The sequence below is a fragment of the Paraburkholderia sp. Tr-20389 genome, assembly GCF_017104565.1.
Classification (GTDB): domain Bacteria; phylum Pseudomonadota; class Gammaproteobacteria; order Burkholderiales; family Burkholderiaceae; genus Paraburkholderia.
This window is the reverse complement of sequence record NZ_JAAGPD010000006.1, coordinates 112,088-227,430: the sequence shown is the minus strand read 5'-3', so window position 1 is coordinate 227,430 and position 115,343 is coordinate 112,088. Positions and strand designations below refer to the sequence as shown.

Genomic DNA, 115,343 nt, shown 5'->3' with positions numbered 1-115,343 from the left:
TCATCGTCGAAGAATATGTCGGTGGCGACGAGTTCAGTGCCGAGATGGTCTGGGATCCGAACGGCGGCGTGTGGCGAATCCTGGGGATTACGAAGAAATTCATTACGCCACCGCCTCGATGCGTTGAACTCGCCCACATCTATCCTCATCAGTTCGATGCAGAACTGGACAGGGAGATTTCGGGCGGCCTGCTCGCGGTCATGTCGGCGATCGATTTACGCAGCACGTTTGCCCACGTCGAGTTCAAGGTTGACGGCGGGCGCTTTCACGTTATCGAAGTGAATCCACGGCCGGGTGGCGACATGATTGCGGAACTTATGACGCTGGCTCGCGGCTATGACCCGATTCGCATGATGGTGTGTGCCAATATGAATCTACCACTCGGGGACGAAGCGGTGCCGACTCGGAATGGGTTTGCGGCCATCGGCTTCATTACCGAAGAAGAACCGGGCCATGTGAGCGGGTTTACGCTCCTTGATAATGAGTTCGTTCGACAGAAATCCTTCGGGTTACCTCGAACTATTCAGGGATTGCGCAATTCCGATGACCGGCTTGGCTATGCGGTTTATATGAACCAAAACCACACATACATTCGAAGCAAAGTGGCTGGCTTCATCAACCGGGAATTGTTCACTGTCGAGCGAGAAGGCTGATCGCTCGTAGCGGCGTCCGCAGGCACTGGTTGAGTCGGACGTCGAAATTATTGTCAAACGCAATCTCAACTTGATACAGCCTCAGACGCAAACGCGATCATGAGTTGATACACCGATTTCAAATGTTATTGCAGTGCAAGGCGGGTGGTTGGCTCCTTTGGATTTCGTTTTCGTTTGAGGTCGTCTGCCTCGATTTGCGCGGGCGGAATACGATTAATCACACCCGCTTGCCGCTTTTCCTTCAGTCGATACGATTCGCCGGAGATCGCCTTGAGTTGCTCGATAACGAGGTCCCGCTCGGCAAGCATCGCCTTCAAGGCATCGATGTCGTCAGGAAGCGGCGGCGTATCAGACATGCGCGGGAGTTTACGCACCTCCCGCGCGGTTTACAACATCGACAGTGGCGTGCGCGTTCGGGAAGGTTGCTTCCAGTTGATGCCTTCGAGAAGCATCGACAGTTGGGCCTGCGTCAGATGGATCTTGCCGCTGTCGGCCTCAGGCCAGACAAAGTGCACGCTCTTGAGTCGCTTGCTGAATACGCAGAGCCCGTCAGCCATGGCCCAGAGAATCTTGACTGTGTCACCTCGACGGCCCCGAAACACAAACACATCGCCACCGAACGGATTGTCCTCAAGGACCGACTGGACCTTTGCGGCCAAGCCCTGGAAGCTGCAGCGCATGTCGGTCACGCCGGCGGCAATCCAGATGCGTGTGCCCGTCGGCAGGCCGATCATCGCAGGCAATCGCGCAGGAACTGCTCGGCACGCTCCATCGACAGGCCACGAATGCGCACGCGGCGTTTGCCAACCTCGATCTCGACTTCACACCCTGACGGCTTCATGCCTTGCCCGTCCTCTGTGGGCTCAGGCGGCATCGCACGCTCCGCAGGCAACTGCACGAGTGAATCGATGACGTGGACCGGCAGCAGTTGGCTGCACTGCGACGGCGGACTCGTCGATGCCGGCAAGCCCAGCCTGCCAAGGCGATGCTGCCGGGGCCACTCGAACATGATATTGTCGTTGATGCCATGTTTACGCGCGATGGCGGATACAGAGCTTCCAGGCTGCAGCGTCTCCGGCACGATCTGCTGCTGGCTCCAGTGAATACACGCGGTGAGTGCGGCGAGGCGCGCTGACTTCGTCACCTGATGTTTCTGACATGTTGGAAGATCCGGAGAATGGAACATGGACACCATTTCATTCGGCATCCAGCCTGTGTCCGGATCATGCAACACGCTCACGCGAAACAGCGAACGGCCTTGCTGAGGTGCTTACCGATCTCTCCAGGATATCAGGTGTTGTTGAAGTCGCAGCGGACGGCAAACGCGGGCTCGTCGTGGTGCGCTTCAATGACGGTCCGAGGGCGACTGTTGGTCATTGCGAACGGCCTGACAGGAGCTACGATCAGCGCGATCGGGGCTCTTTCATTTTGGAGTATCAGTATTCCACCCGTTGAGCGCAGCAGCAGACACGGGAGCAGCCCCTAGCGATGCTGGCTGTTTCACAAAATGACCTGTCTTTGTAGTCACCTATGCTAGGATGGTGACTAGTTGCAATGACTATAGGTGACACATGGACGAAAATCTGGTTTCCAAAACCGAGTTCAAGGCAAAAGCGCTCGAATTCTTCCGGCAGATCGAGGCATCGGGAGAAAGCGTCATTGTGACCGATCACGGTAAGCCTGTGCTTGAAGTGAGGCCTTACCGGAGTGTCGAACGTAGCCCGCTTGAGCTGCTGCGGGGTTCGGTCGTGCGTTACGACAACCCCACCGACCCGGTTGCTGACGGTGACTGGGAGGCGGCGCAGTGATCGTTCTGGATACGCACGCGCTGGTGTGGTGGGCAACGGTGGACCCTACGCTGAGCAGGAAAGCGAAAGCTGCCATCGAGCGCGAACTTGCCGACGGTGAGATTCTTGTTTCGTCCATCTCCGCGTGGGAGATCGCGATGCTCGTCGAGCGGGAGAAACTCGTGCTGTCGATGGACGTTGGCAACTGGCTTGCCGCGGTTGGGGACGTCGAAGCGGTGCGCTTCGTTCCGGTCGATTCCGAAATCGCAGTCAAATCGGTAGAACTTCCAGGCGAGTTTCACAAAGATCCTGCCGACCGGATGATTGTCGCGACGGCACGGAAATATTCGGTACCGCTCGTCACCAAAGACGAGAAAATTCGCGCCTACGCGCACGTCAAAACCATCTGGTAGCACAGAAAATCATGTCGCATTTTTTTCCAGCCAATCGCATGGATAGCGCGCGATTCCCGGGAGCGGCAACGGATGGCCGGACACCCGGCTGCGGCGTCTGGGCGTACAGGTGGAGGCGCTCTATGCCGAACTCGCGGCCTGGGGGCCGCATCTGGCGAGGGAAGCTTATCTCTTCTATGTGGTGAAAGCGCCGCGTCTTGATCGAACCCCGGGTTGAAACATCGTCACCGCAGTGTGATTCAGTGACTCGCATGGCAGTGCTGTGAACACTGCGAAAGTAGACGATGGATCACGGGCGCGGCTTCGAGAGACCAACTAGAAAAGGCAACCGACGAGCTAGATGAGAATCGTACTTTTGCTACCGATCATCCCGTTGATCGTTGCGACAAAGTGCATGGCGTTTGATGCATGGTCCTTCGCCAGTGGCGAGACCAAATCAGCCATTGAGCGCAACGCAACTGCGCGGGGAGAGACCGTACAGCAGGTGGAAGCGCTCACAGTGATCAACAGGGTTCGACCAGACACCGGGGCGTACGAAAGTTTTCATCTCAACTTCTGTGATGGGCGTCTTTTCGCAGTCACGAAAATAGAGTCGTTTACGCCGGCGACCTTCATCAACGTCCTGTCCGGGCTGATGGAGCAACACGGGACACCGGCCATATCGGCTCGTGAACAGACGGTTCACTCGTTCACAGATATCACCTCGAAGGAAGTGCAATACACCTGGCGATCGCCGGACGACCGCATCCAGTTGACGACGAACATCGCGACGGCGACGGCCCCGTCGCTGAAGCTCGAACCCGGCATGACGGTGACACACAGCGATTCAACGATTTGCGACTCGACATCATCCACGAATGAACCTGACACTGCGGTTAAATAACGGAAAACCAAAATGAAGGTGTCGCCACGTCACATCGGAGTTGCTGCGGAAGCTGCTGCGGCTGCCTTGTTCGCGCGTATCGGATACGATGTCTCAGTCCAGTACGGCGCCAACCAGCCTGAGTATGACCTGATAGTTGCCTCGGGTGAGCGCATGTTGAAAGTCTCGGTAAAAGGCAGCCAGGACGGGCGCTGGGGTTTGTCGCAGGGATGTCTCGCCAAGGGCTCGGGGGACTACCATTCAGCAGCGGAAACGTGGCGCCTGAAGCACACGCCCCGAACGATACTTTGCCTTGTTCAGTACAAGGAAGTCGCTGTTGAGCAAATGCCACGCGTCTATCTTGCGACGCCGGCTGAAATTGCAGAACGGCTGCGCTCCGCCGCCAAAGGTCGCGGCGACACGATGTTGCATGAGAAGCATACGTGGGCGCCGCGGGCACACGGCGCGGGAACGACAGAAGAGATTCCGGCGGTTTGGACGTTCTCCACAGCGCGTGTTGAAGAGCTGCTGGCGATCGGCTAAATAACAGAACTCGATATAGATATGAGACATCCACGGATCGCAAGGGTCGACGGGCCGGATAACACCAAAGACAGTGAGTTGCAGGCCCGGGCTGTCAGTGGATACACTCAAAGCTGTCGAGAGGCGGAGATCGAACCGTCAGCGCTTACCGCTGCGAATTCCAGCAGGTTCGAGGCCTTGATTGACAGGCACGCGCTCGGCTCTGCCGGGTTCTGCGTATTGATCGTATTGGGACTCACGGGTGTTTCCGGTCCGCTTGATACCGCGTTGCAGTGTTCGCTGTGGTTTGCGTGTCTCGCGACTCCGCTGTTTTTAGAGACCGTTTCAAAAAGACTGCTCGGTACGTCTGAAGATGTTCCAGCAGACGAGCGCACAGCCGAGTTTAAGGAATGCCTCGTGAATGTCGGCTCGACGCTCAAAGCGAATGCGAAGACGGCGAAAATTGTGCAGCCTGCGTGAGTACGTTCGACCACCCAACGGGACTTGCCGAGTCCGCTGCCGTGTTCCGTGCGGCGCCTGGCAATCACCGGTTCGATACCGCGCGCACGAAGCCGCTGACGATGCGGCTCGGAGTCATAGCCACGATCTGCGTAGATGACTTTGGGCGTGCGAAGCGGTCGGCCGCGTACGCCGCGAAGTGGCGGGACCGCGTCGATGAGCGGCAGCAACTGGGTAACGTCGTTGCGATTCGCGCCAGTCAGGATGGCACTGATGGGGACGCCATTGGCGTCGACGAGGATGTGATGCTTCGAACCTGGTCGCGAGCGATCGGTGGGGTTCGGGCCAGTTTTTCGCCCGCCCCAACGGCTCGCACCGAGGATGAATCGGTCGCTGCCCGTGAGAAATCGAGTTCGCCGGCTTCGCGTAACTTCGCAAGCAGCAGTTCGTGCAACGCGCTCCACACGCCGGCCCTTTGCCAATCGCGCAAACGCCTCCAGCAGGTTGGCCCGGAGCCGAATCCCAGCTTGGTCGAGAGGTTGCACCAGCGTATTCCGGTCTTGAATACGAACAGGAAGCCGTTCAGTGCAGCCCGGTTGGAAACCGGGAGCCGTCCTGGGTATTTCTTGCGGCGTGGGTTTTGCCGGTGGCAGCAAAGGCTCTATCAATGCCCATAGTTCGTCATCAATGATCGGTGCGCCCATCCCCGTGGTTCCGGTTGTTCAGACGACCAAGGTTAACAGCTTGGCGATAAGGTTAACAGCCCCCTCGGGGTCTTTTTGAAACGGTCGCTTAGCCAACGACACGCTTTGGCCAAGGGCTTTCTTCCTCGATATCGACGTGGCCGCGATTTCTCTCTGCGAGGCGACAAATCGCCAATAGTTGCCTTTCTCGCAACGCCGGACGCCATCAGTCCAAAGATCTGTTCACCTCAAAACCCGGCAGATAGCCGATGGGAGCATGTCGGCCGAAACGGTGATCAATCTTGTCTCGGATCGAGATGACAAAACGTAGCGCGGCGACGCCGTGATTTCTCGCGATCGCGTGGCCATTGGTAATCTGCAGCGGCAATCTTGCACGACGGAGCCAATATGCAGGCCAGTCAGTTTCCGCTGTGGTCCGCATGCTTGACCACTGTCGCATGTTTCATGGTTGCAGGGCAGGCAGCCCGGCACAGCCGCTTCTTTCGTGCTGCAATCGAGGGGCTCGGCAATGGCCGGCGTTACGGGGAACTGGATGGTCTGCGAGCGATCCTTGCGTTTGCGGTATTCCTGACGCACGCGGCATCCAGCATCGTTTGGTACCGCACGGGCGCATGGGTTTGGCCGGACTCGACCATTTACACGTTGTGCGGACGTGTGCCGGTTGCCCTGTTTTTCATGATCACAGGCTTCCTTTTTTCGCACAAGCTTATGATGTCCCGCAAGCCGATTGCGTGGCGTCGGCTATATGTATCGAGACTTCGACGACTTGCGCCGCTTTACCTGTTCGTCACAGCCATGATGTTCGTCGTCGTTGGCCAAAAAACCGGATGGGTCTTGCAAGTCTCGCCGGCGGAACTGGTTCGGGCGGCGGCAAAGTGGCTTTCGCTCGGCGTGCTGGCTCATGTCGACCTCAACGGCCTTCCGCAATCGTGGCTCCTGAATACAGCGATGTGGACGTTGCGTTATGAGTGGGTCTTCTATGCGCTGCTTCCGTTGCTCGCTTTGCTGATGACGATCCGTAGGTTCTGCGCCGTCACGGCAGTCGTCCTGGTGCTCGTCTATGGCGTGCGAGTGCTCGACGCCGTATCCGTCAACTTCCTGTTTGGCACGGCCGCCGCATTCATCTACGCGCGCCAACCGACCTTCAGGAATCTGGAAAAACCGTTCGCCGCCGTTGCGGCATTGGTCACGCTCTGCGCGACGGCACTTCCTTTTGCACGGGATTATGGCGTGCTGCAGTCGCTCCTCGTCTTTCCGGTGTTCATGTGCGCACTCTATAACAACAGCTTCTTCGGCCTTTTATCCAGACCGTCCTTCCAGATACTCGGCCTCACGAGTTATAGCGTGTACCTCAACCACGGTGTCGTGCTCTATGCCGGCTTGCAACTCGCGAACCGCGTGCTGCCGGTTGCGCAGATGGACGCTATCGTCTACGGCGGGGTGGTGCTGGCCATCGGGTTGTCGATGACCTGCATTTCGTTGCTGACCTTTCGATACATCGAGCACCCATTCATGGCCAACAGTCAAGGAGCGGATCGGCCGGCAGCTGCCACATCTGTCGTTTGATATGGTCGCGATCGGCCCGTCACCTATTATGGTACGGTCAAAAAACCGCTCAACTCGCGTCGCGTATCGCCGTTAACCCGAACGACATCCCACGCCAATCCGACGTGCAAGTTGGAGTCGGCAAGGTGTGGTGTTCGGACTGCAAGTTTGCCAGGGTTGGCAACACCGCTCCATGAGCGCCGGTACTGCACGGCGTGCGATCGAAGACACCCCCGTCATGCGCGTCAAATCACTCTATGCCGCTTTCATCGCGCTCACGTTGAGCGCGGCCGTTCCGTCCGTTTGCGACGCGCAGTACTCGACCGTCTGGCTAGCCAACACGCATGGCACGGCCACGACACGGGTGGGCAACGTGGCCCGCTCGATGTGGGTGGCGCCGGAAGGCGTGATCTATACCGCGTCGATGTGGGACGAGAACGAAGGCGGCATCGCGATCTATCAGAACGCGCGGAACATCGGGTCGATCGGCGGCCACGGCGAGTTTCAGGGCGGCGCGATCACAGGTAACTCGACCTCGTTGTTCGCGGCTCTGCAGTTCAACACCACATACGGAAGCGGCGCGGTCGGCCGATACAACCGAACGAGCCGCACACGCGATCTGCTCATCCCGGTCAGCGCCACGACCAACGAACGCCTCGCCGATGTCGTCACCGGGCTCGCGACGTCCGGCTCGCTGCTTTACGCGAGCGACTTCCCTGGCAACCGCGTGCGTGTGTTTACGACGTCCGGTGTCTGGCTGCGCGATATCGGCGTGGAAGCGCCCGGTGCGCTAGCGGCGGACGCAGGCGGAAACGTCTGGGTCGCGCGACAGAGCATGGGCGACGTGATCCAGTTCCGCCCGACAGGCGAACGCGGAAACACCATCCAGTTGCCCGCCAACGCCAAACCCTCTTCGCTGTACTTCGACTCGTCGAGCGGGCAGTTATGGATCGGCGACGAGGGTCCGGATATGAACATCAAGATCTACGACGTGTCCGGCGCACCTTATGCCGCCGGTACGTTCGGTGTTCAAGGCGGCTACCTCGATACGGTCACGGGCGTCAAGGGGCAGGTGGGCGACAGGCGCTTTACGCGTGTCACCGGCATCGGCAGGGATTCGGCGCGCAACCTTTTTGTGCTGAACAACCCGTGGGGCGGGTCGTGGGATCTCGGCCGCAACGGCGGCACCGATATTCACGGGTACGACGCCACCGGAGTCCTGCGCTGGCAGCTCCAGTCGGTGAACTTCGAAGGGAACGCGGCACCGGACCCGGCCACCGACGGCGCCATCTTCTACGGCGGCGTGAACATCTATTCGGGCACCGCAGGAGGCAATTACGTCGCGAACACGATCGATCCGATCACCTATCCGTCCGATCCGCGCATCAATCTCGCCGACCACGAACGCGGAGAGCATTTCGCCCAACTCGCGAGCGTGGGTGGACACCGGATACTCGTCGCAGCGAGCCAGAATCCCGATACGTTTTACTTCTTTCACTTCAACCGGACGAGTGGGTACATTGCGATTCCCGACAGCACATTGCCGGGACCGTCGTTCGGTACGACGGCGAAAGTCCGCAATGGCTTCTGCCTGGATAGCAAGGGCGATATCTGGGCGGGTCTCGACAAGACCAACGTCATTTCGCACTATCCGCTGACCGGCTTCGATGCGAACGGCAAACCCATTTGGGGCGCCGCGGTCACGATGCCGATCCCGGCCACGATCACACAACTGACACGGATCATCTACCTGCCTGAGAGCGACACGATGATTCTCACGCAAGGGGCGTCGGGAAGTACGGACTGGACGGCGGTCGGATCGCGTGTCGAGGTGTATCACGGCTGGCAGGCCGGCAACAGGACCACGCCGCAGCCGGTGATCAACCTCACGAGCGCGAATCCCAAATCGATTGCGGCCGCGGGAAATTATCTTTTCGTTGGCTATGTACATACCGTGCCGAATATCGATGCGTTCAATCTCACAACGGGAAAGCTCGATACCACGTTCACTAACACCAATCCGAACAATGTCGACGTTGGCAACGACGTGGACTCCATGTACGGACTTCGGGCGTACCGGCGTTCGACGGGTGAGTACGAAGTCACGAAGGACAACTACAACGATGCGAGCATTGTTCTATATCGATGGACGCCGCCTGTGACGAATAGCAATGCGGCGAGTGCCGCGAAGACGATGCTGGTGTCGCCGTTCAGCGTGAAGTGAAGAAGCATGATCGGGACGACGATTCGAGACTTCAGCAGCGCTCGCGCGCCGTCCCCTTCGCTCAGAACTTATGGCGAATGCCGAGCTGAACGAACGTCTGCCGGTTCGTCGACGATGCAGTCAATGCGTTGAGCGTTGCGCGCGCCGCGTGCCCCGTCGAGTCGGTGCCGCTTGCAAACTGCGTGCTGCTGATCACATAGACGTCAGTGCGCTTCGAGAGGTAATAATCGAGCGACAATGAAAGCGTGTTGTAGCTCGAGGAATCTATCGTGCCGACGCCCGAGCCATGCGTATAGCTGTAGACGAACTGGCTCACCAGAGCGGGCGTCCAGAAGTACGTGAGATTGAATTCGCCCGTGTCGAATTTGGCGGTGCCGGTGAGCCGTAGCGGATTGGAACCGGACGACGTATCGCCGAGATTCTTGAACTGTACGTTGCTATAAACAAGGCCGAACGTCGCCGAACCGAGCGTATAGCGTCCCGCTGCCGCGACGGCCTGATACGAGTGTGCCGAAGCGTATCCGCTATACACGGGGCTCGCCGTCATGTTGTTGAGATTCGCGCCCGCAACGTTGGTGGGCGTGCTGGTGAAAAACGACTGATTCGGGTTGCGCGCGTTCATGAAGGCTGCGCCCGCCGAGAAATTCCCGTAATCGTAGCCCGCGCCGACCGACCAGATCTGATTGCGCGAGTAGTCACCCGCCTGACCGCCGAATCCATAGACGCCGCCCATTGTGAAGCCGCCGATATTCGGGCTCGTGTACTTCACCGAGTTGTTCACCCGCTTGCTGTTGTTGAGGTTGTCGAGATCGCCGGGATGTGCCGTCGTGCCGCCGCCGTAGTTCGCGGAGTTCATGCGGGATTCGACGAAGGTCACGAGTGAATCGTACTGACGTCCCAGCGTCAGCGAGCCATACGTATCGCTCGACAGACCGACGTACGCCTGGCGCCCGAACAGGGTGCCGCCCTGCAATGCGGTGCCCTTGCCGAGATCGAAGCCGTTTTCGAGCTGGAAAATGGCGGACAGACCGCCGCCCAGATCCTCGGCACCCTTGAAGCCCCAACGCGAGCCTTGCATGATGCCGCTCGCGCCGCCGATCACGCGCCCGCCGCCGCTGTTGCTCTGGTAATTCACACCATAGTCGATGAGCCCGTACAACGTGACCGAGCTGACACTCGCGTGGGCGACGCCGCAGGCAGCGAGTAGAACGGTAGCCGACACTATCCTGAGTTTGATTTGCATGACGAAATAATATGTATTGAGAGGATTCAGTGCGTACGGAGCGGTTTTGTCGTTGGCTCCACTTGCAACATTACCGTCTCGCGATCTATCGAGTATTCGCAATCAATCAAGCTGGGTTTGCGATATGCGCAACGCTTGCTACGTGGTTTTCTAACGCGAACGAAGATCAGGCGCGATGCCGGTCAAGGCCATCGCGCCTGATCAAGTACGGCTTACTGTTCGAGTGAAAAGTCGGCGGGTAGCGTGACTTCGAGCAGTTCGAGGTCCGCGCTGCATCGCCTGAACGAGTAAGAGAGCTTGCCCGGAATCGCGATGCTGTCGTCGGCTTCGAGGCGCCATGTCCGTTCGCCCTGTTGGACGTCGAGACTGCCCGCGAGCACGAAGAAGAAGCAGAACTCGGTCTCGTGCCTGCGCGTCGCGTGCTGTCGCTCGCCTTGCGGACGGACGACGCGCACACCCGCGAGTCCTTTCGTCGCTGCGCCGATGCCCGTATCCGTCACGACGAATCCCGGCGATTTCCACGCATCCCACGTGGCACCCTTCGCGACATAGCGCACGAAGCGCTGGCCGTTGAATTCGTGCTCGCGAGCATAGACGGGTGTGGGCAGAGTCATCTCGTGATCGGCCATCGTGATGTGCTCGGCGGGGCTGCCGAGTTCGATTACCTCCGCGCCCGCAGAGCTTTCGAGCACGCGATGCCGGATCTCGGGCGGCTGAAGCACGCAATCGCCTGCTTCGAGAACGAACGGCTCGCCTTGCCCTTCATAAACGAGGCGCACCCAGCCCTTGCGGCAGAAGATCGTCTGGAAGCGGATCTTGTGATAGTGCACGTAATCGGGCACCGGCCCGCCTTCGAGAATGCGGATATGCGACGCGATGAACGCGCCGCCGTGCCGCTCCGGGAGCAGGTCGCGATATCGCATGCCCGCGCGGCCGACGCTCCAGTGCGAGCTATCACCCGCCTGCGAGAGCACGAGCTGCTGGCGCGTAGTGGGGAGGATCATCGGCGGATTGGCGTGCACGAGACGCACGACGACGCCGTTGGGCGCGATCAGCTCACGTGTCTCGCCAGGCAGTTGTGCAGGGTCGTCGCATAGGACGTTCAGCGTGCCGATGCCGTCATGCACATCGAGGCCGAGCTTGATGCATACGCCGTCGCGCGACAGGAGCGCGGTGCGCGGGCCGTCGGCTGGAAAGATCGCATCGAGCCGAAACCCGAGGCGCGCGATGAAGAAGTGCATCGTCGCGGGCAGGTCGGTGCAGCTCATGGGCACGACAAAGCCTCGCACGCCTTCGATGGCGGCGTCAGTCCGGGTGCATGGAGTAGATGAGTTCATGGGTATTCGCATCATGAGTGAAAGGGAAGTGGCGGCGCGTGATGCTTGCGCACGCCGGCGGCCCTGTCAGCACGCAGGCGATCCCAATGCGGCGCGGTGCGCGCGAGCGCGCACGCGCGGTCTTCATCGCGGCAGGCATTGCGCCAGCCTTTCGAGCCCCGCGCGCGTCGTGCAGACACCGGGAGAGAGACGCAGCGTGCGGCCGCGCGAATCGACGAACACGCCGGCGTCCTTGAGTTGCGGGACGAGCGACGCGGCATCGAGATGCGCGGGCGCTTCGGCCATGATGCTCGCGCCGCGTTCGTCGTCGTCGCGAGGGGAGAGCAGGCGCCAGCCCTTGTCGTCGATCATGGCGATCAATTCGTGGCAGAGCGCGAGATTGTGCGCACGCACGCTGCCCGCCGGCTGTGCGCGCATCCACGACATGCCCGGCTGCGATGCGACGAACGGCAGGATCGATGGCGTGCCCGTATCGAAGCGGCGCGCATCGGCCGCGTAATCGAATGCATCGATGTTCCAGTTGAACGGGTTCTCCTGGCTGAACCAGCCGCGGACGGCAGGCTCCACGCCCTGCGCGAGCGCGCGCGGCGCGATATAGCCAAGGCCCGTGCCCGGCGCGCCGCATAGCCATTTGAGCGTCGAGCCGCAGACGAAGTCGAAGGGTGTTTCGTTCAGATCGAACGGCAGGATGCCGATGCCCTGCGTCACGTCCAGTGCCGCGAGACTGCCGCGACGCCGCGCCTGCTCGCACATTGCGGCGAGATTCACGCGCTTCGAAGTCAACGACGACACCCATGTGACGAGCGCAAGCGCGACATCGCCGGTCCATGCTTCGATGAAGTCTTCGTCGCGCACATACGCTTCGCCTTCGCGGACGGCAACGGTGCGCAGCGTGAAGCCGCGTCGCGCCGCGAGACCCGATAGCAGAAAGTGCAGGCTCGGGAAGCAATCCGCCGCGACGAGCACGGTGCGGCCGCGCAGCACATCGTCGGCGAGGCCGTCGATGAAGCGCGCGAAGATATCCGTCACGTTCTGCGCGCCGAACACGTCGGCATCGCGCGCGCCGATCAGCGCGGCCCAGTCCGAGAGGAGACGCGCCCGCGCGGCGAGGGCTTCATCCCAGCGAGTATCGTCGGGCGCGCACCATGTCGCGGCAAAGCGGGCGAGCGCATCGGTCATCGCCCGGCGATGGTCCGGATAAACGCCTACCGAGTGATACATGAGCCAGCCGCTGAAATCGTCGGTGAGCATTTGCATGTCGTTGTCGTGCATGGTCATGAGTCAGATGTGCTTCACGAGCTTGAAGTGATAGAGGCCGATGCAGGCGAGACTGAGCACCGCGCATGCCATCAGATAGAACGCTGGCGAAAGCGGGTCGTGCGTTGCGCCGATCATCGCGGTGACGAGCCAGGGTGTGAATCCGCCGAACACCATCACGCCGATGTTGTAACTGAAGCCGAGGCCCGTGCTGCGCACGCTCGTCGGAAACAATGACGACAGCACCGCGGCGAGCGGACCGAAGTAGATCGCCTTCAAGACGCCCGCCAGCACCATGATCGCCATCAGCACGGCAAACGATGCGCTCGACAGCAGCCACGCGAAACATGGGTAGATGGTCAGCAGCGTGAGCAGCGCGGAGCCGACCATCATGCGGCTGCGTCCATAGCGATCCGCCAGATGGCCCATCATCGGCGTGCAGATCATCAGGATGAGGCCGGTGACCACCGTCGCCGCGAAGCCCGTCGATGCCGGCAGGTGCAGTTGCTTCACCGCATAGGTCGGCATGTAGAGGATCATCAGATAGCTGGCCGCCGTGGAGACCGCCATGATGCCCGCGGCGAGCAGGATGCGGCCCTTGCTGTGGGCGAGCAGTTCGCGCACGGGAGCCTTGCGTGTCGTGCCTTCCTTTTCTGCCGGCAGGGTATCGTCGATATGCTTGCGGATATAAAGCCCAACGGGTGCCACGAGCAGGCCGAAGACGAAAGGCATGCGCCACCCCCACGACTCGATTTGCGCGGCCGACAGTTGCGTGCTGAGCACGAGCCCCGCGCACGACGCGAGGACCGTGCTCATACCCTGACTCGAAAACTGCCAGCTCGAGAGAAACGCCTTGCGTTGGCTCTTCTGCTCGATCATGAGCGCGGTGCCGCTGCCGAATTCACCGCCCGTCGAGAACGAGATGAGTATGCGCGCCAACATCAGGCCGATGGGCGCGGCGAGGCCGATCTGCGCATACGTCGGAATGACTGCGCAGATGAGCGTGCCGATCGTCGTCAGGGCGAGCGCCGCGAGCAGCGCCGCCTTGCGCCCGTGGCGGTCGGCATAGCGCCCGAGCAGCAGCGCGCCGAGCGGGCGGAACACATACGACAGACCGAAGGTGCCGAACGTCATCAGCAGGGAGACGGTTTCGTCGTGAGCCGGAAAGAACAGCTTCGACAGCGTGACGGCGAAGAAGCCGTATGCCGCGAAATCGAACCACTCGAGCGCGTTGCCGATGCTCGTCGCGACGATCAGTCGCCGCATGGGCTTCGTGTCGGCCTGCCGCGTGTTGTCGTCGATGATGGTCGAATCCATGATGTGTGTTCCGTTCAGGAAAGCGAATAGGTTGGCGTTCAGCGGGCGTGCGGGACGTCGTCTTCCCCGAGATCCCAGAAGACGCCCGTCATCAGTTGCAGCGCTTCGGCCATGACGGGCGCGAGCACGTGCTCGTCGGGCGCATGCTGACGACAGCCGGGATAGGAATGCGGAATCCAGATGGTCGGCAGGCCGAGCGTGTCGGCGAAGCATTCGTTCGGGATCGTGCCGCCGAGGTTCGGCAGCAGCGTCACCGGTTTGCCCGTGGACGCTTCGATCGAACGTTCGGTGAATGCGACCCACGGATCGTTGGGATCGAGCCGTGTCGCGCCACCGGAAGCCTCGATCGTCACCTCGACGCCATCGAAGCCTTCGCGTGCAAGATGTGCGGTGATCAGTTGCTGCGCGCGCCGCCAGTCCGTGCCGACCACGAAGCGCAACTGGCACACCGCTTCGGCTGCGCGTGGAATCGCGCTGACCGCGTTGGCGACGTTGCCGGATTGCATCGCGAGTACTTCGAGCGTGTTCCATGCGAACACGCGCTCGGCCGGCGTGAGGCCGGGTTCACCCCAGTTCGGCGAGAGCGGCGGATCGCCTTCGTCCTTGCCGATTTCCAGATGGGCGACCCGCTCGCGCACCTGCGGCGGAATGGGTGGCGGCAAGAGGCCGTTGATGCGGATGCGGCCGTGGCCATCGACGAGACTTGCGAGCGCATTGGCCAGCACGGTCGCGGGATTGGCGAGCACGCCGCCCCAGTTGCCCGAATGGCGCGCACCGAATGCATTCGCGACCCGCAGCCGGAAGTGCAACGCGCCACGCGAGCCGAGGAACACCGTGGGCGACGACGAGCGTTGACGCGGCCCGTCCGAAGCAATCAGGAGATCGGCTGTAAGACGATCACGCAGCGTCGCACACACAGCGTCGAGCCCCGGCGATCCGACTTCCTCGCCCATCTCGAAGATGATCTTCGCGTTGAAGCCCAGTTCGCCGCGCTCCGCGAAAACCGCCGCGAGCGCGGCGAGGTTGATCGAGTGCTGCGCCTTGTTGTCGGCGATGCCGCGTCCATACCAGCGCTCGTCTTCGACGCTCACGCGCCACGGCGAGCGCTCGCAGGTCCAGTTGGCGGCGTCGCCGTCGATCACGTCGCCGTGGCCGTACAACAGCACTGTCGGGCGCGAGGGCGATTCGATGCGTTCGCCGATGAGAAACGGCGGCATCCCCGACACAGGGTTTTCCATGATCTCGCAGGTGAAGCCGAGCGCGCGGAGCGGCCCTTCGATTTCATCGGTGAGATAACGGCGCAGGAGCGGCGCGGCATCGACGCGCTGGCTTTCGGTCGGGAGCGCGACGCGCCGGGTGAGCGTGGCGAGAAAGTCGCCGCTGTCGAAGTGCGAACGGGCGAGAGCAAGGGCGCGATGTCTGGACATGTGGGGTAAAAGGTTTGATGCGACTGTGACCAGATTACCGGGCTGGAAGTATTTTTGTATTCGCAATCAAACAAGGTACATTTGCGTTTTCCTCAAACCTCGCGTCGAACCTCGGGCCACGCGTCATTGCCATGCGTAAGCTGCTGGAACCGTCGCTGTACTATTTTTCCGTCGTTGCGCAGGCGGGTTCGCTTACGTCCGCGACCGAGAAGCTCGGGTTGACCGTGTCCGCGTTGAGCCGGCATATCGCCAAGCTCGAAGGCGATATCGGCGTGCCGCTGTTCGAGCGGCATGCGCGTGGCATGGTCCTGTCACACGCCGGACGGCTCCTGCTGCGTCACGCACAGCGCACGCTGTCGGATGCGCAGGCGGTCTTCGATGAAATCCAGGGGGAAGAGCGGCGGCGCTCGCGCACCATTACGATTGCGTGTACGGAAGGTTTTGCCTTCGATTTTTTGCCCGTGTCGCTGGGCGCGTTCTGCGGCGAGCATCCCGATGTCGCGATTCAACTCGAGGTCGTGCCGTCCGAAAGAGCGAGTCAGATGTTGCTGTCGGGCGAGGCGTCCATCGCGCTGACGTTCAGCTTCAAGCCGGAGGCGGGCGTCGTAGTGGAGTACACGCAACGCGCGCCCGTCATGGCCTTGATGCACGACGAACATCCCCTCGCAAGCAAAGCGAAGATCGCGCTGAAGGATCTCACTGCCTATCCGGTTTTGCTTCAGGACAAGGGCACGACGAACCGTCAATTGTTCGATATTGCGTGCAACGTCGAGAACATCGAAATCGTGCCGCTGATGACGAGCCGATATGTCGCGGCGCTGTATCGTTTCGCGCTGTCGGTGCCGCAGTCGATCATGCCGTCGGGGTACGTTTCCGTGGCCAAGCGGCTGGGCGTGGATCGTATGAAGGCGGTTCCGTTCGATAACCCGTTGCTGACGCAGCGCCGCCTTCAGGTACTGACGCTGGCGGGGCGCAGCCTGGATGATCTCGCGCAGTCCGCGCTCGACTGGATCGTGCGGGATTTGAAGGTGACGTAGGTCATCGTGGACAAGCCAAGCGCCAGACTAGATAGCGTTCGCCGTCGGTGCGGCAAGATGTCTCCAGTACAAGATGACCCACGCGATCCGGATGAGTACCACTCGAATCTGAGGCGCTTCGGTGAGAGTCGGACCTGTCGTGTCAGGAATGGGCGGCCGCCGGCTCAACCTCCATCGCCTCTGACAGACTAGATTTGTCCTGTGCCTTCGCTATCATGTGTTCCCTGACGAGTTCAGTCTGGAAACGGCTGATCGTATCGGGGTCGGTAATCACGCATGCCGTGTTGTTCTGCGCCTTGTACTTGGGTCCACCCGCCACAGGCTTCCCGTGATCGCTGAAAAGGAAAATGCCCTCACCGGATTGGGACCAATTTGTTGAGCCTTCCAGCGCAACGCGTCCATCAGCGACGAATCCTTTCGTGTGGCTGATCTGATGAGTTTGCGACTCGCCGACCACAAAGTGCGTATTCATCCCGGCCGCGTTCTCAGCCATGTCTTTAGTCAGCAGGCCTCTCTCGGTGAGTCCATGTACCTGTGAACGGTCCAGTGTTACAAGCATCGTGACGGTGGGGTCCTTAACGAGGTCCATCAAGATACCGTTCAGCTCGGCGTCGTCATAGCCGTACATGTTCAGATAGAGCGATACACTGACGCGGGAGAGGATATGCTTCAGGATGTCGTGAACATCGTCTCTGCCCACATAAAAGAGATGGACGTCGGTACTGGCATTCGACGAGTAAGCTCCCTCTGCCGTGTACTGCTGCAATTCAAGCAGATTAAATGTTTGCAATGTTTCTTTGGGATCCGAAATGACGTTAGTCTTGCTTTTCTGGATTGCAGATTCCATTGCATGCTCCGTTGGGTTGTTCGGTTTGGCTGTCGGTACTGTCGGTTTGTGCGGCGTGATCGCCCTTCATCCTGCGGGGTTCTTTTTTCCTCCTTTTGAAGGATTCGCCCCGGGTGCAGCGGGTGCTGGGTTGGAAGCAGGAGCCGGGGCCTCGGTCGCCGGGTTCGAAGCGGGAGTCGGGGCGTCGGCGATCACGGGATTAGTCGCCGTTGAAGCGGCAACCGACATCTTCGCGGCGTCGGCAAGCACCTTCGTCAGGCTCGCGGCGTATGTGGTTGAATCAATTGCACCGAAGCCATAAGCCATGCAGAGTGAAAAGTTTGATGTCAATATATAAAGTGCAGGCTGGCTACCCGTGTTCAGATTAACTAGCTGAGCCGTCTGGCTTGTTCCACCGCTTATGCCGAGTGCCGCCTGTGCGCCCGCGGCACTCACGGGCACTGTCAAAGACATGCTGCGCCCTGTCGCGATCACGTCGGCGGCTGCGGCCGGCAACGTACAGACGATCGGTGTCTCATGTTCCTTGTCGCTGGGCTTGTACAGTATGTAGGACAGATTGGCTGTTGGTCCGTTATGTAGAACCTTTCCCTCGATCTTGCATGTGTCATCGCGAGTGCCGTCGCTCTTCCGGCAGTCGTATGAACTCTGGTTTGTGATAACTGCAAAGGTGGGCGGATCGCTCGCGGTGGTATTTCCTCCCGTGCCGCATCCGGACAAACCAATAGCGCCAAATACGACGAAAACGCAGACGCGCCTTGCCAAGGGCGGATTGAGCCCGACGGGATTCTTCATGATGCCCTCACTCTCTCTGTATTAAATTTGTACTGACTCGTATTGGTTTTCCAGTCTTCAATGCCAGTCAGATGCATTGAATGCGATTCGCATCGAGGCAATCTGTGCGACACCGCACATAGCGGCTCCACACTGATGGTCGGCTTTTTAGTGGGCAATTCGCGTTATCTCGAACGGGAAGTTTTTTGCGTGGAGACGGCAAGAACTACTACCTAAATTGCACATCTGCATCGGCCTTCTTTAGCTTTGAGGCGGAGCGAAAAGTCGAGCGATACTATCGCTCTGTTTGGGCGTGGCAAGACTTCGGTGATCTATTTGCGCGCCACGAATCTGCGTGTGATTCAGTTGAACCCAGGTAATATCAAGCTCGAAAGTACTGACGCCAATGCGACGATCTAGCGATAGACATCAATCGACTTCATGTCGTCATAGGAATCGAAGCGATCGGTCGGGTTGTCCGTTCAATGAGCAATGCCGGATAGGTTCAGGTGCAAAGATTTCGATCGGCCGACACACAAAGAAAATATGAATGGATTCCTTTGGCGTAAATGAAGGGAGGCTGTCGGCGAATTCGCACATTTTTAATGACGATCGTTGCGGCCTTCGTGACGCTGCGACTGTGCCCGTTCAAGGCATTAGAGCCGTAGCCCTTGTGAGACTGATTGATGTCGTATCACAGTCGGCATCGACAAGGAATATCGCTTGTTTTGCCTTGTCGTTGAATTCCAGTATCTTTCGTGCCCGGCGGTAAGTATCGAAGTCTTCGAAAATGAGCAGGGCAACGGGCTGGCCGTAGCAATCGGCGGGATGGTTGTCCTGAGGAAAGAAGCTGATATCCGTGTTTTTTTCGCTGTAGGGATCGCTTTCCTGAGCGAGGGGAACGCGACGCGCGTTCAATGTCTTGTTGGAGACGATGGCAATGGGCTGGAGGTTCTGCGGCAATACACTGAGGTCGTAGCCTAGAACGATCCTGTCGACGCAGTTACATCTCAGCGCGTACAACCAGTTCTCATGCGATGGCCATCCTTTGAAATCGCTCGCCTTAAAGTCGCGGGCGTAGATCTTCGATCCCGTCACCTTCAGATAGCCTTCGATACGCCAATTGGCCTTGCCAGGCTCCGTCGCCCAGCCATGTGTCCAGTCGCGGGGCGTTCAGGTGCCAGCGGAGGCGGGGGCGGTGGGGCGAGCGCGCGAAGAGGACGTTGTACAGCCACTCATCAGGGAAGCTGAGAGGTTACTCACCGTAACAGTCGCGACGCTTCCACCGATGACTTTGAGAAAGCTGCGGCGACTAAGCGGAAATTCGCAAGCCATGTTGCCCTCCACGTACGGTTGGCCTCAACCTGATGCGTACATGAATCGGACTTCTGACAGAAAACTTCGTCCGTATCAATCAAGACGAAAACGGACGTGCCGCTCTTAAACAGGCGGCGAGCGTATTGCTCAGATATCCGGAAAAGATCAAATCATTCTATGAATCTGGCAATCTGTTTTCAAGCGAGTACGAGTCCATCAAGCGATGAACGGTTCATCGCGACAGTTGATGACCCTGCCTGCATTAATATGGAAGTCGTGCCTGCCTGAATGCTGTTTGGGCGTCGAATACGGTTCCCGGCTTTCGTATTCGTCAGGGATGTAACGAAATCGAAGGGCGTGCCATATGAAAGAACTGAATCCTGTCGCATGCGTCAAACTATCGAAGAAAACACGAGTTCTCGAACAATGACTACACACAACGATGTCTCGGGTTTGTTTGCCGGCCGCGGACCGCTTGCATCCCGGATCAATCTCGGCAAGGAAGCGCGCAGAAAGGTTTCGCGAGCGAAGCTTGCGGTCTGCAAGATAGAAAAGCGAGACCCGATCGAACTGCTCGACGCATCCAACGTGGGGCGGGTGCCGGAGTTGATCCCGATCAGGTATGGCCGCATGCTTGCGAATCCGTTTGCGTTTTATCGCGGTGCCGCTCCGCTGATGGCATTTGATTTGTCCAGGCTGCCGCGCAGCGATGTCATCGTGCAACTCGGCGGTGACGCGCACCTGGCCAACTTCGGGCTTTTCGCGAGCCCTGAGCGACGGATTCTTTTCGGACCCAACGACTTCGATGAGACACTACCAGGACCATTCGACTGGGATGTGCGCAGGCTGGCCGCGTCCTTCGTGATCGCCGCGCGCGAACGTGGGTTTGCACTGAGCAATCAGCGTGGCATTGTCCGTCGACTGTGCGAGACATTCCGGGCGCGCATCGTGGAGTTCAGCAGGATGGACACGCTCGACATCTGGTACTACCAGTTCAAGGCCGCGACGATGCTGACCATTGCGGATTCCACCGAGGAAAAACGAAAGGAGCTGGCAGTCATCGACAAGGCGCGGTTGCAGTCGTCGCGTTCGGTAATGAGCCATTCGACCGAACTGGTCAACGGCAAGGTGCGCATCAGGGAATTGCCACCGCTGGTCTATCACATCCCGCTCAAGAACAGGCGCGAACACAAGCAGTACGACGACATGATCCGGAGGTTCTTCGCCGATTACCGGCTGACGTTGCCCGACGACAGGCGCGCGCTCTTCGACCGTTATGAACTCGTCGATGTCGCGATTCGCGTCGTCGGCATCGGTTCGGTCGGTACCCGCTGCTATGAGGCGCTCTTCATGGCAGACGGGGAATGCCCGCTATTCCTGCAACTCAAGGAGGCGAGGGCGTCGGTGCTGGAGGGCTACCTCCCGGCCAGTCAATATCCGAATCATGGTCAGCGGGTGGTAAATGGCCAGCGTCTTCTGCAATCGGCCAGTGACATCTTCCTGGGATGGTCCAAGATGCATCACACAGGCAATGACTTCTATGTCAGGCAGTTGCGCGATATGAAAGGGGCATTCGACTTCACCACCTTCGACGTCGCGGACCTTGCCGAATATGCGGTGTCGTGTGGCACAGCGTTAGCGCAATCGATGGCGAAAGCGGGCGACCCGGCGCTGATCAGCGGATACGTGGGCAAGTCGTCGGCATTCGACGCAGCCATCGAGCGATTCGCGCTCGCGTACGCGGAGCAGAACGAGGCGGACTGGTCATCGCTGAAAGCGGCCGTCAAGGCCGGGCGGGTTCAGGCGACGCGTGAGTGAGCAGCTACGAGTGCGCATTCATTTCCGAAGTGACCGTCGGACTTGCTTGGCCTCGTCCCTGGCGGCGGCAACGCGATATGGCAGGCCGCCGTTGGTCTGATAAGTGAAGCGAAGCGACCAAGCCGGTCGCAATTTCCAAAATCAGGATAACAGCTGACATCGCTCCCAGAAAACTGAGCGGACGATAACCCGATCAATTTCGGTCGCAGCTCTGAGGCGGACGGTCGTATAACCTGGCCAGCGCTCAGGTGCAGTCAATGATCTTTTTGCCCCAATGAAATCGGAGACTCGGCGTTGCTCGAAGTGAAGCGTTGCAATTGTTCCCACGCTCTCTCGAAAACGTAACGAGGGGTGCGGGATAGCTGACGGTCATGCATTTCCAGTATCCGGGTGATGAGCTGCCACTCATCGTCCGCAAGGGACCATCCCTCGCCGTTCTCCGACCGGGCAACACTGCGGGCAAGCGCGTGCTCCGCCTGAGGGAAGACATCTTCAGTTGGCTGCGCCAACTCGGCGTGTATGAAATACGCAAGGTAGATCGTCCGCAACAGGCAACTCATCTGATAGAAATCGCCTTGCCCTGCGCGTAACGTCGCAAGGGCAAGGTGGTTTTCCAGCGACAACGCTCGCACACGTGCCGCAGCAAGTGGCAGAAGCATTTCCTTCGTCAGAAACGATCTGCCGTTCTTCGACGGTTTGGTCATGGCTAGCTGTCGTCACCCTGTACGTCGACAATGTCGCTTGTCGCGGAACGCAACCGACTGATCGCGACGAGGCCGGTGCCTGCTCTCTGAATTCCGAGCGCCGATGCCGCTGCATACGACAGGTCGATGATCCGACGACGGCTAAAGGGTCCGCGATCGTTGATGCGCACGATTATGGATCTTCCAGTGCGAACCAGAGTGACACGCACGTACGATCCCAGCGGCAACGTCTTGTGCGCTGCTGTCATGGCGTTCATGTTGAAGCGCTCACCGCTTGCAGTGCGATGCCCATTGAATGTCGTCCCATACCATGATGCAACTCCCAGTTGCGGGAATCCCAATGATGCTGACGGTTTGATCTGCTGCGATTCCGGAGGGTTCGCATCATCCATGACTGAACGATCGTTCGTCACCTCCACCTCGGATTGTTGCGATTTGCCAGATCCTTGGGTCACGGGAAGCCGCACGCAGCCCGACAAGGTGGTGGCTAATGACATGAGGATGACGAAATAAATGCCACGAATATTTTTGTTAGCCAATGAACGTATAGATACTGCGAAAGGTGGTGCGCCTGCATCGTCTGACACATCGAGGCCATGACACTACAGCGCAGGGAGGATAGGACGAAACGGCACAGGAGAGTCGCCTCATCGGTGGCATCAACGGCACGGTGGATACGACCGTGCTGGAAGTCTGCACCCCTGCGATCGAAATAGCCTTGGAATGGTCAATTTCGATCTGTTAAGCAATGAGGCATTAACCCCACATCGGCTTGCGTTCCGGAGAGCCGATCTCACATCGATGGATGACACGGGGGGAGATAGGTCGCCGGGTCGACAGGCACTCGATCCTTTCGCACCTCAAAGATAAGTGCCGGCTTTCCAACTACCTCATCGCCTATCTCGGCGATCACCTGGCCTTGGGTGACGAGGGCGCCTTCTTTGACAAGGACACGGCTGTTATTTCCATATGCCGTCAGGGTATGACTATCGTGCCTGATCACGATCAACTGGCCATACGCCTTGACCTGGTTTCCGGCGTACAGAACGCGCCCGCCCCGGGCGGCCCTTACCGGATCGCCGGAATGGCCAGAAATGACGATGCCTTTGGCACCGTTAGTGCCATAGGCGGTTGTAACGGCTCCAACCACTGGCCACAAAAACTCGGGAGTTTCTGTCCGACCGGCCACGTGCGAGCCTTGGCAATCGGGAACGGGGCGTACGTTTTCTGAATCCGCAACGGGTGCGACACGAAGTAGTTCGCCAGGAACAAGTGTGGAATCGACGGAGATGCCATTCCACTGCGCGATCAGGGAGGGCGCGCGCGAAAAACCCGATGCTACAGACGACACGGTGTCGCCAACGTTGGCACGGTAATAGCCCGCAGGGGCAGGCGGTATCGCCGCACTACCGGATGTGTTTGTCACCGCAACAGACTGTGGGCCATGGAATGCGCCGCAGCCACCCAGAAGCACCGCGCTGACCACGACCGCTGCGGCCAGACATTCACGTCGCGTAAGGCGCAAGGTCGGCTTTCGGATCGAATCTTTCTGGTTCATCTTCAGGTTCCTTCAGGAATGGTTGGCTGCTCTACGTCGTTCTCCGCGGGGCGTGCAGTGTACTTCCGAGTGCCGTGTCCGTGTTCAACAAGAATGAGTGCCGTCTTCGCGATCGCAGTGTTCAGCGCGGTGCACCTTGCTGCCGGCGTGCGCACGGCGATGTCCACCCCAATAACTCTGATCAAGATTAGGATGGCGAACCACAACTGTCGACGTGTCACCGATAGCATTCGAAGCATCTCGGCTGGAGATACCCGTCGCGATGGTTTGGGCGCCGCAGTGAATAGCGACACTCGCGCAAGCCAGCGCGAAGGGAATAACGCGAAGTCTCATGGTTCAGGTTCTGGTGTCCAGTGACCGGTTCGATGATCGGGTCATAAACGGAAAGCGTATGGCATCCGTTGACGTGAAGATCTCGATTCGATCTGGTTTTTTCGATTCCTTGCGAATTTTTCGAAGAAGGATGACGGAACAACTCTGGTGTATTTAGGCGCACGAAGGTAAGACTTTGTGAAATGAACGATCCCCGGTCAACCCCAGATATCCGGTCGGCGTTTGTGTCGCGAGCCGACGATTGAGGCGGCGAATCTGTTTAGTTCAAGAGATCGTGTAATGAAGAAGAAACTCATCCTCGCTGCGATTGCAGCGCTGTTCTCGATTGGTGCTTACGCACAGGTCGATCAGGCTGTTCAGGTGACCAACGCTGTGAAGGATCAGGTCGCGCAGGCGGCTACGGCGCAGGTTGTGCAGGCAGTGAAGGACCAGGTGGCGCAAGCCGCCGCGATTCAGGTTGCACAGGCAGTCAAGCAGCAGGTGGCGCAAGCGGCTGTTGCCCAGGTCACGCAGGAAGTGAAGGACCAGGTTGTGCATAACGCGCGTGACGAGGGCGTCACGACGGGTTCGGCGGATGACACCGTCGTCGCGCCGGCTCGCGACCACAAGAACAAGAAGCATCACAAGCATGGCAAACATCACAAGCACGGCAAGCGTCACAGCCACAAGCACATAAAGCATGGCAAGCACAAAAAGCATGGCAAGCACACCAGGCATCACACGCACGGGGTGAAGCACGCTTCGCACGCCAGCGCCGCTCACAAAGCAGAACGTGCGGCAACGGCCGGTACGCCGAAGGCAGCGAGCGCTAGCGCGGCGTCAGCGGCCAAACCGTAATCCGGCAAGTAACGAATGACGGCTTTCTCTCGTGAAGCGGTCGATATGTTCGCACTGCATGACTGGCGCGGTGATTTCCATCGCAAGGTGTTCAGTATGGATGCGGGATTGAGAGTGAGCCGTCAGTCGTACCGTCAGAATTCGCTATACGAGAACGACGCATGAACCTCAAGGTATTGATGCTGCCGCTGGCCGTCGCCGGCGGGGTGCCGCTTGGTGGCTGCTACTACCCAGGTCCGTACGCATATTCGCCCGCAGCGGTGCCGCTGGCACCGACGGCACATGCGGAAGGTGACGTGCCTGTGCAGTCGCAGCCTGTTGTTGTGTCGGCGGTCCAGCCGGCTCCCGTCTACGTTGCACCCGTTTGGCCTGTCTGGGTGCAATCGGTCTCCATCGGATTCGATCTGTGGGGCGGCCATCACTGGCATCGCTAACGCGTGAGGAATCCAGTCCGTCACTTCTCTCCCGGGTTGCCCGGCAAGCCAGTTGCCATTCTGCTAGCGTGTGCCATGTCATTTGGGGCGATGGCCGTCGAAATCCCCGTCGACGCCGGCAAGGCGGTCGATTCAGCCCCGATCACGCTGCCGCAGCCGGTGACGTCCGGACTCGCGCAGGCACGTGTACCACTTTCGGCAATGAGCGTGGTGATCGCGAAAGCAGGCAGTAGCACGCCACTCATCGCGCTCAACGCCGACCGTCCGATGATGCCCGCGTCCACAATGAAGCTCGTGACGACGTGGGCCGGTCTGTCGATACTGGGCCGCGACTATCGCTGGCGAACCAGCGCCTGGGCCGAGGGCAATGTCGATGCAAGCGGCGTGCTTCACGGAAATCTGTATATCCAGGGTAGAGGTGACCCGAAGCTGGTTCCGGAGGAACTGCTCGATCTGGTACGGAAGATTCACCGCGCAGGCATCACCGGCGTCGACGGTGCACTGGTACTCGATAAACACTATTTCGCTCCGACTACACGCGAGCTGCCGCTCCTTGATGGCGACGCCGGATCACTCTATGCGGTAGGTCCCGATCCGCTGCTCTATTCATTCAAGTCGCTGTCGTTCAGATTGACACCGTCGACTGACGGCGCCGTCAAGGTTGAAGTGAGTCCACCGCTCGCGCATCTGCTGATCGATAACGAGCTGCGCATGACGACAGGGCCGTGTCGCACACCCTCGCAAGGCTATGGGCCGACCGTCGAGCGCGGCGATGCCGGGATCGTTCACGCGATATTCCGTGGTGCTTATTCGCGACGCTGTGGCGAACAGGTCGTCAATGAAGCAGTCCTCGATCACACGACGTTCTTTGGCGAGGGATTCCTTGCGCTCTGGCAACAGACGGGCGGCACGTTTACGGATAGCCCGGATGCCAGTTACATCCGTGAAGGCACGGTGCCGGCGGGGGCACGTCTCGTGGCAACGCATGACAGTCCGCCGCTGCGAGATATCGTTCGCGACATCAACAAGCTGAGCAACAACGTGATGGCGCGCAACCTGTTTTTGACGATCGGCGCAGTGTCGGGCCGGCCTCCCGCGACAGCGCAGAAATCGACGCGAACCATTGTTGGATTCCTGCGAAAAAAGGGCTTGGCCTTTCCGGAACTCGTGCTGGAAAACGGTTCGGGACGATCACGCAACGAACGCATCAGCGCGATGTCGCTTTCGACTCTGCTGCAGGCGGCATGGTCGAGCCCGGTCGCGCAGATTTTTATTGACTCGCTGCCAGTCGCGGGCGTCGACGGTACGATGCGCCGCCGCCTGGTCGGTATGACTGCGCGTGGACATGCGCATATGAAGACGGGAACGTTGCGCGACGTTCGAGCGATTGCCGGCTACGTCACTGCCGCAGATGGCTCAAATTATGTGGTGGTCAGCGTGATCAACGATGTTCGCGCATCCGCGGCACAGGCGGCGCACGACGCGCTGATCGAATGGGTTTACGAGGGGTTGCCGTCCGGGCTATCAGGTGCGGCCACCGCGAACAGGTAGGACATGAAAAAGCGCGACTACAACGAGCATCACATCAACCGGCGACCACTACCGCCAGGCTCTTTCCGAAGGGACGGCGAAGATTCGCCTGATCGCCGGTTGTGCAGCAGTGCGATCTGCTCGCCCGTCGATCAACGCCACGTTAGCAAGGTTGTACGCTGGCTCGCGGGCGTTGGCGCATTATCGGCGCTTGCCGGTATGCAGGCCGCGGCCTGGGCTGCCGTTGAGACGTCAGCGCCGACACCGTCGATCGACGCGCTTACTGACTATCGTCCCAAGGTGCCGCTACGCGTGTACACCGCCGATCACGTTCTGATTGGTGAGTTCGGCGCGGAACGGCGCGAGCTGGTTCAGCTTAAGGACATTCCTGACATACAGAAGAAGGCCGTGCTCGCCATCGAGGACGCGCGATTTTACGAGCATGGTGGTATCGACTTTGTGGGCATACTGCGGGCGGGCATTGCCGATCTGGCGCACAAGGGGTCGCCTCAGGGCGCAAGCACACTGACGATGCAGTTGGCGCGCAACCTGTTCCTGTCGAACGAAAGAACCTTGTCCCGCAAACTCAGGGAAATGCAGCTCGCGTACAGGATCGAGCACACCCTCACGAAAGACCAGATTCTCGAGCTGTACATGAACCAGATCTTTCTGGGCGAGCGCGCGTATGGTTTCGCGGCGGCTGCGCGCGTGTACTTCGGCAAGGATCTGAAGAACATTACCCTGGCAGAAGCAGCGATGCTCGCGGGTCTGCCAAAAGCGCCCTCTGCGTACAATCCCGTCGTCAATCCAAAGCGCGCGAAGATCCGTCAGGAATACATCCTGAAACGGATGCTCGATCTGAACTACATCACGCAGACCCAGTACAACGAAGCCATCAGGCAGGAAATTCATACCAGGACGGCGGGTAACGAATACAGCGTCCACGCCGAATACGCTGCGGAGATGGTGCGTCAGATGATGTACGCGCAGTACAAGGACGAGACTTATACGCGTGGCCTGAACGTTGTCACGACGATCAGATCTGCCGATCAGGACGCTGCGTATCACGCGGTGCGCAAAGGTGTGATGGATTATGAGCACCGTCACGGCTATCGTGGGCCGGAAGGTTTTATGCAGTTGCCGCCGGCCGGCGATGAGCGCGATGACGCGATTGACGACGCGTTGAACGATCATCCTGACAACGGGGAAATCGTGGCGGCCGTCGTGACGTCGGCAACGTCGAAGGAAGTGAAGGCGCAGTTGCTCGATGGCACGCAGGTGAGCATGTCGGGCGACAGCCTGGGCTTCGCGTCGGTTTCGATATCGCCGCGCGCGGCGAAGGCGCAGCGCATCCGTGCGGGTTCGATCATACGGCTGATCGCCGATGCGAATGGCAACTGGGAGATCACGCAACTGCCGCAGGTGGAAAGCGCGCTCGTATCGATGACGCCACAGGATGGCGCGATTCGCGCGCTCGTCGGCGGCTTCGACTTCAACAAGAACAACTTCAACCACATCACGCAGGCGTGGCGTCAGCCGGGATCGACTTTCAAACCATTCATCTATTCGGCGGCGCTCGACAAGGGACTCGGACCGGCGACGATCATCAACGACGCGCCGCTGCATTTCGCGGCGGGTGCGTCGCACGGGCAAGCGTGGGACCCGAAGGACGATGACCAGCCAGATGGTCCGATGCCGATGCGAGTCGCGCTTCAGAAGTCGAAAAACCTCGTGTCGATCCGCATTCTGTCGTATATCGGCACCCAGTACGCACAGGACTTCGTCACACAGCGCTTCGGCTTTGACGTGAACAGAACGCCGCCTTACCTGCCGATGGCGCTAGGCGCGGGACAGGCGACGCCGCTGCAACTCGCCGGGGCGTACTCGGTGTTCGCCAACGGCGGCTACCGGATCAGTCCATATCTCGTCGCCGAAGTAACCGATTCACGCGGCCAGAAGCTTTCTCACGTGCAGCCGCTGTCGGCGGGCAAGGGAGCCCCGCAGACGATCTCCCCGCAAAACGCGTACATCATGAACAGCCTGCTGCACTCCGTCGCCACGGCGGGCACGGGCGCGGGCACGAACGTACTGCATCGTGACGATCTGCAAGGCAAGACGGGGACGACCAATGACGCCAAGGACGGCTGGTTCGCGGGCTATCAGCAGTCGCTCGTAGCCGTCGCGTGGATGGGCTACGACCAGCCGAAATCACTTGGTAGCCGCGAGTTCGGCGCGCAGCTTGCGCTGCCGATCTGGGTCGAGTATATGCAGCGTGCGCTGCGTAACGTGCCGCAAGCCGAACCGGCGCTGCCGAATGGAGCAGCGAAGGCGCGAGGTGAGCTGTTCTATTCGGACTATCTGCCCGGTCACGGTTTCGTTGCGAGTATCGACGTGTCAGCGTCGCGTCGTGTGCATCATAAAGAGGCGTCGTCGGATGATGCGGAACCGGATAACCCGGGAACGCCGGATGTCACTCCATCGGAGAAGCGGCAGATCCTCGACATCTTCAAATCGGACGCGTTGTGAAATGCATGGCGCTTGCCCGTGCCGGCCGGCAGACGGGCAGAACGAGAAAACCCACGTGTCCTGGTTGGCTCGGACTTGAGCACGGAATCCTCGGATCGTCGGTACTCCATGTACGACGCGACGAGCGTCGAGATCGTCGTGTGTGACGAAGTGTTCAAGCAGCGCGGCGTCGTACCCGTCGAGGAGCGATGACGGGTACTCTATGCCAACGCAGCGGTGTCCGGACTGCGGGGCCGGCTCACCAACGTTGTGTCCATCCCCCTCCGCGACTTCCGGGCCGAACGGCAGCACCTCACCAATCGTCCGCAGCATGCGAACACGACAGCGCTGCGTGTTCATTCGCTCGGTCACTGATAGCTCATCGTAAACACCGCCGTCGCGCGGACAGTACCCGCAACTACAGCCGGTGCACCCACGCGGTAATACTGGACATAAAAGGGAAACGACATGTTGCCCGTCGTGCTTGCCGTAAGAAGCAGAGGAGAGTCGAGCACGAGCGGCGATTGTGTCGAATCGAGCAATTGCACGCGGATGCCTTGCGCGGTACCGACGTTCGCGAGCACCGAGGGGACACCGGATGCACCCGAGGTCGAACTGAACGTCACAGACACACCGACACCTGTCTGGCAGGTCAAGCCCAGAGCAAACGGTGTTCGTGCGGCAACCGCTCCAGCAGCTGGATGAGACGCCAGAGCCTTACGTGCAAAGGCTCAGCGCGCGCCTGGAGTGGCACACGCCGGCCTTTTCGAGATTGATTGGAAGAGGAAAACGGACGGCCGGAATGTCCGGCCGTGTGAAGAAGTGTGAGGTTACTGCGCGATTGTCGCATCGCCTTCGATTGCGCCGCCGTAGTCGTTGATCGCGACGTAGTGCACTTTGCCGGCATGCACACCGTTCATCTGCGGCACTGCGATGATTTCCTGGCCGCGCGGCGCAACCATGCCGCCCTTGTCGTTCTTGTACGTCGCACTGTTGGACGTCACCGTAATCTCGCTGAACGACACGTGATACGCCGTCGGGTTCGACACGGCGAGCGCCTGCCCTTTGCCCTGCGGCGCCGGCACGACCTTCCAGTCGAGCAGGCGGGGCGCCTCGTCCGGCGTGCCGGGCAGCTTCGGCGGGCGCACGAACACCTTGATGCGCGTCCGATAGGCGAACTGCAGCGTGTTGGTGTCGGCCTTCGCATCGGCTTTGGGCGGCACGTCCAGCACGTTGAGCCAGTAGACCGCCTCGCGATCCTGCGGCAGTGCCTCGCCCGTGTACATGACGCGCAGCGTCTGCGACTTGCTCGCGTCCATGCGGAAAATCGGCGGCGTGATGACGAAAGGTGCTTTGCTGTCGCCCGGCTTCGCATCGGCGTTGCCGTCGTCCATCCAGACCTGGACCAGCGACGGCGTACGGCTGTCGTTATTCAGCTTGACGGTCACCTCGCGCTGATCCAGCGGGTACACGACCCGCGTGCCGCCAATCGTCACACTCGCCTGCGCCGCGCCGGCAAACAGCGCACACGCCAGACCCAGACCCGCCAGCACTCGACTCATCGCTTTCATCGCTTCACCCGCTTCACTTTTAGTCACGCATTTTCCGACGCCAAACCCGATCATGAAGGCGCTTGCCGATACAAGCGCCGTCGGATGCCACTTACTGGTACTGCATCGTGTACTGCACCGACGTTGTGACACTGCCCGGCTGCGCCTTGCCCGTCGCGTAGTACTGCGCGAAGTAGTTCAATGTCGCTGCGCCGCCCGAGATCGTCGCGCCGTTGTTGACGACGTCGTTGTTCGCGTTGGTCAGGATGCTGACCGGCTGCATCTGTGCGTTCAGCAGGCGGACTTCGACGTTCTGAGCAGGCGATGCGACGGACTGGTTGACGAGATAGCCGCTGCTCTGGTCGACGGTAGGACCGTTTTCGAAGCGTGCGACGGCCTTCGTTGCCGTGCCCGAGCAGCCGCTCAGCGCCAGCTGGATATTGCCGAGGTTCGACGTGCCGGCAACCGCGCCGGCCGACGCCAGCGATCCGGCCGGAACCGTGGGCAGCGTCGTCGTCACGTTGGCGGGCGAACCGGCTGCCACGCCGTTGATCGAGCAGGTCGTATCCGAGACTGCGCCGTTGATCGTGATCGTGCCGTCGGCGGCATGCGCCTGCATCGACTGAAGACCGACGATGCCCATTGCAACGATGATGACGGCGGGGATGATACGTTCTTGCATTTTGAATGCTCCTAAGAGATTGAACGAATGAAGCCTGTTTCGAAACCCGGCGGTGCTCTCATGGATGCGTCGCACCGCTTACGCCGACTCGCTGTTGCCCAATCCCACTCTTCGTGTGGCCGCGCTGACGATCAGCATGTAAAGAATCTTAAAAATATCTCGGGTAAGAATCCCTAAGACGACTCCGAAATTATGAGATGACGACACGGAAGTTCGGGTCGTGCGAAGTCAAGTGCAGTAAGCGATTGAAGTGATTCGTATCCAATTTGGAGATACGCACCAGGCTTACCAGGCAGATCCGACGCATCGCGCTTGTCGCTCAATAGAAAGCGCTCTGTTACTGAGACTTGATGCACGCGATCGCAATGTGCAGACGGGAGGGAGGTGTAAACGAGCGAGTTCGCTCCATCTCCCCGAGAACTTTATCTAAGGAAAAGGCCGCGACTCGCATGGATGGACGGGCATCCGTGCCGGCCTCTGGCAGCGCCATCACTGCTGGATGGTGAGCGTTCTGTGACGGGCAGACGAGCCCTATGGTTATAGCGACACCATTGCCGAAAACTGCAATATAAGAACCGGGCGGTACTGGTTGCCATCACCGACGGTGCCGCGGCCGATCGTGGCGTAGCAGAATCAGCCTATCGGCTTGCCAGCGAGTTCGGGATCGACGTGACCACGGCGTGTGTGGGCGACAGGGTTGCGATGACCCGCGCGATCCTGTCGAAGACCGGCTTTGCGAAGGACTTCGTCCTGGTCAACTCGCCTCAGGGCCTGGCGCGTGACGTTATCGGCGCGATGCGCGCTTCCTTCTGAATCGCGCGTGAGCGCTTGCCCCGGCTAACTTCGGTTCCTGGGGCGATTTTTCGTCTACGCGGCCTGCACTTCGCGCATTAGCGGGTGGCACACAGCGCGAAATACACGCCGAGGAGCGGCAGGAAAAGCAGCGTGCCGCTGACGAGACTCTTGATCTGTGCCGTGCGCTCATCATCGCGCGCGATGGCTTTTGCTGCTGCGACGCGCTCGTCTGCGGCGAAAGTCTCTTCGGTGGGTGCGAACGAGTACAGCGTCTGTACGCTGTTGAGCAGTTGCGAATGATCGATCAGCGACGAAAGCGGGCTCATGGCAGTTCTCCGGTGAGTTGAATTTCAAGATAAGAACCAGTGTAGGCGGCATGTTCTGTCGCTGGCATAGGACAAATCCGATTCGCGTCAGCTCGCTACCGGCGGCTCCGCAGACGATTGCGGCGTGACGGAATCGGCCTTCCGCTGCGCGAGAGAGACCGGGATCGATGTGGCCACCGTGTTCGTGGAAAGCGATGTCCCTGGGGTTGCGATGACCCGCGAGATCCCGTTGAACACCGGCTTTGCGAAGGACTTCGCCGTGGTCAACTCGCATGACGGCCTGGCGCAAGGCGTCATCGAAGCGATGCGCCCTTCCTCCTGAAACCCGTGTGATCTGTTGCCCCTGGCGAACTTCGGTTCCGGGGGGCACGCTTTGTGTCTGCGCGAGATTGCCAGCGATGGGAGCGCTCGCGTGTGAGTTGGTAATCGAGCCAGCCGCGGCGATCAGATCAGCAAGTCTGCCAACCGCTGTCGCAGCCATATCTGGGCCGGATCCGCATGTGCGCGGGCGTGCCAGCCCATCATGACAGTAAAGCTGGCGATTTCGCACGGCGGCGCAAGCACATTGAGCTGCTGTGTCCAGGCGCGGGCGAGACGGGCGGGCACGGTGGCAACGAGATCGCTCCCGGCAATGACGGCAGGCACCAGCAGGAAGCTGTTGAGGGATACCGTCACGCGCCGGTTGCGGTTCAGCGCGGCCAGGCTTTCGTCGACTATTCCGTGGAACCCGCCGCCGCTGGGCGAGACGAGCACATGCTCAAGTGCGCAGAAGCGATCGAGATCGAGGGGCCGGGCTGCAAGCGGATGCTCGCGCCGCATGACGCACAGGAAGTGTTCCTCATAAAGTGTCCTCGCGCGCAGGTTGGGTGGCATGGACGACCGGGCGCCGAGCCAGAGGTCGATTTCTCCGGTGGCCATCTGCTCCTGAGTTCGCACGCTGTCATACGGTAGCAGTGCGATCCGGCATCGAGGGGCGTAGTGCCCGAGCCGGGTGGCAAGCAATGCGCTGGCCGCGTGATGGATCGCGTCGCTGGCCACAATCCTGAATGTCTGTTCGGCGCTCCGAACAGTTGCTTGACGACGGAGCAGGCGGGGAGCGGAGCGGTCACGCATGACAAACCACTCGTGCAGTATGAGATGCGAGATCAGGCGATATACGATCAGCGCAGCCGCCTGAGTTGGTTATTTCGTGACGTGATGTGACCAGGCCGTACTATTCGGCTGTCCCCGTTGAACAGTAGTGCGCGAGATGTTCTTCGGAAAGTGCAAAGCCTTTCAGTTTCGCGAGTTCCCAGGGGCGTTCGCAACGCTGCGTGTATTCACACCACGAATAGCCGGCAGAACTGGTACAGCCATGTGAATCACGATCGGATCCCGTAACGGTGGTCGACGTTTCAGGCGTTGAGGACACACACGCGCCAAGCAGGCAAATCATCGAGGCTGCGATGAGACGAATAACAAAGATGGACTGACGCATAGGCGGATCACTTACCATACGAGCGAGCAGTGTGCTATCACTGCTCAGGCGGTTGTCGGGCGCGACCTTGCCAGCCGCAGGCCGGATACAGAGGGCAATCAATAGTCCCGCCAGAAGCAAACATGCTCAGGGATGTTGCCAATGGGCCGTCGACGGACCTGGTAGAGAGAGCATTCTTCGACGCCCGCCTAAAAAAATCAGACGAGGCATCGAAGAATCGGCACCGGATTCACGGCGCTCAAGCAGCGCTAGCTGCGTCCGGCCAGGCTCGTTCAGAACTTATGACGGATGCCCACACGCGCGACGACCTGGGAGGTCGATGTCGATGCACCGCCCGCGCCCACGATAGCCACACCGCCGCGCGCGCTTTCCGAGCCAATGTTATAGACTGCCTGCGCGTAGACGTCGGTACGCTTCGACAGGAAATAGTCGGACATCAGGCCGATCATGTTGAAGTGGTAACCGGTATTGCCATCGAGTCCCGATCCAGTGAAACCGCCGTTGACGCGTGTGTAGTCGTACATCGCGCCCAGCGAAAGGGCCGACGACGCAAAATACTGCGCGTTCGCTTCGACGTTGAGGAACCGGGTTGTATGCATCGTTCCCGCCCAACTGTTCAGCAGCGTCTCGCTTGCCATGACGCCCACCGTCGCGGGACCGAAGGCGTAGTTTGCGCCCATACCGCCCGTGCGCTGCTTGGAAGCTGCAAACGTTGTGTCCGATCCGGTGCAGGCGTTCACGCCCGCACTGTTCAGTAGCGTGCCCGGCAACGCGCCGCCGCAGGTCGAGCCGGGGTTCTTCAGGTCAAGGTAAGCAGCTGCAACTGTAAGGGGGCCATTGGAGTAACGGGCCCCGAGACTCCATGCGCGATTTTGCGCAAACTGCGGGGAGTTGCTGAAACCGTAAAGCCCCCCGAACTGGAAGCCCGAGTAGTTCGCGCTCGTGTACTTGACCGCATTGTTGACGCGGAAGGAGTTGTTGGTGTTGTCGTTGTCGAACGGATGCGCGAAGAACGTGCCGCCCCAGCTGCCATTGGCCGTTAGCGGACCGAGATAGTCGACGACGGAATCATACTGGCGACCCAGTGTGACCGTACCCGCATTCGCTGACGCCAGGCCGACGTATGCCTGTCGACCGAACAGAAGGCCACCTTGACCGAGCGCACCATTACTGGCGTTGAAGCCGCCCTCGATCTGGAAGATGGTCTTAAGACCGCCGCCCAGATCTTCTGTGCCTTTCATGCCCCAGCGGCTACCTTGGAGAACGCCACTCTGGATAGCCCACAGGCTGCCGTGCGTCGGGTTGCCCTTTGCATCGAACCCCGTCCTGACGTTATTCGTATAGCTCAGGCCTTCATCAATAAGTCCGTACAGCGTAACCGTACTCTGTGCGTGGGCTGCGCCGGCAAAGGCCCCCAGTGCGGCAATTGTAAGCAACGACTTCTTCATGGACATTTATTTGGTCTCCAAAACAATAAACGGTGTCTTTTTCGCGAGACTGAAAAACCAGTCAGGACGCAACATATCAAAAGCAGGAGGGCAGTTCATCCGCGGTGTTGCGATTTGGAGCGGATGTTTGAGTTTCGGAGTTGTCTGATATGCGTCCCGAGAGTCGCCCAGATATTCGATTCGCCGGTGTAATGCAAAACTCCGGCTCGTGATGGCTTGTTCCATGTGACATCACGACCTTCTTTGGTCTACCAAGGTTCTCCCGCGGCAATGACGCGTTGCCGCGGGATTTTTTTTGTTCGATGCGGAGATCGGACGGGACTCGACCAGGTGAATCGATTGTCGATGGAGGCTGTCAGAAGACCCATGCTCTTGATGGGGGGCTGGCTGGAACCACGCTGAAAGCGGCCACCGACGTCGCGCTTTTGCCGGGGGCGGGCGAAGCTGGAGCCGCTGCGGTTATGATCGCGCCAGCGGGGCAACTCATCCGCTCCACAAAATGACGATGAAAAAGAGGTTGCCATGAAGATCAGTCAGGCCTATTCGCGACCAGCACGTCTTCTGAAGGTTGCTTCCTGGGTTATCGCGATCGCTTTCGCGATCTTTTTAAACATGCTCGGCGCACTCGTGATCCGCGATCTTATGTATGCGCCGCATGGCGGACCGCCGAATGCCGAGCAATTCAGCGATGCTGTGACTTCACCGCTGGACGTCCAGATGCATGATCTGCAGCTTCAGCGGGATGCGTTGAACGACAAGATCGAAAACACACGCATCGCTCAGGAACGGGCAGTCAAGCTCTACACGGAAGCACGCGAGAGTTTCCGGAACTGGATCGCGACCAGGCAGGCCACCGGGGATGGCCGCAATGATCCGGAGTTGCTTGCGCGAACACGTCAACTCGACGCGCTCCAGGCTAGCGTCGCCGGCTGGCAAAAGCAACAGAATGCGCTTCTCGATGACGCTCGCCCGATTGACGCCCGGATGAACCAGTTGCGAGTCCAGATCGCGACCGCAAGGCAGGCGGCCGATGAACGTTACCAGGCGGCGAGCCGCCGTTATGAACTCGTTGTGTTCGGGTGGCGCCTCGCCTTGACGCTCCCACTTCTCGTCGTTGCAGTATGGCTGTTCATCCGCTTCCGCAGAAATCGATACTGGCCGTTCGTCTACGGGTTTGGCCTCTTCGCGCTCACGGCGTTCTTTGTCGAACTCGTGCCGTACCTCCCCAATTTTGGGGGCTATGTACGAGTGATAGTGGGTATTGCACTCACCGCGTTCGCGGGAATTTACATGCTCCGTGCTTTCCAGAAGTACGTTGAGCGCAAGCGCGCCGAGCTCGAACAGAGTCAGACCGATCGTGCCCGTAGCGTCGATTACGAGAAGGCGCTCAGCGCCTATCAAAAGAAGCTGTGCCCTTCGTGCGATAAACCGTGGCATCTCGGCGGCGATCAGGTCTCGTACTGCATCCACTGCGGGCTGAACCTGTTCAAGGTTTGCGGTTGCGGCGGCCGTAACTTTGCGTTCTTCCCATTCTGCAACCAGTGTGGCAAGCCGGTATCGGATGATTCGGCGGTAAAGGCGGAACAGCAAGGGACGCAGAGCCGGTGACCCTCGTGGCGCCGGATGTTCAATGCGCCGCCGGACGACGCCACTACGCGAATGAGCGCGTGCCTCCCTATGCGTCGCGCACCGGCTTCTAGTGACTGACCACGGCTGCCGAAAATCGTCGGCGTTAAACGCGCTGGCATCTTTTGCGGGTCAATCGTTGAGGCGGACTTTCTGTTCGCTCGTCGCTACCACCATCGAACAGTCAGGGCTTGTCAACCTGGCGCCGTGGTTCGAAGCGCTCATCAGTGCGTCGCAAGCAAACCTGCGCGTTCTTCAGTTGCGGTTTCCCGCGATGTTTCACCACGAGCGGCTTGCGACGCAAACATACGCCCCTCGATTGGCCGCAGAAATTCTTTGACCACGCGTCCGCGTCAGGCCCTTCGTTATACGACCGGACAGCTTTCCAGAAGAATGGAAAGGGCTATCCAGGCGAAGGGGTGGGGCGATCACCAACTAAAAGCGTTGTATTGAGGTCGGTCGCCTCAAATAAACGATCCCCAACGCACGGATCATCTTTTCGGCTGCAATCCAGATACAGGCCTCCGGCCCGGAGTGATATTTTAACTGGCCCCTACATCGGCAATGGCATCAGAAGAAGTTCGGCTCTCGTTCTGACGGAGGAAGGATGAAACTATGCATGTCGATTCTGCTGTCTTGCATCTCGGCGCTGGCCTTTGCCCAGGCGCCTCGCGATCCCATCAGCGCCGTCGGTCCCAATGACGCAACGCCTCAGACAAGGCAACTCAACGAACGGCTAAGGAGCTACCTCAACTTTGCGGACACGCGCGACTTCGATGACGCGCGGCGCGGCTTCATGGCTGAGTTGCCGCAACCGGTTATCGAAGGTCCGTCTGGCCAGCCGGTCGTCGATTTGAGGCGTTATGACTTCTTGCGCAAGGGTGACGCGGCACCGCCGACTGTCAATCCAAGCCTGTGGCGGCAGGAGCAGATTCTTTCGATCAGCGGCCTTTTCAAGGTCGTCGATGGCATCTATCAGGTTCGAAACATCGATCTGGCGAACGTGACGTTCATTCGCGGGGCAACCGGATGGATCGTTGTCGACACCGGAAGTTCTGCTGAAACAGCGAAGGCCGCGCTCGATCTGATCAACGAGAAGGTGGAACGTCGTCCCGTCACGGGCGTGATCATCACACATAGCCATGTCGATCATTTCAGCGGCCTGAGAGGGGTCGTCGACGCACACGATGTCGCGTCCGGCAAGGTGCCGCTGGTTGCGCCTGAGGGCTTCATGGAAGAAGCCGTCAGCGAGAATATCTTTGCTGGAAACGCGATGAGCCGGCGAGCGACCTATATGTACGGCGGCCTTCTGCCGGACGATGCGCGTGGATCGGTAGGGAGTGGTCTTGGTCTTCCGAACGTCCACGGTACATTGACTCTGCTTCAGCCGAACAAACTGATCAAGGACACGGGAGAGAAGATCACCATCGATGGTATCGAGGTCGTCTTCCAGATGGCGCCGGGCACCGAGGCGCCGGCCGAGATGCTCTTTTACTTCCCCCAGTTCAAGGCGCTCGACGTGGCCGAGGACGCGAATCATACGCTGCACAACATTCTGACCTTGCGCGGCGCAAAAGTGAGAAGTGCGCAGAAGTGGGCGCAGGCACTTGATCAAACCATCAGTATGTTCGGCAAGGAAGCCGTCGTTTCGTTCGGAAGTCACCAATGGCCGCAGTGGGGGAACGAGCGTGTTGTCGAACATCTCACCAAGCAGCGAGACCTTTACAAGTACATCAACGATCAGACGCTGCGCATGGCGAACGAAGGCCTGACGATGCACGAGATCGCCGAGCAGTTTGTGCTTCCCGATTCCCTCGCCAAAGAGTTTTACAGCCGCGGCTACTATGGGAATCTAAAGCACGACGTGCGCGCGACGTATCAACTCTATCTGGGGTGGTGGGATGCCAATCCCGCCAACCTCGACCCACTGCCGCCCGTCGATGACGCGAAGAGGTTCGTAGCGCTTGTCGGACCTGAGAAGATCATGTCGAACGCACGCGAGGCGTACGCGAAAGGTGATTACCGGTGGGTGGCGTCGATCACGAACAAGCTGGTCTTCGCGGATCCCGGCAACCGTGCTGCCCGGCTGCTCGAGGCCGACGCTCTTGAACAGTTGGGCTATCAGTCCGAGTCGGGCCCGGTGCGCAACGTGTATCTCAGCGGCGCGCAAGAGCTGCGAGGTGGTGTCAAGCGACTGTCGGCGACCAACACCGCGGCACCGGACATTATTCGATCGATGACGACAGAGATGTTCCTCGACTTTCTTGCTATCCATCTGAATGGTCCAAAAGCAGCCGACAAGAACTACGCTTTCAATCTGATCCTTCCGGACGTGAACGAACGCTACGGGCTTACCGTGCGCAATGGCGTCATGAATTACACGAAGAATCAGCTCATTGAACACCCCGACGCCAACATCACGTTTGACCGGACGACGTTGAATGATGTGGCCATGGGGAAAATGAAGCTTGCCGATCTGTCCAGCAGCGACAAGGTGCAATTCGATGGTGACCGGACCCGATTCCGCGAGATGTTAGGCATGTTCGACAAGTTCGACTTGTGGTTCTCGATATCAGAGCCCTGATCGAAGCTTGCCTTTCTCACGCCAGTGGCACATTGCGTGGTGGGGTCGACGAAGACCATCGATGTCCGTAGCCGTGCGACGTGCGAACATCGAGAGGTCGATTGCGGTCATCGAAGAGCGACGCGCATGCGCCACCCTTGCAAACCCAACATCTCTCGTCTATCAATACAGTTACCGATTCCTGTATTTGATTCGGAAAAAGATACCTTAATGTTGCGCGTTTATCGATGACTACTTCGTTATCAAAATCAAGTTGTTGACTCACGTTTTCAGATGCGATTCGTTATACATTCGCAGCATAACGTACTGGTACTTAGTCGAGGGTTAGATGTCCACATCAAAGCGTAGGCAGTCAAACGCAACAGCCACCGACAGCGACGCATTTGCGGTTGCGCGCGGAGACCATTCCAGTGGTGAAGAGATCGACGTCGTGGCCGGTGAACACACAAGAAGACGCGTCAATTCACGTGACGTGCTGGCCGTCATGACGCAAGGCATCCGGTACAGCACGCAGGAGATCGCTGACAAGCTCGGTCAGTCTGTGCAGGCACTCAATCCGGTGCTGACGCAGCTGGCGAACGATGGGCGGATCTGGCAGATGCCAGGGGTCAGAAGTAGCGTCTTCTGGATTCCGACGAAGAAGGAGGCTAAGGAACTGGCCGAAAGGCGGAACAACCGCATCACCTGGAACAAAGGCACGCTGCAGGGCTATGACGAACAGCATCGAACCTTCCAGGCCCTGTGCATGCTTTCGCGCCGGTCCTGATTGAACTTCCGGGACGTATCTGTGTGAAGTCACGGTTGCTGTGTGCGCAAGCACTCTGCGCGGGAACTCACCATCTCCTCGGCCCGTGCAGTTCTGCCTCGTTGGCGCCGGTCACAGCCAACGAGGCGTTCTTTTTGCGGTGCGCTCAAAGCGGGTGCAGGCTGGATTCTTCCTGGCAGTATGAGGCAACGCAGACGTCAGGCAGAGCGAGGCCCTCACCCAACCTGGAAAAGGCGTCAACTATTTGAATTCCGCTTGCAGACGGGAGTCCGGCATGGAGATCGACGAGGCGCTCGCCCAGGTTCAGCATCTGGCTAGTGGATACCGCCTGCTGATCGGTCGCCACTACAGGCGGCCAAACCGTGGGGACGCCGCGGCCGACGAGAACAGCGATGCGCGCCAGCCATCGGAGATGGACTGGCAAGCTGGAGATATTCGCGATATCCGCAAGCTGCGTGGTCTGGAATACACGAGCGAGATTGGCGAACCGCTGATGGCACTCTACGAGAAGCACCAGACCGGCGCGCCACACGCGATCGTCTTCGCGTGGAGCGAAGTGGCGGTCACCTTCATCGTGCTGGGCGCCGAGTCCGTTGAACAGGTTGCCGAGACGCTTCGCGCCGGCGCACAGGAACTCGTTTCGCAAAGCGTGAAGGGATACCTTGCGAATCACTTTTCGCGTTGGAAGCGACCGCCCGCGAAAGTGCTGCCGTTTCGCAAACCGGACGTCGAGTAACGAGTCGCAGGCATCGGTTCAAACTACGCATCGCCGGTGCGGGCTACGCGAACCCGGTCGTATATGTCGTAGGCCCACCGCCGAAATGTGCCGTCAGCAGTTGCCGGCGACTGGGTGCGCCCGTCTTCGGTAAGCCGAGATGAACCCAGGTATGTTCGAAGATCAGTTGATCGAACACGAGCGTGGATGTCTGGATGAACCGGCAAATATCGAGTGGGGTGCCGTATTGCGGTGAGATGAAATCCACTGCGAGGCCGTAGATGTGCGCGCTGTCAGTGGCGCCTTTAACGGCCTTGTTCAACTCGGGTGAACGATAGGCTGACGAAACGATAACCGGCTTTCCGAGCAGCGCGCGCACATTTTCCAGTACCTGTGCAGTCGCCTTGAGATTGACGATGATGTCGGGACCCGGAACGTTTGAGATGTTTTCGCGCGACGCGGTCTGACTCGCCACAAACTCTTCCAACGTGAAATGTGGGCTTAGATCCATGATAGCTGCCTCGCTAACATCAGAAGTAAAAGCATGCCTGACACCAGGCCATGGGTTCGCTGTCGCATGCAGTGCGCTGCGGGCACACGACGGAGCTGCCTATTCGGGGGCATCGCGAGACACCCGCGTACCGTGACCGGGTAGAGCCCGCTGCGCGGTGGCAGGCGCCCGTGATTCCGCGATCTGCAGTCGACATTGCGCACCGCTGGGATTACGAGGGCACGGTTCTTCCGGGGATGACTTGTATGTGCTCAACGAGCGTGCAAAGCGCTCCGTCAAGCCGCGGTCTATTGGAACCAGCATAGTGCCGTTGTGCAGCGCGACTTCCATAATCGTATTGTGTGCCTTGAACGCGACCCCCTCCACGCCTTCGAAATCGGAAAATCGAAGCGTGAACGCGGCGTCACCCGACGTCAAATCGAGCACACGGATGTCCGTCGGACTCCACACAGCCAGCCACCGATCGTCGGCGCTGAAACACCACTTCTCCGTATCTTTCAGAGTCGCAATTTTCGCGCTGGTCGCGCGTCGCACGACGTCTATTTCCGCCTTGTCATTGTTGTCCGTGCGGATTGGAATCCTGAGCGTGAATTGTCCGAGTGGACTGCTGCTCGTGACATGGTTCATCCCCTCGCGGCGCGCGATCTGCAATTGCCTGACATTCGTCGCCGTATCATTCGTGACGGAGCACACGACAGGGCGGAGCTGGTCAGCAGGCGCAGGGTCGGTAGCGAGCCGGCCGTCGTCGGCGATGGTCACGGCAGCGCGGGCGGGCAGATCCCTGATCGGTCCCAATTGCACCAACTGTTCGCCACGCACCGCATAGACGGTTGCCACGGTACGGTCCGCAGGCGTCGCGGGCTGCCGCACGAAGGCTAGCGCGGTGCGCGAGGGCGACGTTACGACCGTGGATCGACGGCTACTGTCTCGCTCGTCTTTGGGCGTTACGGTTGCGCCGTCACGCAAACGAATCACTTCGATGGGTTCGTCAGGCCGAATCTGCAACAGAAGTTCGCCTTCTTTTCCGAGGACGATGGCATTGCCCACAAACGGCGAAACGCGGTTCTCGCCGGTAACGGGATCGAACACGTATATACGGGGGCGGTTGCCCTCGCTGACGGTGGCAACGATCCCGTCACGCACGGCATAGAGCGCGCGCGGCAGCACGGGCAATGGGATCTGACGCGCCTTTGCCGGTGAGCCGTCCGCTGCGGGTAACGGGATCACATCGATGACGGCATCCGTTTGGACCGCCGTGGTTGATGAGGCCGCACGCGCAGCGGCGATCCATCGGCCATCGGGCGAGACGTCGACGGTCGAGGGTTGATCGAACGTCGAAAGCAGCGGCTTGTTTCGTGCGAGGGAGTAGATGCGCACAGCACCGGACGAATCGATGAATGCGACGCGGGAAGCGTCGTCGCTCACCGAGATTGCCGCTACGTCGCCATCCGCGCGGCGCGCGCTGGCACCCCTGACGCGATTCTCAAGGCGATGACGTTGCGGATCGCCTGCTCCAACAACGATATCCCCGCTATCCACGTACTCCGCGAATGCACCGCCTCTCATGCTCCAGAAAACATCGAAGATCACGCGGTCTTCGCTGGGCGTCTGGTGGACCTGATCGTTTCCAACCTCGTACAAACAGACCTTTGCTCTCATGGTTGCGGACGTGATTGCCGGGCTGATCGATACCGATTGCAGACCTTTGCAGATGTCGAAATCGATGTTGGTCTTCGACCATGTTCCGTCCGGCATCCGTTCGATTCGCGTGGCGAACAGGGACGAGTCCTCGCCAACCCCGATAATCGTCTTGCCGTCGTGAAGAACGGCAATCCCGACCAGCTTGCCTGCATGCACATCAGTCGTTGTGGGCGCCACGTTCGGGTCGCGGACGTTCCATATGGTGACCTCGTGGTTGCTCTGGATCGACGCAAGCCACTTGCCGTCCGCGCTAAACGCGAGTTGCACGTCATCCAGGCCTGATTGCGGCAGCGACTGTTTCAGTTGGCCCGTGTGCGCGTCGAACAAGTCCACCGAATGCGGGCGCGATACTGCCAGCATGGCCGGTTCAGGGCTGAAGGCAACGAACATCGCGTCGTCGATGGTCGGCCCGGACGACCAGAGCTTTTTCGGAGCTGGTCCGCTGACGTCCCACACGGTAAAGGCCGAATTTTCCACGAGTACGGCGAGGAGTTCGCCACGCGGGTCGAGCGTGACGAAGCTCGGCCTCCCACCCACCTGCTGGGCATCGAGCCTGGCCAATGGCCACGTGTACCGCGCAGCGGATAGCAACGCGGAACGTGCCTCCGATGTGTCCGCGTACGATAATCCTTGCAGTGCGTGCTGAACGGCCAGTTCAGGGTTGCTATTCCGGGTGGCTTTGGCGAGCGCCGCGCTCTCTTTCGACTGAGCAAGGGTACGTGCGGCTTCTGCCAGGCTCGTCTGCTTGCGTGCCTCGTTTGCTTTGATCTGGAGCTGCTGTCTGGTCGTGTCGAGCCGTTTGATTTTTTCCTGCAGCTGGTCGCGGTTTTCCGCGAGTTCACGGCTTTTCTTCTCTGCATCAGCTTTCGCGTGGCTCGCGGCCATGAAGTTTTCTTGCGCGTTTTTTTGCGCGCGTTCTGCGGTGTTCTTCGCGTTGAGCGCCGCTTCTCTCGCGAGCACGGCAGTGTTCTTTGCGTCGAGCGCTTCATCCCTCGAGTGTAATCCGTAGACTCCCAAGCCAAAGAACAACAAAGCCACCAGCACGCTCGCACCGACACCCTTCAACATCTTTCGACGCTGCAACTGCGCGGCGGCGACGCGCTCCTCTACACGACGGCGATCCCGTTCCTCGAGCGCGGCCTTGGTGAGGATGTCGTGGGTCAGCTCGACACGGTCCGTCCCGTGTTGCTGCTCCAGGCGAAGCAACCGGCCGTCCACCAGCGCGGTCAGTTCTTCCGCGGTGACATAGCCATTGGCGATAGCATCGTCTGTCGAGTAGCTATTGCGGTAGCCGTGCTCGGTGATGAGCTTGTCTTCGACAAAATGCCGAACACGATCGGGAAACACCTGCAGGCACCGTCGATAGAACGCGATCACGATGGTGTCTTTCTCGCCTTCGAACATCTCCGACGTGATCTGCTGTGCGCCGGCTTGCTTGCGATGTTCGTTGACACCGAGGCAAAACAGACTCAGCAACGCCGGTTCGACCGTACGAAGCGCGCGTGCTTCGATGCTGGCGTGGTCATCGTGTGCCGCGCCCCTCGATAGAAAATCGACTATTTTCCGCGCGAGCGGTTCGGTGACGAGATGTGCGGTCTGCGTGTTGTAGACGGCCTGTAGCGCCTGTTTCGTGCCCATTGGCAGCAGGCGCATACGGTTGTGACGCAGCGACGGCATGATCGGACGCCAGTCTTCGAGATCAGCGAGGAAGTCTTCGCGCAACGAAAGGACGATCTTGTAGGGCATCGCCTCCGTGTCGATCTCTTCTTCGTCCTCGTCGATTTCCTTCACGCGCTGCATCAACGTAGCAGGGATGCGGTTCTCGGCCAGGTCCGCAAGCGCTTCCCGAAACGCAGCGACTTCTTCAAGTACGGCGCGACCGAGCGTAAACAGTTCCTCGAACTGGTCGAGCACGAACACCGGCTGCGTCATGTGGTTGTGCTTCGTCCAGAATTCGCGCCCCGGCGTGTGCAGGTAAGCCCACAGCGACTGCCCGGGTTGCGGCGGCGCGTGATCGACGCCCCAGGTCCTCAGCGTCTCGAAGAGCGCGAGTGCCAGTTGATCGATCAGCGCGCCCGCGCCGGGGCGGATCTGCAGCCGCACCAGAACCGGCAGATATCCCTTGTCGCGCAAACGGGGAAAAACCCCCGCTTTGAGCAGCGACGATTTGCCGAGTCCGGATTTTCCGAACAGCACGGTAACCGGCTCGTCGAGGATGCGGCGCAGAAGCTCCTCCGATTCCATGCTGCGTCCGCTGAAGAACTCCCACGACGACTCGTCGTAAGACGCAAGCCCCGGCCACGGATTCTGCGGGTCGAGCTGTTGCGGCGACACCGGACCGTCGCGCGTATTCATCGCGCGTCCTCGCGCCGCATGGAGCGAATCTCGTTGACGAGCGATGTCTTGAGTTCTTCGTCGGGTTCGCCGCCCGGGGCATATCCTGCATGTACTTCCTGCATGTCGGGAAACGTGTCGAAGATCGACTGGTAGCGACTCATGTCGCCTGTGTAGTCGTGGTCGATGACGACCGGCATGATGAATTTACGTGCCGGCATACGCTTCTTTCGTTTGATTGCCTCGCCCCACTCCTGAAAGACGTAGCCTTCCGAGGTTTGCAGCCGGTTGGCAGTGCGCTGCGAAATCACCGGCAAGAAGAGCCTCACGTCGCGCTGAATTTGTGGAAGGATCTTTCGCTCCCAATAATCACCGGGCGCCAGTTCGACCTTGTCGAACCACACGTCACCGCCTAGCGCTGTGATGGCTGCATGCAGCCGTTCCACTTCATTCAGGTTCTCGCGCCCGTAGCTGATGAATATGCTGCCGCGTGCGGGTTGCGCATCCGGTTGCTCAACCGGGCTCTGCGACATCTCGGGATTGCGCTTCATCCAGCGTTCATGCAGTTCCGCGGTGAACTCTGCGGCGGTTCCGACATAAAGGTTGATTTCCGTTTCCCGCCCGAAACGCCGCAGAAACTCGGCAAGCGCCGTTTCCGATGTGGTCAGCTCGCCCGCGGTGAAGTACGCGCGCTGCGCGATGCGCAAACGGTCGCGTGTGGCCGCACGCAGAATGAAGCGTCCGAGCCAGTCGGGGAAATGAGCCCCGAGCAGCAGAAGGTGGCTATTGCGCAACTCCGACAGCAGCCACTCGGGCGGCGGTACGTCGCCACTCACCAGACGGTGGATGAATTCGAGCCGATCCTCGTCGTGAATCGCGAAATCGGATTTGCCTCCGGCGCGGCCGAACAGGTTGAAGACCACGGGCGCCGCACTCGAGCGCGGCAGTTGCGCTTCGTTATGGGCCGCTGTGGACTGGTTCAGCGAGAATTCGATTTCGCGGGTCACTGGCTGGCCGCTGAAGCGCACCTGGTCGAGCGCGCGTGCCATCAGGGAGTCGAAGGTCAGACTGACGAACAGTTCGAGCGGCCGTATCTGCGCTAGCTGGATCAACGCGGGGGGCACAGGAAAAGGTGGCGATAGACTTTTCAGCAGGCTGCACACGCGGTCGTAAAGACCCGCGAGTTTGATGTAGGGCTGCTCGAGATAGGCGCCGACGGCATCGTTGAGTTCGAAGTGGCGGGTCCATTCGACAGAAAGCTTTTCACGTTCCGCGAGGCGTTCGGCAAGTAACGCCTGCAGCGAGACCAGGCGCCCCTGGTACTCCGCCTGCACGAGTTCCTGGCCAATTATCGGCACGACCTTGCCGTCCTCGATGTACTCGAGCAGGTTGTCCCAGCGAAAGTCTTCGTTCATCGCTCGCTCCCTCCTATGCCGACGAGAGGAGATGTACTGCCGGTGTTGCGAGAGCGTCTGTTGACTCCGGCAACCCGAATGACAGACCGGGGATTCCGTGCAACCGTGCGTCGAGAATCGGCTCGAATGCAGTGCGTCTTCACCCTTACGAATAAAGACGTTTTATTGAGTCGAAATTTTCAGGCCCGGCGAACTGTTCACAGCCCTTCTTGCTTTCGATTGCCACGCGCTCTTTGAGCCGCTTCGAATAGTCGACGCGCTCACGGAAGAAGACACGGGCTTCAAGCTGAATTGACGATCCGGTATCGAGCATCGAGCATCGAGTCGTGCGTTCGCCTATATGAAACAACGCACGAGGGACGCGGAACAGTCCCGATCGTTGCTCGCCGGGGTTACGAAGCCACAGTCTTAAAGAACCAGCAACCATTGCCGTTAACCGGAAAGTCAAGGTAGTCTGGACCTAAGGCACTTTCCTTGCATGCGCGACAATCGCTGCAAAGTGCTTTTCAGCGATTGCTACGCAAACGACAGGCGGCAAGAATTACTGACAGGCCACCTTCAACTGATGCGGTAAGCATGTCGGAGACTTCGCTTGGCCAGTCGGATTTTCAGACGGATATCCCTTCCCATCCGGGTGACGCTGTTCATCGTCATCGTGTGCGCGCTGCTGATCGGCAGCGACGTATGGCGCAGCTTCACCGCGCGTCAGGACCAGATGGAAGAAATGTCCGTCGCGACAGCGAACCTCGCGCGCGCAATGGCGCAGCACGCCGACGACACGATCAGGCAGGCCGATACCACGCTCGTCGACGTGGTCGAGCGCGTCGAACATGACGGCGTGAGCCCCGACGCGCTCGAACGGCTGCACCGGCTGTTCATGCAGCGTGCCGCGGAATTGCCGCAACTCAACGGCCTCTATCTGTACGACCGCGACGGCAACTGGCTTGCCAATTCGCAGCCCACGCTCGTCAAGAGCTTCAACAACGCCGATCGCGAGTATTTCGCTTACCACCGCACGCACGCCGATCGTGGCGTGCATATCAGCATGCCCGTACAAAGCCGCTCGACGGGCAAATGGATCATCCCCGTGTCGCGGCGCGTCGACGGACCGGACGGACAGTTCGCCGGCGTCGCGCTCGCGACCATCGACATCGATTTCTTCTCGCGCTTCTACGACAGCCTCGACATCGGCCGATACGGCGCTGTCGCGCTCGTGACGGACAACGGCGTAATGGTGGTGCGCCGTCCGTTCGAAACGCGCTTCGTCGGCAAGGATGTCGCCGATACGATGCTGTTCAAAGTGCATCAGCGATCGGGCGACACGGCCCGCTTCGTCTCGAAGTCCGCACAGGACGGCGTCACGCGCCTGAACAGCGAGCGCAACCTCGGCCGTTACCCGCTGTTCGTCGTGGCCGCGCTCGCGCAGAACGAAATTCTCGCGCCGTGGTGGTCGGATACGCTGTGGCACGCAGCGGGCACGACGGTGCTGGTGCTGATGCTCGCCGTGTTCGGCTGGCGGCTGGTGCGCAATGCCAACGCGCGCACGCGGGTCGAGCGCAAGCTGGCCGCGAGTCTCGAAACGCGGCGCGCGATTCTCGACACGGCCGTCAATCCCATCATCACGCTCGACCGTTCGGGCGTGATCCTGTCGCTCAATCCGGCGGGCGAGAAAGCGTTCGGTTATGCCGAGCATGAGATCGCCGGCAAGGACGTGCGCGTGCTCGTGTCGGGCACGGTCCACGAATTGTTCGACCGCTACGCCTCGCAGTTCGCCGAGCGCGCCGGGACGGATGGGCACGACATCGTCAGCGAATGCGAGCTGGCGGGTTTGCGCAAGGACGGCAGCGTGTTCCCCATACATGTGTCGACGGGGGCGATGGTGATGGGCGGCGAGCGCCGCTTCGTGTGCGTGATCACCGACATGTCCGTACAGATTCGCGAGCGCGCAGAGTTGTCCGAGGCGCGCGATCAACTGCTGCTGGCAGCGGACATCGCCGAACTCGGCATCTGGTCGTGGGAATTCTCGAACGATGCGCTGCGCTGGAATACACGCATGTTCGAGATTTTCGGCATGACCACGACGCCTGCCGAAGGCTTGCGATTCGAGCATTGGCTTTCGCGCGTGCACGAGGAAGACCGACCGGCAGCCGTCGAAAGACTGGAAGCCGCGTTTGCCGGCGAGGTGACGTCGAAACACATCCCTTTGCCGCTCTACCGGATCGTGCTGCCGAAGGGCGAGCGCGACGAGATCCGGCATCTCCAGACCACCTTCACCGTGCGGCGCGACGCGGTGGGCAATCCCGTCGGCATGACGGGCGTCACGCACGACGTCACCGAGCAGCGCAACATCGAGCTTCGGCTACGCGATGCCAAGCAGCAGGCCGACGCCGCGAACGAAGCGAAGTCGGCGTTCCTCGCCAACATGAGCCATGAAATCCGCACGCCGTTGAACGCGGTGCTCGGCATGCTCGATCTCGTGCAATCGACGGGGCTCAACGAGCGTCAGGGCGGCTATGTCGTGAAGGCAGAAACGGCCGCGAAGTCGCTGCTCGGCTTGCTGAACGACGTGCTCGACTACTCGAAGATCGAAGCGGGCAAACTGCAGCTCGATGCGCATTCGTTCGAAATCGAGCCGCTGATGCAGGATCTCGGCGTCGTGCTGTCGGGCAACCAGTACGACAAGGAAGTCGAAGTCCTGTTCGATATCAGCCCCGATCTGCCGCCCTTCGTGATCGGCGACAGCTTGCGGTTGCAGCAGGTGCTCGTGAATCTCGCGGGCAACGCGCTCAAGTTCACGATCAAAGGCCAGGTGGTCGTCAGCTTCACGCTGCTGTCGCGGCTCGATTCGGGCGTGCGCGTGCGCATCGCGGTGACGGACAGCGGCATCGGCATCAGCGAGGCGCAGATCGGCCAGATCTTCGAAGGCTTCAGTCAGGCCGAAGTCTCGACGACGCGTCGCTTCGGCGGCACAGGCCTGGGCCTTGCAATCAGCCGGCGGCTCGTCGAACTGATGGGCGGCAGGCTCGAAGTGGCGAGCCAGCTCGGCAAGGGCAGTCGCTTCTGGTTCGACATCAATCTCGGCGTCAGCGACGATGTGCACGCGGACGACCTCGATCTGCATCTCGCCCTCGATCGCCGCTTGCGCGTGCTCGTCGCCGACGACAACGGCATTGCCCGCGAAGTGCTGTCGCGCACGGCGCGGGCGCTGGGCTGGGAGGCGGATGTCGTACCGGGCGGCATTTCGGCCGTCAAGCTGGCGGCAGCCGCCGAGCGCGAGCACGAAGGCTACGACGTGATCCTGCTCGACTGGCGCATGCCCGATCTCGATGGACTGTCGGCGGCGCGGCGCATCGAGGAAGCGCGTGCGGGACGCAGCACACCCGCTATCGTGATGATTACGGCCTATGGCCAGGAAGTGCTGGCGGCCGCGCAGGAATCCGACGACATGCCGTTCGATGCATTCGTCACGAAGCCCGTCACGCCGCGTCAGCTCGCGCAGACCGTGCTGACGGGCCAGAAGACCACGCACGCGCGACGGACGGCGCGCATGCCCGTGGGCGAAGGGCGTCTGGCCGGACTCACGCTGCTCGTCGTCGAAGACAATCCGCTCAATCGCGAAGTAGCCGAAGGGCTGCTGAGCCGCGAGGGCGCGCATGTGGTGCTGGCCGAAAGCGGGCTGGAGGGCGTCGAGAAGGTGCTCACGGGCACGCGCGTGTTCGATGCGGTGCTGATGGACATGCAGATGCCCGACGTCGACGGCCTCGAAGCGACGCGGCTGATCCGCGCGCACGGCCGCTTCGCGGCGCTGCCGGTCATCGCGATGACGGCGAACGCGACGCGCGCGGACCGTGAAGCGTGTCTCGCGGCAGGCATGAACGATCACGTCGGCAAACCGATCGACGTCAAGCATCTGGTCGACGTGCTGCTCGCGCACACGCACGCGATCGCGCTGCCAGTCGCAACGGAAGCGCGCGTAGCCGAAGAAGCCGCAGCGAGCGAATTGCTCGAACGCAAAGAGTCGATCGTCGGGCGCTTTGGCGGCAGCGAGGATCTGATTCGCAAGGCGCTCGGTGTGTTCGTCGGCGAGATGGAGCGGCATCTCGACGACTTGCGCGAAGAAGCGGAGCAGACGGGTGCGGGACGCAGCGCGGCGCTGCTGCATGCGATCAAGGGCAGTGCGGGGACAATGGGCGCACAGGCACTCGCTGGTTTCGCGGCGGCGCTCGAACATCGCGTGCAAGAGGTAAATGCGGCAAATGCGGCAGATGCGGCCGGCGAGGGCGAAGCGGCTGCCGTGACGTCGGGCGAAGTGGACAGGCTGGAGCGTCTGCTGCTCGACAGCGTCGCGCAGTTGCGTCTCGTGTTCGGCAACAAGCCGAACGGGCACGTCACGGGCGCCGCGGAACACATGCAGACGGACGAGTATCGGGAGCGGCTTGGCCGCCTGCTCGAACGACTGGAGGCGTCCAATCTGGAAGCGATCGATCTCGCCGAAACGCTTGCGCCGCATGTGCCGTCAGCGTTGCAGCCGCGTTTCGACCGGTTGCTCGCGGAGATCGAAGCGCTGGACTTCGTCACGGCCGCTGCAAGTACACGCGAGATGCTGGATCAACTGACATGCTAGATCACATCCCCGGCGACTGGGCTCACACGTTCACGCTGCGTCCGAAGCTGCTGATCGCGGACGATCAGCCCGTCAACGTGCGCGCGCTGCACGCGCTCTTCAAGGACGATTGCGATGTGTTCATGGCGACGAACGGCGCGCAGACCATCGAGCTGTGCCGCAAGGTGTTGCCCGATCTGATCCTGCTCGATGTCGTGATGGACGGCATGGACGGCCATGAAGTCTGTCGCCGCCTGAAAGCCGATCCGCTCACGCATACCATCCCCATCATCTTCGTCACCGCACAGACCGACGAGGCCGACGAAGAATACGGACTGTCGCTCGGCGCCGTCGACTTCATCACGAAGCCGATCAAGCCGGCCATCGTGCGGGCGCGGGTGCGCGCGCATCTATCGCTGAAAATGCAGGGCGACGTGCTGCGCTCGATTGCGCTCGTCGATGGGCTGACGGGCGTCGGCAACCGCCGCAAGTTCGAGGAAGATCTGGACTCGAGCTGGCGCCATTGCCTGCGCGAATCGGCGCCGCTGTCGCTCGTGATGGTCGACGTCGATTACTTCAAGCGCTACAACGACCGCTACGGGCATCAGGCCGGCGACCGCTGTTTGCAGACCGTCGCGAAACGCCTGACGGAAACGCTGCGCCGCCCTTACGACACGGTCGGGCGGTATGGCGGCGAAGAGTTCGCGTGCCTGCTGCCGAACACGCCGCTCGACGCGGCGACGCGCATCGCGTTGAAGATGGAAGAAGGCGTGCGCGCCCTCAGGCTCGAACATGTCGATTCGGGCTGCGCGGAGACCGTGACGATTTCGGCGGGCGTGGCGACGCTGATCCCGACCACGGAAGCGCGATCGGCAGAACTCGTCGAGTCCGCCGACCGGCAACTGTATGAAGCGAAGCATGCGGGACGCGGGCGTGTGGCTTCGGCGATGCGGATGATCGAGGGGTAGGGGCGAGGCTATATCGTGCGCTTCACGCCCTGTCGCGCGGCATCGTCTGCAGCGTTTCGACGATCTCGCGCATCAGCGCCTTGCGGTCGTCCGACGCGCGCTGCACCATCCCGACGGTGCGCAGCGTCGGCGGACTGGAGATCGGAATCACGCGCAGCAGCGGGTCATTGAGCCAGTTGCCGCGTATCAGCAGCGGCAACACCGCGACGCCCACCTTCTCGCGCACCAGTGCGACGATCGTTTCGATCGAGTTGAGTTCGAGATACTCGTTCACCATCAAGCCCGCTTTCTGCAATGCCTGCTCGACCACTTGCCCGGTGCGCACGCGCCGGTCGAAGCGCAGGAAACCGTGGCTGCGCAGAATGCGTTGCGGGTCGTTATCGGCGACATCGCGACCGACGACGAGCATCATCGGCTCGGTGTAAAGCGTGGTCCATTTGAGCGTATCGGGCAGGGTTTCGTCCGCGCGCGCGACCACGGCGGCGACGTCCACTTCGCCCGCCTCCACCATGTTCGCGAGTTCGTCGGAGCGCGCCGACAGCAGCCGCACGTCGAGCCGTGGATGCGCTGCCTTCAGCCTCGCGACGGCCAGCGACAGCGCGCCGATTACCGACACCACCGCGCCGATCGTCACCGGTCCCTCCATCGCGTCCATCGGCTTCGCTTCCAGCTCGGCGAGCAGATCGAGAATCTGCTCGACTTTCGGCCAGATCGTGTGGCCATGCTGTGTCAGCGTGATCTGCCGCCCGCGACGGTCAAATAGCTGACGCCCCAACGCTTCTTCAAGTCCGCGCATCTGCAGGCTGACGGCGGCCTGCGTCAATGCGACTTTATCGGCGGCGGCCGAGAACGAGCCGGTGCGGGCAACGGCTTTGAAGGTCTTCAGCATACGAAGCGTCGGCATGGGCAGGTCCGGTTCCGAGCCGTCATCGACTCATGAGAAAAACTTAAGCATCGAAAAGAAAGTTTAATATTTTTTGTACGAGACGCGCCATTATGATCGTCAGATGACGATCTGAAAGGACGAGCAAGGCAATGCGGAGCTTTCACGCATGACCGGTGCAGAACGCCGGCCGGTTCTCGATGTACGAGGCTTCTCGCTGAAGTTTTCGAACTCGCCCGATGTGCCCAATGTCGTCGACGACGTCTCGTTCCCCGTGCATGCCGGCGAGACCTTGTGCATGGTCGGCGAATCGGGTTGCGGCAAGAGCGTCACGTCGCTGGCGCTGATGGGACTGCTCGCCAGTCCGCCCGCGCGGCGGGTCGGGGGTACGGCGCATTTCGAGGGCGTGGATCTGTTCGCGCTGCCGGAGCGCGAGCTAGCCGACATTCGCGGCAACCGCATGTCGATGATCTTCCAGGAGCCGATGACCTCGCTCAATCCCGCCTACACGATCGGCGAGCAGATTGGCGAAAGCATCCGGCGGCATCGCGGCATCCCCCGCGCGCAAGCGCGCGAAGAAGCGCTGAAGATGCTGCGGCTCGTGCATATTCCCGCACCCGAAACGCGCCTCGACGCGTTCCCGCATCAACTGTCGGGCGGCATGCGTCAGCGCGTGATGATCGCGATGGCGCTCGCGAACAGCCCGCGTCTGCTGATCGCCGACGAACCGACCACCGCGCTCGACGTGACCATTCAGGCGCAGGTGCTGTCGCTCGTGCGCACACTGCAGGCGGAGACGGGCACGGCGATGCTGCTGATCACGCACGATCTCGGCGTGGTTGCCGAAGTCGCGGATCACGTCGCCGTGATGTATGCGGGCAGGATCGTCGAATACGGCACGGTCGCCGATCTGTTCGACGACCCGCAGCATCCCTACACAATCGGCTTAATGGGCGCGATTCCGTCCGTCGGCAGGCGCGAAGGCGCGCTCGCGACGATCCGCGGCTCCGTGCCGTCGCCCGAGCAGATGCCGCGCGGCTGCCGTTTCGCGCCGCGCTGTCCGTTCGCGGAGCAACGCTGCATCGACGCGGCGCCGCCCGATCGCACGCTGTCCGGCGAGCATCGCGTCGCCTGCTGGCTGGCGCCCGTCGAACAACTCGCCGAGTCCGTGCAGCAAAAGGTCACGACATGAAGCCGAACATCCTCGAAGCGAGCGCGCTGACCAAACGCTTCGGCGGCGAACGCCAGATGTTCGCGCGCACGCCGACCGTGCATGCCGTCAACGACGTGTCGTTCGCGGTGCAGACGGGCGAGACGTTTGCGATCGTCGGCGAGTCGGGTTGCGGCAAGTCGACCCTCGGCCGTCTGCTGCTGCGCCTGATCGACGCGACGCAAGGCCGCGTGATCTATCAGGGCGAAGACATCACGCACTGGCAGGGCGCGAAGCTGCGCCGTCTGCGCCGCGAGATGCAGATCATCTTTCAGGACCCGTTCGCGTCGCTCAATCCGGGCATGACGGTCGGCCAGATCATCGGCGAGCCGGTGGCGTTTCATGGTCTCGCTCGCAACGCGTCGGAGCGTCGCGAGCGCGTCGCGCAACTGCTGACCAAAGTGGGCCTGCAACCCGCGTACGCCGAGCGTTATCCGCACGAGTTCTCGGGCGGGCAGCGGCAGCGCATCGGCATCGCGCGGGCGTTGGCGGGGGAGCCGAAGCTGATCGTCGGCGACGAGCCCGTGTCCGCGCTCGATGTCTCCGTGCAGGCGCAGGTGATCAATCTGCTCGAATCGTTGAAGGCCGAACTGGGCCTCACGCTCGTCATGGTCGCACACGATCTCGCCGTGATCCGCCACATGAGCGACCGCGTCGCGGTGATGTACCTCGGCGAAATCGTCGAACTGGCACCCGTCGATGCGTTGTTCGACACACCGCTGCATCCCTACACGCAGGCGCTGTTGCGCGCGATTCCCGCCAGCAGCCCGCACGAGCGCCGCACGAAGCCGGCGTTGCAAGGGGATCTGCCGAGTCCGACGGCGCCGCCGTCCGGCTGCCGCTTTCACACGCGTTGTCCCCATGCGAAGCCGCGCTGTTCGCAGGAACGCCCGCTGGCCGAGGCGCTGCCGGGCGGACGCCAGGTGGCCTGTCATTTCTGGCGCGACGTGCAGAACGCGGGCAGCGGCGCGCCGCTCGTCGCGAGCGTCAGCGCGAAGCTCAACGAACGACTCGCGCTCTACCGCGAAAAGCAGGCGGCAGCGATGGCGAATACGCACACAAGCGCAAACGCGAACCGGTAACTCGATCTCAGATGGCAACCCGAACCGCAACAAGGACACCACGCATGCGAAGAATGTTGATTGCCGCCACGCTCGCCTTGAGCGCATCCGCCGCGATGGCTCAGACCACCATCCGCATTGGCTTGCAGGACGATATCGGTTCGCTCGATCCGGCACGCAGCGTGCAGTTCGTCGACCGGATCGTGTTCGCGTCGCTGTGCAATTCGCTCGTCGACGTGACGCCGGACCTGAAAATCGTGCCGATGCTCGCCACCTCGTGGACGACCAGCGCCGACGGCAAGAGCATGACCTTCAAGCTGCGCCAGGGCGTGAAGTTCCAGAACGACGAGCCGTTCAACGCGGCCGCCGTGAAGGCGAATCTCGACCGCTATCGCAGCCTGCCGACCAGCAATCGCAAGAGCGAACTGTCGTCCATCGATCACGTCGACGTGGTTGACGACAGCACGGTGACGATCGTGTTGAAGCAGCCCGACGCCGCGCTGCTCGCCACGCTGTCCGATCGCGCGGGCATGATGCTCGCGCCGAAGACGCTCGCCGATGCAGCGGGCGTCGCGTCGCATCCCGTTTGCTCGGGACCGTACAAGTTCGTGCAGCGCGTGCAGAACGATCGCGTGGTTCTGGAGAAGTTCGCCGGCTACTGGGACGCGGACAAGTACCCGATCCAGCGCGTGGTCTTCCAGCCGATTCCCGACAGCACCGTGCGGCTCGCGAACCTGCGTTCCGGCTCGCTCGACATGCTCGAACGTCTCGCGCCGTCCGACGTTGCATCGGTGAAGGGCGATGCGAATCTGCAGTTCAAGCCCGTGACAGGGCTCGGCTTCTACTACGTGACGTTCAACATCAACAACGGTCCGCGCGGCAATGGTCCGCTCAAGGACAAGCGCGTGCGTCAGGCATTCGAACTGTCCATCGATCGCGATGCCATCGACCAGGTGATCGGCGCGGGCATCTTCACGCCGGCCAATCAGGGCATTCCGAAGTCGAGCCCGTACTACAACGCATCGCTGCCGACGACGAAGCGCGACGTGGCGAAGGCGAAGGCGCTGCTGAAGGCGTCGGGTCACGAGCATCCGACCATCGAGTTCGCGTATCCGAACAACACGGTCGCGAGCCAGATCACGCAGATGCTGCAGGCGATGCTCGGCGAATCCGGCATCACGCTCAAGCTGCGCCCGAGCGACTACGCGACGGAACTGAACGCCGGACATAGCGGCGATTTCGAGGCGATGTACACGGGCTGGTCCGGCCGCGTCGATCCCGACGGCAATCTGCATCAGTTCAACACCTGCGCGGGCAACCTGAACTACGCGCACTACTGCAACCAGCAAGTCGATTCGCTGCTCGACGGCGCGCGCACGAAGCTCACGCCGACCGAGCGCAAGGCGGACTACGACGCGGCCGGCAAGATCCTCGCCGACGACGATCCCATCGTCTATATCTACGCGCAACCGTGGCCGTTCGTGCTGTCGAAGAAGGTGCAGGGCTTCACGCCTTTCGCCGACGGCCTCGTGCGTCTGCGCGGCGTATCGGTCAAGGGCTGAGCGTCATGCTGCGGATCATCGCGAATCGCATGCTGGTGGCCGTGCCGACGCTGATCCTGGTGTCGATGCTGATCTTCGGCCTGCAAAAGCTGCTGCCGGGCGACCCGGTGCTGGCGATGGCAGGCGAAGATCAGGACGCGCAGGTCATCGCGACGCTGCGCGTGAAGTATCACCTCGATCAGCCGGTGCCGACGCAGTACGCGCTGTGGGTGCGCGACGTCGCGCACGGCGACCTCGGCGCGTCGCTTCGCACGGAAGTGCCCGTGCGCTCGCTGATCGCGCAGAAGCTGCCCGTCACGATCCAGCTCGCGGTGATGGCGATGATCCTCGCAATCGGCATCGGCATCCCGGCCGGCGTGATTTCGGCGGCGAGCCGGGGTGGCCCGCTCGACTACGCGGCGAACATCTTTGCGCTGTCGGGCATGTCGATTCCGAACTTCTGGCTCGGCATCATGCTGATCTTCATCGTGTCGGTGCGCTGGCATCTGCTGCCGTCGTCGGGTTACGTGTCGCCGGGCGAGGACTTCTGGCTCAGCATCAAGACGATGCTGATGCCCGCGTTCGTGCTGGGCGCGGCGCTCGGCGCGCAACTGATGCGCCACACGCGCAGCGCGATGCTCGGCGTCTTGCGCACCGACTACATCCGCACCGCGCGCGCGAAGGGGTTGCTGCGCGGCGCGGTGGTCGTCAAGCATGCGTTCCGCAATGCGCTGATTCCCATTGTCACCGTGCTCGCGCTGCTGTTCGGCGAACTGCTCGCGGGCGCCGTGCTGACCGAACAGGTATTCACGATTCCCGGCTTCGGCAAGCTCGTCGTCGATGCTGTGTTCAATCGCGATTACCCCGTCGTGCAAGGCGTCGTGCTCGTCACCGCACTCGCGTTCATCATCGTGAATCTGTGTGCCGACGTGCTGTATATCCTGCTCAATCCCCGACTGAGGCGAAGCTGATGGCGACTCCATTCGATGCCCGCTCCGTCCCGTCCGCCGGCGCCTTGCCGCGCCGCAAGCGCCGCGGACTCGTGCGCTTCATGCGCAACCGGGCCGCTGTATTCGGCGCGTTTCTGGTTGCGCTGGTCGTCGTGATGGCCGTGTTCGCGCCGTGGCTCACGCAGTACGACCCCGTACAGGCGAGCTTCATGACCGTGCGCCAGGCGCCGTCGGCGGCGCACTGGTTCGGCACCGACGAACTCGGTCGCGACGTTCTGAGCCGTCTGCTGTACGGCGCGCGCGCTTCGCTGCTGGCGGGCGTCGTGTCGGTGGGCATCGCCGTGGTGCTGGGCGTGCCGCTCGGCTTGCTCGCGGGTTATTTCGGCAAGCTCGTCGACGGCGTGATCTCGCGTATCGCCGATGCGTTGCTGTCCATCCCATTCCTGATTCTCGCGATCGCCCTGAGCGCGTTCCTCGGGCCGAGCCTGACGAACGCGATGGCCGCGATCGGCATTTCGGCGATGCCGCGCTTCATCCGCCTCACGCGCGGGCAGGCGATCAGCGTCAAGGCCGAAGAGTATGTGGAGGGCGCGCGTGCGATCGGTCTCGATCACGCGCGCATCATTCTGCGTTACATTCTGCCGAATGTGCTGCCGCCCATCATCGTGCAGGCCAGTCTCACGGTAGCGAGCGCGATCATCGCCGAAGCGAGCCTGTCGTTCCTCGGCCTGGGGCAATTGCCGCCCGCGCCGTCGTGGGGATCGATGCTCAATACCGCCAAAGACTTCGTCAGCCAGGCGCCGTGGATGTCGATCTTTCCCGGCATCGCGATCTTCCTGGCGGTGCTCGGCTTCAACCTGCTCGGCGACGGACTGCGCGATGCGCTCGACCCGCGCGAATCCTGATTTTTTCCATGACGGCGCAGCAATGGCACCGTCGATCATCAGAGTGAAAACATGACAAGCTTCAACTGGCAAAACCCTTATCCGACAGTGCGCATGCCCGTGTTCGCGCGCAACGTCGTGTCGACGTCGCAGCCGCTCGCCGCTCAGGCCGGTCTGCGCATGCTGTGGAAAGGCGGCAATGCCGTCGATGCGGCGATCGCCGCTGCCGCCGCGATTACCGTCGTCGAACCGGTGTCGAACGGTCTGGGCAGCGATGCATTCGCACTCGTGTGGGACGGCCAGAAGTTGCATGGCCTGAACGCGTCGGGAGTCGCGCCCGCTGCATGGAGTGTCGATTACTTCAGGCGCAAATATGGCGAGAACAACGGCGTCGCGATTCAACCCGTGCGCGGTGCGGACACCGTGACGGTACCGGGCGCGATTGCGGGCTGGGAAGCGTTGCACAAGAAGTTCGGTTCGCTGCCGTTCGCGGACCTGATGGAGCCCGCCATCGAAATCGCCGAGCGCGGTCATGCCGTCGCGAGCATCGTCGCGCGCAAATGGGCGGCCGCTGTGCCCGAGTTGAAGAACCAGCCGGGTTTCGCCGGTGCGTTCATGCCGCACGGACGCGCGCCCGAAGTCAGTGAACTGATCCGCATGCCGGGCCACGCGAAGACCCTGCGGCTGCTCGCTGAAAAAGGTCCGCGCGCTTACTACGAAGGTGAGATCGCCGAGCGGATCGCGGCGTTCTCGCGCGAATGCGGCGGCGCGATGACGCTCGACGATCTGCGCAACTATCAGCCCGACTGGGTCGAGCCGATCGGCAAGAACTATCGTGGCTACACGGTGCACGAGATTCCGCCGAACGGGCAGGGCATCGCTGCACTGATCGCGCTCGGCATTCTCGAGCAGTTCGATATGGCTTCGATGAAGGTCGACGGAATCGAATCGCAGCATCTGCAGATCGAAGCGATGAAGCTCGCATTCGCGGACGTTTACCGTTACGTTGCCGATCCGCGTTCGATGGAAGTCACGCCCGAACAGATGCTCGACGACGCGTACCTGAAGTCGCGCGCGAAGCTGATCGACCCGAAGCGCGCGACGCAATTCGGCTTCGGCATGCCGAAGGCGGGCGGCACGATCTATCTGTCGGCGGCCGACGAGCGCGGCATGATGGTGAGCTTCATCCAGTCGAATTACATGGGTTTCGGCTCGGGCTGTGTCGTGCCCGATCTCGGCATTTCGCTGCAAAACCGCGGCTGCGGTTTTTCGATGGACCCGAAGTCGCCGAACGTCGTCGAAGGCGGCAAGCGGCCGTTCCACACGATCATTCCCGCGTTCCTCACGCAGCAGGTGGACGGCAGACAGGAAGCGGTGATGAGCTTCGGCGTAATGGGCGGCGATATGCAGCCGCAGGGGCATCTGCAGACGGTGGTGCGTATGCTCGACTACGGCCAGCAGCCGCAGGCCGCCTGCGACGCGCCGCGCTGGAAGGTCAACCGAGACTTTACGATCGACGTCGAGGCGACGCTCGACCGGGACACCGCGCAGCAACTCGAAGGTCTCGGCCACACGATCAAGTCAATCTACGATCCCTATATGGATTTCGGCTCGGGACAGTTCATCTGGAAGCTCGATCGCAACGAGCCGGATCGCGGCTATGTCGCCGCGAGCGATAGCCGGCGCGACGGCCTCGCGGCGGGGTTCTGATCGAAGGGCGGCGCGGCGCACGAGGGCCGGCGCCGCTCATTCGGGAAGCGTTCCTTCGCCGTTCTTGCGTTCGACGCGCCTCGCTGCTTTCTCGACTGCGAGCCAGTATTCGCGTATTGCGCCCATCCGTTTCTGGTCTGCGTGTACGGACGCGATCGCGTTCTTCACGCGTGCCTTGAGCACGGTCGGGTGCGCGTGATTGAGCACGCTATCGGCGAGACCTTCCAGCAGTGCGTGTTCGTAGTCGGTGGCCTCGCTGTTTGCACCTTCTGTCATCAGCAGCACGGGCACGCCTTCCAGGCGAGGTTCCTTCTTCAATGCCGCGCACAGTTGCATGCCGTCGGTGTCGGGCAATGCGGCGTCGACAAGAATCACCGTCGGCAGACTGTGCAGCGCGCGCTCCAGACCTTGCTCGCCTGTCGCCGCGGACGTGCAGCGGCCGAGGTCGTGCAGCAGATCCTGCAAGCGGCTCAGGCGGCCGGGATCGTTCTCGATGATGAGGATGTTGTCGGGCAATGCGCCGAGCGTCGGCGGCAGGAACGAGCCTGCGCGAAAGCTTTCTGATTGATCGAGTATCTTGAGGCGCTTTCGCAGTTGCGTTTCGACACGCGCGCGCAACTGGGTTGCGTTCAGCGGCTTGGTGACGTAATCGGAGGCGCCGAGCCGGAACGCGTCGATTTCCAGCGCGGGCGCGTCGTGACTCGTGACGAAGATGACGGGAATCTTCGCGAGTTCGCTGTCGGCTTTCAGAATTTCGCAGAAGTCGAAACCTGTCATGCCGGGCATGCTTGCGTCGAGCAGGATGAGGTCGGGCGTGGATTGACGCGCGAGCAGCAGCGCCATTTCGCCTGAGAGCGCAAAGCGCCTTTCCCCGTAGTCGGAGAGCATATCGCTCATGATGCGCACCGTCGCGACGTCGTCGTCGACGATGAGGAGCTTGAACTTGTACGCTGACATGTGATGTGTAGCGCCTCGGAATGTGGGTGCAGCGTTCATTGACGCTGCTTGCGGTTTGCCGGCCTTGTTCCTGGCCGTTCTCAAGATTAGGCGTAGATGTGGGAGGGCGGCAATAGTGGTTTGCCGGTTGGATGTTTTTTTGTCTGCGACGCAGTCGCAAATTGGGATTTTTTCGGCGCGGGTATTCGCGGTTCGAGTTCTGCTTTTGCGCTTTCGCTGGCATCCGCGTTATGGCTCTGGTTTGCTGGCGTTGCCCCTGTGCGGGGCGGCACCTACTTTTCTTTGCAGCGGCAAAGAAAAGTAGGCAAAAGAAAGCCGCTCACACCGCCAGCCCGTGTGATTGCCCAGGAGCCCCGACGTCCCCGTCCTTCTAGCGGCAACACGTTGTTTTCCGCCCGTTGCCAACGCCTTGAACCGGCGCATCACCCACTCCAATCACCCGCAGGCAGCCAGCGGCAGCGAATCGTCCGCGCCGCCCAGGTGGCAAACCGTGTGTAGGTTGTCGCATCGCATGCGTTGGCGAACCTACGACACCGATCCGCTTTTCAGTCTGGAGTGGTGCACTTCCATCGCGACGGCCTACACACAGTTTGCCACCTGGGCGGCGGTGAATGTCTGGTAACGCGGTCCGCGTCGCGGGAGTGTGGAGTGGGTGATGCGTGCCTTAGCGCGTTGGCAACGCGCGAAAACAAGTGCGTTGCCGCCTGAAGCGTAAGAACTGTTGGGGTCCCGCAGGCAAAAACTAGCACTGGCGGTGTTAGCCCGCTTTCTTTGCTTACTTTCTTTGCGGCGGCAAAGAAAGTAAGTGCCGCCCCGCACAGGGGCAACCCTAGCAAACCAGAGACAAACCGCGGATGCCAGCGAGAGTGCAAAGGCAAACCGCGGATGCCAGCGAAAAAAGAACGGCAAAGACCGCGCCGCAGGCAAAACCCGCAATTTTTACCCGCGCACCACTGCGCACCACTGCGCACCATTGCCCACCAGAAACACGCTTTACATGAATCCCGTCTAAAATCCCACGCGTCGCAAACCGCAACAACCCGCCTTGCGAAAAGAAACCAAAGGAACACCTCACCGTGTGGCACTTCCCCACTGCCATCCCTGCATCACTAGGCCCTTGGGCCGTCTTCCTCAGCGTGTTGGTCACACAGCTCGGCGTGCCCGTGCCGGCCGCGCCGATGCTGATGCTCGCCGGGACAATGGCCGCAATGGGGCAGGTCTCGTACGCCGCCGTGTTCTGCGCGGCCGTCGGCGCGACACTGCTGGCCGATTCGCTGTGGTTCTTCGTCGGTCGCGTGCGCGGGCGGCGGCTTCTCAACGGACTCGTGCGCTTTTCCCTCTCGCTCGATACGACCCTGCGCATGGCGCGCGGTGTCTTCGAACGGCACGGCGCGCCGATTCTCACGCTCGCCAAGTTCCTGCCCGGCCTCGGCCTGATTTCCGCGCCGCTGCTCGGCACGACGGCCATCGCGCCCGGCGTGTTCCTGCTGTGGGATGCCGTCGGCGCGTCGTTGTGGACGGGCGCGTATCTGATCGGCGGCGCCGCGCTTCATGACGAGATCGTGCAGGCCATGCTGCTCGTCCGCCACAACGGCGGCACCATCTTCGACGCGTTCGCCGCAATCTGCGTGACCGTGCTGCTGTATCGCTGGGTACGCCGCACGCAATTCCGCCGCTGGCTCGCGAAAATGCGCATCAGCCCCGATCAGCTCGACACCATGATGCGTTCCGACGCGCCGCCGCTGATCTTCGACGCGAGGCCGCGCAGCGTGCGCGAACAAGAGGCCTACCGTATCGCCGGTGCCTATCCGCTCGATCTCGACTCGCCGGAGAAGCTCGACGCCACGTTGCTCGCCCATCCCATCGTCGTGTATTGCGTGTGCCCGAGCGAAGCGACGGCCAAGCGCATCATCGGGCAGCTGCATCGCAAAGGCATTCATCACGCGCACGCATTGAAGGGCGGCCTCGATGCATGGGAGAAGCGCGGCTACCCCGTCGAACCGCTGCCCGCCGATTTCTACACGTCGGTCGAACGGCTCGGCATCGAAGTGCCGGAAGGCGAATACACCGTGCGCGCGACCCTGCCCGGCTGAGCGCACGGCGCGAGCCGCCCGATTTGCACGGCCGTTCGAAAGACCGCTGATCCTGCAATATTTCCCCTTTCGCGACGCCTTTCCCACACGCCGCCATTCCCGCCGTAAGCCCCGTCCAGCAAGGCTAGGAGCGCCGTGACATGGCGTGAAATAACTTCTACATAGCCTGTAACGGCTGTCATCTCTACAGTGCACACATCGGATGCGATGCACTGATCCAAACCCCACCGCAGACGATACCTCCCGCCACAAACCGTTATGGCATCGTCATGGAAAACCTCACACAACTCGTTCTCTTCGGAACAGGCTTCGTCGTCGTCGCATCGTTGATCGAAGCAGTCGTTCTCACCCGGAAGAGCCGCAATTCGGCCGCGCCTTTCGCGTGGTACGAAGTCTGGATTTCGCTGTTCGATCTCGTCGCGCGCCGACTGCTTGCGCTCCTGCCGCTCTCGCTCGCGACACCCGTCTTCAATCTCGCATGGGACCATCGCCTGTTCACCGTACAGATCAATAGCGCACTGATGGTGTTCGCGCTCTTCATCGGACAGGAGTTCTGCTACTACTGGTATCACCGCGTATCGCACCGCGTGCGCTTCTTCTGGGCCACGCATGCCGTGCATCACTCGCCGAACCAGCTGACGCTGTCCACCGCGTACCGTCTCGGCGTCACTGGCAAGCTGACCGGTTCGGCAATGTTCTTCGCGCCGCTCGTGTTCCTCGGCGTGCGCCCCGAAGTCGTGCTGACCACGCTCTATATCAACCTGCTGTACCAGTTCTGGCTGCACACGACGTGGGTGCCCAAGCTCGGCTGGCTCGAATATGTGTTCAATACGCCGTCCGCGCATCGTGTGCACCATGCATCGAACGTCGACTATCTGGATGCGAACTACGGCGGCGTGCTGATCGTCTTCGACCGGCTGTTCGGTACCTACATCGAAGAACGCGCCGACGAACCCTGCCGCTACGGTCTCGTCACGCCGACCACGTCGCGCAATCCGTTCGTCGTCGAGTTCGAGCACTGGGCCACGCTGATCCGCGATGTCTTTACGGCGAAGACTGTGTGGATCGCAATCAATCACGTGATCCAGCCGCCGGGATGGCTGCCGAATGGCGGCGGCGAAACGACGGAAGAACTGCGCAGCAAGGGCAAGGCGATGCGTAACGAGTTCGAGACCGTCAACGGCTGAACCATCAACAAAACCACAAGCAGGGCGCGCATGAAAATGCGCGCCCTGCCTGCTTTCTAAATGCTGTTAAGCGCTTTCCTTTGGCTATTCATTCTGGATATTCAAGCGCCGCTTCTTTCAGTTGCATTGACGCCGGTGCACTTGCCAGCACGCCGCGGGCCAAAGGAGTAGTCTATCGACCTGACGTTCGCACTCGCTTCGCAGCGCGTGGGCGCGCTGCATCATCCAACCGATCCATCAATGAGGCCAATATGGAATATCGTCACCTGGGCGCGTCAGGATTCAAGGTGCCCGTGCTCAGCTTCGGCACTGGAACGTTCGGCGGCAAAGGCGAATTCTTTCAGGCGTGGGGCGCGACGGACGTCGCCGAGGCGCGCAAGCTCATCGACATTTGCCTCGATGCCGGTGTCACGATGTTCGACAGTGCCGACATCTATTCGAACGGCGTATCGGAATCCATCCTCGGCGAGGCGCTGAAGGGCCGTCGCGACAAAACCATTATCTCGACCAAGGCCACATTTCGTTTCGATGAAAACGATCCGAATAGCGTGGGTTCGTCGCGCTTCCATTTGATCAAGGCCGTCGATGCAGCACTCAAGCGCTTGCAAACCGACTATATCGATCTGTTCCAGTTGCACGGCTTCGATGCAAAGACACCCGTCGAAGAAACGCTCTCGACGCTGAACGATCTCGTGCGCGCGGGCAAGATCCGCTATACGGGCGTGTCGAACTTCTCGGGCTGGCATCTGCAAAAATCGCTCGATGTCGCGGAGCGCTATGGCTATCCGCGTTACGTCGCCAACCAGACTTACTACTCGTTGATCGGTCGCGACTACGAATGGGAACTGATGCCGCTCGGCATTGACCAAGGTGTAGGGGCCGTCGTGTGGAGTCCGCTCGGTTGGGGCCGACTGACAGGCAAGATCCGCCGGGGCCAGCCGCTGCCGGATCAGAGCCGTCTGCACAAGACGGCCGACATGGGGCCGCCCGTTCCCGACGAATATCTGTATCGCGTCGTGGATGCACTCGACGCGATCGCTGAAGAAACAGGCAAGACGATTCCGCAGATCGCGTTGAACTGGCTGCTGCAGCGGCCGACTGTTTCGACGGTGCTGATCGGCGCGCGCAATGAGGAGCAATTGCGTCAGAACCTCGGTGCAGTGGGCTGGAACCTGACAGCGGAGCAGGTCGCGAAGCTCGATGAAGCGAGCAAGATCCGGCCCGTCTATCCGTACTGGCATCAGGAAGGTTTCGCGGAGCGCAATCCGTCCCCGGTATAAATGAACCGGAACCGGCAAGCAGCGCAACAACGCGGTTGAAAGAAGGCCGACGCTTCGGGTTCAGCATGGAACGCGGCGTCGGTCTTTCGATTTCGTTGGAAGGCAATGTGTGGAGGGGCGCTCGAACGTCACGAAGCGGACGCGAGCGTGGTGCATCGAATGGTCATGAGCGAGGCCAGATATGCCGACAGTGCTGCTTGTAGACGATGACGTCGAAACGTTGGACGCGTGGCAATGCGTGTGCGAGTCGCATGGCTACGATACCTGCATGGCGGAGGACGGACGCGCGGCGCTCGACCTGCTTCGCAAGCGGGATGTCGATATCGTCGTAGCCGACTGGCGCATGCCGGTGATGTCGGGCAGCGTGTTGTGCTATCACGTGCGCAACGAACAGAGCCTCGCGGAAATCGTGTTCATTCTCGTGTCGGGCGAGCCGAGTCCGCCCGCATTCGTCTACTACGACGGCTTCCTGCGCAAGCCGCTCGATCCTTCCGAACTGCTGTCCGCAATGGATCGGCTGTTGCTCGAACGCTCCGCCGATGGCCGCCGCAAACGGCCTCGATCGGGCGCGTCACGTAACTGAAAGAAGTCGATATCCCGTGAGCGCACGTGTTTATTTTCCATTGCGCACTTGGACACGGGATGTTTTTGTCGATCCTATGATGAAGTCGCTGTCTTGAGTCCGGCGTATTTCCGGTTGCCAAACCATCGCCTGTTCTTTTATGATCGCGCGCCCTAAAACAGGCACACGCCGATCGACTCTCGGCAGCATCATCACGGAGCCAGACAAACATGAAGAAATCCTTACTCGCCCTCGCACTCCTCGGAGCTTTTACTGTTTCAGCGCATGCGCAAAGCAGCGTCACACTCTACGGTCTGATCGACACCGGTCTGGTGTACACCAACAATCAGTTGGGTCACAGCAACTGGCAGATGGTGAGCAGTTCGACGCAGAACACGGTCTTCGGCCTTAAAGGATCGGAAGATCTCGGCGGCGGCCTGCATGCCGTCTTCAAGATCGAACAGGGCTTTCTATTGAATAACGGCGCGCAGGCATTCTCCGGTGACGCCTTCGGTTCGCAGGCATGGGTTGGTCTGCAAAGCGATCCCTATGGCACGCTGACGTTCGGCCGCCAGTTCGACGTGATGAACGACCTCGTCGGCCCGCTGACGGCGGAGTTCAACACGTGGGGCGGAAGCATGGCCGCGCATCCGTTCGAGAACGACAACCTGGCCGCGAATTCCGTCGTCGTCAACAACACGGTTAAGTACACCAGCCCGACGTATCGCGGCGTGACGTTCGCCACGATGTACGGCTTCAGCAACAAGGCGGGTGACTTCGCGAACAATCGCGCTTACGGTTTTGGCCTGTCGTATGCAATGGGGCGGCTCAATCTCGCGGCGGGCTATCTGCAATTCAACAACGCGGGCAACAGCAGCGGCGCGATCACGTCGTCCGATGCCAGCGCGAACTTCCTCGCGGAACGTCAGCGCATCTGGTCGCTTGGCGGCAACTACACGTTCGGCCCGGCAACGGTCGGCCTGGTGTGGAGCCATACGCAGATCGACAATGCATCGGGCGTGTTCTCGTTCGGCACGGGCACCTATCTCGGCGCGAACGATTCGTCGGCGGGCACGCTGGCCGGTTCGCTGCGCCTCGACAACTACGAGGTGAATGCGAAGTACGCGCTCACGCCTGCATTGAGCGTGTCGGGCGCGTACACGTACACGCATGGTGCGTACAACGGCTCGGCGCCTGGCTGGAATACCGCGATGCTGCAAACGGATTACGCGGTCAGCAAGCGCACCGACTTCTACCTCGAAGGCGTTTATCAGAACGTGCATGGCGCACCGGCTGATTCGGTGCTGTCGCACGCGATGATCAATACCCTGTCGCCTTCGTCGACGGACTCGCAAGTGGCCGTGACGGTCGGCATGCGTCACACGTTCTGACGTGTCGACGTAGCGGGCGCGGACGCATGGCTGCAAAGCATGCGTCTCGCCCGGCAAGCGCGCGTTCGTGTCCCTTACCCGGTGCCTGTCTGGCCGTCCGTGGCACACTTCAGTTTTGCCACCCTGGATCGTCACGCCTTCACCGTTTCCGTCTGATGGAAACGGCCAAGGAAACATCTCATGGACGCCGACGCCCTCGCATTCAATCAGCTTCGCCCGCGCCTGCAAAAGATCGCATACCGGATGCTCGGTTCCGTCGCCGAAGCGGAAGACATCGTGCAGGACGTCTGGCTGCGCTGGCATTCGGCCGAGCGTGCGAGCATCGACAACGCGGAGGCGTGGCTCGTGTCGGTGACGACGCGCATGTCCATCGACCGTCTGCGGGCCGCGAAAATCCAGCGCGAACACTACACGGGTATCTGGCTGCCCGAGCCCGAAATCACGGATTCGCCCGCCACGCCGGAAGAAATGACGGAGCGCGCAGACGATGTCTCCGTTGCGTTCCTGATGCTGCTCGAACGGCTCACGCCGGAAGCGCGTGCCGCGTTTCTCCTGCGCGAAGTTTTCGATGCGGACTATGACGAAGTCGCCGATGCGATCGGCAAGACGGAAGCGGCGTGCCGTCAGCTGGTGAGCCGCGCCAAGGCGCAGTTGCGCGACGAGCGGCCGCGCCATGCCGTGCCGCGCGAAACGCATCGCCAGTTATTGCAGAGCTTTGCACAAGCACTGGAACGCGCGGACTTCCATGCGATCAACACGTTCCTCGCTGAAGACGCGGTCCTGATCGGCGACGGCGGCGGCAAGGTGACGAGCTTCCCGAAACCGATGGTGGGCGGACGGCGCATTGCGCAGCTGTTCTACGCGGCGTTGCGCCGCTATCCGGGCCGCGTTCATGTCAGGCTCGTGACGCTCAACGGTCGGCCGGCGTTCCTGCGTTATATCGAAGGCCAGCTGGAATCCGCGCAATCGTTCGAAACGGACGGCGAGCGTATCGTCGAAATCCATGTTCAACGCAATCCCGACAAACTGGCGCGCATCGTTGCCGCATACGGCACGCTCTGAGCATCCATACTTCGGCTCACGCGATTGGTGTCTAAAGGGCAACACCGTGAGCCTGTCCCCATGTCTACCGCCGCGCGCCTCGCGACCCTACCATGACTTCCGTGCGGTTCATCGCCGCGAACGACATCCGTCTACACGGATGACACTGTCATTGTCGCCAGGAGAAATCATGACCCAGCGTATCAACTACTTTCAGCAATCGCCGGAGTTGTGCAAGAAGTATCTGGAGTTCAGCATGCTGCTGAAGGACTCCGCAATCGAAGAATCGATTTGCGATCTGGTCAATATCCGCGCATCGCAGATCAACGGCTGCGGTTTTTGCCTCGACATGCACGTGAAGGAAGCGCGCATCCACGGCGAGCGCGAACTGCGCCTGCATCACGTGGCGATCTGGCGCGAGTCGACGCTGTTCTCGCCGCGCGAACGTGCTGCGCTCGCGTGGACGGAGGTGCTGACCACGCTTCCCGAGCACGGCGTGCCCGACGATATCTACGAGCGCGTGCGCGGCCAGTTCTCCGAGAAGGAACTGTCCGATCTGACGTTCGAAGTGATGGCCATCAACGGCTGGAACCGTGCGAACGTCGCGTTTCGCACGGTGCCGGGTTCGTCCGACAAGGCATTCGGCCTCGACAAGGCCAACCTCGCCTGAGTCGGCGCGTGGTTCTTTGTGAGGAGCGCATCATGTTTCGTTTCAAAAGAATGGCCGTGTCCCTGCTCCTCGCAACGGGCACGTTGACGGGCCTGGCGCGTGCAGAGGCACCCGCAGCGATCGTCACGCCCGTGATGACCCAGCCGCTCGACGATTATCCCGGCAAGGAAGCGCTGATGATCGTGGTCGAGTATCCGCCCGGCGCCGCTGACCCGGTGCATCGTCACAACGCGCACGGCTTCATCTACGTGCTGGAAGGCACGATCGTGATGCAGGTAAAGGGCGGCAAGGAAGTCACGCTGAAGCCGGGACAGTCTTTCTATGAAGGCCCGAACGATGTGCACACGGTCGGACGCAACGCGAGCAAGACGAAGCCGGCAAAGTTTCTCGTGCTGCTGTTGAAGGACAAGGGCGCGCCTGTTCTCGTACCGGAGAAGTAACCCGCCGACCTTCTTGCGAGGTTCATTGGAAAAAAACGGCTGACGCACGTCACAAACGGAAGCGCTCAAACGTCTAGTCACATAAGGACTCCACTTTCTGCGCTTCCATGTCAGATTACGCACCGCGCCGCTCCGTCACAGGCGCCGACGATCCGATTGCGAGCACCTTCGCAACGAGTTTCGCCGGCGTCGTTTCCTTTCTTGCCGTTGCCAACGAGGGCAGCTTCGCCAGAGCGGGCGATCGCCTCGGCATCGGGCGCTCGTCCGTCAGCCGGAACGTGCAGAAGCTCGAGGCGCAACTCGACACGCGCCTCTTTCTGCGCACGACCCGCAGCACGTCGCTGACACGCGAGGGCGAACTCTTCTTTGAGAACTGCCAGGCGGGCGTGGAGCGCATCGTCCAGGCACTCGAAGAAATGCGCGAGCTACGCAACGGTCCTCCAAGAGGACGCTTGCGCATCTACTCGACGCCGGGCTTCGGGCGCAAGATCGTGGCGCCGCTGCTACGCGGCTTTCACGCACAGTATCCGGAGATCGCACTCGAACTGCTGCTCAACGACCATCCCGCCGATTTCACCGCGGATCGTATCGACGTGTCGTTTCGCGACGGACGCATGGAGGACAGCGAGATCGTCGCGCGTCAGTTGATACCGATGCAGATGATCGTTTGCGCGGCGCCATCGTACGTTCGGGCGCATGGGCTGCCGCGTCATGTCGACGAACTCGCGGACCATTGCTGCATCAATTTCCGCACCGCGTCGGGACGCGTGAGGGAATGGGAGTTCAAGGTCGATGGACTGCCGCTGAGGCGCCATCCGCACGCACCGCACACGTTCAACGACCCTGATCTGATCTTGCAGTCGGTGCTCGATGGTCAAGGCATCGCACAGTTGCCCGGCTACCAGGTGTGCGATCTGCTGGGCGAAGGGCGGCTGGTGAGTTGTCTCACGCAGTATGCGCCCGACGACAGCGGCCACTACATCTGCTATCTGAGCCGCAAGCATTTGCCGGCGCGGATTCGTGTGTTCGTCGACTACATGACCGAGCACACGCGAGCGCTCGATCTGCATTGCCTGACTACGATCGACGCGTTGTCTGCGGAGCGGGAGACCGTGTCAGTCTGACCGGCGCGGCGTGGCGCTTTCGACGGGACACGCAGCAGGCATCGGACGATCGAACAGCGCGGCTACGCCACACGCCGATGTCAGCATGCGTCGCCCATCGTGTCCGAGGCCGGGCACTTTGACGACTCGCTGATTCAACCCAGCGGGATATCGGTGCGTCAGATAATCGAAATACGCGAGCCCGCGCGCAAGCCGGAACGGACCTTGTGCCATTGCCGCACAAGAACGATCGATGAAGTGCGTGTGCGGATCGACGTCATCCATTCCGAGCAGGTAGATGACATCGCGCGATGCGTATCGCGCCTCTAACGATGCGCTGTCTTGTGCGGCCACGTAAGCGGGCGCATCGGCCATGCCGTATTTCCATTCGACAGCGCGCGGACAGGCCTGCGTATCGACGCGCGCGAAAGCGCCTGACGCAGTGGGACGCAGATCGTCGAAGTACACATAGCTCGATGGATTCGCGACGACATAGCGCACGCGAATTCCATCGTGCGTCAACACGTCTTCGGCGCGACCGGCCACAGCGTAGCGCTGCACGACCTGCGCACCCGCCGAATGCCCGATGACCGTCACCGTCGAGAGCGCAGGATAAAGCTGACGATTGTCGAAATGTTCGAGCAGCGCATCGAGTGCCGCGAACGAACTGACGGGCGACGGCCGGCGTGCAGGATCGCCTGCTTTCCATCCGGCTTCGGACCATGCCAGCGTCGTGTCGTGAATCGCGAACGTGTGCAGATCGCGCGTGGTCAGAAACTGTGGCGCGACGATCATGCTTTCTTTCGTGCTTGCGCCGGCTGCCGCGAGCATCTGCTGGCCGGCGGCGAAATAATTGTCCGCATTGCGCAGCGTGCCGTGAATGATGATGAAGACGTGTGTGACGCCAGATGCCACAGCATCGATACGGCGATCGGCGTAGAGTGGCAAAGTGCCGTCGCCGCCCGGTACGCGCACGGTCACGCGCTGATCGGCGACATGGGCGACGGGCGCATATGGTCGCGACGCATCCGTATCGGCGTGCGCGAAGCGGGCCGCCGTCAGTGCAATCCACAGCGCGACGAATGACAGTTGCCTTGCCGGTTTCGAAAACATGTCGAAGATCTCCCTGAACGGTCGTGTGTATTAAACGCGCCGTTCGGCGGATTCCGTCGCGTGAATCGACTGGTTTTCGCGGTACGCAAATTGCTCACTGGTGATGCCGGAAATTCGCCGCATTCGCCGTTGAGCGACTCCGCCACATGCGAGGCCGATAATCTTCGCGGTCGCCCGACCGCCTGGGAGACGTCCATGAACCGCTCGCACCGCGTGCATTTCACGCCGGGTCACTCCCGGCACATCGCAATCCTGTGCGTTGTGGCGGCGATCTGCGTGTCGTGTAGTGGTGGAGGTTCATCCAGCAGCGCAAGTTCGAGCGGGACCAGCGCGCCGAGCGGTTCGGGAGGCTCGGGCGGCTCGGGCAGTTCGGGCGGCGCCTCCGCGATGTCGGCCGATGTGCTGACCTATCACAACGATGTGGCACGCACGGGGCAGTACCTTGCGGAAACCACGCTCACGCCGTCCAACGTCAACGCCGCGTCATTCGGCAAGGTGGCGTTTCTTTCCGTCGACGGCAAGGTCGATGCGCAGCCGCTCTTTGTCAGCAACGTGCCGGTGAACGGCGCGGCACACAACGTCATCTATGTCGTGACCGAGCATGCGAGCGTGTATGCATTCGACGCCGACAGCAACGCGCAGCTCTGGCAGCGTTCTTTGCTCGGCTCGGGCGAAACGACGAGCGATCCGCGCAACTGTACGCAGATTTCTCCCGAGATCGGCATTACGGCGACACCTGTGATCGATCGAAGCCGCGGATCGAACGGCGTGATGTACGCGGTGGCGATGAGCAAGGAACCGAGCGGAACGATCCATCAGCGCCTGCACGCCGTCGATCTCGCATCCGGTGCCGAGCTGTTCGGCGGCCCCGTCGACATCAGCGGCAGCTATCCTGGCAGCGGCGCGAACAGCAGCAACGGGGTGACGACATTCGACCCGCAGCAATACGCGGAGCGTCAGGCGCTGACGCTGGTGAACGGCAAACTGTATCTCGGCTGGACGTCGCACTGCGATCAGGGCGTCTACGGCGGCTGGGTGATGGCCTACAACGCCGACACGCTCGCGCAGACGAGCGCGCTGAACCTGACGCCGAACGGCACGGGCGGCGCGGTGTGGATGGGCGGCGGCGGTATGGCGTCGGACGGCACGTCGGTCTATCTGCTCGACGCAAACGGCACGTTCGACACGACGTTGAACGGGCAAGGCTTTCCATCGAATGGTAATTTCGGCAATGCGTTCATCAAGCTCGGAACCTCGGGCAACCTTTCCGTCGCCGATTATTTCGCCACCTTCGACACCGTTGCCCAGTCCGCGAACGACGCCGACCTAGGTTCGGGCGCAGCGATCGTGTTGCCCGATCTCGTCGACGGAAGCGGCGCGACGCGCCACCTCGCACTCGGGTCGGGCAAGGATTCGAAGATCTATGTCGTCGATCGCGACAACATGGGCAAGTTCAACAGCGGCAGCAATGCGATCTGGCAGGAGATCGACAGTCAACTGATCGGCGGCGTGTTCACCACGCCCGCGTTTTTCGGCAACGTCGTGTACTACGGCTCCGTCGGCGACAACCTCAAGGCGTTTCCGATCAGCGGCGCGCGTCTGGCCACGACGCCCTCGTCGCAAAGCGCGGGCAAGTTTCCCTATCCGGGCACGACGCCGAGCATATCGGCGAACGGTTCTGCGAACGCGATTGTGTGGGCGGCGGAAAACGGCACGACGGCCGCACTGCATGCATTCAACGCCGCCAATCTCGCGCAGGAGCTGTACAACAGCAATCAGTCGGGTTCGCGCGATACCTTCGGCGCAGGCAACAAATACGTCACGCCGATGATCGCGCATGGACACGTGTATGTCGGCACGACGAACGGCGTTGCAGTGTTCGGCTTGTTGAAATAAATGCCGGGGGTACTAGCGTGTTCGCTAGCACGCCGCCCGCGCGTCGGCGAGAAGCCGATGAATCTGTGCGACCACCGCCGCGCCTTCGCCGACCGCCGATGCAACGCGCTTGGTCGATCCCGAGCGCACGTCGCCGATCGCGAACACGCCGGGCACGCTGGTCTGCAAGGACATCGATTGCAGGCCGACACCGGGAATGTCGGGGCCCGTCAGGACGAAGCGCCTGTGGTCGAGCGACACGCCGCAGGTCGCGAGCCAGTTCGTGTTCGGCTCGGCGCCGATGAACACGAACAGATGATGCGTCGTCATGCTTCCTTCGATGCCGCCCGCGCCGCGATAGCGCACGCGCTCCAGCCGCGCATCGCCTTCGAGCGCAGTGAGTTCGATCCGCGTATGCAGCGTTACGTTCGGCAGCGCCATGATGCGTTCGATCAGATAGTGCGACATGCTGTGTTCGAGGCTCGCGCCGCGTATGAACATGTGCACGTGTTCGGCATGCGACGCGAGAAAGACGACCGCCTGTCCCGCCGAATTGCCGCCGCCGATCAGCAGCACGGGCTCCTTGCGGCACAGCCGCGCTTCAATGGGCGTGGCCCAGTAATACACGCCGGAACCCTCGAAGCGCTCCAGCCCTTCGACTTCGGGCCTTCGGTATTCCGCGCCCGTCGCGATCACGACCGTGCGCGCGGTGATGCGGCGGTCGTCGGTGAGTTCGACGACGGGCGGCAGCTTGTCGCAATACAGAGCCCGGACTTCGCACGGAATGCCGATGTGCGCGCCGAATTTCTGCGCCTGCACGAAAGCGCGGCCCGCCAGCGCCTGGCCCGTGATGCCCGTCGGGAACCCTAGATAGTTTTCGATGCGTGAACTGGTGCCCGCCTGTCCGCCCGGCGCGCGGCAGTCGAGCGCCGCGACGGACAATCCTTCGGAGGCCGCATACACGGCGGCAGCCAGTCCCGCAGGACCGGCGCCGACGATCGCGACATCGTAGACGTGCGCGGGATCGAATTCGGGAATCAGCCCGAGGCACGACGCGAGTTGCCCTTCGTCGGGATTGCGCAGCACCGCGCCGTCCGGACAGACGACGAGCGGAAAATCGTCCGGTTGCGGCGTCAGGCGTTCGAGCAACGCGATCGCTTCGGGGTCCGTGTCCGCGTCGAGCGTCATGCTCGGAAACGCATTGCGGCGCAGGAAGTTTTCCAGTGCGCGCAGCCGCCCGTTGCTGGAAGGACCGACAAGCACGACACCGTGTCCGCGCTCGATGACGAGCACGCGCCGCAGGATCAGCGCGCGCATGATCTTCTCGCCGAGATCGGCTTCGCTGATCATCAACGCGCTGAGTTCGTCGGGACGCAGCAGGATCGCCTCGACATCTTCCGCCACGTGCGCATCCACGACGGCAGGCTTGTTCGACAGTTGCGTCACGTCCGACGTGAACTCACCGCGCGTCGTATACGTATGAATGATCCGCTCGTGGCCGAGCCCGTCGCGGCCCACGATCCGCACCTTGCCCGACAGCAGCACGAACACGCCGGGACACAGGCTTCCCGCGCGATACAGCAGGGCGCCTTGCATGTAGCGCGACGGCGTGCCGAAGCGCCTGATTCGCTCGATCTCGGCGTCCGTGAGGACGGGGAACATCTGCTGATGGCGCGGATGATCGCGCACACTCGGATCTTCGAGCAGCGCGTCGGCTTCGAGCGGGCTCGCGTCCGGGGGCGGTCGGCCCGCAGGCGGTGCATCTGACGGCGTTGACTCGTTGCTCATCGCGGACTGTCCTCAGCGATTGACGGGATAGTGCGTGGATCGTTAGCAGATGCCAGGGCAAACGTAAGTCAAAGGGTAATCGAGTTGGCGCGAATCGGCAGACATGGTCTTCATCGTTCGAAGCCGGCGATGAATCGCCCCTGTTCTGCGGCATTGAATTCGCGTTGCCAGGGTAATCGGCGTGACACGTTCGAGTGTCGTCGCTCAATGCGTGATTCGTGTGAACGGGTTTACCCCATTCCGTTTCATCCCGTTGCGGGGTGGCCGTCTATCAGTCGATGGCGCTGGAATCCGCACTGAGCAATACACGTCGTTGATGTCGGTCGTCAGCCTCTTTCGATGCCCGGACGTTCCGCGCTAGCCATTGTTCGATTGCGCAGATGGAGGGCAAACATGAAACGTTCCGATACGGGCAGGGCGTCGATCGTCCTGCGCTGGAGTCTGGTGGCGGCGCTGACTTCAGCCGGTTCATCCAGTTTCGCAGCTGGAAGCGCGGAAGTCGGGCCGGCCGTCGCGTCGTCCGCGCGAGGACCGTTGACGCTGATGATCCAGTCGCCAGCGGGCGGCGCGGTGCGGTTGACCTATCTGCCCGACGATGGCTGGAAAGCCGACCCGGCCGGCGCCGTCGAGAAGGCGACGGTGAGCGTCCCGCAGTCCGATGCCAACTCCGTGCTCGACGAAGCGACGCGCAAACCGATGACGGTGTTCATCGACGGACCGACGGGTTTCACTTACTTCTGGAGCCGGGAGCACGGCTGGAAATTCGTCGGGCGGCTGACGGACCGGCTTCAATAAGCTTCACTGGACGAGGGCGCGCGAGAGAGTCATCGACGCGCGCTCCCTCGCATCTTCCTATCGAAAGTGTTCGCGCGATTAAATCGTATGCGATTGACATCGCGTGTGGTTTCGATCAATATACATCGCATGCGATTGAATAGCATGAAACCTAAATGCAACTCATCACTTTCGATCAAGGATTCCACGATGACTCACATTGAAAAAGTACTGTTCACGGGTAAGACGCATACGACGGCAAGCAAGCACGCGGGCGCGACGCGCGGTCATGAAGAGAGCCTCGACATCAGGCTGTCGGCGCCCGGCAACCCCGCGCATCCGGAACATGTGTTCGAGTCCGCGCAACCGCATCCGACGGCTGAGCAGTTGTTTGCGGGCGCATGGTCGGCCTGCCTGATCACCGCGATCGGGCTGGCGGCTAAAGAGAAGAGGGTCGCGCTGCCTGCCGACCTCGCGCTCGACGTCGCCATCGACCTCGGCATGACGGGTAACGCGTACTTCCTTGGCGCGCGGATCGACGTGAGCATGCCGGGCGTTGCACGTGACGTGGCCGAGGCGGTCGTGCACGCGGCGGACGAGATGTGTCCGTATTCGAAGGCGACGCGCGGCAATATCGACGTGGCGATCAACGTGATCTGACGCGTGCGTCGATCGCAGCAACGCTGACGTCGCGAGCCAAGCGTCAGATCGACGGGAAAGGGCGCGCTAGAATGAAAACACGCGCCCTTTCCCTCGACGGCAGACGGTCATGACTCTTCGCGTTGCACGCTTCGTTCGTCCTGCGTCGTCTGTTTTTTGTGCGGCTTCGCTTGCGACGCTCGCTGCCTGTGGTGGCGGCAGCGTGTGCATCGGCTTCGACGGTTGTGTCGCCACGAACCCGACACCGAGCGTCGCACTGGCAGGCACGGCGGCCACGGGCAAGGCGCTCGCCAGCGCGAACGTCAACGCGACCTGCGCACAAGGCGCGGGTGCCACGCTATCGGACGGCGGCGGACGCTACAGCCTCGCGTTCAATGCGACGCTCCCTTGCATGATCGCGGTGACGTCGGGCAACACGACGCTGCATTCGCCGGTGTTCGCGGGCGGCACGTTCAACACGACGCCCGAAACGGAACTGATGATCGTCTACCTCGCCGCGCAACTCGGCACGAGCGAGTCCAATCTGATCGCGAGCTTTTCCACCAACGTGCAATTCCAGCAGGCGCTTTCGAACCAGAGCAACGTGCTGGCTGCGCAATCCGCTGTCGTCGCGAATCTGCAGCAGCACTATGCGCTCACGCTGTCCGTGCCTGCGTTCCTGACGACGCCGTTCACGGTCGGGCAGGCGGGCGTCGACAGCGATCTCGACGCGCTGGCGAAAGCAGGCGCCATCGATAGCAACGGCATGCCCGATTCAGCCGCCGTGTCGCTGATGACGCAGGCGGGTCTTGCGCATCCGCTGGCAAAGGCGTCCGTGTCCGCGGCGAGTATCAGGCAATAGGTTCCGTCGTCATCGCACGCGTGAGGCCATGCATGGGCCGACGCATCGCCACGTCGAACGGATTGACTTGCGGACCGATGAGGTCCGCTTGCCGTTTGAGAAGTTCGACGACCATCGGCAGCCGGTCTTCACCGAGACGCGCCGACAACGTGCCGACGCTCAACGCGGCCACCGCGCAACCCGTGCGGTCGATGATCGGCACGGCGACGCCGGCCATCCCTTCCAGCACGCCGCTATTGCGCCCCGCGTAGCCGAGCTGGCGCACGCGTTCGATCTCCGTGCGCAAATAGACTTCATCGAGTACGCCATAGCTGCGCAGACGCGGGACGTTGAAGCGAATGATCTCTTCGCGCTCCGCCTCGGGCAGGAACGCGAGAATCGCGAGGCTGCCCTGGCCGATACCCAATGCGACGCGGCCGCCGATATCACCCGTAAACGAGCGGATCGGAAACGGCCCTTCGCACATATCGAGGCACACGGCGTCGAAGCTGCTTTTGACGAGCAGAAAGATCGTATCGCCGAGGCTCGCGCACAAACGCAGAAGAGCGGGGCGGCACAACGCTCGCATGCCGCTCGGATTGCCCGCTTGCGCGGCGAGCGCAAAGAAGTCGACGCTGAGCCGGTAGAGCTTCGTGTTCTGATCCTGCTCGACGATGCCTTCGGCGATGAGCGCATGCAGGATGCGATGCACGGTGGCCTGCGTAAGCCCGACGGCCTTCGCGATGCGAGTCACGCGACCGCCTTCCGGCTGAATCTCGCCGAGCGCGCGCATCACCGCGAATGCGCGCTGCAACATGCCCGTGCCTGGCGCGTCGGGGTCCTTCGAAGGATTCATCGGCGATCTCGATCAGAATTCCATTGAATGGAATACTAGCCGATGTTCAGCCTAAAAAACTACTGCGGCACGCCAATCGCCGTTCAGCGGTGTGCTCGGTATTTTCACTAATGACACGCAGTGGAACGATGACATTCAGTCGAGCAAATATATTCCACTGAATGGAAGAAATTGGATCTTTATATCGTTGAGTGGAATTTGACATTGACGCTCTGGAATTTGGCTAGCTAGAGTCGGCTCAACAGACACTCGTCGATACAGCCGGTGCCTCGCACCGAAAGGCCAGACCATGTCGTTCCTCACATTGACCGACGTTTCGAAGTCGTTCGGCGACCTGCATGCCGTGACGGGCATCAACCTGTCGGTGGAAAAGGGCGAGTTCGTTTCGCTGCTGGGCCCGTCGGGCTGCGGCAAGACGACGACACTGCAGATGATCGCCGGATTTATCGAAACGTCGCGCGGCCGTATCACGCTCGATGGCCGCGACATCACGCATATGAAGCCGAACCGGCGCGGCCTCGGCATCGTCTTTCAAAGCTACGCGCTGTTTCCGCACATGAGCGTCGCGCAAAACGTGAGCTTCGGGCTCGAAATGCGCGGCCTCGATAAAGCGGAGCGCGCGGACCGCGTGCGCGAAGCATTGGCGCTGGTGCGGCTCGATGCGCTCGCGCATCGGTTTCCGCGCGAGCTGTCGGGCGGTCAGCGGCAACGCGTCGCGATTGCCCGCGCAATCGTGATCGCGCCGCCGGTGCTGCTGCTGGATGAACCGATGTCGAACCTCGATGCGAAGCTGCGCGAAGACATGCAGTTCGAGTTGCGCGCCATCCAGCGCAAGATCGGCACGACGACGATCATGGTCACGCACGATCAATCGGAAGCGCTGTCGATCAGCGACCGTGTGGTCGTGATGGAAGCGGGACACATCACGCAGATCGACACGCCGTATCGCGCGTACGAGCGGCCGGAAAACCTCTTTGTTTCGCAGTTCATCGGCAAGGCGAACATGCTGACGGGCAAGATCGTCTCGCGCGACGGTGACGCGATCCGCATCGACCTTGGTCACGATCTCGCGGAGACGGGCAGCGTGGCGCAGCTTGCTTCGCAAGGCCAGACAATCGATGTCGGCGATGCCGTTACGCTGTGCATTCGTCCGGAAAAACTGAAGCTGTGCACACCCGATAAAGGGCGCATTTCGGGCAACGTGACGAGCCGCTTTTTTCTCGGCAGCCAGTGGCTGTATCGGCTCGACAGCCGAGTCGGCGAGATGCTGGTGTGCTGCCAGAACCATGGCGACGAACCGTATCCGGAAGGCGCGCAAGTCGGCATCGACTGGCACGCCGGTTCGCTGCGTCTGATCGGCCAGGAGCGCGCGCATGGATAGCACGCTGCCCGCTACGCCGGCTACGGGCGAACGTGCGGCGCGCGCGCCGTGGCAGGCATTCGTGCCGCTCTGGCTGATGAGCGCGCCCGCGCTGATCCTCTTCGCGACGCTCGTGCTCGTGCCGCTCGCGATGACGTTCGCGCTCACCTTCTATCGTTTCGATCCCGCGAGCGGACCAGTTGCCGCGTTCGATTTTCATAACTATGTGGAAGTGCTCGGCTCATCGTATTTCCACACCATCTTTCTGCGCACGTTCGGTATCGCGTTGCTGACCACCGTACTGTGCATCGCGATCGGCACGCCTGAAGCGTACGTGCTGTCGCGCATGCGCGACCCGTGGCGCTCGCTCTTCCTGCTGGTAATACTCGCGCCGCTGCTCGTGTCCGTCGTGGTGCGCGCGTTCGGCTGGAGCATGCTGCTGAACACGAACGGCCTCGTCAATCAGGCGTTCGCGCTGTTCGGCCTCGGACCGTACAAGCTCGAATACACGACCTTCGCGATCGTCATCGCGCTCGTTCACGTGATGCTGCCGTTCATGGTGATTCCCGTCTGGACCGCCCTGCAACGGCTCGATCCGCAGACCGAGAATGCCGCGCTCTCGCTGATGGCGTCGCCCGCGACCACGCTGCGCCGCATCGTTCTGCCGCAACTCGTGCCCGGCATTCTGTCCGGCAGCCTGATGGTGTTCGGACTGTCGGCGAGCGCATTCGCGATTCCGGGTCTGCTCGGCGGCAGGCGCCTGAAGGTGGCGGCGACGGCCGTCTATGACCAGTTCCTGAGTTCGATGAACTGGCCGCTCGGCGCGACGATCGCGATGCTGCTGCTGGTCGCGAACCTCGTCGTGATGCTCACCTACTATCGCGTGCTCGAGCGGCGTTACGCCCGCAGCATGGGCTGATTCGAACGGACGAGCGAAACATCATGCGCAAGAACGGCTTCTTTGCACTCGCGTTCCATACCATCGTGATCCTGTTCGTGCTCGCGCCGCTGGCGATCGTCGTGCTCGTCGCGTTCACACCCGACGAGACGCTGACGCTGCCGACGCACGGTTTCTCGCTGCGCTGGTTTCGCGCGATCCTCGACTATCCCGACTTCATTTCGGCCTTCTTCAACAGCCTGAAACTCGCTTTCGCGTCGGCGACGCTGTCGCTCGTCATTGCGTTGCCCGCAGGACTCGCAATCGGCCGCGCGCGCTTCCCGGGGCGTAACTTTCTCAACGCGCTGCTGCTGTCGCCGCTGGTGATTCCCGGCCTCGTGCTCGGCATCGCGATGCTGCGCTTCTTTGCGCTGATCGGCGCGACGGGTTCGTTCGCGTGGCTGATTCTGGCGCACATGGTAGTGATCACGCCGTTCGTGATGCGGCTCGTGCTCGCGTCGGTGAGCGGGCTCGATCGCAGCATCGAGCATGCGGCGTCGTCGCTCGGCGCCGATGCGTGGACCACGTTTCGCCGCATTACGCTGCCGATGATCGTGCCCGGCATCACGGGCGGCTGGCTGCTTGCGTTCATCAACAGCTTCGACGAGCTGACGATGTCGGTCTTCATCACGTCGCCGCAGACGGTCACGCTGCCGGTGCGCATGTACATGTACGCCACCGAATCGATCGATCCGATGATGGCGTCCGTCTCCGCGCTCGTCATTTTCATCACGGCGGGCGCGATGCTGCTGCTCGATCGCGTGTACGGGCTCAACCGCATTCTGATCGGCCAGCACTGATGGCTTCTTCCCTTCACGCTCACATGTCCAGTTCCAGCAGCCAGTTGCTGCGCGTCGCCGAAGCAGGGCGCACACCGTTGTCGTTCTTTCTCGATGGCGTCGAAGTCGCCGCGCTGACGGGCGATACGGTGTTGACCGCGATCCTGATGCAGCAGCGTCACGTGCGGCACAGCGAGTTCAGCGGCGAGCCACGCGCGGGCTTTTGCATGATCGGCGCGTGCCAGGACTGCTGGGTGCGCTGCGAAGACGGCGCGCGCATTCGCGCCTGCTCGACGCTCGTGAAAGAGGGTATGCGCGTCGTGACGAACGATGCACGCGACGTCAAAGGATGCGAGCGATGAACGGGGAACAGCGGGTCGTGATCGTCGGGGCGGGGCCTGCGGGCATTCGCGCGGCGCAGACGCTGGCGGCAGCGGGCATCCGGCCCGTCGTGCTCGACGAGAACGCGCGCTGGGGCGGGCAGATCTATCGTCAGCCGCCTGCGGGTGCGGGCTTCGAACGCAGCAAGGCGGCGTTGTACGGATTCGAGGCGAAGAAGGCCGATGCCGTGCACGAAACCATGCGCGCGCTGCTGCCGCAGATCGATTATCGGCCGGACACGCTCGTGTGGTCGTGCGAAGGCCGCAGGCTCGACACGCTGTGCAACGGCCATGAGGCGAGCGTGCCGTTCACGCATCTGATCATCGCGAGCGGCGCGACCGATCGTGTGTTGCCTGTGCCTGGCTGGACCCTGCCGGGCGTCTACACGCTGGGCGGCGCGCAGGTCGCGCTGAAGGCGCAAGGCTGCGCGATCGGGCGGCGCGTCGTGCTGGCGGGCACGGGGCCGCTGCTGTATCTCGTCGCGTATCAGTACGTGAAGGCGGGCGCGCAAATCGAAGCGGTGCTGGATACGAGCGCGCTGTCGCGCCAGGTGGCGGCGGTGCCGAAGCTCGTCAGCCAGCCGTCGACGTTCGCGAAGGGCGTGTACTACGTCGCGTGGTTGAAGGCGCGAGGAATCAAGGTGATGCGCGGCGTCTCCCTGACGGGCATCGAGGGTGCGCAGAACGTGACGGGTATTCGCTTCAAAACGTCGAGCGGCAATGAAGCAAACATCGCGTGCGACGCAGTCGGCTTCGGCTTTGGTCTGCGTCCCGAAACACAACTCGCCGATCTCGCCGGCTGCCGCTTTCGCTTCGACGCATTGAACCGCTGCTGGCTGCCCGAACGCGATGCGGCGGGACGCAGTTCGGTGCCGGGCATCTACTTCGCGGGCGATGGTGCGGGCATCGCGGGCGCGGATGCCGCGGAACTCGCGGGACGCCGCGCGGCACTCGCGCTGCTCGACGATCTCGGCATCGCGCAACCCACGCAACACGGTGGCATGAATGCCGCGACGCTGGAGCGCAGCCTGCAGCGCATCGCGGTATTTCGCGCCGGCCTCGAAGCAGCCTTCGCGCCGCCGCAACAACCCGCGCAGCAATGGCCCGACGACATGACCGTGTGCCGCTGCGAAGAAGTCGATGCGGGCACGCTGCGCCGCTGCATCCGCAACGGCGAGGCGAGCGAGATCAATCGTCTGAAGGCGTTGACGCGGATCGGCATGGGACGTTGCCAGGGCCGCATGTGCGGCGAAGCGGCCGTTGCGCTGCTGAGTGAGGAGACGGGCCGTCCACTCGAAAGCGTCGGCCGTCTGCGCAGCCAGGCGCCCATCAAGCCGATCCCCATTTCGCCGATGCTGTTCGACGATGATGTCGCGGCGATTCCCGAGGAAGCACGCGATGAGTGACGCCGTCCACTATCAGGTCGTGATCGCGGGCGGCGGGCTCGTCGGTTCGTCGGCGGCGCTGATGCTCGCGCGGCGCGGTGTGCGCGTCGCGCTGTTCGAACGGCGCCACTGCGGCGCGCAGGCAAGCGGCGTGAACTACGGCGGCGTGCGCTGTCAGGGCCGGCCCGTGGAGCAAATGCCGCTCGCGATGCGCGCACGGCGCGTGTGGGACCGCTTGCCCGAGTTGATCGGCATCGACGGAGAACTCGTCGTATCGGGACATTTGCGGCTCGCGCGCCGCGACAGCGATTTTGCGGTGCTCGAAACATGGGCCGCGATGGCGCGTGAACACGGGCTCGACACCGAACTGATCGCGGGTGCGGCGTTTCGCAGGCGTTATCCGTGGCTCGGCGAGGCGGCGCTCGGCGGGTCGCTGTGCATGAGCGACGGACAGGCGAATCCGCGCCTCGTGTCGCCCGCGTTTGCGCGCGCGGCGCAGCGCGCGGGCGCAGTGGTGCGCGAGCAAACCGCGCTCACCGATATCGCTCACGACGGCACGCGCTTTCGGATTCGCGCGGGCAACGAGCACATCACGGCCGACTGGCTGATCAATAGTGCAGGCGCGTGGGCGAACACGATCGCCGGCTTTTTCGGCGAAACCGTGCCGATGAAACCGATCTATCCAAACATGTGGGTGACCGAGCCGCTGCCGCGCGTCGTCATGCACAACCTCGGCGTGGTGGGCGGTGGCGTCTATGCGCGTCAGGTCGAGCGCGGCAACTGCGTGATCGGCGGCGGACGCGGACATGGCGACGGCGAGTATGCGCAACCGTCGACGGACACCACGCGCGCCGTGATGCGCGATGCCTGCGCGTTGCTGCCCGCCTTGCGCGATGCGTTGCTGATCCGCACGTGGAGCGGCGTCGAAGGCGAAACGCCCGACAGCAATCCCGTGATCGGCGCGAGCCAGAACGTGCCGCGCCTGCTGCATGCATTCGGTTTTTCGGGCGGCGGCTTTCTGCTTGCGCCCGGTGTCGGCGAGGTGCTGACCGACCTCGTGATCGACGGCGAAACGTCGACGCCGCTCGACGCGTTCGCGATCGGCCGCTTCGACCGAAGCACGATCCCCGCTGTTCTTTAGTCTTGTCAAGGAGACCCACGATGAAGCTGTCAAGCACGGTCGCGGCACTGGCCGCCGTGTTCGCGATCGGCACTGCCGCGCCTGCCTGGTCGCAAACCAAAACGATCTACATCGGCATGAACGGCGGCCCGATGGAGAAGGCGTACACGAGCCAGGTGCTGCCCGACTTCGAGAAAGCCAACAACGTGAAGGTGGTGGTGGTGCCGGGCACCTCGTCGGATGTGCTCGCGAAGCTGCTCGCCAATCGCAACAGCCCGCAGATGCATGTCGTCTTTCTCGATGACGGCGTGATGGCGCGCGCCGTCAGCATGGGCGTGTGCCAGAAGCTCGACGATGCGCCCGTGCTGAAAGAGCTGTATCCGTTCGCGCGGATGAAGGACGATATCGGCGCGGGCGTGCAGCTCGGCATGACGGGCATCGGCTACAACACGAAGCTGTTTGCGGAGAAGGGCTGGGCGCCGCCTACATCGTGGATGGATTTCGCCAATCCCAAGTACAAGGGCAAAGTGGTGTTTCAGTCCGCGTCGAGCAGCACCTTCGGCTTGCATGGCTTTCTCGCGATCAATCGTCTGATGGGCGGGAGTGATCAGAACGTCGAGCCGGGTTTCAGCAAGTGGTCGAGCACGGTGGGGCCGAACGTCGTCGAGTACATTCCCAATTCGGCGAAGCTTTCGGAAATGGTGCAGACGGGCGAAGCGGGTCTCTTTCCGCTGACGCCTACGGCTGTCGGCGATCTGCAAGACAAGGGCATTCCTGTCGGCTATGCGAATCCGAAGGAAGGCGCCGTGCTGTTGCTCGTCGATCTGTGTGTCGTCAAGAACAACGCGGACCCGCAGCTTGCGCAAAAGCTCGCGCAGTTCCTGCTGTCGGCGCCCGCGCAATCGAAAGCGGCCGCAGCGGGCAAGCAGATTCCGACCAACGAGCACGCGACCATGACGCCCGCGATGCAAAAGAGCCTCGGCAATCTCGACGATCTGGTGAAGAAAGTGACCGTGGTCGATTGGGATTCGATCAACGCGCATCGCGCACAGTGGGATCAGCGCTGGAACAGGCAGATCGAGCAGTAACGCGGCACGGCGGCGCGTCATGCGCGCCGCCGCAGTGACACATCTGTCTGTGCTGCAACCAACAGATCGGCACCAAATAAAATACGCGCATACAAAGCGCGCACGAACGCTGTAATTTGTTCTAGGCTATAAAAGTTACCGACTGCCACCCGGCTCGTATCGCATCGATGCCGATCGGGAGCTTTCGCGCAAAGCGTTCTGCGCGTCTTTCGCTTGCTATGGTGCCGTATCGCGACTGACGGCCAAACGTCATAACATCTCTATACTGTTCTGATTCGGGTCGACCCGTCAGCGTCTGTCACGCGGACCGGGGGCGACACCCCGACGCATCTGTTCGCACCTTTCACCAAGGAGGATGAAGATGTCGATTCGACTAGGAGAAGTAGCGCCCGATTTCACGGCGGAGACCACGGAAGGCACGATTCGTTTTCACGAATGGATCGGCGACAGTTGGGCCATTCTGTTCTCGCATCCGAAAGACTTCACACCCGTCTGCACAACCGAACTGGGTTATATGGCGGGACTCAAGCCGGAGTTCGACAAGCGCAATACGAAGATCATCGGGCTCAGCATCGACCCTGTCAGCGATCACCAGAAGTGGGTGAAGGACATCGAGGAAACGCAGGGCAATGCGATCAACTATCCGATGATCGGCGACCACGATCTCAATGTCGCGAAGCTCTACGACATGATTCACCCCGAAGCGAGCGGCGGCCCGCGTACGGCAGTCGACAACGCGACGGTGCGATCGGTGTTCCTGATTGGGCCGGACAAGAAGGTCAAAGCCATGCTCGTCTATCCGATGAGTTCGGGCCGCAATTTCGATGAAGTGCTGCGTTTGCTGGATTCGCTGCAACTGAACGCGAAGCATACCGTCGCGACGCCCGTGAACTGGAAGCCGGGCGACGACGTGATCATTCCGACTTCCGTATCCGACGACGCCGCGAAGGAAAAGTATCCGCAGGGCTTCAAGACGTTGAAGCCGTATCTGCGCTACGTTCAGCAACCGAAGTAAGTCCGCGACTCCCAGCCGGCGCGCGCAGAGTAGAAGCACGGCGCGCACCGGCGGAGTGTCAGTCCGATACACACCTTGAGAGATCGTGAGCGTGCTGATCTTCCGCCAGCTATTCGACCAGCAATCGTCTACTTATACTTATCTGCTCGCGGACAGCGACACGCGCGAAGCGGTGCTCATCGACCCGGTGTTCGAGCAGGCGCGCCGCGATGCCGCTCTGCTCGAAGAACTGCGTCTTCGTCTGCTCTATACGATCGACACGCACGTCCACGCCGATCATGTGACGGGCGCGTGGCTGCTGAAGAAGCGTACTGACAGCAAAATTGCGATCTCGGCGGCGAGCGGCGCGGAAGGCGCGGACCGTTACGTCAGTCACGGCGATACGATCGCATTCGGCGCGCGTCATCTGCAAGTGCGCGCAACGCCAGGTCATACGAATGGCTGCATCAGTCTCGTGCTCGATGACGAGTCGATGGCCTTCACGGGCGACTGTCTGCTGATTCGCGGCACAGGGCGCACCGACTTTCAGAGCGGCGACCCGCACGCGTTATTCCATGCGGTGCACGAGCAGCTTTTCTCGTTGCCCGAAACCTGTCTGCTGTATCCGGCGCACGATTATCGCGGCCTCACCGTCACGAGCGTCGACGAAGAGCGGCGCTTCAATCCACGGCTTGGCGGCGAACTGTGCGAAGAGGATTTCGCCGGCTATATGACGAATCTCGGGCTCCCGCATCCGCGGCAGATCGACGTGGCCGTTCCCGCGAACATGAAGTGCGGCGTTGCGGCAAGCGATCCGTCGCAAAAGCCGCTCCCCGAATGGGCACCCCTCACGTACACCTTCGCGGGCATCTGGGAAATTCATCCGCAATGGCTCGAAGAGCATCTGCAGGCGGTGCAGATCGTCGACGTGCGCGAACCCGACGAATACGCAGGTCCGCTTGGGCGCATTCCTGAAGCGAAGCTGATCTCGCTTGGCAACCTCGCAAAACGCGTGGCGGAACTCGGCAAGGAGCGGCCCATCGTCACGGTTTGCCGCGCGGGCGGCCGCTCGGCTCAGGCGACGGTGATTCTTCGCCAGGCGGGTTTCGAGGAGGTCGCGAATCTTGCTGGCGGCATGTTGCGATGGCGCGCGGAAGGGCGCGTGGTCGAAAACGGCAGCGTATAGGCGCGCCGTTCGCGCAACTCAAATCGTACCGAACAGCGCACGCGGACGATCGCGCAATGCGTGTGCGAGCGTCTGCAACGCGCTGACCAGTTGCTCGCGCGATGACGCACACGCGAGATTGATCCGCACGCCGTGCTCGACCTCCGCGCGATCGACAGCGAACGCCGACGAAGGCATCACCACCACACCGCGCGCTTTGGCATTCGCCGCGAAATCGTCGGCGCGCCATGGCGGCGGCAGTTTGAGCCAGACGAACATGCACGCCGGATCGGACTCGAGCCATTCCTGAGGAAGAATCTGCCGCGCGAGATCGTGCCGCACACGAATCTCGGCCAATTGCGCGTCCATGATGCGGCGCGCGGTGCCGTCGTCGATCCACATCGTCGCGATGAGCATCGACATCGGCGCTGGCATCCATGCGGTCGTGCGCACGGCTTCGGCGGCGAGCGCGGAGCGTTCGGGCGGGCTCAGCAGATAGCCCAGGCGCAATCCGGGCGCGAGAATCTTCGACGTCGCGGCGATGTGGTACGTCAGCTCGGGACAGAGACTCGCAAGCGTCGGCAGGCGTTGCGAAACGAGCGGACCATACACGTCGTCTTCGATGATGGCCACGCTATAGCGACGCGCGATATCGACAAGCGCGACGCGCCGTTCGAGACTCATCGTCGTCACGGTCGGGTTCTGCAGATTCGGCACCGTGAAGATCGCCTTGACGGGCACGCGGCTGCAGATGCGTTCGACTTCATCGGTGACGAGGCCGTCGCGGTCGCTCGGCACGCTGACGATCTCGAACTGGAACACGGGCGCGAGCGCTTTGAGGCCGTAGTACGTGAGCCGGTCCGCGATGATCACGCCGTCCGTGCCGATCAGGCTGTTGAGCACGGCATACAGACCGTGCTGCGCGCCGCTGGTCACGACCAGATGCTCCAGCGAAGGCGTGAAGCCGGACGCGGCCATCCACTTCGCACCCGCCGCGCGCGCCCAGTCAGGGCCTTGCGGCGGCTGATATTCCTGTAGCTGGGCATAGCGCGGATCGCGTGGCAGATCGGCGAGCGTCGTGGCCAGGCACGACAGGAACTCGCCCGTCGCAGGGCGGTTGACGGTCAGATCGATGGCGCCGCCCGGCGCAGCGTTGGCCGCGCTCGCCGTTTCGACACGCGGCATCGCGCCGCCCGTCACGAGCGAGCCGCGCCGCTTGCTGCCGATCACGAGGCCGCGCAGCTGCAATTCCTTGTATGCACGCGACACCGTCGACACATTGATACCGAGTTCGGTCGCGAGTTGGCGCTGCGGCGGCAACCGGCTGCCCGGCGGATAGACACCACCGCGAATCTCGTCCTCGATCGACGCCGAGACCTCGATATAGGTCGCGCGTTTTGTCTGGACGGCACCGCTGTTTGTCTGGTCCGCCTCGGTGGCGGTGCCATTGCTGTGTGCCGTTTTGTGTCTGCTGGAAGCCATTGTCTTGCCCTGTCTCCATACAAAACAGGTTTTGTCTGCCTGTTTGTGCCAGTTCGCCGGATTTTATACCAGATCCTTGTTCGCGCCATGCTTTTCAAGCCCGGCAAGGAGCGCGCCCAACTGCGCCAGGGAAAATCCTGGACCACACAATGTGGTTTTTAATTGCACACAAAAATATGTTGTGTGATTCTTTGAATCAGGTTTTGTGTGGTCTTGAATCGAAGGATCGAGCGGGAAGGAGATTTCGCATGACAGAAAGCAGCACACACGGTCGTCCGGCAGGCGACGGTCAACAGAGCGCGACGCCCCGTCTGGGCGTGGCATTGCGACAGCGGCACGTCACGATGATTTCGCTCGGCGGCATCATCGGCGCGGGTCTTTTCGTGGGCAGTAGCGCGACGCTCAGCACGGTCGGGCCGGCTGCGTGCCTGTCGTATCTGGTCGCGGGCATCGTCGTGTTGCTGGTGATGCGCATGCTCGGCGAAATGGCGCTCGCCGTGCCGGGCATCGGCTCGTTCACCGAATACGCGCGCATCGGTCTCGGCGACTGGGCGGGCTTCACGAGCGGCTGGCTCTACTGGTACTTCTGGGTGATCGTCGTCGCCGTGGAAGCCGTCGCGGGCGCCGCGATCCTGCAGCGCTGGATACCGGCGCCCGTGTGGATGATCGGGCTGGTGCTGCTGTCGGTGATGACGTTCATCAATCTGATGTCGGTGAAGTCGTATGGCGAGTTCGAGTTCTGGTTCGCGTCGATCAAGGTCGCGGCCATCATCGTGTTCATCGTGATCGGCGCGGCCTGGGTATTCGGGCTTGGCCATACGCATGGCGCGTGGAGCAATCTGACGGCGTCGAAGGGCTTCCTGCCGTTCGGCACGATGTCGGTGTTCGCGGCCGTGCCGACTGTGATCTTCGCGGTGGGCGGCGCCGAAATAGCGACGATCGCCGCCGCCGAATCGGACAATCCTGCGAAGAGCGTCGCGGCGATGACGCGCTCGGTGATCCTGCGGGTGATCACGTTCTACGTCGGCTCGATGTTCCTGATTGCGTGCATCGTGCCGTGGACGAGCATCGTGACGGGCCACTCGCCGTTCGTCGCCGCGCTTGAAACGATGCGCGTGCCGGGTTCCGCCGACATCATGAATGCCATCGTGCTCGTCGCGGTGCTGTCGGCGTTGAATTCCGGGCTGTATGTGTCATCGCGCATCCTGTTCCGTCTCGCGGGCCGTGGCGATGCGCCGCGCGCGCTGCTGCGCCTCACGCCGTCGCGCGTGCCGCGTCTCGCCGTGCTGCTGAGCAGCGTGGTCGGCTACGTGGCGATCGTCGCGGCCATCGTGTCGCCGCAGGGCGTGTTTCTGTTCCTCGTGAACGCGTCGGGTGCGGTGATGCTGTTCGTCTACCTCGCGACCGCGCTCGCGCAAATTCGCATCCGCCGGCGTCTCACGGCGAAGGGCGTGCCGCTCGAACTGCCGATGTGGCTGTTTCCGTGGCTTTCGTATGCCGTGGTCGCGGCAATCGTCGGTGTGTTGCTGGCGATGGGCATGGATGCCGAACTGCGTCCGCAACTGATGGCGAGCGTCGCGAGTCTCGCGGTGGCGTCAGCGGCATGGCTGCTTGCGGCGAGACGGAGCAGTGCCGATGAAGGCACCCGCACCGGTTATCTCGACGCCGCCGACGGGCGCGCATTGTCGGGAGAGCGTTGATGGCAGAGATCGGCATTGTCGGCGCGGGATTCATCGGGCTTGCGAGCGCCGGCTGGCTGATGCGCGACGGGCATCGCGTGACGCTGTTCGATCCGTCCGGCGTCGCGCAGGGCGCGTCGTTCGGTAACGCGGGCACGTTCGCGCCGTATGGCTGCATTCCCGTGAACAACCCTTCCGTGTTTCGCGATCTGCCGCGGTTTCTGCTGTCGAGCGAGAGTCCGTTCCGCTTGCGCTGGAGCTATCTGCCGCACGTGTTGCCCTGGCTCGCGCGCTTCATGATCAGCTCGACGCGGCGCCGTTATGAAGCGAGCGCCGGCGCGCTCGCCGCGCTGCTCACGCAGGCCCAGGCCGGTTATGCGCCGCTGCTCGAAGAACCCGAGCTTGCGAAGTACGTGCGGCAGCGCGAATGTTTGTATCTGTACTCGAGCGGCGCGTCGTTCGATGCGTCGCGTGCTTCGCTGAATCTGCGCGAGCAACTCGGGGTGTCGTTCGACGTGCTCTCCGGCGCCGATGTGCGCGCACTCGAGCCATCGCTTGCACCGATCTTCGAGCGCGGCGTGCTGTTTAGCGACAGCTGGCACTTCTCCGATCCGCAGGGCTTTCTGCTGTCGCTGCATGAATTGCTCGCGGCGCGCGGGCTGGAGATGGAACGCAAGGCGGTGAATGCGCTTGCCCCTGCAGCACAAGGCGTGACACTGACGACGGACGACGGCGTACAACGCCGCTTCGATCACGTCATCGTCGCGACGGGCGCACGCTCCGCAAAGTTCGCGGCGCAATGCGGCGACCGTGTGCCGCTCGACACCGAGCGTGGCTATCACGTGCGCTATCGCGGCGCGACGCAACTGATCTCGCGGCCGGTCGGTTGGGCCGAACGCGGCTTCTACATGACGCCGATGGACGACGGCGTGCGTGTTGCCGGCACGGTCGAACTGGGCGGCTTCAGCGACGAGCGCAACCGTTCGCTGCTGGATTTGCTGACGTTTTCGTCCAGGCGCGCGTTACCCGCGTTGCAGCAGCCCGACAGTTCGTGGCTTGGCTTCCGGCCCACGCTGCCCGACGGCGTGCCCGTGCTCGGCCGTTCGAGCGCCAGCGAGCGCGTGATCTATGCGTTCGGCCATCAGCATCTCGGGCTGACGCTGGCGGGCGTGAGCGGGCGCATCGTCGCGGACCTGGTGGCGCGGCGCGCGCCGCCGCTCGATCTGTCGCGTTACGCGGCGACGCGGTTCTGAACGCATTACTCAACGGACGACTTCGACGCGTCGCGCATCGGGTCAGTCGACAAGCGAAACGCGCGACATCTTCTATCGACAGGAGCGCATCATGAATCGACGTACATGGCTGTTCAGGTTGGCAGTTTGCGCTCTCGCAGCGCAGACTTCGTTCGCATTCGGCGCCGATCCGGAGACCGTCAAGATCGGCTTCGTCGGCCCGTTGACGGGCCCCGTCGCGCGTGTCGGCAAGGATCTGCAATACGGCGCGCAACTCGCGCTCGACGAAGAGAACGCGAAGCAACCGACCATCGCGGGCAAGCCCGTGAAGTTCGTGCTCGACGTGCAGGACGATCAGGCCGATCCGCGCGTCGCGATCCAGGTCGCGCAAAAGCTCGTCGACGACGGTGTGGTCGGTGTGATCGGCCATTACAACTCGGGGTGCAGCATTCCTGCTTCGGCCGTGTATCACAACGCGAACGTCGCGATGATCACGCCCGGCTCGACCAATCCGCAACTGACGAAGCAGGGCTTCAAGAACGTATTTCGCACGATGGGGCATGACGGTATCGGCGGCGTGGTGGCCGGGCATTTCGTGGTCGAGCAGATGAAGGCGAAGCGCATCGGGATCATCGACGACCGCACGGCGTTCGGTCAGGGTCTCGCCGATGCATTCGAAAAAGGCGTGAAGGAGGCGAACGGCAACATCGTTTCGCGCGAATTCACCAATGACAAGGCCGTCGATTTCCGCGCGATTCTCACTTCGTTGAAGAGCAAGAACGTCGATGTGATTTTCTTCGGCGGGCTGGACGAGCAGGGCGCGATGCTGGTCAAGCAGATGCGCTCGCTCGGCATGCAGGCGCAACTGTTCGGTGCGGGCGCATTGAAGAGCAATGCGTTCCTGCAGATCGCGGGTGCTTCCGGCGAGCGTACGCAGGATCTCGAACCGGGGCCGGCGCTCGACAAGCTGCCCGCCGCGCAGGACTTCGGCAAGCGCTATAAGGCGCGCTTCAATCAGGAAGTCGAGCTGTACGCGCCGTTTGCCTACGATGCCGCGCTCGCGATGATCAAGGCGATTCACGACGCGAATTCGCTCGACCGGCAGAAGATCGTCGAGAGCCTGTCGAAGGTGTCGCTGACGGGCGTGACGGGCAAGATTACGTTCGATTCGTACGGCGATCTGATCAAGCCGCCTTATACGCTGTTCGAGGTGCAGCAGGGACAGTGGAAGAGCGTGAGGACAGTGGGGGGCGGGGCGTGATCGCCTGACTCATTCGTGCACGGGCTCGCGGCAACCGGTCATAGATCGAGTTCGAGAAACTGCGTGCCTTCTACGGGATTGAACACATACGCGGAGATAGGCCTGAAGCCCAACGACGCATAAAGCCGTTGCGCGGCTTGCATCGACGGCAGCGTGTCGAGCCGCATTTTCTGGTAGCCGGCGTCTTTCGCAGCCCGCACGACGGCTTGCGCAAGACGCCGGCCGAGTTGAAGACCGCGGCCTTCCGGGCGCACATAAAGGCGCTTCATTTCGCAGATGTCATGCTCGAACGGCCGCAGCGCGACGCTGCCGATCACGCGAGCATCATTGCGTGCGAGCAGAATCGCGCCGCGCGGCGGAGCATATTTGCCGGGCAGCGCGGCAAGCTCTTCGTCGAATGACTGAAAGCTTAGATCGATGCCGAGACTGTCGGCGTATTCGCGGAAGACCGCGCGAACGACATCGAGATCGTCGGGGAAGCAGGCAGGCTGGATGTCGGTCATCGAAGCCTCGTTGCCGATGGGGAATGTGTGCAGTGTAGACGACGTTGACCGCGTTGGCGGCGTCGTGCCGCGAGATGCAGAGAGACAAGCGCAAAGAATGCGCCCGCAAGCGGGCGCGTCAATAATCAAGGCAACGAGATCGTCAGATTCGCCGATTGCGGACCGAGCCGGATGATTTGCGAGTAGGGCGCGAGCGTGCGCAACGTCGCGTCTTTCAGATACGTGTTGAGCCCGAGGAACGCAACCAGCCCGACGAGCGCGAACACCGCGCCGATCGTCCACAGCGGCACTTCACGCTTGAGCCGATGCGCGATCTGATCGGGCAGAGACCAATGCGGCGCGAACGGCGCACGCTTGCCCTTCATATGCGCGATCTCATCGCCGAGACGCGCCGTCAGATACGCGAGCTTCTCCGGCCCTTCGAGCAGATACTTGCCCTGAAAGCCCAGCAGCAGACACATATGAAACACCTCGAGCGACTGCAGGCGCACAGCGCCTTGCGCGCGGCACTCTTCGAGATGCTGGAAGAACTTCTCGCCTGCAAGCTGCTCGCCGAACAACGCAAGCTGCAGCGGCCTACGCTCCCATTCAGTACGAATCGAAAACGGCGACGACAGTACGAGTTCGTCGACGGCCGCGCAGAACGCGAACTTTGCGGTGTACGCATCTTCTGCCGATACGTCGAGCTTCTTTGCACCGCGCTCGAAATCGTTCAGGAACTGCTGGATGCGGCTCATGAACTCGGCGGCATCGCCCGGTTCGCGGCCGTTCTTCAGCAGGAACAGCATGAAGAATCCGTCGTACAGCAGATCGAGCAGCGAGCGAACCTGATAGCTCGGCTGCAATGCCGACGGCGGCATCGCGGATGGCTGCGTGTTGGCATCGAACAGCGAAGGGGCGTAGCTCATGGTGTGACCGCGATCAGTTCAAGTTTGAGATCGTTGAGTCCCGACGGCGCGTAGATCACCGTCGAACGGGCCTGCAACATGCGCTCATAGAGCGCGCCGCGTGCTTCCAGCGAGAAGTAGCATGCGCCTGGCCGCACGGGGATTGCGGGCGGCACCTGTGGTGTGTACGCGAGCCGCACGCCCGGCATCGCGGAGAGGACGAGCTTGTCGACGTCGTCGGGCGCGCCGACCTTGAAGCGCGCGGGCACCGCATCGACGAGTTCGACGGCCGGCATGTCCGCCGACACGGCGAGGAAGAACTGCGTCTTGTCGTCGATCTTGCCGGAGTCGAGGCGCCCCGCATGGAACGACGGCCGCACTTCTTCGAGCGCGATTGCGAAGTAGCGCGTCGAGATTACCGTCTCGAGCAGGTCGCGCAACATGCCGTCGAGACGCGCGAAGCCCGGACCGGGATCGTCGTGACGATAGGCGGGCAGATCGGCGAGCGCGTAACCCTTCGAGAACGTCATCAGCTGTCCCGCAAGCCGCAGCAGTTCCTGGAAGAGCCGTTCGGGATGCAGTGCCGAATGCTGATAGAGATGCGCGAGCGCGGCGAATGCGGCGCTTGCGGTGTGCAGCAGCCAGAACGACGCAATGTCGCCCGAGCGGAATTCGATGATGTTTTTCGTCGGCTCGCGATGAAAGCCGTAGAGCGCATTGACCTTGGCCTGCAATGCGTCGATCAGCTGACGCAGCCTTTGATGCAGCAGCGGCGACGCATCGATAGCAAGACACGGCGGCACGAACGACTCGTCGAGTTCGAAGCCGGAAGTCGCCGTGCGGCGCACGCGCACGAGCGGCACCGATAGCAGTTGGTCGCGCGGTTCGCTATGGGCGATCAGCTTCACGCTGGTCTTGAGAAACGTGATGTCGGCTTCGGCGGCGTCGGTGAAATGGTCCGCTACGACACCCTGCTTGCTGACGTAGCGCGACACGAAGCCGTCTTGTTCCGTTGCATAGTTCTGCCCCGTCTCGCGCACCGGATGCAGCGCAAGATAAAACGTGAATTCATTGATGCCGTCGGGCAGCGTGTCGAGCGCCACGGGCGGCGGCAGATCGTCGGCCTGCGGCGCTGCATAGAGCGCACCGTCGGGAAACACGAGCGACAGTTCGCTCGCGCGCAGCACGTTGCTGCCGAGCGCATCGCGGTCGAACCGCACGGAGCGCACGCCCCAGTTGTACGGCTGAATGGCCTGGATCGACTCGAACAGGCGCGCCTCGTGGTACGCGTCCTGTCGCTGGAAATGCTGCGGCCTCAGGAAAAGGCCTTCCCCCCAAAGCACCTTTGCGGAATAACTCATCGCGAACCTGTCTTTATGCGAATTACATCTTTAGACACACGGATGGCAAAGCCTTTTCAGGCGGCCATTCGAATTTTTACCAAGCGACATTGTTAAATGTTAAATGTCATTTAAACGTCACGTTTAACCACGGCTTACCCACAACTTACCGATGACAGCAAATTCAATGGCTGCGCGGGCAATCCCTGTTCAGGCGGGACGACCGTGCCGTTTGTTACTGTCATTGCACAGTTATGCAGCCCGATCATTATGCCGGACTTCTCCGATTTTTCCGGATCGAACGCGAACTTCCAGCGCTGCATTGCCGGATCGCGGAATAGCGCGACGATACCGAATGCCTGCGCCTCACGCGAGACCTTTTCCGTCACGTTATAGCGCTGGCCCGGAATGAGCGTCACTTCACGCACTCCCAGCAGATCGCCGCCCAATGTGCTCTTCTCTTTGGCCGGATCAGTAAACGTATCGAACGGCGCCTGTTGAAAAGAAGTGGGATCTTTCAGCGTATAGAGACGCACGACGAGTGCGAGCGGTCGCCTGTCGTTAGCGGCATTCAGATTGGGCGCGGCGTAAAGTGTTAAACCGATATTACGTGGCGGCTTTTGCGAATCCGGCACGTCGGGCTTGCCGATGCCCGCAGCCTGCAGGGCTGACGAGGCGGCCGCTCCGAGCACGCTGACCCCTGCGGCGCAGCCCCCGAGCAATGCGCTTCCAGCCGCGCTCAATGCGATTAACAATGCAACCCGGATAGCACGCGTATTCATTCTGTATGGACCGGCATTCAAGCCGGCCTCCCCGTTGAATTGTCAATTAAAACGGTTGATAAGTGGTTCGTTTTCACCCTGCGCATGCCGGGCCGCAAGCAGCGGATTTGTGAACCTGCAACACGGCGATACAGGAAATTATTGCCGCCGATTCATGCGCATTGAATAGGCGGTGGCAATAAATTACCGGTCACGTTCAGGATATTGTATTGACGTGTTCTCCGAGTTTTACTTCTTCAGATGAAAGTTGAATTAATAAAAATTGGCCTGTACTATACGCGCGCACTTAGTGCAAAGCAAAACCCGTTTTCTTCATGAATTATAAAATTCGCACGGCGGTGAAACAACGATGAAAAATCGGCTCTTTACCAGTCTTTCTGGGGCAGTGCTGGTATGCGGCATGATTGCCGGATGCGCCACGCAGGGAAACTCCACTCCGCCTACGCCTGAAGCATTTAATAAGGCGCTCAGCGACGCAGATACCGTAGCGAAGAATGGCGATCAGGACCGCGCCATCGCGCTTTATCAGCAATTGGCCAAAACCGATCCGACACGTGAAGAGCCGTGGTCGCGCATTGCGCAGATCCAGTTCACGCAAGGTCACTACGGTCAGGCCATCGTTGCCGCGCAGGAAGCGCTGCAACGCGACCAGACCGATCGTCAGGCGAAGAGCGTGCTGGCCGTAGCCGGTCTGCGCGTCGCCACGCAATCGCTCGGCGAATTGCGTCAGGATGCGGCGCTCGCGGGCGACGCCAGGTCGGACGCGCAGACGCTTGCGAAGCAACTGCGCGACACGCTCGGCGAAGCCACGCTGTTCCCGCCCGACCCCAACGACAAGCCTGCACAGAAGAAGCGCCGTGTCGTCCGTCACGTCGCCAAACAGGCGCCGAAGGCAAACGATTCCGCGGACGCGAGCGCTGCAGCGCCCGCCGCGAATACGCCCGCGCAAGCGCCTGCCGCTCCGCCTGCGGCGCCCGCCAAAGCGGCGCAAAGCGGCGGCGCGTCCGATCCCTTCAGCGCGTTGCGCTGATATCAGGCTGGTCTGAACCACACGCACCCGGGAGCCGTCGATGGCCAAGAAAGAAAGTATTCAAAAGCGCCTGCAAAAAGTGCGGCCGCCGCGCGTACAACTGACCTATGAGGTCGAGCGCGGCGATGCGATCGAAGTGAAGGAACTGCCGTTCGTCGTCGGCGTGGTGGCCGATCTCGCCGGTCAATCGGAAGTCGAGCAGCCGAAGCTGCGCGATCGCAAGTTCGTCAGTATCGATCGCGACAATTTCGACGATGTGATGAAAGCGATCGAGCCGCGCGCCGCATTTCAGGTGGAGAACCGCTTGAGCAATGCGGGCGGCAAGTTCGGCGTCGACCTGCGCTTCCGTTCGATGGCCGACTTCAATCCCGACGAAGTGGTCGAGCAGATCGAACCGCTGCGCCGTCTGCTCGAAGCGCGTTCGAAGCTCGCCGATCTGCGCAACAAGCTGGCCGGCAACGACAAGCTCGAAGACCTGCTCGGCGAAGTGCTGAAGAACACGCAGCAGTTGCAGGCGCTCGCGGGCACGACGCAGCGCACGGACGTCGGCGACGCGTCCGACGAGAACAAGTAAGCCTCACGAGACACCGGGGGTAACATGAATCAGCAAGCGGCTGCGGCCCAATATACCGACGCGCAGGCAAGCGAAGGCACGTCGCTTCTCGATGAAATCGTCGAGAAGAGCAAGGTAGCGAAGTCCGAATCCGAACATGCACGTGCCAAGGATCTGATCGGTGAACTTGCGAATCAGGTGCTCGACGGCACGGTGATCGTATCCGACAACCTGTCCGCGACCATCGATGCGCGCGTCGCCGAACTCGACCGCCTCATTTCGGACCAGTTGAGCGCCGTGATGCACGCGCCGGAATTCCAGCGCATGGAAAGTACCTGGCGCGGGCTCGACTATCTGTGCAAGGAAAGCAACACAGGTTCGACGATCAAGATCAAGGCGCTGCATGCGCCGAAGCGCGACCTCGTGCGCGACTTCAAGACCGCGATCGAATTCGACCAGAGCGCGCTCTTCAAGAAAGTCTATGAAGAAGAGTTCGGCACGTTCGGCGGTTCGCCGTTCGGCACGCTGATCGGTGACTTCGAAGTCACGCGTCAGCCGGAAGACATGTACTTCATCGAGCAGATGTCGCACGTCGCGGCAGCCGCGCATGCGCCGTTCATCGCGTCGGCGTCGCCGGAACTGCTCGGGCTCGAAACCTTCGCCGACCTCGGCAAGCCGCGCGATCTCGGCAAGGTGTTCGATACCGTCGAATACGCCAAGTGGAAGTCGTTTCGCGACGCAGAAGATTCGCGCTATGTCGGCCTGACATTGCCGCGTTTTCTCGGTCGCCTGCCGTTCAATCCAAAAGACGGCGCCACGGCGGAAGGCTTCAATTTCGTCGAAGACGTGGACGGCACCGACCACAGCAAATACCTGTGGTGCAACGCTGCCTGGGCATTCGCCGCGCGTCTCACGGCCGCATTCGACGACTTCGGCTGGTGCGCTGCCATTCGCGGCGTGGAAGGCGGCGGCCTGGTAGAAGATCTGCCCACACACACGTTCAAGACCGACGACGGTGAAATTGCGCTGAAGTGCCCGACTGAAATCGCTATCACCGACCGGCGCGAAAAAGAACTGAGCGACCTCGGCTTCATTCCGCTCGTTCATTGCAAGAACTCCGACTACGCCGCGTTCTTCGCCGCGCAGTCCGTACAGAAGCCGAAAAAATACAACACCGATAGCGCGAATGCGAACTCCGTGTTGTCCGCGCAATTGCAGTACATCTTCTCGGTTTCGCGCGTTGCGCACTACCTGAAGGCAATGATGCGCGACAAGATCGGCAGCTTTGCTTCGGCGCAGAACGTCGAAGTGTTTCTGAACCGCTGGATCTCGCAATACGTGCTGCTCGACGATAACGCGAGTCAGGAACAGAAGGCGCAGTTCCCGCTGCGTGAGGCCTCGATTCAGGTCGCAGAAATTCCGGGCAAGCCTGGCTCGTATCGTTCGGTCGCGTTCCTGCGTCCACACTTCCAGCTGGATGAGCTCTCCATTTCCCTGCGGCTTGTTGCGGATCTGCCGAAACCGGCAAATTGATAAACGGAGTCAGTACACCCGGGTAGGCCGCCCGGGTGACTGTTAAAAACCACCTCTTTGGGGAGTCGGGCAATTATGAAGGATATCTACTTAAAATTCGGTAATCCTGCAATCAAGGGCGAATCTGCCGATAAGGATCACCAGGGCTGGATCGAAATAGATTCGTGGACGCATGCGATCACGCAACCGCGTTCGGCGACGGCATCGACAGCGGGCGGCCATACGTCGGAGCGTTGCGAACACAGCGACATGGAATTCACGAAGGACATCGACGTCGTGAGCCCGCTCTTGTATCAACACGCTTCGGGTGGCACGACCTTCGACGAAGTGACGATCGACTTCATGCGCTCGGACGGCGAAGGCAATCGCATCAAGTATCTCGAAGTGAAGCTCAAGTACGTGATCATTTCGAGCATTGCGCCGAGCGTGGTCGGTGAAGGTCTGCCCACTGAAGCATTCTCGCTGAAGTACGCTGCCGTGCAGTGGAAGTACACGCAGCAGAAGATCGGCGGCAATCAGGGCGGCAATGCGCAAGGCGCATGGAGCCTGACGAAGAACGACAAGACGTACGCGGTCTGATGGCGGCAGGTCCGTGCGCCGCTGCGCGCGCGGACCTGCGGTCGCGATTCCGTTGACGTCGCCCGGCGCATTCCGATGAAGCGATTCGAACCCAGTTTCTTCGACAAGCTCTTCGACGACGAACCGCATCTGCCGGCTCCCGCCGCGATGCGGCAACTGTCGCTGGAAGAATTGAAGTCGAATGTCGCGCGCGATGTCGAGGCGATCCTCAACACGCGTATCGCGTTGACGGAAGCCGACCTTGCCGCGTTGCCCGAGTGCCAGCGCTCGGTGCTCACTTACGGCTTGAACGACTTCTCGGGCTTGAGTCTCGCCAGTCATTACGATCGCATGTTCATCTGCAAGTCGATCCAGCAGGCGATCGGGCGGCACGAACCGCGGCTGCAGCAGGTTGCCGTGACGCTCGAATTGAACGAGCAGTCGACCAATGCGCTGTACTTCGCGATCCAGGCTTTGCTGGTCGTGCATCCGGCTGAAGAGCCGGTGAGTTTCGACGCGATGCTGCATCCGTCGACATTGCAATACTCGGTGACGCGCGCGCGCGCGAAACTGTGATACCGCGTGCCTGCGCGCAGGCCGAAGCGGAAAGATCTGGCTCGGGGATGGAGTAATGGAAGAACTGCTGCCGTATTACGAGCGAGAGTTGTCTTTCTTGCGGCGCTACTCGCGTGATTTCGCCGAGCGCTATCCGAAGATCGCTGCGCGTCTGGCGATGACGGGCGAGCATTGCGAAGACCCGCATGTCGAGCGGATGATCGAGTCATTTGCGCTTCTCGGCGCGCGCATCAACAAGAAGCTCGACGACGATTACCCCGAATTCACCGAAGCGCTTTTCGAAGTGCTTTATCCGCATTATCTGCGGCCGTTTCCATCCTGTTCAATTGCGCAATTCGGCGTGTCGGGCAGTGTCGGCAATCTGACGCAACCTGCAACCGTCGAGCGCGGTACCGAACTCAAGTCGCGTCCTATCCGGGGTGTGCAATGCCGCTTTCGCACCGCCTATGAGGTCACGCTCGCGCCCATTCGCATTTCCGAAGCGAAGTACACGACGGTCGCCATGGCGCCTGGCGCGACCGTGTTGCCCGCCAACGCGACGGGCATGCTGTCGATCACGATCGAATCGACGGCGCCGCAACTCGATCTCGGCGCGCTGAAGCTAAATACCTTGCGCGCGCATTTGCACGGAGAGCCATCGTTTGTGGCGGCACTCTCCGACTGCCTGTTCATGCATGCGCTGGCCGCCTACGTCGAGCCTGATCGTAACGCCGTGTGGAAAGCGCTGCGCACCATTCCCATCGAACAGGCCGGCTTCGACGAACAGGATGCACTGATCGACTATCCGGCGAAGTCGCATCCCGCGTATCGCTTGTTGACTGAGTACTTTGCGTTTCCGGACAAATTCAGTTTCGCCGATTTCGATCTCGCGTCGATACTGCGCGCAAGCGGCCGTTGTCAGCGCGTGACGCTGCACATCGTATTGAAAGACGTGCGTAGCGATTCGAACCTTGCGCGCCTGCTCGACGGCATGTCGGCGCAGCATCTCCGGCTGTTCTGCACGCCTGTCGTCAATCTTTTCCGGCAGCATGGCGAGCCGATCCGCGTCAGTCATCAGGCGGTGTCGTATCCCGTCGTCGCGGAAGCGCGCCGCGCCTTCGCGTACGAAGTCTATTCGATCGATTCGGTGAAACTCGTGCGTCAGCAGGCGCATGGCGAATCGGTGACGGAGTTCCGTCCGTTCTATTCGCTGCATCACGGTGAGGCGACTCATGCGGGCCACTACTGGTTTGCGCGCCGCAACGACTGGGTGGCGCAAAAGAGTCCCGGCTACGAAACGGAAATCTCCATCGTCGATATCGACTTCGAACCGGCCGCGCCGCAAACGGATACGTTGAGCGTCGACTTGACGTGCACGAATCGCGATTTGCCCGCGCAACTCGCGGCAGGACTCGAAGGCGGCGATCTGTTTCTGGAAGGCGGCTCGCTCGCGAGCACGCTCACGCTGTTGCGCAGACCTACGCCGAGCGTTCGCTTCGAACGGGGCCGCTCCGCGCACTGGCGTCTGATTTCGCATCTCGCGCTCAATCACGTATCGCTCGCGGCAAACGGGTTGGCCGCGCTCAAGGAAATGCTCGCGCTGTACGACCTGCGGCGCACGGCGGTGTCGGCGCGCCATGTCGACGGTATCGCAGGCATCGACCAGCGGGCGGCCGTGCAATGGTTGCCGGGCAATCCGTTCGCAACGTTTGTGCGGGGCATCGAAGTGCGTTTGACGGTGGATGAAGAACACTTCGTCGGCGCGAGTCTGGCTTCGTTCGTGGGCGTGATCGATCGCTTCTTTGGGCTGTATGTGCATCTGAACAGCTTTGTGCAACTGATCGTCGTGTCGAAGCGCACGGGCGAGGAGATCTTGCGATGCAAACCGCGCAGCGGCGAATCGATCCTGGTGTAGTCGAACAACTGCTCGACGAGCCGCATCGCTTCCAGTTTTTTCAGGCGGTGCGCCTGCTGGAAAAGTGGTTTGGGCAGGACGCGTCACAGCGTCCCGGCGATGTCGTCGCGCAACGCATGACGTTTCGCACGACGCTTTCGCTCGCCTTTCCGCCCAGCGAGATTCAGGGTGCCGTCTCATACGACGAAGATGGCAACGCGCTGAAGGACAAACCGCAACGCACGGCTGCGCTCGCTGACAACGCGATCGACAAGGTCGACCTGACACCCGCGTTCTTCGGCCTGCTCGGAGGCCAGGGTGCGTTGCCGTTGAACTATACGGAGCAACTGATCAATCGCGAGCAGTTGACGCGCGATCGCGCGGCACGCGAGTTCTTCGACGTGTTCTCGAATCGCGCGACGGCGCTCTTCTATGCCGCCTGGAAGAAGTACCGCTTGCCGTTGCACTACGAACTCGATCGTGACGAGCGCTACTTGCCGCTGCTGCTGTCGCTTGCAGGCGTCGCGGACGCGGACACGCGCGCGAGCCTGCAAAGCGGCAAAGGCGCATTGTTCGACGAAGCGATCGCGGGCCACGCGCTGGCTGCGCGTCATCGACCCGTATCGGCCGTGTATTTGCAGCGCAATCTGTCCGGGTACTTCAACGTGCCCGTGCGTGTGGAGCAGTTCGTCGGCAAATGGTATGACGTGCCGCGCGATCAGTTGACGGTTCTCGGCGGCGTCAACGCCACGCTGGGCGCAACGGCACTGGCGGGCACGCGTGTGTGGCAGCGCGACTTGCGCGTGCGTCTGCTGATCGGTCCGTTGAAAAAGGCCGACTACGAGGCGTTCCTGCCCGGCGCGGAACGGGCGGTTGCGCTGGAGCGCATGCTCACGCTGCTGGCGGGCGTCACGCTCGAATACGAGGTGAAACTAAAACTGCGCCACGAGGACGTCGGGCCGAGCATTCTCGGCAAGGGCTCGCGCCTCGGCTGGGACGCGTTCCTTTGCACGCACGAGATCGTCGAAGATCGTGCGGATGCACGCTACGAACTCCACGTGATTCACTGACGGCAACACAGAACGACACACGAAAACATCGGACAGTACGCCATGAGCACGCCTTTGAAGACCCTGATCGCCAAACTCAACCCGACGTGCCGGCAGGCAACTGAGCAGGCCGCGAGCCGCTGCCTGTCGCGAGGGCACTACGAGGTCGATCTCGAACATCTGTTCGGCGCGCTGCTCGACGAGGTCGCGAGCGACGTGCCGCTCGTGTTGCGCACAAGCGGCATCGATCTTCATGCGCTGCGCAGCGACCTCGACCGCGAACTAGAACGTCTGAAGACGGGCAATACGCGCACGCCGGTTTTCTCGGTGCATCTGATCGCGCTGTTCGAACAGGCGTGGCTGATTGCATCGCTCGATTCGCAGCTTGCGCGCATCCGTTCAGGGCATCTGTTGCTCGCACTGCTGAGCGCGCCCGACCTCGGGCAATTCGCGCAGCGCATGTCGCCGCTCTTTGCGCATGTGCGGGTCACCGAGCTGAAGCACAAGTTCGACGAGTTGACGCAAGGCTCGCGCGAAAGCGAGGTGACGGCCTCAACGACGGAAAATGCGTCTCCCGACGACGAGCATGCACGACTAAACGCCGCATCGAAAACGCCTGCACTCGATACCTACACGACGAACCTCACGCAACGTGCACGCGACGGACATATCGATCCCGTCATCGGCCGAGAAGCGGAAATCCGCCAGACCATCGACATTCTGATGCGTCGCCGCCAGAACAATCCGATCATGACGGGCGAAGCGGGCGTCGGCAAAACGGCCGTGGTCGAAGGTCTCGCGCTGCGCATTGCAGCCGACGACGTGCCGCCGCCTCTGCGCGGCGTGGCGCTACATGTGCTCGACATGGGGCTGTTGCAGGCGGGCGCGAGTGTGAAGGGCGAATTCGAGAATCGCCTGAAGGGTGTGATCGATGAAGTGAAGAAGAGCGCGCATCCCATCATTCTCTTTATCGACGAAGCGCATACGATCATCGGTGCGGGCGGCGCGGCGGGTCAGAACGACGCGGCGAATCTGTTGAAGCCGGCACTTGCGCGCGGTGAATTGCGCACCATTGCCGCGACGACGTGGAGCGAATACAAAAAGTACTTTGAAAAGGATGCTGCGCTAGCACGGCGTTTTCAGGTCGTGAAGATCGAAGAGCCGAATGAAACGCTGGCGTCGGCGATGTTGCGCGGCATGGCCGCGCTGATGGAGAAGCACTTCAACGTGCGCATTCTCGATCAGGCGATTACGGAAGCGGTGCGACTGTCGCATCGCTACATCAGCGGACGTCAGTTGCCGGACAAGGCGATCAGCGTGCTCGACACGGCTTGCGCGAAAGTGGCGCTTGCGCAAAGCGCAACGCCTGCGGCAATCGACGATACCCGCAAGCATATCGAGCGAATCGACACCGAGATCGCCGCGTTGGAGCGTGAGGTCGCAAGCGGCGCGGCGCACGATGAACGGCTGACGGAACTGCAAGGGCAGCGCGCGGCGGAGGTCGCGCGGCTGGAACACGATCAGGCGCGTTACGAAAAGGAACGTGCGATGGTCGGTGAAATCGTTGCTTTGCGCGAACAGCTCGACGCATCGCGCGACGGCAAGCACAGCACGGATGAAGCGGCGAACGCACGCGAAACACTCGAACGCCGTGTCGCCGAACTCGCGGAATTGCAGAAGACCACGCCGATGGTGCCGTTGCAGGTGGACGCGCACGTCGTCGCTGAAATCGTCGCGTCATGGACGGGCATTCCGCTCGGCCGGATGGTGAAGGACGAACTGCGCACCGTGCTGAATCTGCAGCCGCTGTTGACGGCGCGCGTGATCGGCCAGGATCATGCGCTCGAAGCGATTGCACAGCGCGTGCGCACCGCCAGCGCGAATCTCGAAGACCCGAACAAGCCGCGCGGCGTGTTCATGTTCGTCGGGCCTTCGGGTGTCGGCAAGACGGAGACGGCGCTGGCGCTGGCCGACATTCTCTACGGAGGCGAGCGCAAGATGGTCACGATCAACATGAGCGAATACCAGGAGGCGCACAGCGTATCGGGCCTCAAGGGTTCGCCGCCGGGCTATGTCGGATATGGCGAGGGTGGCGTGCTGACGGAAGCGGTGCGCCGCAATCCGTATTCCGTCGTATTGCTCGATGAAGTCGAAAAGGCACATCCCGATGTACTCGAAATGTTCTTCCAGGTGTTCGACAAAGGCACGATGGACGATGCCGAAGGACGTGAGATCGATTTCCGCAATACGCTGATCATCCTGACATCGAATGTCGGCTCGTCCGCCGTGATGCAGGCGTGCCTGAACAAGAGCGCTGAAGAACTGCCTGACGCCGGGACGCTCGCGGAAACGCTGCGCCCGCAGTTGTATAAGGCATTCAAGCCCGCGTTTCTAGGCCGCATGAAAGTCGTGCCGTATTACCCGATTTCGGACGACGTGCTCGCCGAGATCATCGAACTGAAACTCGAACGCATCCGACGGCGTATCGAAGCGAACCACAAGGCCGCGTTCGAGTGGGACGAATCGCTCGTCGATGCCGTGCTCGCGCGTTGCACCGAAGTGGATTCGGGCGCGCGTAACGTCGATCACATTCTGAACGGCACGCTGCTGCCGGAAATTGCGCAGCACGTGCTCGAACGGATCGCCGATGGCGTGCCGATCAAGCGGATCGGCGCACGCGCGACGGAAGCGGGCGAGTTCGACTACACCGTTGTCTGAGATGCTCCAGAACATGCCGACCAATTTCACTACATTGCTTGAACCCATTACGGAAGCCTCGCCTTGCGGCGATGATCTGCTGTTCTCGGCGGAATTCGATGCGATCCAGCATGCACGCCGCTTTGACGATGCATCGCTGGACCAGGGCGAATGGGTCACGGAAATCAAGGAAGCCGACTGGGCTTTCGTCATCGAGCAATGCACGGCGTTGCTGAAAATGCAGACCAAAGATCTGCGGCTCGCTGCCTGGCTGACGGAAGCGCTAGCCATCGAAGAGGGCACGACCGGGCTCACGCAAGGCTATTCATTGCTGGCGGGTTTATGCGAGCGCTATTGGAACAGTGTGCATCCACTCGTCGACGGCGATGACGCGGAGTACCGTCTCGGTAATATCGGCTGGCTGGTGGTGCGCACAGCGGAGTTGCTGCGCGCGCTGCCCATCACGCAGGCGCCGGGCAGTTCGTTCAGCACGCTCGATTGGGACGTGGCCACGCATGTCGCTCAAGCCGTCAGGCGCGACCCTGAGCACGCGGGCGATATTGCGCGCGGCAAGCCATCGAACGAACAGATCGAGATGTCCAAGCGTTCGACGCAGCCCGCTTTTTACACGGTTCTACTCGCCGACCTGCGGGCATTCGAAGCGGCCATGCGCTCGCTCGAAAGCGAACTGGAGCGTCACGCGGGCGACGCCGCGCCGAGCTTTCGTCAGGCGAAGGAAGCTTACGAAGCCGTGTATCGGCTTGCCGAGCGCTTCGCGAAAGATGTGGGTGCGAACATCGGAAGTACGGCAAGCGTGCCGACAACCGCCACCGCGCCGCAAGAACAACAACCATCACTCGAAGAACGCACCGAGCCGACGTTCGGTACGCCGCCTCAGTTCGAGGAGCCACCGTTGCCCATGCCGACCATGACCGTGTCCAATCCGACGCCTAACGTCATTCAGACTCGTGCACAGGCCGTCGCGCAACTGCGTGCGGTCGCGCGCTTCTTCCGTCATACGGAGCCGCACAGTCCCGCCGCATATCTCGCGGACAAGGCTGCGGAGTGGGCGGATATGCCGCTGCACCAGTGGCTCGCGACCGTCGTGAAGGACGACGGCTCGCTTGCGCATATCCGTGAGATGCTGGGCGTGAAGCCCGATGACAACAACTAGAAGCCAACGGCGCGCTGCGCCAGGGCAGCGCGCATTGCATCAGGAGCCCGCGCGGAATTCGATGCGCCGGTTGCGCGCGCGGCCATCTGCGGTATCGTTCGATGCGATCGGCTGATCGGGCCCGACACCAAGCGTCGAAAGCTGTTGAGGCGAAATGCCCTTCGCGACGAGATAACCCTTCACCGCATCCGCGCGCGCCTGGCTCAACGCGATATTGGTCGTGCGATTACCCGACGTATCCGTGTGTCCGATGATGGCGACCTGCTTCGTCGTCATTTTCGTGAGCACCGACGCCATCTGATCGAGAATGGCGCGGCCTTGCGGCGTCAAGGTCGCGCTGCCCGTTTCGAATTCGATCGTGCGATTCGCAAGCGTCTGATCGAGCAGACCCTGTTCGGACGCGCTCACGCGCAAGGCGTTCCTGATCGTATAAGTCGGGTTCAACGCATTGGCCATGTCGCTGGCAAGCTGCTGGCGCTGCGCTTCGTTGCGCACTTCGCCCTTCACTTCAATCGACGTGCCGTCGATCTTCAACTGTCCCTTGCTGATCTGCTTCAACTCCGGCCCGATCAGCTTCTGCACGTTCGCACTCCAGTTGGGCGGCGTCGCGACGTCGCCGATCTCGATCTGATCGACGACATTCGCGGCGCCATACGTGTCGCGCAAACGCGCGAGCACGGCGGCCTTGGTTGCTTCGTCGGGTAGCTTGCCACCCACGACCACCTGGCCCGGCGTCGTGTTGGCGGCAGGCGGTGCCGAGGTGACGGCGCCCGTTGCAGCCGGCGCCGAGGTGCTGGAAGCGGGCGAGGGCAAAACGGTCGTATGGATCTTGCTGCCGCTGTTGTCGACGGGCGTGACGTTCGCGGGGCCGGCATTATCGGCGAGTGCGTTGCCGCTCGCGGTCGCGGCGATCAAGGTGGCCGCGAGCAGAGTGCGCTTCATTTGCGTCGTCATGGTCTTACGCTCCTGCAAACGCTTCGCGGAACGTGTCGATGCTGACGCGTAGCGACAATTGCGGTTGATCGAGATAACTGACGAGCTTGCTGATGCCATGATCGTTGTGTGCGTGGTCGTCGATCCATTCGGGATCGTCGATGTCGATGTTGTGCTGCGCGTACGCTTGCGGATCGACGACACTGTGCAGCGTTTTCGCTGATGCACCGTTGAAGCCGATCACGAGGCGTTCGCGCTGTGCGATCGTGCCGATGAAAATGGCCAGTTCGAAATCGGCATGCGCGACGAAGGGCGCGATCAGTTCGAGCCAGAAGGCCGCGACGAGCGAGCGATAGAACGGATCATTCGGCAACGGCAACGTGAGACCGCGTTCGAGGTGCGATGTTCCGCTCGTCATCACGGGGCGCAGCAACGAGCCGAGCGCGAGCATCGCGCCGCGCAGCCGCACGGGGTGCCCGCTCGCGAGCAGCATCTGTTCGAGCCCCGACAGTGTTTGATGCTCGACGAAATCGTTGAACGTGCCGTCGTGCGGATTGCCGGGCCCGGCAATTTCGATGGGCACCTGAGTTTCGCCGAGCGCTTGCAGCGCGCCGGCCGGTTCCGTTGCATCGAGAAGCGGCTTCATCTGCGCCGACACGCGTGACCACAGGCGCGCAAAGGCGAGCGGACTGCGCGCGAAGAACGCAAGCGGGCGGTCCACTTCGAGCGCGGTGGCGGCGAGAAACGGAAAGCGCCGAGCCGACTGGTCCTGGCTCACGACCATGTGTCCCGCGATTGCGAGCTTGCTGCGCGAGCCGAGAAACGCGAAATGCATCGGCTTCGCGCTCTCGTACACGATTTTCCAGCGCGGATCTTCAGCGAGCAGTTCCATTGCCTGCGCGATCCAGCGGTCGAGCGTTTGCAGCAGTTGCGGATTGTGCGCGCTTTTCACGAAGTCGCCGCGCGACGGAATCTTGCCGAAGTAGGCGATTTGCGCCTGCACGGTCTGGCTCATTGCGCGCTCCCGTTATTGGTGGCGGCGACGGCCGTCGTCACCGTGGCCGGCGTGACTGCGGGCGTCGATGCCGCAGCGGTCGTGCCCACTGCCGTGCCCGCGGGCGCGCCGACATCCGCGATCGACGACGGCAGCTTCAGGCCGCGCAGGGATTGTTGTTGAGGCGCATCGCCGCTCGCTGTCGCCTGCGACGTGCTGATGATGCGCATGCTCACCGCGACGCTCACGCTGCCTTGTGTCCATTCGAGATCGAACGTGCCATCCGGACGGCGCTTGCGCTGCGCCGAGTTGATGAGTTTCTCGAGACCGTAGCGGCCCGGTTCGTTGACGAGCTGAATCGTGCGGCCGTCGAAGGTCGTCGCCGACAGCGTCGCGCCGGGCGAGCCCGACGGATTCGGCCACACGAAGTTCGTCCATTGCGGCGGCGTGTTGCGATAGCGCAGTTGCTGGCCGTCGATCGCAATCGTGTACTCGGTCGTGCCGCTGCTCGGCTGCGGCAGGATCTGGAACACGGTCTGCGGTTCGGACGACGCCTGTGCACCGCCCGCGGCTCCGCCTGCAAGCGGTGCGACCCAGCGCGAGAAGCCGTTCGTGAAGTCGGGCGTCAGTGCGACACCCATGTCGCCCCACGTGCGTGCGGTGAGTGTGTCGCCGCGACGCACGGCGAGCGGTCCAAGCGTGGTGCCGACGAACTTCGCGACGGCGCCGTCCGGCCCGAAGATCTGCGCGATCTCGCTCGCACCCGCTTCCACCTTCGCGTCGCCTGCAAACGGGTACTTGCTTGCCAGCGACGCCTGGAAGGGCTGATACACCTGTGCGTTCCACACCTTGTTCAACTCGGCGCTGGCGGGCTGGATCACGACGGCGTATGCCTGCATCAGCGGACGCACGAGCAGAGGACGCAGGGCTTTGCGCTGCGCGTCGGTGAGGCCAGTCAACATCTGTTCGTCGACGTACTTGAGCGAGTCGGAGAGTTCGGAGCCGTTGCCGTCGAGCGTCTGTTGCATCAGCTGGCGCGCGCCCGGACCCGGATCGCCCTGGTTCTTCAACACGTTGAAGCGCGTGCGCACCTTCGACAACGAGTCCATATAACCGCGCAGCAGCGACACGTCGCCATTCTTCACGACGATGCGCGCAAGGCCCGCGAAGTCCGCGCCGACCGGTCCCATCGGCAGATCGACGGGCTTGCCGTTGATGTCGATGTTCGCGTTCATCGGCGCAGCGGGCGTGCGCGAGAACCACTGCTTGACCCAGTTCACGACGCCGCCTTGCGCGCTCTTCAACGCGACGTTTGCGAGCGACGGGTTGTCCCACGATGTCTGCTCGTACGCGGTTTCGAGGACCTTGCGAATCGGCGAGTCTTGCGGATCGCCGAGACGGTTCATCGCGTCGACGGCCTGATTGAAGTTGCCGAAGCTCTGCACCGCGATGCCCTGCATGAACTTCTGCCAGTGCTGCGCATACTCGGTCTTGTACATGCCGACGAGCGCCTTCTGGATCTGCTCCGGGCTGCCTTCGAGCGTGAGGTCGTCGCGTGCGGACGTGTTGAGCACCCAGTCCTTCGCCTGCAGTTCCTTCGTGGCGGCGTCGCGAATGGCCGGCTGCACGTACTGGAACCACGCGTCGCGCGTAAAGGTGCCGGGGATTGCGTAGCTGCCCGCGATCACACCCGCGTTGTTCTCGCCGACGATGCGTGCAATCGTCATCGGCGCAAAGCGCGTCGACGCGCGCGCCTTGATCTCTTCATACACGCGTTGACGCGCCGGCATGCCGCGTACGACGCGGCGCAGGTTGTCGCGCGTCTGGTCGACGAGCGAAAGATTCGCGTCGATCATCGGCCAGTCGTCGTCGCTGACGCGCGACAGGTAGAACGTGATCATGCGCTCTGCGCTCTTGATCATCTCGTCGCGCGGCATGTTGCTGCGATTCTGTTCGAGCCAGCCGCGCCAGAAGCGCGCGACCTGATCCGTCAGATGCGCGGTTTCGACATGGCGCTTGTCGGACAGCATCAGGTAGGTCTTCAGTGCGTTGTATGCGTCCTCGACGTTGCTCGGCGATGCATCGCTATAGAGGCCGCCCTGGGTCGCGGACGTCATCGCCGTATGCGCGGACACGGGGATCGCGCCGGAGTCGGGCGTGTGCGTCATCGGCGCGAGCTGGTCGGGATGGGCGTCGACCTCCTTGAGGAATGACGCGAGGCTTTGCGAAACGGGCGTCAGCATGATCTGCCTGATGCCGTTGTAGTACTCGGTCAATAGACGCTGTTCGAGACGGTCGCCCTGATACAAGCCCAACGACACCGACAGCGGACGCTCGCGGCGGAACTGTTCGAGCTGCTCGATGCGGTCTTCGAGCACGTCCATTGCTTGCAGGCGCGATTGCAGATCGTTGCGGCCCTGCTGCATGCGAACCACGTTGTCGAGGTCGGCTTGCACGTTGGCGGCGAGTTGCTGGTTGCCGATCGTCGACCATGTCCAGCCGCCCAGCGCGAGCGCGAGAATCGCGACGAAGCCGAAGAACGTCGCGTAACGCAGTCGCGCCTTGGCGGGACTCGCGAATTGCCGCACCGTTTGACGGTCCGCGAAAATGACCTTGGAAAACAGGTCGCGCAGGAAGAAGCCGTTCTTCGAGTACGCGCTTTGCGGCTTGGGCAGTGCGTTCGAACTGAGGCCGAAGCGATTCGCGATGCGTTGTGCGGCGGCGCTGTTCGTCTCGCCTTCCTGCAATGCGCTCGTGAAATAGAAGCCGCGGAAGATCGGTTTGTACTGGAAGGGGTTGTTCTCGAACAGCGTAGCGATGAACGCGCGCAAAGAAGGTTTAATGGTCGAGAACTCCAGCGGGAAGCTCAACTGGCCGGGCGAGAGCTTGTTGCCGCGGCTGATGGACAGTTGCGCGACGCTGATTTCCTTTAGGCCTTCGTAGAGTTCTTCGAAATGCTGGTCGAACAGCGCGACTACGTCGCGCTTCTCGTCGGGCTGATAGGGCAGCGTGGCGCCCCACACGCGGTCGTACTCGTGACGCTCGTTGCCGCTGAAGAATTCGGTAAAGCCGGTGATCAGATCGGCCTTCGTGAACATCACGTACACGGGCGCGAACACTTCGAGCTTTTCGGTCAATTCCTGCACGCGCTGGCGCAGATTCTTCGCGAGGTTGATCGCGAACTCCGGTTTGCTGCCCGTCAGTTCGGCGATGCTCGCCGTAACGATGATGCCGTTGATGGGCGCTTTCGGACGGAAACGTTTGAGCAGGCCGAGAAAACCGAGCCATTCAGTGCGGTCTTCTTCATGCACCGAATAGCGGCCTGCCGTGTCGAGCAGAATGCCTTCCGTCGTAAAGAACCAGTCGCAGTTGCGCGTACCGCCGATGCCGTGCACGACGGCATCGTTCTTGTCGGCGAACGGAAATTGCAGGCCCGAGTTGAGCACGGCGCTGCTCTTGCCCGCCGCCGGGTTGCCGATCACGATGTACCACGGCAGTTCGTAGAGCGCGGAGCCCCCCGACGTCTGGCCGATCTTCGATGTCTTGATAGTCTTCACGGCGTCGACGAGGCGCGTGCGCAGCACATCGAGATCCGCCTGACGCGTCGGCGCTGCGGGCGCGGACGCGGCGGCCGGCACGTCGTTGCCGACCTGCGCCTGCTGTTCGAGCATTTCACCGAGCTTGCTGTTCGCGCGGCGAATACGGATGCGTCTGACGATCCAGACGACGATCAGTAACGCGATCGACGCGCCGACTGCAATGGCCGGCCAGACGGGATCGATCTGGAAAAAGTCGGCGGCGACGAACAGCACGGCCGCGAGCGCAAGCACGCCGACTACCGTCAGCGTGCGTCTGGAGGTCAACCCGTTGAGGAAGCGTTGCATAGGCCTGTCAGGTCTTGATGATAGGAATAGCGTGTGAAAGAACGTCTAATACGACGCAATCAGCCTTTAACGGTCAATTGACCGGCCGTTTCAATGCGTCACGGATAAAAATCGAATGCACGCAATTCGCGCGATTCATCGTGGGCCCAAAAGTGCGATTTAACATTTATCGATTGTGGCCGAGCACGAATCCGGGCTTGTGGTATTCGACGTGTCCGAGATCCATCATTTTCCATCGTCCGCCCCATGTCAGGCCCACTTGTTCGGCGACTTGTCCATATAACTGATAGCCGCGCATGGCCCAAGGGTCTTTTTCGGAAATGA

99 protein-coding genes and 1 pseudogene (2 of these 100 running past the window's edge) are annotated in these 115,343 nt (G+C 61.5%); 61 read left to right on the top strand and 39 right to left on the bottom strand.

From position 1 onward, the window contains the following. On the top strand, positions 1–653 hold the 3' portion of the coding sequence (locus G3N95_RS09995) for an ATP-grasp domain-containing protein (RefSeq protein WP_205969825.1). It extends 601 nt beyond the left edge of the window; 653 of the gene's 1,254 nt are visible here — the last part of the coding sequence; its start codon lies beyond the left edge, outside the window; its stop codon occupies positions 651–653. Between the two features lie 125 nt (positions 654–778). Here G3N95_RS09995 and G3N95_RS09990 read toward each other — a convergent pair whose 3' ends face one another. From G3N95_RS09990 to G3N95_RS09980, 3 genes are read right to left on the bottom strand one after another with little or no spacing between them, the layout of a single operon-like run. Continuing rightward, complete coding sequence (locus G3N95_RS09990; protein ID WP_205969893.1) at positions 779–1,009, bottom strand: hypothetical protein; 231 nt, start codon at positions 1,007–1,009, stop codon at positions 779–781. Positions 1,010–1,039: 30 nt separating this feature from the next. After that, the gene (gene tnpB / locus G3N95_RS09985) at positions 1,040–1,387 is read right to left on the bottom strand and encodes an IS66 family insertion sequence element accessory protein TnpB (RefSeq protein WP_205969824.1); all 348 of its coding nucleotides are present in this window, start codon (positions 1,385–1,387) and stop codon (positions 1,040–1,042) included. Next, on the bottom strand, positions 1,384–1,860 hold the full coding sequence (locus G3N95_RS09980) for a transposase (protein WP_205969823.1): 477 nt from the start codon (positions 1,858–1,860) through the stop codon (positions 1,384–1,386). Before G3N95_RS09980 ends, tnpB begins: the two co-directional genes overlap by 4 nt. 364 nt (positions 1,861–2,224) lie before the next feature. Between G3N95_RS09980 and G3N95_RS09975 the strand changes: the two genes are divergently transcribed. The 4 genes from G3N95_RS09975 to G3N95_RS09960 all read left to right on the top strand — a co-directional run bounded on the left by G3N95_RS09975 (position 2,225) and on the right by G3N95_RS09960 (position 4,258). Beyond that, a complete protein-coding gene (locus tag G3N95_RS09975) occupies positions 2,225–2,461 on the top strand; it encodes a type II toxin-antitoxin system Phd/YefM family antitoxin (RefSeq protein WP_205969822.1) in 237 nt (78 codons plus the stop codon). Beyond that, positions 2,458–2,853 carry a type II toxin-antitoxin system VapC family toxin gene (locus G3N95_RS09970; RefSeq protein ID WP_205969820.1) on the top strand — a complete coding sequence of 132 codons (396 nt, stop codon included), beginning with the start codon at positions 2,458–2,460 and terminating at the stop codon, positions 2,851–2,853. Before G3N95_RS09975 ends, G3N95_RS09970 begins: the two co-directional genes overlap by 4 nt. Positions 2,854–3,193: 340 nt before the next feature. Next, on the top strand, positions 3,194–3,736 hold the full coding sequence (locus tag G3N95_RS09965) for a hypothetical protein (protein ID WP_205969818.1): 543 nt from the start codon (positions 3,194–3,196) through the stop codon (positions 3,734–3,736). Positions 3,737–3,748: 12 nt separating this feature from the next. Continuing rightward, positions 3,749–4,258: a hypothetical protein gene (locus G3N95_RS09960; protein ID WP_205969817.1), complete on the top strand. Its 510-nt coding sequence runs from the start codon at positions 3,749–3,751 to the stop codon at positions 4,256–4,258. Between the two features lie 324 nt (positions 4,259–4,582). Here G3N95_RS09960 and G3N95_RS09955 read toward each other — a convergent pair. Then, positions 4,583–5,400: pseudogene (locus G3N95_RS09955) on the bottom strand (IS5 family transposase). Positions 5,401–5,787: 387 nt separating this feature from the next. Here G3N95_RS09955 and G3N95_RS09950 point away from each other — a divergent pair. Together G3N95_RS09950 and G3N95_RS09945 are read left to right on the top strand one after the other, a co-directional pair. Then, a complete protein-coding gene (locus G3N95_RS09950) occupies positions 5,788–6,966 on the top strand; it encodes an acyltransferase (protein ID WP_205969815.1) in 1,179 nt (392 codons plus the stop codon). A gap of 217 nt (positions 6,967–7,183) precedes the next feature. Next, entirely contained in the window at positions 7,184–9,169 is a 1,986-nt protein-coding gene (locus tag G3N95_RS09945) for an SMP-30/gluconolactonase/LRE family protein (RefSeq protein ID WP_205969887.1), read from the top strand. Positions 9,170–9,230: 61 nt separating this feature from the next. Here G3N95_RS09945 and G3N95_RS09940 read toward each other — a convergent pair whose 3' ends face one another. The 5 genes from G3N95_RS09940 to G3N95_RS09920 all read right to left on the bottom strand — a co-directional run bounded on the left by G3N95_RS09940 (position 9,231) and on the right by G3N95_RS09920 (position 15,750). Continuing rightward, entirely contained in the window at positions 9,231–10,412 is a 1,182-nt protein-coding gene (locus tag G3N95_RS09940; RefSeq protein ID WP_205969814.1) for a porin, read from the bottom strand. 212 nt (positions 10,413–10,624) lie between these two features. After that, the gene (locus G3N95_RS09935) at positions 10,625–11,749 is read right to left on the bottom strand and encodes a cupin domain-containing protein (protein ID WP_205969813.1); all 1,125 of its coding nucleotides are present in this window, start codon (positions 11,747–11,749) and stop codon (positions 10,625–10,627) included. 123 nt (positions 11,750–11,872) lie between these two features. After that, the gene (locus G3N95_RS09930; protein WP_205969886.1) at positions 11,873–13,021 is read right to left on the bottom strand and encodes an aminotransferase class V-fold PLP-dependent enzyme; all 1,149 of its coding nucleotides are present in this window, start codon (positions 13,019–13,021) and stop codon (positions 11,873–11,875) included. 9 nt (positions 13,022–13,030) lie between these two features. Then, positions 13,031–14,323, bottom strand: a complete 1,293-nt coding sequence (locus tag G3N95_RS09925) for an MFS transporter (protein WP_205969812.1) — start codon at positions 14,321–14,323, stop codon at positions 13,031–13,033. 38 nt (positions 14,324–14,361) lie between these two features. After that, positions 14,362–15,750: a M20 family metallopeptidase gene (locus G3N95_RS09920; protein WP_205969811.1), complete on the bottom strand. Its 1,389-nt coding sequence runs from the start codon at positions 15,748–15,750 to the stop codon at positions 14,362–14,364. Positions 15,751–15,881: 131 nt separating this feature from the next. Between G3N95_RS09920 and G3N95_RS09915 the strand changes: the two genes are divergently transcribed. Next, positions 15,882–16,787: a LysR family transcriptional regulator gene (locus tag G3N95_RS09915; RefSeq protein ID WP_205969810.1), complete on the top strand. Its 906-nt coding sequence runs from the start codon at positions 15,882–15,884 to the stop codon at positions 16,785–16,787. A 142-nt stretch (positions 16,788–16,929) separates the two neighbouring features. Here G3N95_RS09915 and G3N95_RS09910 read toward each other — a convergent pair whose 3' ends face one another. The 3 genes from G3N95_RS09910 to G3N95_RS09900 all read right to left on the bottom strand — a co-directional run bounded on the left by G3N95_RS09910 (position 16,930) and on the right by G3N95_RS09900 (position 19,503). Next, positions 16,930–17,634 (bottom strand): hypothetical protein, encoded by a 705-nt coding sequence (locus tag G3N95_RS09910; protein ID WP_241018343.1) that lies wholly within the window; start codon positions 17,632–17,634, stop codon positions 16,930–16,932. Between the two features lie 66 nt (positions 17,635–17,700). Then, a complete protein-coding gene (locus tag G3N95_RS09905) occupies positions 17,701–18,426 on the bottom strand; it encodes a hypothetical protein (protein ID WP_205969809.1) in 726 nt (241 codons plus the stop codon). Between the two features lie 627 nt (positions 18,427–19,053). Then, complete coding sequence (locus G3N95_RS09900) at positions 19,054–19,503, bottom strand: hypothetical protein (protein WP_205969808.1); 450 nt, start codon at positions 19,501–19,503, stop codon at positions 19,054–19,056. Positions 19,504–20,148: 645 nt separating this feature from the next. Here G3N95_RS09900 and G3N95_RS09895 point away from each other — a divergent pair. Then, entirely contained in the window at positions 20,149–21,540 is a 1,392-nt protein-coding gene (locus G3N95_RS09895; protein WP_241018342.1) for a DUF2252 domain-containing protein, read from the top strand. 254 nt (positions 21,541–21,794) lie between these two features. On the opposite strand, the gene G3N95_RS09890 is transcribed toward G3N95_RS09895, so the two are convergent. The 3 genes from G3N95_RS09890 to G3N95_RS09880 form a co-directional block, all read right to left on the bottom strand. Continuing rightward, the gene (locus tag G3N95_RS09890) at positions 21,795–22,244 is read right to left on the bottom strand and encodes a hypothetical protein (protein ID WP_205969807.1); all 450 of its coding nucleotides are present in this window, start codon (positions 22,242–22,244) and stop codon (positions 21,795–21,797) included. Between the two features lie 2 nt (positions 22,245–22,246). Continuing rightward, on the bottom strand, positions 22,247–22,831 hold the full coding sequence (locus G3N95_RS09885) for a septal ring lytic transglycosylase RlpA family protein (RefSeq protein WP_346778369.1): 585 nt from the start codon (positions 22,829–22,831) through the stop codon (positions 22,247–22,249). Positions 22,832–23,037: 206 nt separating this feature from the next. Then, on the bottom strand, positions 23,038–23,802 hold the full coding sequence (locus tag G3N95_RS09880) for a peptidoglycan DD-metalloendopeptidase family protein (protein WP_205969806.1): 765 nt from the start codon (positions 23,800–23,802) through the stop codon (positions 23,038–23,040). A gap of 612 nt (positions 23,803–24,414) precedes the next feature. Between G3N95_RS09880 and G3N95_RS09875 the strand changes: the two genes are divergently transcribed. The 5 genes from G3N95_RS09875 (at position 24,415) to G3N95_RS09855 (ending at position 29,462) form a co-directional block, all read left to right on the top strand. Then, entirely contained in the window at positions 24,415–24,972 is a 558-nt protein-coding gene (locus G3N95_RS09875; protein ID WP_205969805.1) for a hypothetical protein, read from the top strand. Positions 24,973–24,987: 15 nt separating this feature from the next. After that, positions 24,988–25,137, top strand: coding sequence for a hypothetical protein (locus tag G3N95_RS09870; RefSeq protein ID WP_205969804.1), 150 nt, complete (start codon positions 24,988–24,990; stop codon positions 25,135–25,137). After that, positions 25,134–25,406: a hypothetical protein gene (locus G3N95_RS09865; RefSeq protein WP_205969803.1), complete on the top strand. Its 273-nt coding sequence runs from the start codon at positions 25,134–25,136 to the stop codon at positions 25,404–25,406. Before G3N95_RS09870 ends, G3N95_RS09865 begins: the two co-directional genes overlap by 4 nt. A gap of 90 nt (positions 25,407–25,496) precedes the next feature. After that, positions 25,497–26,957 carry a D-alanyl-D-alanine carboxypeptidase/D-alanyl-D-alanine-endopeptidase gene (gene dacB, locus G3N95_RS09860; protein ID WP_241018363.1) on the top strand — a complete coding sequence of 487 codons (1,461 nt, stop codon included), beginning with the start codon at positions 25,497–25,499 and terminating at the stop codon, positions 26,955–26,957. A 3-nt stretch (positions 26,958–26,960) separates the two neighbouring features. Next, complete coding sequence (locus G3N95_RS09855; RefSeq protein WP_205969802.1) at positions 26,961–29,462, top strand: PBP1A family penicillin-binding protein; 2,502 nt, start codon at positions 26,961–26,963, stop codon at positions 29,460–29,462. A gap of 347 nt (positions 29,463–29,809) precedes the next feature. On the opposite strand, the gene G3N95_RS09850 is transcribed toward G3N95_RS09855, so the two are convergent. The 4 genes from G3N95_RS09850 to G3N95_RS09835 form a co-directional block, all read right to left on the bottom strand. Continuing rightward, on the bottom strand, positions 29,810–30,154 hold the full coding sequence (locus G3N95_RS09850) for a fimbrial protein (protein ID WP_277398003.1): 345 nt from the start codon (positions 30,152–30,154) through the stop codon (positions 29,810–29,812). Positions 30,155–30,271: 117 nt separating this feature from the next. Next, positions 30,272–31,012: a fimbria/pilus periplasmic chaperone gene (locus G3N95_RS09845; RefSeq protein WP_205969881.1), complete on the bottom strand. Its 741-nt coding sequence runs from the start codon at positions 31,010–31,012 to the stop codon at positions 30,272–30,274. 91 nt (positions 31,013–31,103) lie between these two features. After that, positions 31,104–31,673, bottom strand: a complete 570-nt coding sequence (locus G3N95_RS09840; protein ID WP_205969800.1) for a fimbrial protein — start codon at positions 31,671–31,673, stop codon at positions 31,104–31,106. A gap of 890 nt (positions 31,674–32,563) precedes the next feature. Next, on the bottom strand, positions 32,564–32,794 hold the full coding sequence (locus tag G3N95_RS09835; protein ID WP_205969799.1) for a hypothetical protein: 231 nt from the start codon (positions 32,792–32,794) through the stop codon (positions 32,564–32,566). 124 nt (positions 32,795–32,918) lie between these two features. Between G3N95_RS09835 and G3N95_RS09830 the strand changes: the two genes are divergently transcribed. Beyond that, positions 32,919–33,116 (top strand): hypothetical protein, encoded by a 198-nt coding sequence (locus tag G3N95_RS09830; protein ID WP_205969798.1) that lies wholly within the window; start codon positions 32,919–32,921, stop codon positions 33,114–33,116. Between the two features lie 122 nt (positions 33,117–33,238). On the opposite strand, the gene G3N95_RS09825 is transcribed toward G3N95_RS09830, so the two are convergent. Both G3N95_RS09825 and G3N95_RS09820 read right to left on the bottom strand, forming a co-directional pair. Further along, positions 33,239–33,907: a LysR substrate-binding domain-containing protein gene (locus tag G3N95_RS09825; RefSeq protein ID WP_205969797.1), complete on the bottom strand. Its 669-nt coding sequence runs from the start codon at positions 33,905–33,907 to the stop codon at positions 33,239–33,241. 636 nt (positions 33,908–34,543) lie between these two features. Next, complete coding sequence (locus tag G3N95_RS09820; protein ID WP_346778368.1) at positions 34,544–35,725, bottom strand: porin; 1,182 nt, start codon at positions 35,723–35,725, stop codon at positions 34,544–34,546. Positions 35,726–36,241: 516 nt separating this feature from the next. Here G3N95_RS09820 and G3N95_RS09815 point away from each other — a divergent pair. The 4 genes from G3N95_RS09815 to G3N95_RS09800 all read left to right on the top strand — a co-directional run bounded on the left by G3N95_RS09815 (position 36,242) and on the right by G3N95_RS09800 (position 41,431). Further along, positions 36,242–37,327 carry a zinc ribbon domain-containing protein gene (locus tag G3N95_RS09815; RefSeq protein ID WP_205969796.1) on the top strand — a complete coding sequence of 362 codons (1,086 nt, stop codon included), beginning with the start codon at positions 36,242–36,244 and terminating at the stop codon, positions 37,325–37,327. 637 nt (positions 37,328–37,964) lie between these two features. After that, entirely contained in the window at positions 37,965–39,929 is a 1,965-nt protein-coding gene (locus tag G3N95_RS09810; protein ID WP_241018341.1) for an alkyl sulfatase dimerization domain-containing protein, read from the top strand. Positions 39,930–40,257: 328 nt separating this feature from the next. Further along, a complete protein-coding gene (locus G3N95_RS09805; RefSeq protein WP_205969794.1) occupies positions 40,258–40,695 on the top strand; it encodes a hypothetical protein in 438 nt (145 codons plus the stop codon). Positions 40,696–40,969: 274 nt separating this feature from the next. After that, entirely contained in the window at positions 40,970–41,431 is a 462-nt protein-coding gene (locus tag G3N95_RS09800) for a hypothetical protein (protein WP_205969793.1), read from the top strand. A gap of 43 nt (positions 41,432–41,474) precedes the next feature. On the opposite strand, the gene G3N95_RS09795 is transcribed toward G3N95_RS09800, so the two are convergent. The 4 genes from G3N95_RS09795 to G3N95_RS09780 all read right to left on the bottom strand — a co-directional run bounded on the left by G3N95_RS09795 (position 41,475) and on the right by G3N95_RS09780 (position 47,684). After that, entirely contained in the window at positions 41,475–41,921 is a 447-nt protein-coding gene (locus tag G3N95_RS09795; protein WP_205969792.1) for a D-Ala-D-Ala carboxypeptidase family metallohydrolase, read from the bottom strand. 99 nt (positions 41,922–42,020) lie between these two features. Beyond that, positions 42,021–45,977, bottom strand: a complete 3,957-nt coding sequence (locus G3N95_RS09790; RefSeq protein WP_205969791.1) for a hypothetical protein — start codon at positions 45,975–45,977, stop codon at positions 42,021–42,023. Beyond that, on the bottom strand, positions 45,974–47,371 hold the full coding sequence (locus tag G3N95_RS09785) for a toll/interleukin-1 receptor domain-containing protein (protein ID WP_205969790.1): 1,398 nt from the start codon (positions 47,369–47,371) through the stop codon (positions 45,974–45,976). The genes G3N95_RS09790 and G3N95_RS09785 overlap by 4 nt, the downstream gene beginning before the upstream one ends. Before the next feature lie 145 nt (positions 47,372–47,516). Beyond that, the gene (locus G3N95_RS09780) at positions 47,517–47,684 is read right to left on the bottom strand and encodes a hypothetical protein (protein ID WP_205969789.1); all 168 of its coding nucleotides are present in this window, start codon (positions 47,682–47,684) and stop codon (positions 47,517–47,519) included. A 279-nt stretch (positions 47,685–47,963) separates the two neighbouring features. Here G3N95_RS09780 and G3N95_RS09775 point away from each other — a divergent pair, with 279 nt between their 5' ends. Together G3N95_RS09775 and G3N95_RS09770 are read left to right on the top strand one after the other, a co-directional pair. Next, a complete protein-coding gene (locus tag G3N95_RS09775) occupies positions 47,964–51,995 on the top strand; it encodes a response regulator (RefSeq protein ID WP_241018340.1) in 4,032 nt (1,343 codons plus the stop codon). Then, a complete protein-coding gene (locus tag G3N95_RS09770) occupies positions 51,989–52,942 on the top strand; it encodes a diguanylate cyclase (protein WP_205969788.1) in 954 nt (317 codons plus the stop codon). The genes G3N95_RS09775 and G3N95_RS09770 overlap by 7 nt, the downstream gene beginning before the upstream one ends. A 22-nt stretch (positions 52,943–52,964) precedes the next feature. Here G3N95_RS09770 and G3N95_RS09765 read toward each other — a convergent pair whose 3' ends face one another. Further along, positions 52,965–53,846, bottom strand: coding sequence for a LysR family transcriptional regulator (locus G3N95_RS09765; protein WP_205969787.1), 882 nt, complete (start codon positions 53,844–53,846; stop codon positions 52,965–52,967). A gap of 148 nt (positions 53,847–53,994) precedes the next feature. On the opposite strand from G3N95_RS09765, the gene G3N95_RS09760 reads away from it, so the two are divergent. From G3N95_RS09760 to G3N95_RS09735, 6 genes are read left to right on the top strand one after another with little or no spacing between them, the layout of a single operon-like run. After that, complete coding sequence (locus G3N95_RS09760) at positions 53,995–55,017, top strand: ABC transporter ATP-binding protein (protein WP_205969786.1); 1,023 nt, start codon at positions 53,995–53,997, stop codon at positions 55,015–55,017. Further along, positions 55,014–56,117, top strand: coding sequence for an oligopeptide/dipeptide ABC transporter ATP-binding protein (locus G3N95_RS09755; protein WP_205969785.1), 1,104 nt, complete (start codon positions 55,014–55,016; stop codon positions 56,115–56,117). Before G3N95_RS09760 ends, G3N95_RS09755 begins: the two co-directional genes overlap by 4 nt. A gap of 44 nt (positions 56,118–56,161) precedes the next feature. Next, positions 56,162–57,658 (top strand): ABC transporter substrate-binding protein, encoded by a 1,497-nt coding sequence (locus tag G3N95_RS09750; protein ID WP_205969784.1) that lies wholly within the window; start codon positions 56,162–56,164, stop codon positions 57,656–57,658. Between the two features lie 5 nt (positions 57,659–57,663). After that, a complete protein-coding gene (locus tag G3N95_RS09745) occupies positions 57,664–58,608 on the top strand; it encodes an ABC transporter permease (RefSeq protein WP_205969783.1) in 945 nt (314 codons plus the stop codon). Continuing rightward, the gene (locus tag G3N95_RS09740) at positions 58,608–59,492 is read left to right on the top strand and encodes an ABC transporter permease (RefSeq protein ID WP_205969782.1); all 885 of its coding nucleotides are present in this window, start codon (positions 58,608–58,610) and stop codon (positions 59,490–59,492) included. The genes G3N95_RS09745 and G3N95_RS09740 overlap by 1 nt, the downstream gene beginning before the upstream one ends. Before the next feature lie 51 nt (positions 59,493–59,543). Then, positions 59,544–61,181, top strand: a complete 1,638-nt coding sequence (locus tag G3N95_RS09735) for a gamma-glutamyltransferase family protein (protein WP_205969781.1) — start codon at positions 59,544–59,546, stop codon at positions 61,179–61,181. 36 nt (positions 61,182–61,217) lie between these two features. On the opposite strand, the gene G3N95_RS09730 is transcribed toward G3N95_RS09735, so the two are convergent. Beyond that, positions 61,218–62,138 (bottom strand): response regulator, encoded by a 921-nt coding sequence (locus G3N95_RS09730; RefSeq protein ID WP_205969780.1) that lies wholly within the window; start codon positions 62,136–62,138, stop codon positions 61,218–61,220. A gap of 1,076 nt (positions 62,139–63,214) precedes the next feature. Here G3N95_RS09730 and G3N95_RS09725 point away from each other — a divergent pair. The 9 genes from G3N95_RS09725 to G3N95_RS09685 all read left to right on the top strand — a co-directional run bounded on the left by G3N95_RS09725 (position 63,215) and on the right by G3N95_RS09685 (position 71,926). Further along, positions 63,215–64,231 (top strand): VTT domain-containing protein, encoded by a 1,017-nt coding sequence (locus G3N95_RS09725; RefSeq protein ID WP_205969779.1) that lies wholly within the window; start codon positions 63,215–63,217, stop codon positions 64,229–64,231. A gap of 269 nt (positions 64,232–64,500) precedes the next feature. After that, positions 64,501–65,418 carry a sterol desaturase family protein gene (locus G3N95_RS09720; protein ID WP_205969778.1) on the top strand — a complete coding sequence of 306 codons (918 nt, stop codon included), beginning with the start codon at positions 64,501–64,503 and terminating at the stop codon, positions 65,416–65,418. A gap of 251 nt (positions 65,419–65,669) precedes the next feature. Continuing rightward, positions 65,670–66,698 carry an aldo/keto reductase gene (locus G3N95_RS09715; protein ID WP_205969777.1) on the top strand — a complete coding sequence of 343 codons (1,029 nt, stop codon included), beginning with the start codon at positions 65,670–65,672 and terminating at the stop codon, positions 66,696–66,698. 181 nt (positions 66,699–66,879) lie between these two features. Next, the gene (locus tag G3N95_RS09710; protein ID WP_205969776.1) at positions 66,880–67,281 is read left to right on the top strand and encodes a response regulator; all 402 of its coding nucleotides are present in this window, start codon (positions 66,880–66,882) and stop codon (positions 67,279–67,281) included. A 209-nt stretch (positions 67,282–67,490) separates the two neighbouring features. Next, entirely contained in the window at positions 67,491–68,651 is a 1,161-nt protein-coding gene (locus G3N95_RS09705; RefSeq protein WP_205969775.1) for a porin, read from the top strand. A gap of 180 nt (positions 68,652–68,831) precedes the next feature. Beyond that, positions 68,832–69,713, top strand: a complete 882-nt coding sequence (locus G3N95_RS09700; protein WP_205969774.1) for an RNA polymerase sigma-70 factor — start codon at positions 68,832–68,834, stop codon at positions 69,711–69,713. A 169-nt stretch (positions 69,714–69,882) separates the two neighbouring features. Continuing rightward, positions 69,883–70,362 (top strand): carboxymuconolactone decarboxylase family protein, encoded by a 480-nt coding sequence (locus G3N95_RS09695; protein WP_205969773.1) that lies wholly within the window; start codon positions 69,883–69,885, stop codon positions 70,360–70,362. A 32-nt stretch (positions 70,363–70,394) separates the two neighbouring features. Further along, entirely contained in the window at positions 70,395–70,802 is a 408-nt protein-coding gene (locus G3N95_RS09690; protein WP_205969772.1) for a cupin domain-containing protein, read from the top strand. Between the two features lie 107 nt (positions 70,803–70,909). Next, a complete protein-coding gene (locus G3N95_RS09685; RefSeq protein WP_205969771.1) occupies positions 70,910–71,926 on the top strand; it encodes a LysR family transcriptional regulator in 1,017 nt (338 codons plus the stop codon). Here G3N95_RS09685 and G3N95_RS09680 read toward each other — a convergent pair. Beyond that, positions 71,918–73,018 (bottom strand): alpha/beta hydrolase, encoded by a 1,101-nt coding sequence (locus tag G3N95_RS09680; protein WP_205969770.1) that lies wholly within the window; start codon positions 73,016–73,018, stop codon positions 71,918–71,920. The two genes, G3N95_RS09685 and G3N95_RS09680, sit on opposite strands and share 9 nt — an antisense overlap. Before the next feature lie 195 nt (positions 73,019–73,213). Here G3N95_RS09680 and G3N95_RS09675 point away from each other — a divergent pair, with 195 nt between their 5' ends. Beyond that, entirely contained in the window at positions 73,214–74,914 is a 1,701-nt protein-coding gene (locus G3N95_RS09675; RefSeq protein WP_205969769.1) for a pyrrolo-quinoline quinone, read from the top strand. Between the two features lie 24 nt (positions 74,915–74,938). Here G3N95_RS09675 and G3N95_RS09670 read toward each other — a convergent pair whose 3' ends face one another. Continuing rightward, entirely contained in the window at positions 74,939–76,681 is a 1,743-nt protein-coding gene (locus G3N95_RS09670) for an FAD-dependent oxidoreductase (RefSeq protein ID WP_205969768.1), read from the bottom strand. 393 nt (positions 76,682–77,074) lie between these two features. Between G3N95_RS09670 and G3N95_RS09665 the strand changes: the two genes are divergently transcribed. The 3 genes from G3N95_RS09665 to G3N95_RS09655 all read left to right on the top strand — a co-directional run bounded on the left by G3N95_RS09665 (position 77,075) and on the right by G3N95_RS09655 (position 78,956). Further along, positions 77,075–77,476, top strand: coding sequence for a hypothetical protein (locus G3N95_RS09665; RefSeq protein ID WP_205969767.1), 402 nt, complete (start codon positions 77,075–77,077; stop codon positions 77,474–77,476). A gap of 189 nt (positions 77,477–77,665) precedes the next feature. Beyond that, positions 77,666–78,115: an Ohr family peroxiredoxin gene (locus G3N95_RS09660; protein ID WP_205969766.1), complete on the top strand. Its 450-nt coding sequence runs from the start codon at positions 77,666–77,668 to the stop codon at positions 78,113–78,115. Between the two features lie 109 nt (positions 78,116–78,224). Then, a complete protein-coding gene (locus tag G3N95_RS09655) occupies positions 78,225–78,956 on the top strand; it encodes a hypothetical protein (RefSeq protein WP_205969765.1) in 732 nt (243 codons plus the stop codon). On the opposite strand, the gene G3N95_RS09650 is transcribed toward G3N95_RS09655, so the two are convergent. Next, entirely contained in the window at positions 78,946–79,791 is an 846-nt protein-coding gene (locus G3N95_RS09650) for an IclR family transcriptional regulator (protein WP_205969764.1), read from the bottom strand. The genes G3N95_RS09655 and G3N95_RS09650 overlap by 11 nt on opposite strands. Positions 79,792–80,080: 289 nt before the next feature. On the opposite strand from G3N95_RS09650, the gene G3N95_RS09645 reads away from it, so the two are divergent. The 9 genes from G3N95_RS09645 to G3N95_RS09605 all read left to right on the top strand — a co-directional run bounded on the left by G3N95_RS09645 (position 80,081) and on the right by G3N95_RS09605 (position 89,020). Beyond that, the gene (locus G3N95_RS09645) at positions 80,081–81,172 is read left to right on the top strand and encodes an ABC transporter ATP-binding protein (protein WP_205969763.1); all 1,092 of its coding nucleotides are present in this window, start codon (positions 80,081–80,083) and stop codon (positions 81,170–81,172) included. After that, entirely contained in the window at positions 81,165–82,070 is a 906-nt protein-coding gene (locus G3N95_RS09640; RefSeq protein ID WP_205969762.1) for an ABC transporter permease, read from the top strand. The genes G3N95_RS09645 and G3N95_RS09640 overlap by 8 nt, the downstream gene beginning before the upstream one ends. 23 nt (positions 82,071–82,093) lie before the next feature. Further along, positions 82,094–82,888 carry an ABC transporter permease gene (locus tag G3N95_RS09635; protein ID WP_205969761.1) on the top strand — a complete coding sequence of 265 codons (795 nt, stop codon included), beginning with the start codon at positions 82,094–82,096 and terminating at the stop codon, positions 82,886–82,888. Then, entirely contained in the window at positions 82,888–83,229 is a 342-nt protein-coding gene (locus G3N95_RS09630) for a (2Fe-2S)-binding protein (RefSeq protein ID WP_205969760.1), read from the top strand. The genes G3N95_RS09635 and G3N95_RS09630 overlap by 1 nt, the downstream gene beginning before the upstream one ends. Next, positions 83,226–84,653, top strand: a complete 1,428-nt coding sequence (locus tag G3N95_RS09625; RefSeq protein ID WP_205969759.1) for an NAD(P)/FAD-dependent oxidoreductase — start codon at positions 83,226–83,228, stop codon at positions 84,651–84,653. The genes G3N95_RS09630 and G3N95_RS09625 overlap by 4 nt, the downstream gene beginning before the upstream one ends. Next, positions 84,646–85,773 (top strand): FAD-binding oxidoreductase, encoded by a 1,128-nt coding sequence (locus tag G3N95_RS09620; RefSeq protein WP_205969758.1) that lies wholly within the window; start codon positions 84,646–84,648, stop codon positions 85,771–85,773. The genes G3N95_RS09625 and G3N95_RS09620 overlap by 8 nt, the downstream gene beginning before the upstream one ends. Before the next feature lie 20 nt (positions 85,774–85,793). Then, entirely contained in the window at positions 85,794–86,840 is a 1,047-nt protein-coding gene (locus tag G3N95_RS09615) for an extracellular solute-binding protein (protein ID WP_205969757.1), read from the top strand. Between the two features lie 361 nt (positions 86,841–87,201). Next, complete coding sequence (locus tag G3N95_RS09610; protein WP_205969756.1) at positions 87,202–87,855, top strand: peroxiredoxin; 654 nt, start codon at positions 87,202–87,204, stop codon at positions 87,853–87,855. Positions 87,856–87,949: 94 nt separating this feature from the next. Continuing rightward, positions 87,950–89,020, top strand: coding sequence for an MBL fold metallo-hydrolase (locus tag G3N95_RS09605; RefSeq protein ID WP_205969878.1), 1,071 nt, complete (start codon positions 87,950–87,952; stop codon positions 89,018–89,020). An 18-nt stretch (positions 89,021–89,038) separates the two neighbouring features. Here G3N95_RS09605 and G3N95_RS09600 read toward each other — a convergent pair whose 3' ends face one another. Beyond that, positions 89,039–90,481: a PLP-dependent aminotransferase family protein gene (locus G3N95_RS09600; protein ID WP_205969755.1), complete on the bottom strand. Its 1,443-nt coding sequence runs from the start codon at positions 90,479–90,481 to the stop codon at positions 89,039–89,041. Between the two features lie 248 nt (positions 90,482–90,729). Here G3N95_RS09600 and G3N95_RS09595 point away from each other — a divergent pair, with 248 nt between their 5' ends. The 3 genes from G3N95_RS09595 (at position 90,730) to G3N95_RS09585 (ending at position 94,653) form a co-directional block, all read left to right on the top strand. Further along, a complete protein-coding gene (locus G3N95_RS09595) occupies positions 90,730–92,181 on the top strand; it encodes an amino acid permease (RefSeq protein ID WP_205969754.1) in 1,452 nt (483 codons plus the stop codon). Continuing rightward, the gene (locus tag G3N95_RS09590; RefSeq protein WP_205969753.1) at positions 92,181–93,413 is read left to right on the top strand and encodes an FAD-dependent oxidoreductase; all 1,233 of its coding nucleotides are present in this window, start codon (positions 92,181–92,183) and stop codon (positions 93,411–93,413) included. The genes G3N95_RS09595 and G3N95_RS09590 overlap by 1 nt, the downstream gene beginning before the upstream one ends. A gap of 91 nt (positions 93,414–93,504) precedes the next feature. Continuing rightward, positions 93,505–94,653, top strand: a complete 1,149-nt coding sequence (locus G3N95_RS09585) for a branched-chain amino acid ABC transporter substrate-binding protein (RefSeq protein ID WP_205969752.1) — start codon at positions 93,505–93,507, stop codon at positions 94,651–94,653. Positions 94,654–94,691: 38 nt separating this feature from the next. Here the strand turns inward: G3N95_RS09585 and G3N95_RS09580 are convergent, their stop codons facing one another. The 4 genes from G3N95_RS09580 to tssJ all read right to left on the bottom strand — a co-directional run bounded on the left by G3N95_RS09580 (position 94,692) and on the right by tssJ (position 98,165). Continuing rightward, positions 94,692–95,156 carry a GNAT family N-acetyltransferase gene (locus G3N95_RS09580; protein ID WP_205969751.1) on the bottom strand — a complete coding sequence of 155 codons (465 nt, stop codon included), beginning with the start codon at positions 95,154–95,156 and terminating at the stop codon, positions 94,692–94,694. A gap of 125 nt (positions 95,157–95,281) precedes the next feature. Further along, a complete protein-coding gene (gene icmH / locus G3N95_RS09575; RefSeq protein ID WP_205969750.1) occupies positions 95,282–96,064 on the bottom strand; it encodes a type IVB secretion system protein IcmH/DotU in 783 nt (260 codons plus the stop codon). Then, entirely contained in the window at positions 96,061–97,404 is a 1,344-nt protein-coding gene (tssK, locus tag G3N95_RS09570) for a type VI secretion system baseplate subunit TssK (RefSeq protein ID WP_205969749.1), read from the bottom strand. Before tssK ends, icmH begins: the two co-directional genes overlap by 4 nt. A 134-nt stretch (positions 97,405–97,538) precedes the next feature. Beyond that, entirely contained in the window at positions 97,539–98,165 is a 627-nt protein-coding gene (gene tssJ, locus G3N95_RS09565; protein WP_205969748.1) for a type VI secretion system lipoprotein TssJ, read from the bottom strand. 349 nt (positions 98,166–98,514) lie between these two features. Between tssJ and G3N95_RS09560 the strand changes: the two genes are divergently transcribed. From G3N95_RS09560 to tssA, 9 genes are all read left to right on the top strand, one after another. After that, positions 98,515–99,195, top strand: a complete 681-nt coding sequence (locus G3N95_RS09560) for a tetratricopeptide repeat protein (RefSeq protein ID WP_205969747.1) — start codon at positions 98,515–98,517, stop codon at positions 99,193–99,195. Between the two features lie 40 nt (positions 99,196–99,235). After that, complete coding sequence (gene tssB, locus G3N95_RS09555) at positions 99,236–99,769, top strand: type VI secretion system contractile sheath small subunit (protein ID WP_205969746.1); 534 nt, start codon at positions 99,236–99,238, stop codon at positions 99,767–99,769. 24 nt (positions 99,770–99,793) lie between these two features. Next, positions 99,794–101,281: a type VI secretion system contractile sheath large subunit gene (tssC, locus tag G3N95_RS09550; protein ID WP_205969745.1), complete on the top strand. Its 1,488-nt coding sequence runs from the start codon at positions 99,794–99,796 to the stop codon at positions 101,279–101,281. A 75-nt stretch (positions 101,282–101,356) separates the two neighbouring features. Next, positions 101,357–101,860, top strand: a complete 504-nt coding sequence (locus tag G3N95_RS09545; RefSeq protein WP_205969744.1) for a type VI secretion system tube protein Hcp — start codon at positions 101,357–101,359, stop codon at positions 101,858–101,860. Positions 101,861–101,935: 75 nt separating this feature from the next. After that, on the top strand, positions 101,936–102,415 hold the full coding sequence (gene tssE / locus G3N95_RS09540) for a type VI secretion system baseplate subunit TssE (RefSeq protein WP_060610206.1): 480 nt from the start codon (positions 101,936–101,938) through the stop codon (positions 102,413–102,415). A gap of 55 nt (positions 102,416–102,470) precedes the next feature. Beyond that, positions 102,471–104,309: a type VI secretion system baseplate subunit TssF gene (gene tssF, locus G3N95_RS09535; RefSeq protein ID WP_205969743.1), complete on the top strand. Its 1,839-nt coding sequence runs from the start codon at positions 102,471–102,473 to the stop codon at positions 104,307–104,309. Beyond that, positions 104,273–105,358, top strand: coding sequence for a type VI secretion system baseplate subunit TssG (gene tssG, locus G3N95_RS09530; protein WP_205969742.1), 1,086 nt, complete (start codon positions 104,273–104,275; stop codon positions 105,356–105,358). Before tssF ends, tssG begins: the two co-directional genes overlap by 37 nt. A gap of 42 nt (positions 105,359–105,400) precedes the next feature. Next, positions 105,401–108,055: a type VI secretion system ATPase TssH gene (gene tssH, locus G3N95_RS09525; RefSeq protein ID WP_205969741.1), complete on the top strand. Its 2,655-nt coding sequence runs from the start codon at positions 105,401–105,403 to the stop codon at positions 108,053–108,055. Between the two features lie 13 nt (positions 108,056–108,068). Beyond that, positions 108,069–109,208, top strand: a complete 1,140-nt coding sequence (gene tssA / locus G3N95_RS09520) for a type VI secretion system protein TssA (protein WP_205969877.1) — start codon at positions 108,069–108,071, stop codon at positions 109,206–109,208. Positions 109,209–109,247: 39 nt separating this feature from the next. Here tssA and G3N95_RS09515 read toward each other — a convergent pair whose 3' ends face one another. From G3N95_RS09515 to G3N95_RS09500, 4 genes are all read right to left on the bottom strand, one after another. Continuing rightward, complete coding sequence (locus G3N95_RS09515; protein ID WP_205969876.1) at positions 109,248–110,150, bottom strand: OmpA family protein; 903 nt, start codon at positions 110,148–110,150, stop codon at positions 109,248–109,250. A 16-nt stretch (positions 110,151–110,166) separates the two neighbouring features. Beyond that, positions 110,167–111,156 (bottom strand): type VI secretion system-associated protein TagF, encoded by a 990-nt coding sequence (tagF, locus tag G3N95_RS09510; RefSeq protein WP_205969740.1) that lies wholly within the window; start codon positions 111,154–111,156, stop codon positions 110,167–110,169. Continuing rightward, positions 111,153–115,019, bottom strand: a complete 3,867-nt coding sequence (gene tssM / locus G3N95_RS09505) for a type VI secretion system membrane subunit TssM (protein ID WP_205969739.1) — start codon at positions 115,017–115,019, stop codon at positions 111,153–111,155. The genes tagF and tssM overlap by 4 nt, the downstream gene beginning before the upstream one ends. Before the next feature lie 166 nt (positions 115,020–115,185). Then, positions 115,186–115,343, bottom strand: partial view of a M15 family metallopeptidase gene (locus G3N95_RS09500; RefSeq protein WP_205969875.1) — the 3' portion only. It continues 688 nt past the right edge of the window; the window shows 158 of its 846 coding nt (coding positions 689–846); the start codon falls outside the window, past its right edge — the gene reads right to left on this strand; it ends in the stop codon at positions 115,186–115,188.

Coding starts and splice junctions, on each gene's coding strand:
- G3N95_RS09990 (WP_205969893.1), bottom strand. CDS start 1,009: ATGTCTGATACGCCGCCGCTTCCTGACGACATCGATGCCTTGAAGGCG.
- tnpB (WP_205969824.1), bottom strand. CDS start 1,387: ATGATCGGCCTGCCGACGGGCACACGCATCTGGATTGCCGCCGGCGTG.
- G3N95_RS09980 (WP_205969823.1), bottom strand. CDS start 1,860: ATGCCGAATGAAATGGTGTCCATGTTCCATTCTCCGGATCTTCCAACA.
- G3N95_RS09975 (WP_205969822.1), top strand. CDS start 2,225: ATGGACGAAAATCTGGTTTCCAAAACCGAGTTCAAGGCAAAAGCGCTC.
- G3N95_RS09965 (WP_205969818.1), top strand. CDS start 3,194: ATGAGAATCGTACTTTTGCTACCGATCATCCCGTTGATCGTTGCGACA.
- G3N95_RS09960 (WP_205969817.1), top strand. CDS start 3,749: ATGAAGGTGTCGCCACGTCACATCGGAGTTGCTGCGGAAGCTGCTGCG.
- G3N95_RS09950 (WP_205969815.1), top strand. CDS start 5,788: ATGCAGGCCAGTCAGTTTCCGCTGTGGTCCGCATGCTTGACCACTGTC.
- G3N95_RS09945 (WP_205969887.1), top strand. CDS start 7,184: ATGCGCGTCAAATCACTCTATGCCGCTTTCATCGCGCTCACGTTGAGC.
- G3N95_RS09940 (WP_205969814.1), bottom strand. CDS start 10,412: ATGCAAATCAAACTCAGGATAGTGTCGGCTACCGTTCTACTCGCTGCC.
- G3N95_RS09935 (WP_205969813.1), bottom strand. CDS start 11,749: ATGAACTCATCTACTCCATGCACCCGGACTGACGCCGCCATCGAAGGC.
- G3N95_RS09930 (WP_205969886.1), bottom strand. CDS start 13,021: ATGCACGACAACGACATGCAAATGCTCACCGACGATTTCAGCGGCTGG.
- G3N95_RS09925 (WP_205969812.1), bottom strand. CDS start 14,323: ATGGATTCGACCATCATCGACGACAACACGCGGCAGGCCGACACGAAG.
- G3N95_RS09920 (WP_205969811.1), bottom strand. CDS start 15,750: ATGTCCAGACATCGCGCCCTTGCTCTCGCCCGTTCGCACTTCGACAGC.
- G3N95_RS09915 (WP_205969810.1), top strand. CDS start 15,882: ATGCGTAAGCTGCTGGAACCGTCGCTGTACTATTTTTCCGTCGTTGCG.
- G3N95_RS09910 (WP_241018343.1), bottom strand. CDS start 17,634: ATGGAATCTGCAATCCAGAAAAGCAAGACTAACGTCATTTCGGATCCC.
- G3N95_RS09905 (WP_205969809.1), bottom strand. CDS start 18,426: ATGAAGAATCCCGTCGGGCTCAATCCGCCCTTGGCAAGGCGCGTCTGC.
- G3N95_RS09895 (WP_241018342.1), top strand. CDS start 20,149: ATGACTACACACAACGATGTCTCGGGTTTGTTTGCCGGCCGCGGACCG.
- G3N95_RS09890 (WP_205969807.1), bottom strand. CDS start 22,244: ATGACCAAACCGTCGAAGAACGGCAGATCGTTTCTGACGAAGGAAATG.
- G3N95_RS09880 (WP_205969806.1), bottom strand. CDS start 23,802: ATGAACCAGAAAGATTCGATCCGAAAGCCGACCTTGCGCCTTACGCGA.
- G3N95_RS09875 (WP_205969805.1), top strand. CDS start 24,415: ATGAAGAAGAAACTCATCCTCGCTGCGATTGCAGCGCTGTTCTCGATT.
- G3N95_RS09870 (WP_205969804.1), top strand. CDS start 24,988: ATGACGGCTTTCTCTCGTGAAGCGGTCGATATGTTCGCACTGCATGAC.
- G3N95_RS09865 (WP_205969803.1), top strand. CDS start 25,134: ATGAACCTCAAGGTATTGATGCTGCCGCTGGCCGTCGCCGGCGGGGTG.
- dacB (WP_241018363.1), top strand. CDS start 25,497: ATGGCCGTCGAAATCCCCGTCGACGCCGGCAAGGCGGTCGATTCAGCC.
- G3N95_RS09855 (WP_205969802.1), top strand. CDS start 26,961: ATGAAAAAGCGCGACTACAACGAGCATCACATCAACCGGCGACCACTA.
- G3N95_RS09845 (WP_205969881.1), bottom strand. CDS start 31,012: ATGAAAGCGATGAGTCGAGTGCTGGCGGGTCTGGGTCTGGCGTGTGCG.
- G3N95_RS09840 (WP_205969800.1), bottom strand. CDS start 31,673: ATGCAAGAACGTATCATCCCCGCCGTCATCATCGTTGCAATGGGCATC.
- G3N95_RS09835 (WP_205969799.1), bottom strand. CDS start 32,794: ATGAGCCCGCTTTCGTCGCTGATCGATCATTCGCAACTGCTCAACAGC.
- G3N95_RS09825 (WP_205969797.1), bottom strand. CDS start 33,907: ATGCGTGACCGCTCCGCTCCCCGCCTGCTCCGTCGTCAAGCAACTGTT.
- G3N95_RS09820 (WP_346778368.1), bottom strand. CDS start 35,725: ATGTCCATGAAGAAGTCGTTGCTTACAATTGCCGCACTGGGGGCCTTT.
- G3N95_RS09815 (WP_205969796.1), top strand. CDS start 36,242: ATGAAGATCAGTCAGGCCTATTCGCGACCAGCACGTCTTCTGAAGGTT.
- G3N95_RS09810 (WP_241018341.1), top strand. CDS start 37,965: ATGTCGATTCTGCTGTCTTGCATCTCGGCGCTGGCCTTTGCCCAGGCG.
- G3N95_RS09805 (WP_205969794.1), top strand. CDS start 40,258: ATGTCCACATCAAAGCGTAGGCAGTCAAACGCAACAGCCACCGACAGC.
- G3N95_RS09800 (WP_205969793.1), top strand. CDS start 40,970: ATGGAGATCGACGAGGCGCTCGCCCAGGTTCAGCATCTGGCTAGTGGA.
- G3N95_RS09795 (WP_205969792.1), bottom strand. CDS start 41,921: ATGGATCTAAGCCCACATTTCACGTTGGAAGAGTTTGTGGCGAGTCAG.
- G3N95_RS09790 (WP_205969791.1), bottom strand. CDS start 45,977: ATGAATACGCGCGACGGTCCGGTGTCGCCGCAACAGCTCGACCCGCAG.
- G3N95_RS09785 (WP_205969790.1), bottom strand. CDS start 47,371: ATGAACGAAGACTTTCGCTGGGACAACCTGCTCGAGTACATCGAGGAC.
- G3N95_RS09780 (WP_205969789.1), bottom strand. CDS start 47,684: ATGCTCGATACCGGATCGTCAATTCAGCTTGAAGCCCGTGTCTTCTTC.
- G3N95_RS09770 (WP_205969788.1), top strand. CDS start 51,989: ATGCTAGATCACATCCCCGGCGACTGGGCTCACACGTTCACGCTGCGT.
- G3N95_RS09765 (WP_205969787.1), bottom strand. CDS start 53,846: ATGCCGACGCTTCGTATGCTGAAGACCTTCAAAGCCGTTGCCCGCACC.
- G3N95_RS09760 (WP_205969786.1), top strand. CDS start 53,995: ATGACCGGTGCAGAACGCCGGCCGGTTCTCGATGTACGAGGCTTCTCG.
- G3N95_RS09755 (WP_205969785.1), top strand. CDS start 55,014: ATGAAGCCGAACATCCTCGAAGCGAGCGCGCTGACCAAACGCTTCGGC.
- G3N95_RS09750 (WP_205969784.1), top strand. CDS start 56,162: ATGCGAAGAATGTTGATTGCCGCCACGCTCGCCTTGAGCGCATCCGCC.
- G3N95_RS09745 (WP_205969783.1), top strand. CDS start 57,664: ATGCTGCGGATCATCGCGAATCGCATGCTGGTGGCCGTGCCGACGCTG.
- G3N95_RS09740 (WP_205969782.1), top strand. CDS start 58,608: ATGGCGACTCCATTCGATGCCCGCTCCGTCCCGTCCGCCGGCGCCTTG.
- G3N95_RS09735 (WP_205969781.1), top strand. CDS start 59,544: ATGACAAGCTTCAACTGGCAAAACCCTTATCCGACAGTGCGCATGCCC.
- G3N95_RS09730 (WP_205969780.1), bottom strand. CDS start 62,138: ATGTCAGCGTACAAGTTCAAGCTCCTCATCGTCGACGACGACGTCGCG.
- G3N95_RS09720 (WP_205969778.1), top strand. CDS start 64,501: ATGGAAAACCTCACACAACTCGTTCTCTTCGGAACAGGCTTCGTCGTC.
- G3N95_RS09715 (WP_205969777.1), top strand. CDS start 65,670: ATGGAATATCGTCACCTGGGCGCGTCAGGATTCAAGGTGCCCGTGCTC.
- G3N95_RS09710 (WP_205969776.1), top strand. CDS start 66,880: ATGCCGACAGTGCTGCTTGTAGACGATGACGTCGAAACGTTGGACGCG.
- G3N95_RS09705 (WP_205969775.1), top strand. CDS start 67,491: ATGAAGAAATCCTTACTCGCCCTCGCACTCCTCGGAGCTTTTACTGTT.
- G3N95_RS09700 (WP_205969774.1), top strand. CDS start 68,832: ATGGACGCCGACGCCCTCGCATTCAATCAGCTTCGCCCGCGCCTGCAA.
- G3N95_RS09695 (WP_205969773.1), top strand. CDS start 69,883: ATGACCCAGCGTATCAACTACTTTCAGCAATCGCCGGAGTTGTGCAAG.
- G3N95_RS09690 (WP_205969772.1), top strand. CDS start 70,395: ATGTTTCGTTTCAAAAGAATGGCCGTGTCCCTGCTCCTCGCAACGGGC.
- G3N95_RS09685 (WP_205969771.1), top strand. CDS start 70,910: ATGTCAGATTACGCACCGCGCCGCTCCGTCACAGGCGCCGACGATCCG.
- G3N95_RS09680 (WP_205969770.1), bottom strand. CDS start 73,018: ATGTTTTCGAAACCGGCAAGGCAACTGTCATTCGTCGCGCTGTGGATT.
- G3N95_RS09675 (WP_205969769.1), top strand. CDS start 73,214: ATGAACCGCTCGCACCGCGTGCATTTCACGCCGGGTCACTCCCGGCAC.
- G3N95_RS09670 (WP_205969768.1), bottom strand. CDS start 76,681: ATGAGCAACGAGTCAACGCCGTCAGATGCACCGCCTGCGGGCCGACCG.
- G3N95_RS09665 (WP_205969767.1), top strand. CDS start 77,075: ATGAAACGTTCCGATACGGGCAGGGCGTCGATCGTCCTGCGCTGGAGT.
- G3N95_RS09660 (WP_205969766.1), top strand. CDS start 77,666: ATGACTCACATTGAAAAAGTACTGTTCACGGGTAAGACGCATACGACG.
- G3N95_RS09655 (WP_205969765.1), top strand. CDS start 78,225: ATGACTCTTCGCGTTGCACGCTTCGTTCGTCCTGCGTCGTCTGTTTTT.
- G3N95_RS09650 (WP_205969764.1), bottom strand. CDS start 79,791: ATGAATCCTTCGAAGGACCCCGACGCGCCAGGCACGGGCATGTTGCAG.
- G3N95_RS09645 (WP_205969763.1), top strand. CDS start 80,081: ATGTCGTTCCTCACATTGACCGACGTTTCGAAGTCGTTCGGCGACCTG.
- G3N95_RS09640 (WP_205969762.1), top strand. CDS start 81,165: ATGGATAGCACGCTGCCCGCTACGCCGGCTACGGGCGAACGTGCGGCG.
- G3N95_RS09635 (WP_205969761.1), top strand. CDS start 82,094: ATGCGCAAGAACGGCTTCTTTGCACTCGCGTTCCATACCATCGTGATC.
- G3N95_RS09630 (WP_205969760.1), top strand. CDS start 82,888: ATGGCTTCTTCCCTTCACGCTCACATGTCCAGTTCCAGCAGCCAGTTG.
- G3N95_RS09625 (WP_205969759.1), top strand. CDS start 83,226: ATGAACGGGGAACAGCGGGTCGTGATCGTCGGGGCGGGGCCTGCGGGC.
- G3N95_RS09620 (WP_205969758.1), top strand. CDS start 84,646: ATGAGTGACGCCGTCCACTATCAGGTCGTGATCGCGGGCGGCGGGCTC.
- G3N95_RS09615 (WP_205969757.1), top strand. CDS start 85,794: ATGAAGCTGTCAAGCACGGTCGCGGCACTGGCCGCCGTGTTCGCGATC.
- G3N95_RS09610 (WP_205969756.1), top strand. CDS start 87,202: ATGTCGATTCGACTAGGAGAAGTAGCGCCCGATTTCACGGCGGAGACC.
- G3N95_RS09600 (WP_205969755.1), bottom strand. CDS start 90,481: ATGGCTTCCAGCAGACACAAAACGGCACACAGCAATGGCACCGCCACC.
- G3N95_RS09595 (WP_205969754.1), top strand. CDS start 90,730: ATGACAGAAAGCAGCACACACGGTCGTCCGGCAGGCGACGGTCAACAG.
- G3N95_RS09590 (WP_205969753.1), top strand. CDS start 92,181: ATGGCAGAGATCGGCATTGTCGGCGCGGGATTCATCGGGCTTGCGAGC.
- G3N95_RS09585 (WP_205969752.1), top strand. CDS start 93,505: ATGAATCGACGTACATGGCTGTTCAGGTTGGCAGTTTGCGCTCTCGCA.
- G3N95_RS09580 (WP_205969751.1), bottom strand. CDS start 95,156: ATGACCGACATCCAGCCTGCCTGCTTCCCCGACGATCTCGATGTCGTT.
- icmH (WP_205969750.1), bottom strand. CDS start 96,064: ATGAGCTACGCCCCTTCGCTGTTCGATGCCAACACGCAGCCATCCGCG.
- tssK (WP_205969749.1), bottom strand. CDS start 97,404: ATGAGTTATTCCGCAAAGGTGCTTTGGGGGGAAGGCCTTTTCCTGAGG.
- tssJ (WP_205969748.1), bottom strand. CDS start 98,165: ATGAATACGCGTGCTATCCGGGTTGCATTGTTAATCGCATTGAGCGCG.
- G3N95_RS09560 (WP_205969747.1), top strand. CDS start 98,515: ATGAAAAATCGGCTCTTTACCAGTCTTTCTGGGGCAGTGCTGGTATGC.
- tssB (WP_205969746.1), top strand. CDS start 99,236: ATGGCCAAGAAAGAAAGTATTCAAAAGCGCCTGCAAAAAGTGCGGCCG.
- tssC (WP_205969745.1), top strand. CDS start 99,794: ATGAATCAGCAAGCGGCTGCGGCCCAATATACCGACGCGCAGGCAAGC.
- G3N95_RS09545 (WP_205969744.1), top strand. CDS start 101,357: ATGAAGGATATCTACTTAAAATTCGGTAATCCTGCAATCAAGGGCGAA.
- tssE (WP_060610206.1), top strand. CDS start 101,936: ATGAAGCGATTCGAACCCAGTTTCTTCGACAAGCTCTTCGACGACGAA.
- tssF (WP_205969743.1), top strand. CDS start 102,471: ATGGAAGAACTGCTGCCGTATTACGAGCGAGAGTTGTCTTTCTTGCGG.
- tssG (WP_205969742.1), top strand. CDS start 104,273: ATGCAAACCGCGCAGCGGCGAATCGATCCTGGTGTAGTCGAACAACTG.
- tssH (WP_205969741.1), top strand. CDS start 105,401: ATGAGCACGCCTTTGAAGACCCTGATCGCCAAACTCAACCCGACGTGC.
- tssA (WP_205969877.1), top strand. CDS start 108,069: ATGCCGACCAATTTCACTACATTGCTTGAACCCATTACGGAAGCCTCG.
- G3N95_RS09515 (WP_205969876.1), bottom strand. CDS start 110,150: ATGAAGCGCACTCTGCTCGCGGCCACCTTGATCGCCGCGACCGCGAGC.
- tagF (WP_205969740.1), bottom strand. CDS start 111,156: ATGAGCCAGACCGTGCAGGCGCAAATCGCCTACTTCGGCAAGATTCCG.
- tssM (WP_205969739.1), bottom strand. CDS start 115,019: ATGCAACGCTTCCTCAACGGGTTGACCTCCAGACGCACGCTGACGGTA.